This is a genomic window from Microbacterium resistens (genome assembly GCF_021172025.1).
Taxonomy (GTDB): Bacteria; Actinomycetota; Actinomycetes; order Actinomycetales; family Microbacteriaceae; genus Microbacterium; species Microbacterium resistens.
The window spans coordinates 1,748,984-1,864,019 of record NZ_CP082781.1; the positions used below are offsets into that span (position 1 = coordinate 1,748,984).

At 72.0% G+C, this 115,036-nt stretch carries 97 protein-coding genes and 1 riboswitch (2 of these 98 cut by a window edge); of the genes, 54 read left to right on the forward strand and 43 right to left on the reverse strand.

Features of this window, described 5'->3' with window-relative positions; all coding sequences use genetic code 11:
* Window positions 1-508 carry the 3' portion of a primary-amine oxidase gene (locus tag K8F61_RS08400; protein WP_231821526.1) on the forward strand. The gene continues 1,469 nt to the left of window position 1, outside the view, so only the last 508 of its 1,977 coding nucleotides appear in the window; its start codon lies beyond the left edge, outside the window; it ends in the stop codon at window positions 506-508.
* A 126-nt stretch (window positions 509-634) separates the two neighbouring features.
* Here K8F61_RS08400 and murQ read toward each other — a convergent pair whose 3' ends face one another.
* On the reverse strand, window positions 635-1,585 hold the full coding sequence (murQ, locus tag K8F61_RS08405; RefSeq protein WP_336246455.1) for an N-acetylmuramic acid 6-phosphate etherase: 951 nt from the start codon (window positions 1,583-1,585) through the stop codon (window positions 635-637).
* Window positions 1,575-2,510, reverse strand: a complete 936-nt coding sequence (locus tag K8F61_RS08410) for an N-acetylglucosamine kinase (RefSeq protein ID WP_231821329.1) — start codon at window positions 2,508-2,510, stop codon at window positions 1,575-1,577. The genes murQ and K8F61_RS08410 overlap by 11 nt, the downstream gene beginning before the upstream one ends.
* Before the next feature lie 61 nt (window positions 2,511-2,571).
* Here K8F61_RS08410 and K8F61_RS08415 point away from each other — a divergent pair, with 61 nt between their 5' ends.
* On the forward strand, window positions 2,572-3,474 hold the full coding sequence (locus K8F61_RS08415; protein ID WP_231821330.1) for a MurR/RpiR family transcriptional regulator: 903 nt from the start codon (window positions 2,572-2,574) through the stop codon (window positions 3,472-3,474).
* A 7-nt stretch (window positions 3,475-3,481) separates the two neighbouring features.
* On the opposite strand, the gene K8F61_RS08420 is transcribed toward K8F61_RS08415, so the two are convergent.
* Window positions 3,482-4,423 carry a LysR family transcriptional regulator gene (locus K8F61_RS08420; RefSeq protein ID WP_219085046.1) on the reverse strand — a complete coding sequence of 314 codons (942 nt, stop codon included), beginning with the start codon at window positions 4,421-4,423 and terminating at the stop codon, window positions 3,482-3,484.
* A gap of 77 nt (window positions 4,424-4,500) precedes the next feature.
* Between K8F61_RS08420 and K8F61_RS08425 the strand changes: the two genes are divergently transcribed.
* Complete coding sequence (locus tag K8F61_RS08425) at window positions 4,501-6,240, forward strand: FAD-binding protein (RefSeq protein WP_231821331.1); 1,740 nt, start codon at window positions 4,501-4,503, stop codon at window positions 6,238-6,240.
* Here the strand turns inward: K8F61_RS08425 and K8F61_RS08430 are convergent.
* Window positions 6,200-7,390 (reverse strand): DUF998 domain-containing protein, encoded by a 1,191-nt coding sequence (locus tag K8F61_RS08430; protein ID WP_157518075.1) that lies wholly within the window; start codon window positions 7,388-7,390, stop codon window positions 6,200-6,202. The two genes, K8F61_RS08425 and K8F61_RS08430, sit on opposite strands and share 41 nt — an antisense overlap.
* A 158-nt stretch (window positions 7,391-7,548) precedes the next feature.
* Here K8F61_RS08430 and K8F61_RS08435 point away from each other — a divergent pair, with 158 nt between their 5' ends.
* Window positions 7,549-8,505 (forward strand): AraC-like ligand-binding domain-containing protein, encoded by a 957-nt coding sequence (locus K8F61_RS08435; protein ID WP_231821332.1) that lies wholly within the window; start codon window positions 7,549-7,551, stop codon window positions 8,503-8,505.
* Window positions 8,506-8,681: 176 nt separating this feature from the next.
* Here the strand turns inward: K8F61_RS08435 and K8F61_RS08440 are convergent, their stop codons facing one another.
* Window positions 8,682-9,617 (reverse strand): DUF559 domain-containing protein, encoded by a 936-nt coding sequence (locus K8F61_RS08440; RefSeq protein WP_067246499.1) that lies wholly within the window; start codon window positions 9,615-9,617, stop codon window positions 8,682-8,684.
* Between the two features lie 274 nt (window positions 9,618-9,891).
* Between K8F61_RS08440 and K8F61_RS08445 the strand changes: the two genes are divergently transcribed.
* The 8 genes from K8F61_RS08445 (at window position 9,892) to K8F61_RS08480 (ending at window position 17,933) form a co-directional block, all read left to right on the forward strand.
* Window positions 9,892-11,010 (forward strand): zinc-dependent alcohol dehydrogenase, encoded by a 1,119-nt coding sequence (locus K8F61_RS08445; protein ID WP_231821333.1) that lies wholly within the window; start codon window positions 9,892-9,894, stop codon window positions 11,008-11,010.
* Between the two features lie 41 nt (window positions 11,011-11,051).
* Window positions 11,052-11,879 carry a MoaF C-terminal domain-containing protein gene (locus tag K8F61_RS08450; protein ID WP_067246501.1) on the forward strand — a complete coding sequence of 276 codons (828 nt, stop codon included), beginning with the start codon at window positions 11,052-11,054 and terminating at the stop codon, window positions 11,877-11,879.
* A gap of 26 nt (window positions 11,880-11,905) precedes the next feature.
* Window positions 11,906-12,295, forward strand: coding sequence for a nuclear transport factor 2 family protein (locus tag K8F61_RS08455; protein WP_067246504.1), 390 nt, complete (start codon window positions 11,906-11,908; stop codon window positions 12,293-12,295).
* A gap of 72 nt (window positions 12,296-12,367) precedes the next feature.
* Window positions 12,368-13,531: an ABC transporter substrate-binding protein gene (locus tag K8F61_RS08460; protein ID WP_067246507.1), complete on the forward strand. Its 1,164-nt coding sequence runs from the start codon at window positions 12,368-12,370 to the stop codon at window positions 13,529-13,531.
* 305 nt (window positions 13,532-13,836) lie between these two features.
* The gene (locus K8F61_RS08465) at window positions 13,837-14,697 is read left to right on the forward strand and encodes a branched-chain amino acid ABC transporter permease (RefSeq protein WP_219086426.1); all 861 of its coding nucleotides are present in this window, start codon (window positions 13,837-13,839) and stop codon (window positions 14,695-14,697) included.
* A complete protein-coding gene (locus K8F61_RS08470; RefSeq protein ID WP_231821334.1) occupies window positions 14,684-16,474 on the forward strand; it encodes a branched-chain amino acid ABC transporter ATP-binding protein/permease in 1,791 nt (596 codons plus the stop codon). Before K8F61_RS08465 ends, K8F61_RS08470 begins: the two co-directional genes overlap by 14 nt.
* Window positions 16,471-17,163: an ABC transporter ATP-binding protein gene (locus K8F61_RS08475; protein ID WP_067246515.1), complete on the forward strand. Its 693-nt coding sequence runs from the start codon at window positions 16,471-16,473 to the stop codon at window positions 17,161-17,163. The genes K8F61_RS08470 and K8F61_RS08475 overlap by 4 nt, the downstream gene beginning before the upstream one ends.
* Window positions 17,164-17,282: 119 nt before the next feature.
* The gene (locus K8F61_RS08480; RefSeq protein WP_067246518.1) at window positions 17,283-17,933 is read left to right on the forward strand and encodes an HAD-IA family hydrolase; all 651 of its coding nucleotides are present in this window, start codon (window positions 17,283-17,285) and stop codon (window positions 17,931-17,933) included.
* Window positions 17,934-18,094: 161 nt separating this feature from the next.
* Here the strand turns inward: K8F61_RS08480 and K8F61_RS08485 are convergent, their stop codons facing one another.
* Window positions 18,095-18,916 carry an SDR family NAD(P)-dependent oxidoreductase gene (locus K8F61_RS08485; protein WP_067246521.1) on the reverse strand — a complete coding sequence of 274 codons (822 nt, stop codon included), beginning with the start codon at window positions 18,914-18,916 and terminating at the stop codon, window positions 18,095-18,097.
* A gap of 44 nt (window positions 18,917-18,960) precedes the next feature.
* Window positions 18,961-19,692, reverse strand: a complete 732-nt coding sequence (locus K8F61_RS08490; RefSeq protein WP_231821335.1) for an SDR family NAD(P)-dependent oxidoreductase — start codon at window positions 19,690-19,692, stop codon at window positions 18,961-18,963.
* 247 nt (window positions 19,693-19,939) lie between these two features.
* On the opposite strand from K8F61_RS08490, the gene K8F61_RS08495 reads away from it, so the two are divergent.
* The 7 genes from K8F61_RS08495 to K8F61_RS08525 all read left to right on the forward strand — a co-directional run bounded on the left by K8F61_RS08495 (window position 19,940) and on the right by K8F61_RS08525 (window position 26,523).
* Window positions 19,940-21,406, forward strand: coding sequence for an APC family permease (locus K8F61_RS08495; RefSeq protein ID WP_231821336.1), 1,467 nt, complete (start codon window positions 19,940-19,942; stop codon window positions 21,404-21,406).
* Window positions 21,407-21,465: 59 nt separating this feature from the next.
* The gene (locus K8F61_RS08500; protein ID WP_231821337.1) at window positions 21,466-22,314 is read left to right on the forward strand and encodes a molybdenum cofactor biosynthesis F family protein; all 849 of its coding nucleotides are present in this window, start codon (window positions 21,466-21,468) and stop codon (window positions 22,312-22,314) included.
* 1 nt (window position 22,315) lies between these two features.
* On the forward strand, window positions 22,316-24,016 hold the full coding sequence (locus K8F61_RS08505) for an amidohydrolase (protein ID WP_231821338.1): 1,701 nt from the start codon (window positions 22,316-22,318) through the stop codon (window positions 24,014-24,016).
* A gap of 191 nt (window positions 24,017-24,207) precedes the next feature.
* Window positions 24,208-24,558 carry a PadR family transcriptional regulator gene (locus K8F61_RS08510; protein ID WP_231821339.1) on the forward strand — a complete coding sequence of 117 codons (351 nt, stop codon included), beginning with the start codon at window positions 24,208-24,210 and terminating at the stop codon, window positions 24,556-24,558.
* A gap of 2 nt (window positions 24,559-24,560) precedes the next feature.
* Window positions 24,561-24,938 (forward strand): DUF1048 domain-containing protein, encoded by a 378-nt coding sequence (locus K8F61_RS08515; RefSeq protein WP_217996224.1) that lies wholly within the window; start codon window positions 24,561-24,563, stop codon window positions 24,936-24,938.
* Window positions 24,938-25,762 carry an ABC transporter ATP-binding protein gene (locus tag K8F61_RS08520; RefSeq protein ID WP_231821528.1) on the forward strand — a complete coding sequence of 275 codons (825 nt, stop codon included), beginning with the start codon at window positions 24,938-24,940 and terminating at the stop codon, window positions 25,760-25,762. The genes K8F61_RS08515 and K8F61_RS08520 overlap by 1 nt, the downstream gene beginning before the upstream one ends.
* On the forward strand, window positions 25,759-26,523 hold the full coding sequence (locus K8F61_RS08525) for an ABC transporter permease (protein ID WP_067246542.1): 765 nt from the start codon (window positions 25,759-25,761) through the stop codon (window positions 26,521-26,523). The genes K8F61_RS08520 and K8F61_RS08525 overlap by 4 nt, the downstream gene beginning before the upstream one ends.
* A gap of 204 nt (window positions 26,524-26,727) precedes the next feature.
* Here K8F61_RS08525 and K8F61_RS08530 read toward each other — a convergent pair whose 3' ends face one another.
* Both K8F61_RS08530 and K8F61_RS08535 read right to left on the reverse strand, forming a co-directional pair.
* A complete protein-coding gene (locus K8F61_RS08530; protein ID WP_231821340.1) occupies window positions 26,728-27,438 on the reverse strand; it encodes a YczE/YyaS/YitT family protein in 711 nt (236 codons plus the stop codon).
* Window positions 27,439-27,539: 101 nt separating this feature from the next.
* A complete protein-coding gene (locus K8F61_RS08535) occupies window positions 27,540-29,237 on the reverse strand; it encodes an amidohydrolase family protein (RefSeq protein WP_231821341.1) in 1,698 nt (565 codons plus the stop codon).
* Here K8F61_RS08535 and K8F61_RS08540 point away from each other — a divergent pair.
* Window positions 29,181-30,347 carry a LysR family transcriptional regulator gene (locus K8F61_RS08540; protein WP_231821342.1) on the forward strand — a complete coding sequence of 389 codons (1,167 nt, stop codon included), beginning with the start codon at window positions 29,181-29,183 and terminating at the stop codon, window positions 30,345-30,347. The two genes, K8F61_RS08535 and K8F61_RS08540, sit on opposite strands and share 57 nt — an antisense overlap.
* A 200-nt stretch (window positions 30,348-30,547) precedes the next feature.
* Here the strand turns inward: K8F61_RS08540 and K8F61_RS08545 are convergent, their stop codons facing one another.
* Both K8F61_RS08545 and K8F61_RS08550 read right to left on the reverse strand, forming a co-directional pair.
* Window positions 30,548-31,237: an HAAS signaling domain-containing protein gene (locus K8F61_RS08545; protein ID WP_231821343.1), complete on the reverse strand. Its 690-nt coding sequence runs from the start codon at window positions 31,235-31,237 to the stop codon at window positions 30,548-30,550.
* The gene (locus K8F61_RS08550) at window positions 31,234-31,566 is read right to left on the reverse strand and encodes a PadR family transcriptional regulator (RefSeq protein ID WP_231821344.1); all 333 of its coding nucleotides are present in this window, start codon (window positions 31,564-31,566) and stop codon (window positions 31,234-31,236) included. The genes K8F61_RS08545 and K8F61_RS08550 overlap by 4 nt, the downstream gene beginning before the upstream one ends.
* Window positions 31,567-31,909: 343 nt before the next feature.
* On the opposite strand from K8F61_RS08550, the gene K8F61_RS08555 reads away from it, so the two are divergent.
* Genes K8F61_RS08555 through K8F61_RS08565 form a run of 3 tightly spaced genes read left to right on the forward strand, consistent with a single transcriptional unit; the run spans window position 31,910 to window position 35,975 of the window.
* On the forward strand, window positions 31,910-33,511 hold the full coding sequence (locus K8F61_RS08555) for a class I adenylate-forming enzyme family protein (protein ID WP_231821345.1): 1,602 nt from the start codon (window positions 31,910-31,912) through the stop codon (window positions 33,509-33,511).
* A complete protein-coding gene (locus K8F61_RS08560) occupies window positions 33,511-34,770 on the forward strand; it encodes a beta-ketoacyl-[acyl-carrier-protein] synthase family protein (RefSeq protein ID WP_231821529.1) in 1,260 nt (419 codons plus the stop codon). The genes K8F61_RS08555 and K8F61_RS08560 overlap by 1 nt, the downstream gene beginning before the upstream one ends.
* Window positions 34,771-34,802: 32 nt before the next feature.
* Window positions 34,803-35,975 (forward strand): acyl-CoA dehydrogenase family protein, encoded by a 1,173-nt coding sequence (locus K8F61_RS08565; protein ID WP_231821346.1) that lies wholly within the window; start codon window positions 34,803-34,805, stop codon window positions 35,973-35,975.
* Between the two features lie 12 nt (window positions 35,976-35,987).
* Here the strand turns inward: K8F61_RS08565 and K8F61_RS08570 are convergent, their stop codons facing one another.
* From K8F61_RS08570 to dhaK, 6 genes are all read right to left on the reverse strand, one after another.
* The gene (locus K8F61_RS08570) at window positions 35,988-37,466 is read right to left on the reverse strand and encodes a GMC family oxidoreductase (protein ID WP_231821347.1); all 1,479 of its coding nucleotides are present in this window, start codon (window positions 37,464-37,466) and stop codon (window positions 35,988-35,990) included.
* A 2-nt stretch (window positions 37,467-37,468) separates the two neighbouring features.
* Window positions 37,469-38,905 carry an aldehyde dehydrogenase family protein gene (locus tag K8F61_RS08575; protein ID WP_231821348.1) on the reverse strand — a complete coding sequence of 479 codons (1,437 nt, stop codon included), beginning with the start codon at window positions 38,903-38,905 and terminating at the stop codon, window positions 37,469-37,471.
* Window positions 38,906-39,111: 206 nt separating this feature from the next.
* Window positions 39,112-41,259: a RecQ family ATP-dependent DNA helicase gene (locus K8F61_RS08580; protein ID WP_231821530.1), complete on the reverse strand. Its 2,148-nt coding sequence runs from the start codon at window positions 41,257-41,259 to the stop codon at window positions 39,112-39,114.
* Window positions 41,260-41,500: 241 nt separating this feature from the next.
* Entirely contained in the window at window positions 41,501-44,041 is a 2,541-nt protein-coding gene (gene ptsP, locus K8F61_RS08585) for a phosphoenolpyruvate--protein phosphotransferase (RefSeq protein WP_231821349.1), read from the reverse strand.
* Window positions 44,038-44,682 carry a dihydroxyacetone kinase subunit DhaL gene (gene dhaL, locus K8F61_RS08590; RefSeq protein ID WP_231821531.1) on the reverse strand — a complete coding sequence of 215 codons (645 nt, stop codon included), beginning with the start codon at window positions 44,680-44,682 and terminating at the stop codon, window positions 44,038-44,040. The genes ptsP and dhaL overlap by 4 nt, the downstream gene beginning before the upstream one ends.
* On the reverse strand, window positions 44,682-45,677 hold the full coding sequence (dhaK, locus tag K8F61_RS08595; protein ID WP_231821350.1) for a dihydroxyacetone kinase subunit DhaK: 996 nt from the start codon (window positions 45,675-45,677) through the stop codon (window positions 44,682-44,684). Before dhaK ends, dhaL begins: the two co-directional genes overlap by 1 nt.
* A 183-nt stretch (window positions 45,678-45,860) precedes the next feature.
* Between dhaK and K8F61_RS08600 the strand changes: the two genes are divergently transcribed.
* Both K8F61_RS08600 and K8F61_RS08605 read left to right on the forward strand, forming a co-directional pair.
* The gene (locus tag K8F61_RS08600; protein ID WP_067250743.1) at window positions 45,861-46,628 is read left to right on the forward strand and encodes an IclR family transcriptional regulator; all 768 of its coding nucleotides are present in this window, start codon (window positions 45,861-45,863) and stop codon (window positions 46,626-46,628) included.
* A gap of 96 nt (window positions 46,629-46,724) precedes the next feature.
* Window positions 46,725-48,248 (forward strand): ATP-dependent DNA ligase, encoded by a 1,524-nt coding sequence (locus tag K8F61_RS08605; RefSeq protein ID WP_231821351.1) that lies wholly within the window; start codon window positions 46,725-46,727, stop codon window positions 48,246-48,248.
* Between the two features lie 24 nt (window positions 48,249-48,272).
* On the opposite strand, the gene K8F61_RS08610 is transcribed toward K8F61_RS08605, so the two are convergent.
* Entirely contained in the window at window positions 48,273-48,782 is a 510-nt protein-coding gene (locus K8F61_RS08610) for a phosphoribosyltransferase (protein ID WP_067250272.1), read from the reverse strand.
* 234 nt (window positions 48,783-49,016) lie between these two features.
* On the opposite strand from K8F61_RS08610, the gene K8F61_RS08615 reads away from it, so the two are divergent.
* Together K8F61_RS08615 and K8F61_RS08620 are read left to right on the forward strand one after the other, a co-directional pair.
* Window positions 49,017-50,813, forward strand: coding sequence for a thiamine pyrophosphate-binding protein (locus tag K8F61_RS08615; RefSeq protein WP_231821352.1), 1,797 nt, complete (start codon window positions 49,017-49,019; stop codon window positions 50,811-50,813).
* A gap of 237 nt (window positions 50,814-51,050) precedes the next feature.
* Window positions 51,051-51,911, forward strand: coding sequence for a PhzF family phenazine biosynthesis protein (locus K8F61_RS08620; protein ID WP_231821353.1), 861 nt, complete (start codon window positions 51,051-51,053; stop codon window positions 51,909-51,911).
* A 189-nt stretch (window positions 51,912-52,100) separates the two neighbouring features.
* Here the strand turns inward: K8F61_RS08620 and K8F61_RS08625 are convergent, their stop codons facing one another.
* Window positions 52,101-53,969, reverse strand: a complete 1,869-nt coding sequence (locus K8F61_RS08625; RefSeq protein ID WP_231821354.1) for an FAD-dependent monooxygenase — start codon at window positions 53,967-53,969, stop codon at window positions 52,101-52,103.
* Window positions 53,970-54,141: 172 nt separating this feature from the next.
* On the opposite strand from K8F61_RS08625, the gene K8F61_RS08630 reads away from it, so the two are divergent.
* A complete protein-coding gene (locus K8F61_RS08630) occupies window positions 54,142-54,834 on the forward strand; it encodes an IclR family transcriptional regulator (protein WP_219087127.1) in 693 nt (230 codons plus the stop codon).
* Window positions 54,835-54,967: 133 nt separating this feature from the next.
* Here K8F61_RS08630 and K8F61_RS08635 read toward each other — a convergent pair whose 3' ends face one another.
* Window positions 54,968-56,347, reverse strand: a complete 1,380-nt coding sequence (locus K8F61_RS08635; RefSeq protein WP_067246375.1) for an MFS transporter — start codon at window positions 56,345-56,347, stop codon at window positions 54,968-54,970.
* 164 nt (window positions 56,348-56,511) lie between these two features.
* On the opposite strand from K8F61_RS08635, the gene K8F61_RS08640 reads away from it, so the two are divergent.
* The 6 genes from K8F61_RS08640 to K8F61_RS08665 all read left to right on the forward strand — a co-directional run bounded on the left by K8F61_RS08640 (window position 56,512) and on the right by K8F61_RS08665 (window position 63,257).
* The gene (locus K8F61_RS08640; protein ID WP_231821355.1) at window positions 56,512-58,026 is read left to right on the forward strand and encodes a fumarylacetoacetate hydrolase family protein; all 1,515 of its coding nucleotides are present in this window, start codon (window positions 56,512-56,514) and stop codon (window positions 58,024-58,026) included.
* Window positions 58,023-58,709 carry a GntR family transcriptional regulator gene (locus tag K8F61_RS08645; RefSeq protein WP_067246397.1) on the forward strand — a complete coding sequence of 229 codons (687 nt, stop codon included), beginning with the start codon at window positions 58,023-58,025 and terminating at the stop codon, window positions 58,707-58,709. Before K8F61_RS08640 ends, K8F61_RS08645 begins: the two co-directional genes overlap by 4 nt.
* Entirely contained in the window at window positions 58,709-60,247 is a 1,539-nt protein-coding gene (gene hpaE / locus K8F61_RS08650) for a 5-carboxymethyl-2-hydroxymuconate semialdehyde dehydrogenase (protein ID WP_231821532.1), read from the forward strand. Before K8F61_RS08645 ends, hpaE begins: the two co-directional genes overlap by 1 nt.
* Before the next feature lie 120 nt (window positions 60,248-60,367).
* Window positions 60,368-61,534: a 3,4-dihydroxyphenylacetate 2,3-dioxygenase gene (gene hpaD, locus K8F61_RS08655; protein WP_231821356.1), complete on the forward strand. Its 1,167-nt coding sequence runs from the start codon at window positions 60,368-60,370 to the stop codon at window positions 61,532-61,534.
* A 116-nt stretch (window positions 61,535-61,650) separates the two neighbouring features.
* Window positions 61,651-62,436 (forward strand): fumarylacetoacetate hydrolase family protein, encoded by a 786-nt coding sequence (locus K8F61_RS08660; protein WP_231821357.1) that lies wholly within the window; start codon window positions 61,651-61,653, stop codon window positions 62,434-62,436.
* A gap of 17 nt (window positions 62,437-62,453) precedes the next feature.
* On the forward strand, window positions 62,454-63,257 hold the full coding sequence (locus K8F61_RS08665; protein WP_231821358.1) for an HpcH/HpaI aldolase family protein: 804 nt from the start codon (window positions 62,454-62,456) through the stop codon (window positions 63,255-63,257).
* 33 nt (window positions 63,258-63,290) lie between these two features.
* Here K8F61_RS08665 and K8F61_RS08670 read toward each other — a convergent pair whose 3' ends face one another.
* From K8F61_RS08670 to K8F61_RS08705, 8 genes are all read right to left on the reverse strand, one after another.
* Window positions 63,291-63,959 (reverse strand): AroM family protein, encoded by a 669-nt coding sequence (locus K8F61_RS08670; protein WP_231821359.1) that lies wholly within the window; start codon window positions 63,957-63,959, stop codon window positions 63,291-63,293.
* Window positions 63,956-64,810: an ABC transporter ATP-binding protein gene (locus K8F61_RS08675; RefSeq protein ID WP_231821360.1), complete on the reverse strand. Its 855-nt coding sequence runs from the start codon at window positions 64,808-64,810 to the stop codon at window positions 63,956-63,958. The genes K8F61_RS08670 and K8F61_RS08675 overlap by 4 nt, the downstream gene beginning before the upstream one ends.
* A complete protein-coding gene (locus tag K8F61_RS08680; RefSeq protein ID WP_231821361.1) occupies window positions 64,807-65,646 on the reverse strand; it encodes an ABC transporter ATP-binding protein in 840 nt (279 codons plus the stop codon). Before K8F61_RS08680 ends, K8F61_RS08675 begins: the two co-directional genes overlap by 4 nt.
* A 5-nt stretch (window positions 65,647-65,651) precedes the next feature.
* The gene (locus K8F61_RS08685) at window positions 65,652-66,599 is read right to left on the reverse strand and encodes a DUF1177 domain-containing protein (RefSeq protein ID WP_231821362.1); all 948 of its coding nucleotides are present in this window, start codon (window positions 66,597-66,599) and stop codon (window positions 65,652-65,654) included.
* Window positions 66,600-66,640: 41 nt separating this feature from the next.
* Window positions 66,641-67,921, reverse strand: a complete 1,281-nt coding sequence (locus K8F61_RS08690) for a M20 family metallopeptidase (protein ID WP_067246409.1) — start codon at window positions 67,919-67,921, stop codon at window positions 66,641-66,643.
* A 60-nt stretch (window positions 67,922-67,981) separates the two neighbouring features.
* Entirely contained in the window at window positions 67,982-69,565 is a 1,584-nt protein-coding gene (locus K8F61_RS08695) for an ABC transporter substrate-binding protein (RefSeq protein WP_067246412.1), read from the reverse strand.
* Window positions 69,566-69,628: 63 nt separating this feature from the next.
* Entirely contained in the window at window positions 69,629-70,531 is a 903-nt protein-coding gene (locus tag K8F61_RS08700) for an ABC transporter permease (RefSeq protein WP_067246414.1), read from the reverse strand.
* Entirely contained in the window at window positions 70,524-71,531 is a 1,008-nt protein-coding gene (locus tag K8F61_RS08705; RefSeq protein WP_217996223.1) for an ABC transporter permease, read from the reverse strand. Before K8F61_RS08705 ends, K8F61_RS08700 begins: the two co-directional genes overlap by 8 nt.
* Before the next feature lie 138 nt (window positions 71,532-71,669).
* Between K8F61_RS08705 and K8F61_RS08710 the strand changes: the two genes are divergently transcribed.
* From K8F61_RS08710 to K8F61_RS08730, 5 genes are all read left to right on the forward strand, one after another.
* Window positions 71,670-72,476 (forward strand): IclR family transcriptional regulator, encoded by an 807-nt coding sequence (locus K8F61_RS08710; protein WP_231821363.1) that lies wholly within the window; start codon window positions 71,670-71,672, stop codon window positions 72,474-72,476.
* Window positions 72,473-73,180 carry a dipeptidase PepE gene (gene pepE / locus K8F61_RS08715; protein WP_231821364.1) on the forward strand — a complete coding sequence of 236 codons (708 nt, stop codon included), beginning with the start codon at window positions 72,473-72,475 and terminating at the stop codon, window positions 73,178-73,180. Before K8F61_RS08710 ends, pepE begins: the two co-directional genes overlap by 4 nt.
* 76 nt (window positions 73,181-73,256) lie before the next feature.
* Window positions 73,257-74,489 (forward strand): MFS transporter, encoded by a 1,233-nt coding sequence (locus K8F61_RS08720; protein WP_231821365.1) that lies wholly within the window; start codon window positions 73,257-73,259, stop codon window positions 74,487-74,489.
* Window positions 74,490-74,630: 141 nt separating this feature from the next.
* The gene (locus tag K8F61_RS08725) at window positions 74,631-75,371 is read left to right on the forward strand and encodes a DUF6882 domain-containing protein (protein ID WP_231821366.1); all 741 of its coding nucleotides are present in this window, start codon (window positions 74,631-74,633) and stop codon (window positions 75,369-75,371) included.
* 93 nt (window positions 75,372-75,464) lie between these two features.
* Window positions 75,465-76,556 carry an N-formylglutamate amidohydrolase gene (locus tag K8F61_RS08730; RefSeq protein ID WP_231821367.1) on the forward strand — a complete coding sequence of 364 codons (1,092 nt, stop codon included), beginning with the start codon at window positions 75,465-75,467 and terminating at the stop codon, window positions 76,554-76,556.
* Window positions 76,557-76,618: 62 nt separating this feature from the next.
* Here the strand turns inward: K8F61_RS08730 and K8F61_RS08735 are convergent, their stop codons facing one another.
* Window positions 76,619-77,962, reverse strand: coding sequence for an anaerobic C4-dicarboxylate transporter (locus K8F61_RS08735; RefSeq protein WP_231821368.1), 1,344 nt, complete (start codon window positions 77,960-77,962; stop codon window positions 76,619-76,621).
* A gap of 91 nt (window positions 77,963-78,053) precedes the next feature.
* The gene (locus tag K8F61_RS08740; RefSeq protein ID WP_231821369.1) at window positions 78,054-78,527 is read right to left on the reverse strand and encodes a DUF4188 domain-containing protein; all 474 of its coding nucleotides are present in this window, start codon (window positions 78,525-78,527) and stop codon (window positions 78,054-78,056) included.
* Between the two features lie 55 nt (window positions 78,528-78,582).
* On the opposite strand from K8F61_RS08740, the gene K8F61_RS08745 reads away from it, so the two are divergent.
* Window positions 78,583-79,149 carry a TetR/AcrR family transcriptional regulator gene (locus tag K8F61_RS08745; protein ID WP_231821370.1) on the forward strand — a complete coding sequence of 189 codons (567 nt, stop codon included), beginning with the start codon at window positions 78,583-78,585 and terminating at the stop codon, window positions 79,147-79,149.
* Window positions 79,150-79,234: 85 nt separating this feature from the next.
* Window positions 79,235-79,798 (forward strand): hypothetical protein, encoded by a 564-nt coding sequence (locus tag K8F61_RS08750; protein WP_231821371.1) that lies wholly within the window; start codon window positions 79,235-79,237, stop codon window positions 79,796-79,798.
* A 120-nt stretch (window positions 79,799-79,918) separates the two neighbouring features.
* Here K8F61_RS08750 and K8F61_RS08755 read toward each other — a convergent pair whose 3' ends face one another.
* The 3 genes from K8F61_RS08755 to K8F61_RS08765 all read right to left on the reverse strand — a co-directional run bounded on the left by K8F61_RS08755 (window position 79,919) and on the right by K8F61_RS08765 (window position 83,047).
* Window positions 79,919-80,803: a bifunctional methylenetetrahydrofolate dehydrogenase/methenyltetrahydrofolate cyclohydrolase gene (locus tag K8F61_RS08755; protein ID WP_231821372.1), complete on the reverse strand. Its 885-nt coding sequence runs from the start codon at window positions 80,801-80,803 to the stop codon at window positions 79,919-79,921.
* Entirely contained in the window at window positions 80,800-82,074 is a 1,275-nt protein-coding gene (gene glyA / locus K8F61_RS08760) for a serine hydroxymethyltransferase (RefSeq protein WP_231821373.1), read from the reverse strand. Before glyA ends, K8F61_RS08755 begins: the two co-directional genes overlap by 4 nt.
* Window positions 82,075-82,141: 67 nt before the next feature.
* A riboswitch (ZMP/ZTP riboswitch) is annotated at window positions 82,142-82,224 on the reverse strand.
* Between the two features lie 220 nt (window positions 82,225-82,444).
* Window positions 82,445-83,047 carry a TetR/AcrR family transcriptional regulator gene (locus tag K8F61_RS08765; RefSeq protein ID WP_231821374.1) on the reverse strand — a complete coding sequence of 201 codons (603 nt, stop codon included), beginning with the start codon at window positions 83,045-83,047 and terminating at the stop codon, window positions 82,445-82,447.
* A 144-nt stretch (window positions 83,048-83,191) separates the two neighbouring features.
* Between K8F61_RS08765 and K8F61_RS08770 the strand changes: the two genes are divergently transcribed.
* From K8F61_RS08770 to K8F61_RS08815, 9 genes are all read left to right on the forward strand, one after another.
* On the forward strand, window positions 83,192-85,639 hold the full coding sequence (locus K8F61_RS08770) for a DUF7927 domain-containing protein (protein ID WP_231821375.1): 2,448 nt from the start codon (window positions 83,192-83,194) through the stop codon (window positions 85,637-85,639).
* Window positions 85,640-85,719: 80 nt separating this feature from the next.
* Complete coding sequence (locus K8F61_RS08775) at window positions 85,720-87,180, forward strand: SpaH/EbpB family LPXTG-anchored major pilin (RefSeq protein WP_231821376.1); 1,461 nt, start codon at window positions 85,720-85,722, stop codon at window positions 87,178-87,180.
* A 96-nt stretch (window positions 87,181-87,276) separates the two neighbouring features.
* Window positions 87,277-88,185, forward strand: coding sequence for a class C sortase (locus tag K8F61_RS08780; protein WP_231821377.1), 909 nt, complete (start codon window positions 87,277-87,279; stop codon window positions 88,183-88,185).
* Window positions 88,186-88,264: 79 nt separating this feature from the next.
* Complete coding sequence (locus K8F61_RS08785) at window positions 88,265-89,773, forward strand: beta-N-acetylhexosaminidase (RefSeq protein WP_231821378.1); 1,509 nt, start codon at window positions 88,265-88,267, stop codon at window positions 89,771-89,773.
* On the forward strand, window positions 89,758-90,939 hold the full coding sequence (gene nagA, locus K8F61_RS08790) for an N-acetylglucosamine-6-phosphate deacetylase (RefSeq protein ID WP_231821379.1): 1,182 nt from the start codon (window positions 89,758-89,760) through the stop codon (window positions 90,937-90,939). Before K8F61_RS08785 ends, nagA begins: the two co-directional genes overlap by 16 nt.
* A gap of 411 nt (window positions 90,940-91,350) precedes the next feature.
* Window positions 91,351-93,801, forward strand: a complete 2,451-nt coding sequence (locus K8F61_RS19035; protein ID WP_269456635.1) for a sigma-70 family RNA polymerase sigma factor — start codon at window positions 91,351-91,353, stop codon at window positions 93,799-93,801.
* A gap of 69 nt (window positions 93,802-93,870) precedes the next feature.
* Window positions 93,871-94,245, forward strand: a complete 375-nt coding sequence (locus K8F61_RS08805; protein WP_231821380.1) for a YrdB family protein — start codon at window positions 93,871-93,873, stop codon at window positions 94,243-94,245.
* Window positions 94,246-94,249: 4 nt separating this feature from the next.
* On the forward strand, window positions 94,250-95,653 hold the full coding sequence (locus K8F61_RS08810) for an FAD-binding oxidoreductase (protein ID WP_231821381.1): 1,404 nt from the start codon (window positions 94,250-94,252) through the stop codon (window positions 95,651-95,653).
* Entirely contained in the window at window positions 95,646-96,041 is a 396-nt protein-coding gene (locus K8F61_RS08815; RefSeq protein WP_067248960.1) for an NUDIX hydrolase, read from the forward strand. The genes K8F61_RS08810 and K8F61_RS08815 overlap by 8 nt, the downstream gene beginning before the upstream one ends.
* A gap of 633 nt (window positions 96,042-96,674) precedes the next feature.
* On the opposite strand, the gene nagB is transcribed toward K8F61_RS08815, so the two are convergent.
* The 4 genes from nagB to K8F61_RS08835 all read right to left on the reverse strand — a co-directional run bounded on the left by nagB (window position 96,675) and on the right by K8F61_RS08835 (window position 103,118).
* Window positions 96,675-97,454, reverse strand: a complete 780-nt coding sequence (nagB, locus tag K8F61_RS08820) for a glucosamine-6-phosphate deaminase (RefSeq protein ID WP_067248957.1) — start codon at window positions 97,452-97,454, stop codon at window positions 96,675-96,677.
* Window positions 97,447-98,409 carry an ROK family protein gene (locus K8F61_RS08825; protein WP_231821382.1) on the reverse strand — a complete coding sequence of 321 codons (963 nt, stop codon included), beginning with the start codon at window positions 98,407-98,409 and terminating at the stop codon, window positions 97,447-97,449. The genes nagB and K8F61_RS08825 overlap by 8 nt, the downstream gene beginning before the upstream one ends.
* 90 nt (window positions 98,410-98,499) lie before the next feature.
* Window positions 98,500-99,741, reverse strand: coding sequence for an ROK family transcriptional regulator (locus K8F61_RS08830; protein ID WP_231821383.1), 1,242 nt, complete (start codon window positions 99,739-99,741; stop codon window positions 98,500-98,502).
* A 74-nt stretch (window positions 99,742-99,815) separates the two neighbouring features.
* A complete protein-coding gene (locus K8F61_RS08835) occupies window positions 99,816-103,118 on the reverse strand; it encodes a family 20 glycosylhydrolase (RefSeq protein ID WP_231821533.1) in 3,303 nt (1,100 codons plus the stop codon).
* A gap of 153 nt (window positions 103,119-103,271) precedes the next feature.
* Here K8F61_RS08835 and K8F61_RS08840 point away from each other — a divergent pair, with 153 nt between their 5' ends.
* The 3 genes from K8F61_RS08840 to K8F61_RS08850 all read left to right on the forward strand — a co-directional run bounded on the left by K8F61_RS08840 (window position 103,272) and on the right by K8F61_RS08850 (window position 105,855).
* A complete protein-coding gene (locus K8F61_RS08840) occupies window positions 103,272-103,682 on the forward strand; it encodes a RidA family protein (protein ID WP_067248955.1) in 411 nt (136 codons plus the stop codon).
* Between the two features lie 65 nt (window positions 103,683-103,747).
* Window positions 103,748-104,188, forward strand: coding sequence for a hypothetical protein (locus K8F61_RS08845; RefSeq protein WP_231821384.1), 441 nt, complete (start codon window positions 103,748-103,750; stop codon window positions 104,186-104,188).
* A gap of 164 nt (window positions 104,189-104,352) precedes the next feature.
* Window positions 104,353-105,855: a L,D-transpeptidase family protein gene (locus tag K8F61_RS08850; RefSeq protein ID WP_067248948.1), complete on the forward strand. Its 1,503-nt coding sequence runs from the start codon at window positions 104,353-104,355 to the stop codon at window positions 105,853-105,855.
* Between the two features lie 84 nt (window positions 105,856-105,939).
* On the opposite strand, the gene K8F61_RS08855 is transcribed toward K8F61_RS08850, so the two are convergent.
* Window positions 105,940-108,159 carry an NADP-dependent isocitrate dehydrogenase gene (locus K8F61_RS08855; protein WP_231821385.1) on the reverse strand — a complete coding sequence of 740 codons (2,220 nt, stop codon included), beginning with the start codon at window positions 108,157-108,159 and terminating at the stop codon, window positions 105,940-105,942.
* 128 nt (window positions 108,160-108,287) lie between these two features.
* On the opposite strand from K8F61_RS08855, the gene K8F61_RS08860 reads away from it, so the two are divergent.
* Window positions 108,288-108,749, forward strand: a complete 462-nt coding sequence (locus K8F61_RS08860; RefSeq protein WP_067248931.1) for a GNAT family N-acetyltransferase — start codon at window positions 108,288-108,290, stop codon at window positions 108,747-108,749.
* 125 nt (window positions 108,750-108,874) lie between these two features.
* On the opposite strand, the gene K8F61_RS08865 is transcribed toward K8F61_RS08860, so the two are convergent.
* The 5 genes from K8F61_RS08865 to K8F61_RS08885 all read right to left on the reverse strand — a co-directional run.
* Complete coding sequence (locus K8F61_RS08865; protein ID WP_231821386.1) at window positions 108,875-109,747, reverse strand: hypothetical protein; 873 nt, start codon at window positions 109,745-109,747, stop codon at window positions 108,875-108,877.
* Between the two features lie 64 nt (window positions 109,748-109,811).
* Entirely contained in the window at window positions 109,812-111,626 is a 1,815-nt protein-coding gene (locus tag K8F61_RS08870) for an ABC transporter ATP-binding protein (RefSeq protein ID WP_231821387.1), read from the reverse strand.
* Window positions 111,623-113,524 carry an ABC transporter ATP-binding protein gene (locus K8F61_RS08875; protein WP_231821388.1) on the reverse strand — a complete coding sequence of 634 codons (1,902 nt, stop codon included), beginning with the start codon at window positions 113,522-113,524 and terminating at the stop codon, window positions 111,623-111,625. Before K8F61_RS08875 ends, K8F61_RS08870 begins: the two co-directional genes overlap by 4 nt.
* Before the next feature lie 550 nt (window positions 113,525-114,074).
* Window positions 114,075-114,575, reverse strand: a complete 501-nt coding sequence (locus tag K8F61_RS08880) for a methylated-DNA--[protein]-cysteine S-methyltransferase (RefSeq protein ID WP_067243800.1) — start codon at window positions 114,573-114,575, stop codon at window positions 114,075-114,077.
* Between the two features lie 14 nt (window positions 114,576-114,589).
* On the reverse strand, window positions 114,590-115,036 hold the 3' portion of the coding sequence (locus K8F61_RS08885; protein ID WP_231821534.1) for an AlkA N-terminal domain-containing protein. 1,080 nt of this gene lie beyond the right edge of the window; the window shows 447 of its 1,527 coding nt (coding positions 1,081-1,527); the start codon falls outside the window, past its right edge; its stop codon occupies window positions 114,590-114,592.

Sequence of the window (115,036 nt, forward strand, 5' to 3'; positions counted from 1 at the left end):
GGCGCAGCGCGACGCGGACGCGTCCGTCGCGCGGGTCTGGGAGGTGCAGAGCGCGTCGCGCACGAACGCGGTCGGGCGGCCCACGGCGTATCAGCTCATCCCGCAGCCGACGGCCCTGCTGTTGGCCGATCCCGCCTCCTGCGTGTCCGCGCGCGCCACGTTCGCGACGCACCACGTCTGGGGGACGGCGTACGCGGACGGCGAGATCTGGCCGGCCGGACGCTTCCCGAACGCCCACCAGGGCGGGGCGGGGCTCCCGGCGTACACCGCGGGCGACCGGTCGCTGGACGGGGAGGACATCGTGCTGTGGCACACGTTCGGCCTGACGCATTTCCCACGCCCGGAGGACTGGCCGATCATGCCGGTGGACAGGGCCGGGTTCCAGTTCCGCCCGTACGGGTTCCTGGACGAGAACCCCGCGATGGACGTCCCCGAGTCCTCCCAGGCGCACGCCGAGGGGGGTTCCCCCTCGAGCTGCGGCGGCGCCGAGTGCCACTGCGCCCCGTGACGCCGGGCGAGCGCCGCGCGCGCCACGCCGAGTGGTTCCGCTCGGCGTGACGCCGAGTGGTCAGTTTCTGTGGGTTGAGCGCCGCCGAACCCACAGAAACTGACCACTCGAAAGGCGTGGTCGGGGTCAGCGGAGGGCGGCGATCGCCTCGCGGAGGATCCCATCCGCCGACTCCAGTGCGCGCACCGCCGCGGCGGGCTCCGCACCCGTGGCGAGCAGCAGCAGCGCGAGCTTGACGGAACCGTCGGCCGAGCGGAGCGCCTCGACGGCCTCGTCCGCGGACGCCCCGGACAGCTGCATGATCGTCCGCACGGAACGGGCGTGAAGCTTCTCGTTCGTCGCCTGCAGATCCACCATCACGCCGCGATAGGTCTTGCCGAGCTTGATCATCGACAGCGTCGAGAGCATGTTCACGACGAGCTTCTGCGCGGTGCCCGCCTTCAGGCGGGTCGATCCGGTGACGAACTCCGGGCCGGTGGCGACGTCGATCGCGATGTCCGCCTCGGCGCCGATCGCGGAGGGCGCGTTCCCCGCGAGCGCCACGGTCAGGGCGCCGACCCCGCGCGCGTAGGCCAGACCGCCGAGCACGTAGGGCGTGCGCCCCGACGCGGAGATCCCGACCACCGTGTCGTCGGCCGTGAGCCCCATCTCCGCCAGCTGCGCTCGCGCGGCCTGCGCGTCGTCCTCGGCGTTCTCCACCGCCGAGCGGATCGCCTCCTCGCCCCCGGCGATGAGGCCGACGACCTGCGACGGGTCCGTTCCGAAGGTGGGCGGGCACTCGGACGCGTCGAGCACGCCGATCCGCCCGGCCGTCCCGGCGCCGAGGTAGACGAGCCGCCCGCCGCGGCGGAACCGCTCCGCGATCCCGTCGACCGCGGCGGCGATGGGCGCGGCCTGCGCCGCGACCGCCTCGGGGACCGTGCGGTCCTCCGCGTTCATGAGCCGCACGAGCTCCTCGGTCGGAAGGAGGTCCAGATCGCCCCGGTCGAGGGAGGCGGACTCGGTGGCGAGGCCGGCGAGTTCGTCGATGAGGCCCTGGAGGCGGCGGGCGTCGCCCAGCGCGGAGTCATCCAGCACGGTGCACGTACCTTTCATGGAGGTCAGCGGCGCGCGCGGCGATGAGCGCGGCACCGTCGAGGGCATCGCCCGCGGAATCGCGGACGACGTGGTCTCGCGCGGCGAGCGCCGCGACGAGGGAGGATCGGTATCCGGCGTGATCGGTCAGGCCGCCGTGCAGCGCGACGGCGCGCGCGCCGTCCGCCGCGGCCACCGCCGTCTCCACGAGGAGCCGCACGCCCTCGTCGCGGATCGCGAGGGCCGCCGGGTCGCCCGCGTCGGCGAGGTCCAGGACCAGAGGGGCCGCCGTGGCGAGCCGGCGGGCGACGGGAATCGGGCCGGCGAGCCAGGCGATCGGCGTCAGCTCCCGCCCGTCGGAGGTCTCGGCGATGTGCGCGTGCAGGGCCGGCGTCAGCGCGGTGCGGGGACCGAGTCCGTCCCGCTCCCTCAGCACGGCGCGCACCGCCTCGCGGCCGAGCCAGGACCCGCTGCCCAGGTCCCCGAGCTCCGGCCCCCAGCCGTCGATTAGCCGCGCGTCCCTCGCGTTCAGGCCGAGGGCGACCGCCCCGGTCCCCGCGATGAGCAGCACGCCGGGGCTCCCGGCGAGAGCACCGGCGTGGGCCGTCACGACGTCGGACGCCGTCGCGACCTCCGCACCGGTCCGGGCGTGCACTGCCTCGGAGAGCGCCTGCGCCCCCTCCGGAGACGCCCAGGCCCCGGCCGCCCCGATGCCGATGCGCAGCACGCCGTCGTCGGCCGCGCCGCGCGCCGCGGACACTCCCAGCTCCGAGAGCAGCGGGAGGATGGCGGCGAGGGCGGCGTCGACGCCTCCGGCCGCGGCGAGACCGGGCGAGCCCGGTCCGTCCGCGGTCTCCTCGCTGCCGATGCGTCGCGCACGGCACCGGCTCTTGCCGAGGTCGATCGCGATGGTCGCCGACGAAGTCATGAAAACAGCTTACAAAATGGGGCTATCAGATGGAAGAATGTTCCATGTGAGCATTCGCACCATGATCGCATCCTCGGCGGGCTCCCTGCCGCCCTCCCTCGCGCGCATCGCCGAGACCCTGCATGCGAAACCGGCCATGGCCGTGGATCTGACGATCAGCGAACTGGCCACCGCGTGCGGCACCTCGGTCGCGTCGATCGTGCGGTTCTGCCGCTCCCTCGGGCTTAGCGGCTACGCGGAACTGCGGCGCGCCCTGGCGGCGGAGCTGGGCCGCGAGTCGGCGCGTGTCGACTCCGACGCGGGCTTCGGCTCGGACATCCTCCCCTCCGACTCGCTGCGCGACGCCGTCGTCAAGCTCGCGATCCTGGAGCGCCTGGCGATCGAGGAGACGATCGAGCGCCTCGACGACGATGCCCTCGCCCGCGTCATCGACGCCCTGGACGCCGCGGAGCGCATCCTCCTCTACGGCATCGGCGCCAGCTGGTACGTCGCCGCCGACCTCGGCCACAAGCTCCTGCGCATCGGGCGCACGGCGATCGTCCTGTCGGATCCGCACGAGGCCCTCTCCGCGGCCGCCGTGCCTGCGCCGAACACTGTCGCGGTCGCGTTCTCGAACTCCGGCTCCACCGGGGAGACGCTCCGCTTCGTCCAGGCGGCGGCGAGGGCGGGCGCCACCACGATCGGCGTGACGTCCTCGGCGACGGCGAGACTCGCGGCGGAGACGGATCACACGCTCCTCACCCACGCCCGCGAGTCCGCCTACCGCGCCGGCGCCATGGTCAGCCGCATCGCGCAGCTGGCGATCGTCGACGCCGTGTTCATCGGCACCGCGCAGCGCCGGCCGGACGAGACCGTCGACGCCCTGCAGAGGTCCCACGACGCCACCCGGGCGGCGGGCAGGGACGACGCCTCCGGCCGCCGCGCGCCGCGTCCCGCACGCCCTCGCCCCGCCCCCGCCGACTGACGCCCGGTCAGGCCCGGGTCACGAAGGCCCCGGATGCGGCGAGCTCGTCGGCCGTCGACACGATCGCGGCGCGCAGCGCCGCCGCCGCACGGCTCGGCCGCACGTCCGCACGGTGGGCGAGAAGGACCGTCCGTGTCATCCCCGGCGGGGTCAGCGGCATCGCCCGCAGCCCCGGGCGTCCCAACCGAACCATGTCCGGCACCACGGCCACACCCATCCCCCGCTCCACGAAGCGCAGCACGGTGTCCATCTCCGGCCCCTCGACGATGATCGACGGCTCGCACCCCGCCGCGGCGAAGGCGGCGTCCGTGGTGGCGCGCAGATCATAGCTGCGCGGGAACGCGATCAGCGGGAGCCGGGCGACCTGGGCGAGCGCGATCGACGATCCGCCGGTGAGCACCGGCTCCGCCGCGGAGGACACGACCACGAGCTCCTCGGTGAGCAGCACCTCGGTGTGCAGGGACAGGCGTTCGAGACTCGCCTGCGCGGCCGCACCGGGACCCGACGAGGTGACGAGCGCGAGATCCAGCGCCCCCTCCGCGAGCGCCGCGGTCAGCCCGCGGGAGCCGCGCTCGGTGATCTCCAGCTCGATGCCGGGATAGCTCGTGTGGAACGCGCTCACGACCTCCGTGACGAGGCTGGCGCACAGCGAGGGCGGCGCCCCCAGCCGCACCCTCCCCCGCCGGAGCCCGGCGATCTCCGCCATCTCCCGGCGGACCGCGTCGGCATCGGCGAGGATGCGCCGCGCGTACGGCAGCAGGGTCTCCCCGGCAGCCGTCAGCGTGATGTGCCCGCGGGCGCGGTGGAACAGGTCCGAGCCCAGCTCGCGCTCCAGCGTGGAGATCTGTCGGCTCAGCGACGGCTGGGCGAGGTGCAGGCGATCGGCCGCGCGCGTGAACGTGCCGACCTCGGCGATCTCGACGAAACCGCGAAGCTGTTCGAGGTTCATATCCATACCTTAGCCGCATGGTCAGGAACAGGATTATGCATTGGAGTTATCCGGAGGGTGCTCCTAGCGTGGACCGCATGAACGCATCGCACAGCCACGAGCGCCTGGTCTCCACGACCGTGCTCGTGATCGGAACAGGCGGCTCGGGTCTCCGCGCCGCCATCGAGGTCGCCGAGCAGGGGGTCGACGTGGTGGCCGTGGGCAAACGCCCGCGGCACGACGCGCACACCTCCCTCGCCGCGGGCGGCATCAACGCCGCGCTGGGCACGATGGACGCCGAGGACAGCTGGCAGCAGCACGCGGCCGACACACTGAAGGAGAGCTACTTCCTCGCTGACCCGCGCACCGTCGAGATCGTCACCCGCGGCGCGGAGGAGGGGATCCGCGACCTCGAACGGTACGGGATGAACTTCGCCCGGGAGCAGGACGGGCGCATCTCCCAGCGCTTCTTCGGAGCGCACACCTTCCGGCGCACCGCCTTCGCCGGCGACTACACGGGCCTCGAGATCCAGCGCGCGCTGGTGAACCGCGCCGAGCAACTCGACGTCCCGATCCTCGACACGGTCTACATCACGCGCCTGCTCGTGGACGACGGCACCGTCTTCGGCGCCTACGGCTTCGACCTGGTCGACGGCACCCGCTACCTCATCCACGCGGACGCCGTGATCCTCGCCGCCGGCGGGCACAACCGGATCTGGCGCCGGACGTCCTCGCGTCGGGACGAGAACACGGGCGACTCCTTCCGCCTCGCCGTCGAGGCCGGCGGGCGGCTGCGCGACCCGGAGCTCGTGCAGTTCCATCCGTCCGGGATCCTCGAGCCGGAGAACGCCGCAGGCACGCTCGTCTCGGAGGCGGCGCGCGGCGAGGGCGGGATCCTCCGCAACGGACTCGGCGAGCGCTTCATGGCGAACTACGACCCGGAGCGGATGGAGCTGTCCACGCGGGACCGGGTGGCGCTGGCCGCCTACACGGAGATCAAGGAGGGACGGGGCACGCCGAACGGCGGCGTCTGGCTCGACGTCTCGCATCTGCCGCGGGAGACGATCATGACGCGCCTGCCGCGCGTCTACCAGACCATGCTGGAGCTGCAGATGCTCGACATCACCCGCGACCCGATCGAGATCGCACCCACGGCGCACTACTCGATGGGCGGCGTCTGGGTTCACCCCGAGGACCACCGCACCGACGTCGACGGGCTCTATGCGATCGGCGAGGCCTCCAGCGGACTGCACGGGGCGAACCGCCTGGGCGGGAACTCGCTCATCGAGCTGCTCGTCTTCGGGCGGATCGTGGGCCGCGCGGCCGTCGCGCACGCGTACGGGCTCGCCGCGCAGCGCCGCTCCTCCGCCGCGGTGGCGCAGGCGCGCGCCGAGATCGACGACCTGCTCGCCTCGGACGGGACCGAGAACGTGCGCTCCCTGCAGCGCGCGATCCGCGACACGATGACCGAGCACGCCGGCGTGGTCCGGGACGAGGAAGGCCTGCGCACCGGCCTCGCCGAGCTCGACGGGATCGAGGAGCGGATGGCCCGCGTGGGCATCCACCCCGACATCGCCGGGTTCCAGGACCTCGCCCACGCCTTCGATCTGCGCTCCTCGGCCCTGGCGGCCAGGGCGACGATGGAGGCGGCGCTCGAACGGCGCGAGACCCGCGGCTGCCACAACCGCAGCGACTACCCGGACATGGACCCCGCGCTCCAGGTCAACCTCGTCTGGTCGCCCGGAACGGGCGTGACGCGCGAGGAGATCCCCCCGATCCCCGAGGAGATCGGCCGGCTCATCCGCGAGGTGGACCAGGCGGGGAAGCTCGTCGAGTAGCCGACGCACGACTCCCGCCCCTGCCGGCCTGCTCCCTCCCGCCGGCGGGGGCGGGCACCTGTCCGCGCACGGTGCTCGCCGTGCGCAGGAACACGATGATCCAGCTGAAGATCAGCACCGCGGCGATCAGCTCGACGGCGGTCAGGTTGTAGTAGCCGGTCGCGAAGAACACGCCGAGCAGCGCGATCACGAGGACGTAGATCCAGCCGAGCCCGACGAACACCCGCGGCATCCCGCGCAGGAACCACGGCAGCCCCACCACGACGACGGCGAAGACCACCGCCATCCCCGTGGCCACCGTGTTGTGCAGCAGGAAGAACCGGTCGACCGGGAAGACGCCGACGAGCGCCAGCAGGATCCCCATCAGGATGAGGCCGCCGCGGACGAGGAACCGGCCGCGACGGTCCACCGGTTCCTGCGCGGGGAGCCCGGCCGTCGCGTATCGCGCGATCGTGGTGACGAGCACGCCCGCGATGATCAGGGTCAGGTTGAACGCCGGCGCGGACTCGTTGCTCGCCATGCCGAGCGCGGAGAGGTTGTCGCGCCACCAGTGCGGATCGGTCGCGTCGAGCATCGCCGTGAAGGCGCCCACGACGAGGAAGATCGCCAGCACGAGCGAGAGCGTCATGGGGTCCATCGCCGCGGCCCCGAGGAAGCCGACGTAGGCCGTCAGCGCGAACGCGACCGCCACCAGGATCGCCCCCGGGAAGGCGAACACGGGCGCATCCGTGAAGCTCATCGACAGCAGCTCGGCGATCCCGAGCCAGCCGAGCAGGGCGATGGCCGCGAACGCGCCCGCGATCGCAGTGAGGTCGTACCAGCGCAGATGGTCCCCGGAGACGACGAAGCCGTCGCGCGGCTCGTCGGCCGATCTCTCGACCGGTCGCACGGAGATCCGGCCGAGGACGAAGGCCGCCGCGACGACGAACGCCCCTCCGGCCGCGGCGTACCACCCGATCGACCAGGGCCCGGTGATCGCCAGCTCGTGCCCCCAGAACAACAGGTACGACACGACGAAGCCGACGACGAACGCGGCGCCGCCCGTGAGCAGCGCCAGCGTCTCCCTCGCGACGGACGAGCGTGCCGGTCCGCGCAGTTGCGCGAGCGCGCCGCGTGCGCGCTCGATCAGACCCGTGATGCCCTCGTCCATGACTCCCCGGCCCGCCGGCGGCCGCCTCCGAGGAACCACTCTAGGGGCGCGCGGGCGGGCGTCCCGAGGCGACGGGGCGGTGAACGACCCTCGGTGGTAGCATGCCGGAACGGATCGTATACAACGTCGTCGTTCCCACCCTCCCGAGGTGATCAATCGTGACCGGTGCCCCTGCAGTCCCTGTCGACTCGGTGTCGACGCTCGTCGCGCGCAGCGTGGGCGAGTTCCGCTCGGCGGTGTCCGACTCGTTCGTCCCGCTCCAGGTGAGCGCCACCCGTCCTGACACGTTCCGCAGCGTCCTGCGCGGCGCGGCGGTCGACGAGGTCCACGTGACGGACCTGCGCGCGACCTCGCACGTCGTGGAGCGCACGCCCGAGCTCATCGCACGCGGAGACCGCTCCTACTTCAAGCTCAGCCTCATGCTCGCCGGCACCGGGCTGCTGATCCAGGACGACCGGGAGGCTGTGCTCTCCCCCGGAGACCTCGCGGTCTACGACACCGACCGTCCGTACTCGCTCGTGTTCGACGAGGACTTCCGGACGATGGTGGTGATGTTCCCGAAGCACCTCCTGAGCCTTCCCCCGGACATGGTCGGGGAGCTCACCGCCGTCCGGATCTCCGGCCAGGAGGGTCTCGGCGGGATGGTGGTGCCGTACCTGCGCCAGCTCGCGACGAATCTCGACCAGCTCGCGGGGGCCACGGGCGCGCGCCTCGCCTACAGCGCGCTGGACCTCGTCTCCACCGTGTTCACGCGCGAGCTGGGGCTGGACGACGCGGCCGCCGATCCGCACCGGGCGCTCATGCAGCGGATCCGCGGGCACATCGACCGCAACCTCGCGTCGACGGACCTCGGCCCCTCTTCCATCGCCGCCGCGCACTTCATCTCGACGCGGCACCTGCACGGCCTCTTCCAGGAGCAGGGCACGACCGTGTCGACCTGGATCCGCACCCGGCGCCTGGAGCAGTGCCGCCGCGATCTGCTGGATCCGATGCTGTCGGACCGGCCCGTCTCCGCGATCGCCGCCCGCTGGGGCTTCGTGGATGCGGCGCACTTCAGCCGCGCGTTCAAGACCGCGTACGGCATCTCCCCGAGCGAGTACCGTTCCGCCCGCTGACCCGGCATTCCCCCTCGCCCCGCTCCCTCGCTCCCCTCGCTCCGCCCTCCGTGGTCGAGTGGTCAGAAATTGTGGGTTGGAGGCCGCTCAACCCACAATTTCTGACCACTCGACTCTGTGCCGGGCGGGGCATGACGCGAGAGGGATGACGCGAGGGGGATCGGGCGGGGAACGGGCTACGGGCGGGACGCGAGGGCGGCGCGAACGTCGCGCAGCACGTCGTCGGGACACCGGAGATCCTCCGCGGTGACGCGGACGACGATCCACCCCGCCGCCTCCAGCGCACGGACGCGAGCGACGTCCGTCCGCCACTGACGCTGATCCGTCCGGTGGTGATCACCCTCGTACTCGATCGCGATCCGCCGCTCCGGGTACGCCAGGTCCGGATGCACGATGTGGCCCGCCACCCGCACGGCGCTGCCGTCGCGCGCTCGTGCGGCGACCCCGACGACCGGTTCGGGCAACCCCGCCGCGATCAGCAGCAGGCGCAGCTCGGTCTCCCTCGGGGAGTCCGTCCCGCTCCGCACGCGCACCACGGCGTCCCGCAGCTTCGCCGTCCCCTTCGCCGGGCTCCGCCGCGCGACCGCCGCACGCAGGTCGTCGATCGTGCACAGCGCGGGATGGCGCCGACCGCCTCGGCGTCGCGGGGACACCAGCGCATCGCCGAGCGCGACGAGCTCGCCGTCGTCCAGGACGAGTGCGAGCTGGCACCAGACGTCCGCCGGGGCCGCGAGCGGCAGGTCCCCCCACTCCACGCGTCGGAGGTTCCGTTCACGATGGCCGACGACGCCCGGGACGCGCGGCCGGGTCGGCTCCGCGCAGGTGACGTGCAGAGGCGCCCCCTCCTCCTCGAGCCTCCGCGGCAGCGGCAGTCCGTAGACGCGCGCGGCCGTCGCATGGCTGAAGACCGCGTTCGGATGCAGCACCGGGCGGTAGGCGCGGCATCGATCCGCCACCGTGTCGAGACGGAGGTCGCGCCCGCGCACTCCGCGGAACGGACGATCGAGATCGGAGCGGCGGAGCTGACCGGCGCTGAGGCCGAGCGCCTCCGCGTCGGAGACCGCGAAGGCGACCCCTTCCGCGACGCCCGGAGGCAGGGAGGGACGGTGCATGCGCCCCATCGTGTCGCCGTCGCACGGCACCCCGCTCGCGTTCTCCACAACCCCTCTTGTCGAGTGGTCAGTTTTTGTGGGTTCCGGCGCCCGCAACCCACAGAAACTGACCACTCGACGCTTCGGCGGGGCGGGGCGGACTTGTCGGTGGGGGCACGCCGATTGACTCTCGGCGCGGGATCGACCCGTCGATCTTGAGGGGGCAGGAGAGCCGCGCACAGCATGGGGCATCGCCCTGCACCGACGCGGGGCCCGGGTCGAAGGAGTCCCCCTCGTGAACGCCCCCGCAGCGCCGACCACACGTCAGGTCGTGTTCCCCGCGAAGGATCGGATCGTCGTCGACGACGCCCCGCTTCCCGCGCCCGGCGCCGACGACGTGCTCGTCCGGATCCGCCGCGTCGGCATCTGCGCGACCGACCTGCACCTGCTGGCCGGCCACATCGGGGATCCCTTCCCGCTCGTCCCCGGGCACGAGTTCGTCGGGGAGGTCGCCGCGCTCGGCGACGAGGCGGCCCGTGCCCGGGGGCTTCGTCCCGGAGACCGCATCGCCGTCGAGATGCTCCTTCCCTGCCGATCCTGCGCACGCTGCCGGGAGGGGCGCTACAACCTGTGCGAGCAGGACGATCCGGGCGCGGGGCTCGCGCGCGGCCGTCAGCTCGGGGTGAACATCCCGCGCAGCCACGGCCACGGCCTGTGGGGAGGATACGCCGAGCACGTCCTGGTGCCCGCGGAGGCGATCGTCCACCGGCTTCCGGACGACCTCCCCTGGGAGCGCGCGGTCCTCGTCGAGCCGCTCGCCGTCGCGCACCGGGCCCTGGCCCGCGGACGGGTGGCGTCCGGCGACCGCGTCGTCGTCATCGGCCCCGGCCCGGTCGGCCTGCTCGCCGCCGCGGCGGCGCGCTCCGCGGGAGCCGCGCGCGTCGTGGTCGTCGGAACACGCGCCTCCCGCCTGGATCCCGCACGGCGGTTCGGCGCCGACGCCGTCGTGAACACCCGCGCGTCGTCGGATCTCGTCGCCGACGTGCGGACGGCGCTGGGCGGCGATCTCGCCGACGTCGTCATCGAGATCGCCGGGGTGACCGGGGCTCAGCGCGACGCGCTGCGGCTGGTCCGCCGCGGCGGACGGGTGGTGCTGGCCGGAGCCTGCGGCGCCGGCGCCGAGCTGACGCTGCTCGCCGACGAAGAGCTGCTCACCCGGGAGGTCGACGTCCTGCCCAGCTTCCTGTCCGCCGGCGGATTCGAACCCGCCATCGCCCAGCTCGCCCGCGGGGAGTTCCCCTATGAGCAGCTCGTGACCCACACGGTGGGCCTCGCCGAGGTCGAGGGCGCATTCGCCCTCATCGCCTCCCGCGACGACACCGTGATCAAGATCGCCATCGATCCCGCCCGCTGACGCCGGCCTCTGCGCCGCCCGCGTCCCGACCGAAGGACATCATGACCGACACCCGCATCTCCCCGGACACCACGACCGCGCCCGACCCGGACGAGTGGCGCACCTACGACGAGTTCGCCGCCGGCATCGACACCTACCGCCTTCCGAACACGGATCTCGACGGAACCGCGCTCGTGCTCACCCTGGACGACGGCCAGACGCTGTCGCTGCGATTCGGCCCTGCCACGGCCGAGGGCGGCGAGGGGACCGTCGCGTGGGAGGGCTTCGGCAGCGCAGGCACCGACCCCTACGACGCCGTCGCCGTCCGCGAGGACGTCGTCTTCGTGAACCTGCCGCTCACCAGCCGCGCACGGGAGGCGATCACGGTCGTCTACTCCACGAGCACGCACCGGGCGACCGTCGTCCGCTCGCGCATCGCGGCGGAGGCCGTGGAAGGCACCCCGCAGGTCGGCCAGGAGTTCTGGTCCGCCGTCACCGACGCCGGCGAGCCGACCGGCGAGATCCCCGGCCCGAGCCGCGACCTCATCGGCAAGCGCAACATCTACCGCTACAGCCCGCATCACCTGTACGAGCACGTGTACGTGTCCAGCCAGCGCTACGCCTGGCAGTGCCTCGAAGGGGTGCAGCGAGGACACGGGGACATGGATCTGTCCACCGTCTGGAAGGCCGGCGAGGGGCTCTACCTCTTCTGCTTCCGCGAGTTCCGGATCGCGGTCGCGAGCGTCTGGCTGCACGACCTCGGCTACCAGCTCATGACGACCGGGATCTTCCTCGGCCTCACCGGCGACGGCGACGCGGAGCACTCCCGTGCCGGCGGCCACATCTACCCGCTCGGCTCGGTCTCGTACCCCGACGCCCAGCCCGTCTGACTCCGCTTCGCGACCCAGGAGGATCCATGAGCAACGCCGATGTCATCCGCTCCCACTACGCCGCCAGCGACCGCGGCGACCTGCCGGGCATGATCGCCCCGTTCGCCGCGGACATCCGCTGGACCGAGGCCGCCGGCTTCCCGTACGCCGGCACCTATGTCGGTCCCGACGCCGTCGCCGCGAACGTGTTCGGACGCATCGCCGAGGAGTGGGACGACTACACCGTCGCGATCGACGAGGTGATCGACGGCGGCGACACGGTCGTCGGCGTCGGCACCTACTCCGGCACCTACCGGGCCACCGGCCGCTTCATGGCGGCGCGCGTGGCGCACGTCTGGCGGCTGCGCGAGGGCGAGGTCGTCGCCTTCGAGCAGTTCACCGACACCGAGCTCGTGAACCGCGCGATCCGGGACTGACCGGAGCGCGAGTCCGTGCACCCCCGCACGACCCCGCGAGGACCCCTCGCACACCCGAGAGGCAGGAATCACATGAACAAGCGGATCATCGCCGCGGCCGCCGCCCTGGCGGCGGGCGCGCTGGCGCTGTCGGGCTGCTCCGGCGACGCCGGCGGGGGCGAGGGCGCCCCCATCGTCGTCGGCTCCGTCAACACCATCAGCGGACCGGCCACCTTCCCGGAGGCGTCCCAGGCGGCGGCCGCCGTCTTCGACGCGTTCAACGAGGCCGGGGGCCTCGACGGACGCACGATCGACTACAAGATGCTCGACGACAAGGGCGACCCGGCGACCGCCACGGCATCGGCGCGCGAGCTCGTCGGCAGCGACGGCGCCGTCGCGCTCGTGGGCTCGGCGAGCCTCATCGAGTGCGAGATCAACGCGAAGTACTACGAGCAGGAGGGGATCCTGTCGATCCCGGGGATCGGCGTCGACACCGGCTGCTTCGACAGCGAGAACATCTCGCCGGCGAATGTCGGCCCGTTCAACGACATGACCCTGACGCTGATGTACGGCTCGGAGGTGCTCGGGCTGCAGGACATCTGCGTCCTGCTGGAGATCGCCGGCTCCACGCGTCCGACCTACCAGGCGGCCATCGACAAATGGACCGAGATCACGGGCAAGAAGCCGACCTACGTGGACGACACGGTCCCGTACGGGGCGAGCGACTACACGCCGTACATCGTCAAGGCGCGGGAGGCCGGCTGCAAGGCCCTCGCGATCAACCCCGTGGAGCCGGACGCGATCGGCCAGGTCAAGGCCGCGAACGCACAGGGCTGGGACGACGTCACCTGGCTCTACCTGACGAGCGTCTACAGCGAGAACTTCGCCCAGGCGATCGACAACGCCGGCGCCGGGATCTACGTGCCCGCCGAGTTCTACCCGTTCACCGAGGAGAACGACATCAACAAGGACTGGCGGGACCTGATGACGGAGAACGACATCCCGCTCACCGCTTTCAGCCAGGGAGGCTACCTCGCCGCGACGCACTTCATCGAGGTGCTCAAGACGATCGACGGGGACATCACCCGGGAGAGCGTCGCCGAGGCGCTGCGCTCGATGGACCCCATCGAGAACCCGATGATCGGCACCCCCTACAGCTTCGGCGTCGACAACACCGCCGGGTGGCCGATCGAGCTGAAGAGTGGCACGCACGCCTGGGAGAAGGTCGCCGACGACTGGTTCCGGATCGGCGAGTAGCCGCGGCGTCACCCCCTCCCGGTCGTTGAGCGAGCAGGTCTCACCTCCCGGTCGTTGAGCGAGCGGAGCTTCACCTCCCGGTCGTTGAGCGAGCGGAGCTTCACCTCCCGGTCGTTGAGCGAGCGGAGCGAGACGAAACGCGTCGTCCGACGTTCGACGCGAGGGCGCGTTTCGTCTCGGTCGCTCCGCTCCCTCGCTCAACGACCGGGCGGGGGCCGCTCCGCTCCCTCGCTCAACGACCGGGAGGGCGCGACCGCACGACGACCGAGACCCCCCTCCCCCTCAGATCACAGAAAGGACGCATCATGCTCCAGGGCGCGATCGCCGGCCTCGCCGCCGGCGGCCTTTACGCCGTGCTGGGGGTGAGCCTCACACTGATGTCCCGGCTGGTCCGGGTCGTGAACTTCGCCCAGGCGGCGACCGGCATGTTCGGCGCGTTCACCGCCGTCTGGCTGGTCCGCGAGGTCGGCATGCCGATCTGGATCGGATCCGTGCTCGGCGTGCTCGTCGCCGGCCTGCTCGCCGCCGTGATCGGCTGGATCGCGGCGACCTGGCTCTCCGAGGCCTCCACGACGACGCGCTCGGCGATGACCGTCGGGCCGCTGCTGCTTCTCATCTCGCTGTCGTTCATCCTGTTCGGGAACAAGCCGCAGCCGTTCGCGCCGATCATCGCGGGTCCGGCCTTCTCGCTCGGCGGGGTCGTGATCAGCCAGGTCACCGTCGCAACCGTGCTCATGGCGGTGCTCAGCGCCGTCGGGGTGAAGCTGGTCCTCAGCCGCACCCGGGTGGGGACGCAGCTGCGCGCGTTGTCCGAGCGCCCGACGACGGCGGAACTGCTCGGGATCCGGTCGCGTCCGCTGTCGATCGCGGTGTGGTTCGTCACCGGGGTGATCAGCGCCGTCGCGATCATCATCGTGGCGCCCTCGCAGTCCAACGACGCGACGAGCCTGGCCATGCTCATCATCCCGGCCGCCGCGGCGGCGCTCCTCGGCGGGTTCGCGCGGCTGGATCTCGCGGTCGTCGGGGGACTCGCCCTCGGCGTGCTCGGCGGCCTCGTCGCGCAGATCGACGAGGTCGCGCTCGTGCGCAACTTCCTCCCGTTCCTGTTCATCGTCGTCCTGCTCCTGTGGACGCAGCGCAAGGAGGTGTGGGATGCCGCACGCTGACCGCCCGACGTTCGCCGGCACCCGTGTCTTCCGCGTCGGCTGGCCCTTCGGCGTGGCCGTGATCGCCGTTCTCGTGGGCCTCCTGCTGAGCAACGTCCTTCCCGGCTACTTCGTCTTCCTCGCCATCAGCGCGGTCACCGCGGCGATCGCGATCCTGGGCCTGGGGATCGTCACCGGCTCCGCCGGGATGATCGCGCTGTGCCAGCTCACCTTCGCCGCGATCGGCGCGTGGATCGTGTCCCTGCTCAACGTCGTGCAGGCTCCCGGCGGATTCCTCCTCTGGCTCGTCGCCGGCGGCGTCGCGGCAGGACTGGCCGGGGTCCTCGTGGGACTGCCCGCGCTGCGGCTGCGGGGCGTCAACCTCGCGGTCGTGACCCTCGGCTTCGCCGCCGCGGCCGACGTCACGCTCGTGCAGATCCAGTTCCCCGGATCCGCGGACGGGACCGCCGTGGAACGGCCGGCGATGTTCGCGAGCGACAAGCAGTTCTTCTTCCTCTCGGTGATCGTGCTCGTGGTGTGCTGCCTGGGCGTGTTCTTCCTGCAGCGGGGACGGTGGGGGGCGAGCTGGAAGGCCGTGGCGTTCTCCGAACGCGGCGCGGCCGCCGCCGGGCAGAGCGTGCAGAGCGCCAAGCTCACCGCCTTCGCCGTGTCGGCGGCGCTGGGCGGGATCTCGGGCGGCCTGCTGGCCGGACAGGTGCAGCTGCCGTTCGCCTCCAGCTTCACCCCGCTGCAGTCGCTGGCCCTGTACGTGCTCGCGATCATGTCCGGGGCGCACCTCATCGACATGGCGGTGCTCGGCGGGATCCTCTGGGTGCTCGTCCCCGAGCTCCTCAAGCGCTGGGGGGTGCCGCAGGACTGGGCGTTCGTCGTGTTCGGCGTCCTCGGCGTCCAGGCGCTCACGAGCGGGACCAATCTCGGCCAGGGGATCCGCAACCTCGTCTGGCGACGCCAGGACCGGCGCTCGTCGTGCGGCACGCTGAGCGCTCTGCCGCCCGGCGCCGACGAGGACGCGACCGCCATCACCACCCGGACGACCGCGACCGTCGACACGGAAGCCCTCGACGGTGCCCCCGTGCTGACCGTCGAGGGGCTGACGGTGCAGTTCGGCGCGCTGAAGGCGCTCGACGACGTGTCCTTCCAGGTGCCCGCGGCCTCGATCATGGGGCTCATCGGCCCCAACGGCGCCGGCAAGTCCACGTTCGTCGACGCGATCAGCGGCTTCCTCCCGAAGCACGGCGGGCGGGTGCTGCTGGGCGACGAGGACCTGGCGGGGCTCTCGCCCACCCGCCGCGCCCGACGCGGGCTTCGGCGCACGTTCCAGCAGGACCGGGTTCCGCCGCTGCTCACGGTCGGCGCCTACGTGCGCTTCGTAGCCCGGCGGCGGCTCTCGACGGCGGACATCGACGAGGCGCTGGCGTTCTTCGGCTGCCCTCCGGCCCGCGCGCGGCTCTCGAGCGTCGATGTGGGGACACGGCGCCTCGTCGAGGTCGCCGCCGCCGTCCTCGCCCGGCCCCGGCTGCTCGTGCTGGACGAGCCGGCCGCCGGGCTGTCCCACGAGGAGCACCTCGCTCTGGCCGCGCGACTGCGGGAGCTGCCCGAACGGTACGGCGTGGCGCTGGTGATCATCGAGCACGATCTCGACCTCGTCCGGTCGGTGTGCCCCACGCTGACGGTGTTGGACTTCGGCCGCGTGCTCGCGAGCGGACCGCAGGCGGAGGTCCTGGCGGACCCGGACGTGATCAAGGCCTACATGGGGGAGACGGAGCTGCTGTCATGAGCGAACTGGTGCTGGACGGGGTCACCGTCAGCCGTGGGGCGGGCCCGGTGATCTCCGACGTCTCCCTGACGGTCCGCGGCGGTGAGGTCCTGGCTCTCGTGGGGCCGAACGGGGCGGGCAAGACGAGCCTCATCGAGGCGCTGTCCGGAGTGACGCCGCACTCGGCCGGGAGCGTCCGGCTCGACGGGGAGCCGATCGACCGTCTGTCGCGGGTCGCCCGCGCCCGCCGGGGCATCGTGCACATCGAGCAGGGCCGCGCGGTCTTCCCCTCCCTCACCGTGCGGGAGAACCTCTCCCTCACCGCCCGCACCCCGGCGGGCGTCGAGGCGGCGCTCGCATCCTTCCCGGAGCTGGAGAAGCGGATCGACTCCCCCACCGCCCTGTTGTCGGGCGGGGAGCAGCAGATGGTCGTGCTGGCCCGTGCGTTCGCGGCGAAGCCGCGGATCCTCCTCATCGACGAGATGTCGCTGGGGTTGGCTCCGGTGGTGTTCCTCCGGCTGATGCCGATCGTGCAGCGGATCGCGGAATCCGGCGTGGGAGTGCTTCTCGTGGAGCAGTTCACGCAGCTGGCGCTGGGGCTGGCCCGGGAGGCGGTGGTGGTGGCCGGAGGCCGGGTGTCGTTCCAGGGCACCGCCGAGGAGCTCGCCGCCGATCCGGCGCTGCTGCATCGCGCCTACCTCGGCGGCTGACCCGCGGCGCCCCTCCGCTTGTCGAGTGGTCAGTTTCTGTGGGTTGAACGGCCCTCAACCCACATTTTCTGACCACTCGTCGGGAGGGGCGGGCTCGCGGGGCGGGATACGCTGGGCGGATGAGTCAGACCCTCCGCGCCCGTGCCGCTCTCCTCGACATGGACGGGACGCTCGTCGACTCGACCGCGGTCGTGGAACGGCTCTGGCTGGAATGGGCGCAGCCGCACGGTCTCGACACGCAGACGGTGCTCGAGGTCGTCCACGGGCGCCAGGGGCACCAGAGCATGGCGATCCTGCTGCCAGACCGCGACCACGCGATCAACCTCGTCGAGAACGAGGAGCTGCTCGCGCGCGAGAGCGCCGACGTGGACGGCGTCGTCGAGATCGCGGGCGCCGGGACCTTCCTCACCGCGCTGCGGGACCTGCCGCACTCGATCGTCACCTCGGCGAACGTCTCGCTGATGACCGCCCGGATGCAGGCCGCCGGCCTGACGATCCCCGTCACGCGCGTCACCGCGGAGGACGTCACCGCGTCGAAGCCCGATCCGGAGGGGTTCCTCCTCGGTGCGCAGCGACTGGGGATCGCACCGGAGGAATGCGTGGCCTTCGAGGATTCCGAGGCCGGGATCGCCGCAGCCAAGGCGGCCGGCATGCGCGTCGTCGGCGTCGGCGCCGGAGCGACCCGCTTCTCGCCCGACGTCGTCGTGCCGGATCTGACGCACGTCCGCATCGAGCCGGACGGCGACGCGATCCTCTTCACGATCGACTGACGAGCGCGTCTCCGGTCATCGAGCGAGAGAGGCACGCACCACCGCGTTTCGTCTCGTCGCTGCGCTCCTCGCTCAACGACCGAACCCGAACCCCGCCGCCGGCCGTTGAGCGAGCGCAGCGAGACGAAACGCCCCGACCCCTCGACCGAGGACACGACGTGTCACATGCCGGCGTGGTCGAACGCGAGGGTGGGCACATCCACGATGTGCGCTCCGCCGTCCACGACCAGGACCGCGCCCGTGATGTACGACGACTCCCCCGATCCGAGAAAGCGCACGGCGGACGCGATCTCGGCGGGCCGGGCCGGGCGTCCCAGCGGTACGTCGGCGGTCACCGCGGAATAGGCGTCCTCGCGGGAGGCGAGCTCGGCGTGCGCGGCGAACTCGTCCATCTCCTCGTCCGCCATGGGCGTCTGCACCCACCCCGGGCACACGGCGTTCACCCGCACGCCGTGACGGCCGTAGTCGCGTGCGAGCGTGCGCGTCAGCCCGATCAGCGCATGCTTGCCGACCGTGTACCCCGCCACCGACGGACCCGCGAACAGGCCCGCGAGCGAGGACACCACGACGATCCGCCCCTTCGCCTCGATGAGCGCCGGAAGAGACTCCCGCGCCATCGTGAAGGCCGTCGTGAGATTCGCCCGGAGCGCCGCCTCCCAGCCCGCGTCGTCGGTCTCGGTCACCGGAGCGAAGCCGTGCCCCCCGGCGTTGGCGACGAGCGCGTCGATCCGCCCGAACCGTGCGAGCGTCTCGGTGACCACCCGGCGCGCGTCCGCACCGTCCGCCGCGTCGGCGACGATCGGATGCGCCCCGACCGCGCGCTGCACGGCACGCAGGGGCTCCTCCCGTCTGCCGACCACCACGACGTGCGCCCCTTCGGCGGCGTAGCGCTCGGCAACGGCGGCGCCGATCCCGGTGCCTCCGCCCGTGATGACGACGACGTGTCCGGCGACGCTCGAACCGACGGTGTGTCCGGTGCCCATGGGGTCCTCCGATTCAGTGGGGAAGGGATGATGGTCGTGGGTGCTCAGGCGGGGAAGCCGGACCGGGCGCTGACGCCGAAGTCGGCGAGGAGCCCGGTGCCGTTGATGGCCCGCGCCCGCGGCGACAGCAGGTAGGCGACGTGGTCGGCGACCTCGTCGGCGCTCTGCACGGGATACGGCGCATCCCCGAACCCGTCCACGCCGAGATCGCTGCGGCTCATCGGTGTGTCGACGACGGACGGCGAGACGCTGGTGACGCGGATGCCGTCGCCGGCGAGGTCCACGGACAGGGCCCGGCCGAACTGCACCAGCGCCGCCTTGGACGCGCAGTAGGGTGCCATCCCCGGAGAGGCCACGACAGCGGAGTCGCTGGCGACGAGCACCACGGCGGCGGAGTCGGCGCGGCGCAGCGCGGGGAGAGCGTGCTTGAGCACGAGGAAGGCACCCCTCACGTTCACCGCGAACACGGCGTCCCACGCGGCGAGCGGCGTCTGCTCGATCCCGGTGCCGACCGGCCCGGAGATGCCCGCGCAGCAGACGACCGCGTGCAGCGCGTCGTCGCCGATGGCGGCGGCGACCTGGTCCTCCGCGGTGACGTCCGCCACGCGGATGACCGCGTCCGCGATCGGTTCCGCCGTCTCGCGGAGCCCCGGTTCGTCCCGGTCCAGGAGCACGAGCCGCATGCCCTCGTCGGCGAGCGTCCGGGCAACGGCCCGGCCGATGCCGCCGGCAGCCCCCGTCACCAGGGCGGTCCTCCCCCGCAGCCGCAGCTCCATCGCCGCCCCCTCCGTCGTTCTCCCGGGGCGGAGCGCCCGTCCGTGCGGCCGCCCCTCCGACCGTCATCCTGCTCCTCGCCCCGTCTCCGGCGAACGACGCCGGGCCCGGTGTGCGCCCTCGCACCAATGCCCTTCGCTCACGGTCAATCCGCATCGATGCGGAAAGAGCAGACTCGCAAACACATCCGGCGACGCGACCCTGCCGCGACGCCGTCGCCGACACCGTCACCCGAGCGAAGGAGCCGACGTGGCCGATCCGAATCCCGCACCCGCGACCGCCCTGCACGACGGGCCAGGGACCACGCTGCGCCCCGGCGCGCTCGGCGTGGCCGGCATCGTCTTCCTGGTCCTGGCCGCCGTCGCTCCGCTCACGGGCATCGTGGTGGTCGCTTCGCTGGCCATCGCCCTGGGCAACGGCGGCGGCACCCCGGTGTCGTTCTTCCTCGTCGCCGCGATCCTCCTGCTGTTCGCCGTCGGCTACGCGCAGATGTCCAAGCAGCTCGTCAACGCCGGCGGCTTCTACGCGTTCGTCGTCAAGGGGCTCGGGCGCACGGGCGGCCTCGTGGCCGGCCTCATCGCCACGCTGGGCTACAACTTCTTCGTCGTCGGGACGATCGGCACGAGCGGCTTCTTCATGCAGACCATCGTCCGAGACCTCACCGGGTTCGACCTGCACTGGATCGTCTGGGGTCTGCTGTCGATCGCGGTCTGCTTCGTGCTCGCGCGGATCGGCGTGGACTTCAGCTCGAAGGTCCTCGGCGTGTGCCTGGTGCTGGAAGTCCTCATGCTCGTCGTCTTCGACGTCTCGGTGCTCGTCCAGACCGGGTACGACGTCTCCGCGTTCAGCCCCGAGGCCGTGTTCGGCGGGTCCCTTCCGATCGGACTGCTGCTGGCGGCGACCGGGTTCCTGGGGTTCGAGGCCACGGCCCTGTTCAGCGAGGAGGCGAAGCAGCCGCTGCGCACGATCCCGCGCGCCACGTACACCGCCATCACCGCGATCGGCGTGATCCTCGGGGTGACCACGTGGGCGGTCGTCAGCGCCACCGGGGTCGCCCAGGCCCAGGGCGTCGCGCTGGAGCACCTGCCGACGGGGGACCTCATCTTCTCGCTCTCGCAGACATACCTCGGCGGACCGCTGACCACGGTCATGATGATCCTGCTGCTGGTGAGCCTGTTCGCGGCGATGCTCGCGTTCCACAACTCGGCCACCCGGTACCTCTACGCCCTCGGCCGGGCGCGGATCCTCCCGCACGCGTTCGCCCGTACCCGCACGACGGGAGCGCCGCAGATCGCCGGCATCGTGCAGGCCGGGTTCGCCGCGGCCGTGGCGGTGGTCTTCTTCCTCGCGGGGGCGGATCCGATCGTGACGCTCGTCCCGGCCATGCTCGGCTTCGGAACGCTCAGCGTGCTGATCCTGCAGGGGCTCGCCGCTCTGTCGATCGTCGTGTACTTCCGTCGGGCGAGCGACACGCGGCTGTGGAGCACTCTGATCGCACCGGGGATCGGTTTCCTGGGGATCGCCGCGATCTCCGTGCTGGCGGTGGTGAACTTCGACATCGTCGCCGGTTCCCAGGAGCTCGCCATCCGTCTCATGCCGCTGCTTCTCGTCCTCGCGCTGATCGGCGGCATCGTCTACGCGGCCTATCTGCGCCGCAACCGTCCCGCCGTGTACGACGGCCTCGCCACCGACCTCGAACGCGTCAGCAGCCGCTGACCGCTCCGCCGATCCATCACCGCCCCGAGGACCGCCCCGGGGCCCACCGAAGGAGAACCATGACCACGCTGAACCCCGCCGACACCTCGACGTGGCTCCCCCTGGACGGGCTCGCCCCCGGGTTCGACGCCAACAAGGCCGCGCACACGACCGCGCTCGACGGCCGCGAGGTGAACGTCACCGCGCCCAACGGCACCCGGATCAGCCACCGCTTCACCGCGGATCGGGTGAGCTGGGACTACACGCCGGGAGCCGGCGACGCCACGGCGGCCTCCTCCGGAACCGACGCGTACGAGGCGTTCGAGGTGGACGACGAGCTCTTCTTCGTCCAGTTCCATCACGAGACCCTCCCGACCGAGGCGGTCTCGCTCGTGGTGGACCTCCGCCACGGCCGCGTCCTGTCCGTGGTGAGCCGGATCCTCCCCCCGGAGCGGGGACGCACGCGCGTCCAGCACTTCTTCGGCCCCGCCGAGATCGACGGGGCCGCCGTCTCCGGCGACGCGCCCGCGCCGACGCGCACGCTCATCGGCCGCCGGGTCGAGTGGGTGTACAGCACCGAGCACGCCTACGAGCACGTCTACCTGTCGGAGCGCTGGTACTCGTGGCAGTGCCTCGCCGGGCCCGAGCGCGGTCTCGCCGACACGGACGAGAACAGCGTCTGGCAGATCCGGCCCGGGATCTACGTCTTCGCGTGGCGTGAGAAGGTGATCCCCTGCGCGTCCGTGACGATCGCCGATCACCGGGACGCCTCGCGGATCCGCTCGCACGGCGTCCTGTTCGGGCTGGACGAGTCCGGCGAGGTGCCGACGCACTTCACGTTCGGCGCCTGGGGACGACTGCTGTCGGTGACGCACCACGCCCCGGACCTCGAGCCCACCTCGTTCCCCGCCGCCGACGGGGACGCCTGAGATGACGGACGCGCCTGCCGAGCACTCCGCGGACTCGCCCGCCGAGCGCTCCCCCGACGCACCGGCCGACCTCGTCGTACGGGCGGGGACGATCCGAACCCTCGTCCGCGACGCCCCGTCCGCGGAGGCCTTCGCCGTGCGCGGCGGAAGGATCGCGGTGATCGGCGATCGCGAGACGGTCGACGCGTGGCGGGGCCCGGACACGCGCGTCGTGGACCTCGGTCCGGACGCCGCCGTGTATCCCGGGTTCGTCGACGTGCACAACCACCACGCGATCGCCGGGCGCACGGATCTGTTCGAGCTGGTCCTCACGCCCTCGCTGACGCTCGACGAGATCCTCGACCGCATCCGGGAGCGGGCGGCGAGCCTGCCGGAGGACGCATGGATCGTGGGCGGCGTCGTCGCGACGACGCTCCTGCCGACACTGGCGAGCACGGCCGTGCGGCGGAGGCTGGACGAGGCCGCCGGCGGGCGCCCCGTCGTCATCGCCGAGGACTCCCGGCACAACCGGTGGGCGAGCACGCGGGCGCTGGAGCTCGCCGGGATCACCGCCGGATCCGTCCCCGCAGGCGGCGTGACGCTGCTCGACCCCGAGGACGGCACGCCCACCGGGGTCCTGCTGGAGGCGGCGGGGATCCCGGTGCAGGAGGCGCTCGAGCGTGCCGGAGGGCTGACGGCGGCCCAGCATCGGGAGGCGTCCCGGCGGGGCGTCGAGCTCGTGAGCTCCTACGGCATCACGGCGTTCCAGGATGCCGGGGTCTCTGTCGAGATCCTGGGCGCGCTGGCCGACCTGGACCGGGCGGGCGAGCTCGACGCGTGGGTCGTGTCGTCGCTCCTCGTCAACGACGAGATCTTCGGGGTGGATCCGGTGGGGATGCCGCTCATCACGCAGGGCGAGCGGTTCCGGACCGTCCACCATCGTCCGGACTTCGTCAAGATCTTCCTCGACGGCGTGCCGCCGGCCCGCACGGCGTCGTTCCTCGACCCCTATGTCGCGGACGACGCGCACGGCGCCCACTTCCACGGCACGACCACCATGACCGCGGAGGAGCTGCTCGACTGGCTGCGCGTCGTGGACGCGCGGGGGCTCGGAGCGAAGATCCACTGCACCGGAGACGGATCCGCCCGCCTCGTCCTGGACGCCGCGCAGCAGCTGCGCTCGGAGGGCATCGGCATGCCGCTGCAGATCGCGCACGGCCAGTTCCTCGCCGACGCGGACCTTCCGAGGCTCGCCGCACTGAAGGTGACCGCGGACATCTCCCCCTTCATCTGGTTCCCCGGGGTCATCCCGGACGCGCTGGCCGAGGTGCTCGGCGAGCGCGCCGAGCACTCGCAGCCCAATCGCACGCTGATCGATTCCGGCGCGCTCGTCGCCGGGGGCTCGGACTGGCCGGTCAGCGAGTCGCCGAACCCGCTGGAGGGGATCCAGGGGCTCGTCACCCGCGCCGACCCGCTCGGTCGTGCGCCCGGCGTGCTGTGGCCGGAACAGGCGATCACCGCCGAGGAGGCGCTGGAGGTGTTCACGATCAACGCGGCGACCGCGATGGGCCTGGGCGACGAGACGGGCTCCCTGGCCGTGGGCAAGTCCGCGGATTTCGTCGTGCTGGACCGCGATGCGATCGCAGGCCCGCCGGAGGACATCGTGCGCACCCGGGTGCTCTCCACCTGGTTCGCCGGGCGCGAGGTCTTCTCCGCCTCCTAGCCGTCTCCCCCTCATCGAGTGGTCAGTTTCTGTGGGTTGACACCGTCTCAACCCACAGAAACTGACCACTCGCTGCGTTGCGGCCGTCTTTTGGTATTCGGTGTTGCCAAGTACCGGTACTCAGTGTTACCGTCTAGCGGTACCTAGCAACACTGAATATCAACGACACCGAATAGCGAAAGGAGGACGACATGGGCAAGCAGCTGACGGAGATGCTGAAGGGCACCCTCGAAGGCATCGTTCTCGCCACCCTCGCGACCCGGCCGGCCTACGGCTACGAGATCACCGCGCGCCTTCGCGAGCAGGGCTTCACCGAGATCGTGGAGGGCACCGTCTACGCCCTCCTCGTCCGGATCGAGCAGCGCGGGCTCGTGGACGTGGAGAAGGTCCCGTCCGAGAAGGGACCGCCCCGCAAGGTCTTCACCCTCAACGCGCAGGGCCGCGCCGCCCTCGACGAGTTCTGGGAGACCTGGACCTTCCTCGAGGAGCGCATCGACCGGCTCCGCACCCCGCACGACACCCCCACCACCCAAGGAGAATGACCATGGCCGCACCCAAGTGGATCGAAGCCCTCACCGGCTCCCTCGACCAGAAGAAGCAGTACAAGAAGGACATGGCCCGCATCGAGGCCCTGCCCGAGCCGTACCACGCCGCCGCCAAGGCCTGCCACCGGTACCTGATGTACAACGGCCCCGTCGAGGACGGGGCCACGCTCATCACGATGTTCACGGACTTCGCCGACCTGTGGGAGTCGGCGGTGGCCGACGGCACGCCGCTGCGCGACATCGTCGGCGACGACCCGGTGGACTTCATCGAGACGTTCGCCGCCGCCTACTCGGGCAAGAACTGGATCGACAAGGAGCGCGCCCGCCTGACCAAGGCCGTCGACGAGGCCGAGCGCGCCGCGAAGGAGAAGGAATGATGACCGCCCTCACCGCCACCCGCCCGGCCATCCGGGTCCAGGGGATCACCAAGTCCTACAAGGACCTCCAGGTCCTGCGCGGCGTCGACTTCGACGTGGCGGAGGGCAGCATCTTCGCCCTCCTCGGCTCCAACGGCGCCGGCAAGACCACGCTCGTGCGCATCCTGTCGACGCTGCTGAAGGCCGACGGCGGCACCGCCACGGTGAACGGCTTCGACGTCGGCGCCGAGTCCGACGACGTGCGCGAGTCGATCAGCCTCACCGGGCAGTTCGCCGCCGTGGACGAGGTGCTGACCGGGCGCGAGAACCTCGTGCTCGTCGCTCAGCTGCGGCACCTGAAGGACCCGGGCGCCGCCGCCGACGCGATGCTCGCGCGGTTCTCGCTCACCGATGCGGGATCGCGCAAGGCCGGGACGTACTCCGGCGGCATGCGTCGCCGGCTCGACATCGCGATGAGCCTCATCGGGGACCCGGCGATCATCTTCCTCGACGAGCCCACGACGGGCCTGGACCCCCAGGCCCGCATCGAGGTCTGGGACACCGTCCGCGACCTCGCCCGCGGCGGCACGACCGTGCTGCTGACGACCCAGTACCTGGACGAGGCCGAGCAGCTCGCCGACCGCATCGCGATCCTCCACCGGGGCACCATCATCCAGAACGGCACGCTCGCCGAGCTCAAGCAGCTGCTCCCCTCGGCCACGGTCGAGTACGTGGAGAAGCAGCCCAGCCTCGAGGACGTCTTCCTCGCCCTCGTCGGCGACGCCTCGCCGTCCGAGACCGACGCGCCGGCCGAGGCCGGCGCATCCCGAAAGGAACTCCGATGACCACTCACGTCCTGCGCGACACCGGCGTGCTCACGAGCCGGTCCCTGCGCCACATCCTCCGCAGCCCCGACACGATCATCACCACGGCGGTCACGCCGATCGCGATGATGCTGCTGTTCGTCTTCGTCCTCGGCGGCGCGATCCGCACCGGGACGGAGGGGTCGTACATCGACTACATGCTCCCGGGGATCCTCCTCATCACCATCGCCTCCGGCATCGCCTACACGGCGTACCGGCTGTTCCTGGACATGCAGGGCGGCATCTTCGAGCGCTTCCAGTCCATGCCGATCGCGCGTTCGAGCGTGCTGTGGGCGCACGTGCTGACCTCGCTGGTCGCGAACGTGGTGTCGCTGGCGATCGTCGTGGGCGTCTCGTTCCTCATGGGCTTCCGCACCGGGGCGTCCGTGGGGGCCTGGTTCGCCGTGGCGGGGATCCTCGTGCTGTTCACCATGTCGCTGACCTGGATCGCCGTGATCGCGGGCCTGGCCGCCAAGACCGTGGACGGGGCGAGCGCGTTCAGCTACCCGCTGATCTTCCTCCCGTTCATCAGCTCCGCGTTCGTGCCGACGTCGTCGATGCCCGGACCGGTCGCCTGGTTCGCCGAGCACCAGCCGGTGACATCCATCGTGAACACCATCCGTGCGCTGTTCGCGGGCCAGCCCGTCGGAGGGGAGATCTGGGTCGCCCTGGCCTGGATGCTCGGGATCCTCGTCGTCGCCTACGGCGTCGCCGTGGCCCTGTACAAGAAGCGGCTGCGCTGACCCGGGGCGCCCCGTGCGACATCCGCCCCGCCCCGCATCGCCACGAAACGCGGTGACCTGACCATCCGTCGGGTCACCGCGTTTCGTCTCTCCCCCGGTCGTTGAGCGAGGAGCGCAACACCCGGACGGTTCGCCGCCGCCCACAGCGCGTCTGACAAATGGCATCCCCGGCCAGCGGTGTCCATGTGACGCGGACCGTGTACGTCAGGCTTCGAGGAGGTTGTCGCGTGCGGCCGCGGCCTTCCTGCGTCCGGTGATCTTCGTGAAGATCCATGTGTAGAGCTTGACGTATTGGCCGACGAAGATCGCGTTGATGATGGTTCCCTCGCGGATGAACTGCGGCGAGCCCAAGAAGAGCAGTCCGATGGCGGCCGAGGTGATCAGCAGGCAGCAGTCGAAGATGGTCTTCAGGTTGCCCCATTTGCGCCCGGTCTTCACGTGGAGGGTGTTCACGAACAGGTCGATCGGCATCAGCACGAGGTTGGCGCGGATCATCAGGAACAGCCCGAACGCCAGCAGGGCGTCGGCGAAGAGCAGCAGAGCGACTCTGGCGATGTACGGCTCGGGCGTCACCCATTCAGTGAGAAAGAGGTTCACGTCGAGCAGGAACGCGAGGATGAAGGCGGGGATCAGCGAAAGAAGGTTGCGCCACCTGAAGCCTTTCGGCATGACGAGAAACGCGAGGACGAGCATCAGGATCTCCAGCGCGAAGTTGAAGGTGCCCTGACTGACCCCCGGGAAGATCAGTGTCATCGTGCGGGTCAGGCTGCTCTGCGGCGAGATGCCGATGCCGGCTCGGATGGCGAGGCTCACCCCGAGGGTGAGGAGGTAGATGCCGACGACGTACGTTATCCAGCGGCGGACGAGATTGCCATTGTCGATGATCCCGGCATCCCGAGCGTTGACATGCCCCATGACAGTGCCTCCTTTGGCTCTGCGAACGATTACTTGGCACCCGCACCCTCGCGGACGCCGGGGGCGGGCTCGGCCGGGGTGCCGAGCCCGCACCGACGGGCTCAGACCATGAAGCCGAACCGGTCCAGCGAGATGAACAGGGTGAGCAGCTTGTTGACGACAGGCTCGCCCTCATTGACGTTCCCGAGCTCCTCCAGAGCGGCGTCGACCCGCCGCGTGGCATGGACCAGGCCGTCGAGATCCATGTCGGCCATCACACCGTAGATGTCCAGCGCGAGAGATGCCGTCGCCGCCTCGCCGTCGGTGACCAGGCATCCGCCGACCTGCTGGTCCAGGCGGAGCAGGTTGTCGTGCATCGCGGCGACGTCGGCTCCGACGGAGACGAAGTAGGGATACGGTGCCGGCCAGAACACCGAGACGGCACCGCGATCGATCTTCACACCCTTGAACAGCCCATTCACGATGTGCCGTTCTCCGTCGGTGTAGCGCTGCACAACCGAGATGCGGTTCAACGCGACCCCGTCGACCTCGGGGACGACCGCCCCGTCGCGGTAGGGCACCCAGGCTTCCTCGGCGAACTTCAGGTGGCCGCGCCCGTACACGTCGAAGACGAGCACCTTGGCCTGCGTGCCGTCGTCGGACACCTCGAGAGGCGTGATTTCGAGCTGCGTCGCCTGCACGTCGCCGAGCCCCGGTTTCGCCTCCTTCACCATGCCCGAGTAGTCCAGCTCCTCCAGCGATGCCAGCAGCTTCCGGTCCTTCGCGACGAGTTCGCCGCCCTTGAAGACGTAGCGGGGGTTGATCCGGGCAAGGCTGTCGGTGAGCACGATGTCGGCGAGCCGACCTGGGGCGAGCGACCCGAGGTCGGCGTCCTTGTGAAAGGACTGCGCCGCGTAAAGGGTGCCCATCTTGATCGCCTTGATCGGGTCGAGGCCCATCTCGATCGCGAGCGAGATCACCCAGTCGATGTGGCCGTGCTTGAGCACCCGGTCCACGGAGATGTTGTCCGCGCACAGCTGGAAGTTCTCGGCCGGCCACCGCCGCTTGACGATCGCCCGCAGCATGTTGCGGATGACCTCGGGGCTGCCCACGCCGAACTTGATCTGGGTGTACTGCCCGTAGCGGAGACTCTTGGCGATGTCCTCCTCGTTCCAGACATCGTGGTTGTTATGCGCGCCGATCGCGGGCATGTAGTTCAGGAGCATGTCCGGTAGGGCGGTCACGCCCCAGTGGTTATTGACGTATCCGCCGCTCGCTCGCCCCAGAGCGGAGCGTCGGAAGTCGTCGTCGTCACCGGTCATGTACGACAGGTGGGCGAGCTCGCCGAGGCCGATGACCGGGTCCATCTGCAGCATCGCCTCGGTGACCTCGACCGACGCCTTCTTGCCCGGCGCGAATGCGTAGATGCGGTAGGGCAGCTTGTCGTAGTTGCGGAACAGCCCTTCGGCCGCCTCGACCCCCTCGTCCCCCGCAGCGCTGGCGAAGTCCAGCGTCTCGGCGAAGATCGTCGTCGTCCCACTCGGCACGATCGCCTCGCCGAACGCCGCGGGATGTGCGAGTTGCGATTCGAAGTGCAGGTGCGCGTCGATCAGCCCCGGGATCGCGTACAGCCCCTGGCCGTCGAAACGTTCGCGGACCTTGAGCACGTCTTCGTCGGGATTGAGGGCGATGATCCGTCCGTGGTGCACGAGCAGCGACCCCGGGAACACCTCTTCGCTGTGCACGTCGAGGATGTTCAGGTCGTGCAGCAGAAGGTCCGCCTCACGCTCACCCTGAAGGATGCTGAAGATCTCGCGCACATAGCTCTCCTCGGCCTGCACGTCTTCAGCATTCACTACGAGTCCGGCATGTCCGGTCCTGGTCGGCTGCGTGAACATCATGGTCCTCACTCACTTTCGAATGCCGGGTCTTCTTGCTCCATAGAAGCTCAGGGGACTGTTGCCAACAAGCATCCGTTTTCGCATGGACTGTGCGAGAATTCAGCACAATATTCGGGAGGGGATCGGATGTTGCATTCCCGTGTGATGGAGTACTTCGACCAGGTGGCGCGCCTGGGGTCGATCCGCGCGGCCGGTGCACAACTGCACGTTGCGCCGTCTGCGATCAACCGCCAGATCATCCTGCTCGAGCAGGAACTCGGCGAACCGCTGTTCGAGCGACTGCCCCGAGGGATGCGGCCGACTCCGGCCGGAACCGTGCTGCTCAGACACATCCACCGCACCCAGCAGAATTACCGCGAGACCCTCGCAGAGATGCACGCCCTGCAGGAACGACCCAGCGGTGATGTGACGATCGCGACCGTGACCGGCCTGGCCAGCAGCGTCGTAGCCCTCGTCGCCGCACGGTTCCACGCCCGGCATCCCGAGGTTCAGGTCACGATTCGCACGATGAACTCGATCCAGACCGTGAACGCCGTCGCCGCCAGCGCAGTGGATCTCGGACTGGGATTCAACATCCCGACATCTGGTCAGGTGGCGGTGTGCTGGGAGCGGGTCTCACTGCTCGGAGCGGTCCTCTCCCCGCAGCATCCCCTCGCCGCTCTCCCTTCTGTCCCGCTAGAACTGTGTGCGCAGTATCCGCTGATCTTCGCCGACTCCGACATGGTGATGCACAGCATCATGGCCGACGCTTTTGAACGAGCCGGAGTCGACGCCGAGGCCTCCTTCCGCACCACGTCGATCGAAACCATGCGTCGCCTCGCGGGCTTAGGCAGCGCGATCGCCTTCCTCAGCCGACATGACATCGCCGACGACGTAGGCGAGGGCCGCCTGACCTTCCGTCCGCTCACCGGCGCAACACTGGACGGCAATGTGCTCACACTGGTGCGCCCGGAACGGCCCGGCCACACCTCAGCGGAGCGGCTGTTCGCCGACGAACTGATCCTCGAACTCGAGCGCGCGGGAACCTGACCACGCTGTGCGCTGGGCGTTTCTGCCGAACATGATCGGCAGAAGCTGTTCCCCGGCCGCCCAGTTGTGGCAGCGCAGTTCCATCGGCGATGCCAGGGCCACACCGTCTGCCGCGGCCCGAACATCTCCGGCAGATCTCGCCGCGCAATCCCGCGCCTTCCCAGCGCCCCCACCGGTGTCGTGGTCAGGCGCGCCCCGGGTCACCGCGTTTCGACTCGCTTCGCTCGCTCAACGACCGGGGAGGAGCGGTCACGGAGCCGCCAGAGGAGCCAGCCGCCGCAGAGCGGAACGAGAAGGAAGACCAGGATGATCCCGAAGTGCCAGCCGTTGAGGCCGACAACATAGCCGCCCGGGATCTCCGGGGTCGGCGCCTCGTACTCGCCCGCCCCGGCGGTCCCCGCCGATGTGCCGACCGCGTGGCCGATGATCGCGACGAGGAAGCCCACCGCGAGCGCCGCGAACGGGAGGAGGATCGCCACCGCCTTCTCCCACCCACGCCACATCCGGCTGGCCAGCACGAGCACGACGCCGACGACCCATCCCGCGAGCGGGACGAGGAAGCCGCCGAACGCGAGGACCAGAGCCGCGACGATCGCGAAGCGGCGTGATGCGCCGAGCGGTGTCGGGGCCGGGGCGGGAGCGACCGCTTTCGGTGGTGCGGGCGCGCTCTCCGGCTCCGTCGCGTCCCCCGCGGCCCGCGCGATCTCGAGCGGGTCCCCGAACTGGGCGATCCGCGCGTCCAGCCCGGCTCCGTCCCATCCCTCCAGCTCCTCCGCGATCCCGCTGCGCAGGTCGGCGGCGACACGATCGGGCAGGTCGCTCAGCGCCGCGTCGAGGTCGGCGAGGTAGCGCGCCCGCCGCCGATCGGCGTCCGACGTCGGTTCTGTCATGACTCCTCCTCGGAGATCAGCGCGGCGACGCTGCGCGCGAACGGGTCCCACTGGCGGCGGAACCGGGCGAGCTGCTCTTCGCCGTCTCCGGTCAGCTCGTAGTACCGGCGCACCGGCCCCGCATCGGAGCGCTGGTCGAAGGTGCGCACCCATCCGCTCTGCCGCAGTCGGGCGAGAAGCGGGTAGAGGGTCCCGATGCTCGCGATCATGCCCGCGGCGGTGAGCTGCTCGGCAAGCTCCCAGCCATAGCGCGGACCGCGCGCGAGCAGCCCGAGCACGCAGTACTCGACCACCCCTTTACGCATCTGCGATCCGACGTCGACTGTCATGCGAAACAAGCTAGCTGGTGACGCAAGACAGGTCAATCGAGACCCGGGCGTACCCGGGGCACCGCGTTTCGTCTCGCTTCGCTCGCTCAACGACCGAGACACCCACCCGAGGCACCGCGTTTCGTCTCGCGGAGACCCGACGCCCACCACCCGGGGCGCCGCGTTTCGTCTCGCTTCGCTCGCTCAACGACCGAAACGCCCACCCGGGGCACCGTGTTTCGACTCGCTTCTGTCGCTCAACGACCGAGAAGCGTCGCTCAGCGAGCGGGGCGGCCGGGACCGGGTCCGAGCGGTGGAACGGAAACTAGACTGGAGCGGGCCGTTCAGCCGGGGAGGTCATCAGGTGCCGATCACGCGGGCCGTGCGGGAGACGGCGGAGCAGCACCCCGATCGGCTCGCGATCGTGGGGGACGACGAATCACTCACGTACCGGCAGCTCGTCGCGGACTCACGCCGGGTGTTCGCCGTCGTCGACGCCGCGCACCGCGCCCAGACCGCCCCTCCGACACCCGCTCCGGAGACGGGCGGGATCCCGATCACGGCGGTCAGCCTGTCCGACGCGTTCCACACCGCCCGCATCGTCGCCGCGCTGGCCGGATACCGCGCCGTCTCCGCGACCCTCGATCCGCAGTGGCCCCTCGACCACCGCGTCCGGGTGATCGTCTCCACGGGGATCGGCGTGGTGGTCAGCGATTCCCCGGACCTGCGCCGTGCTCTCGCCGACGGCGGCTGGACCGGGACCGTCCTCACCCTCGACGAGTTCCGCTCCCGCGAGGTCGCCGTCGAGGCCGACGGCGCCACCGCCCCGGAACCGACGGTGCGGGCGGACGACGAGGCGTTCCTGCTCCTCTTCTCCTCCGGCACGACCAGCGACCCGAAGGCCTTCCTCAAGACCCGACGACAGTACCGCGCCAACGTCGCCGTCTCCGCCGCGCACCTCGAACCGCTCCCGGGTGTCGCGACTCTCGCTCCCGGTCCGCTCTCCTACAGCCTCACCCTCTATGCGCTGATCGAATGCCTCGCCACGGGAGGATCGGCGCACCTCGCCGACGCCTTCGACCCGGTGCGGATGGCGGCGCGGATCCCCGCCGAGAGCATCACCCGGATCGTCGCCGTCCCCGCCGTCGTGCGCGCGCTCACCGATGCCGCGCGACGGGATCCGCTCCGGTTCGCCGGGCTGGACCTCGTCGTCACCGGCGGAGCGAACCTGCCCGCGGCGATCCGCGACGGGCTCGGTGAGGTGCTCCCCCACGTGCGGCTGATCAGCTACTACGGCGCGGCCGAGATCGGCTTCATCGGGGACAGCCGGGACGGCGACGGCACACTGATCACGCTCTACGACGGCATCGTCGCCCGGATCCGCGACGACGACGGACGCGACGTGCCCGACGGGGAGCTCGGCACGCTGTGGATCCATGCCGAGGCCGCCTCGGACGGCTATCTCGCGGCCACCACGGGCGCGGTCCTGCGCGACGACGACGGATGGGCGACCGTGCACGATCAGGCGCGGATCGTCGACGGGCGGCTGCACCTCGCCGGTCGGGCGGGTGACATCGTCGTGACCGGCGGACACAAGGTCTCCCTTCCCGACGTCGAGCGCGCGTTCGCCGACGCGCCCGGTGTCGGCGCCGTGTGCGCGGTGTCGCTTCCCGACGAGGACCTCGGGCGGATCGTGGCGCTCGTCGTCGAACCGGCCGCCGCCGCGCCGGGCGGGGTCACCACGCCCTCGCGCATCCGGAGCACGGCGGCCACCCCCGCCCCGGACCAGCCGGCGACGCTCCCGGACAAGACGAGCCTGCGCGCGTGGGCGCGCGGTCGGCTCGCCCCGCAGTTCGTGCCGCGGCGGTGGTACGTGCTGCCGCGTCTGCCGCGCACCGCGGGCGGGAAGATCCGCCGGATCGAGACGGCCGAGCGGATCCTGGCCGGCGAGGGGGTACGGCTGTGATGCGGCGGGCGGTCGTCACCGGGATGGGCGCGATCACGCCCAGCGGACTCTCCGCCGACGCGCTGTGGGAGTCCGTCGTCCAGGGGCGCAGCGCCGTCTCCGTCCTCGACGAGCCCGAGTTCGCCTCCCTCCCCGTCCGGACCGGCGGCCGGGTGCGCGGATTCGATGCCGCTGGGCTCGTGGAGCCCGGCCTGCAGCGCCGGCTGAGCCCCGTCCAGCTCTGGGCGATCGCGGCGGCGGACGAGGCGCTCGCCTCGGCCGCGGCGGCCGGGGCGGAGCACGCCGCCGGAGCATGGGCGCCGGAGCGCTTCGGCGTCCTCGCGGCCACCGGGTCCGGGCCGGTCGACGCCATGCAGTCCGCGACCCGCGCCCTGGCGGCGCGCGGCCCTCGCGGCGTCCCCCTCGCCCTGGTCGTGCACGGCGCGCCCGACGCCGCGGCCGCGCTGCTCAGCCAGCGGTACGGCGCGCGCGGCCCCGCGCACGGCGTGACCGCGACGTGCGCATCCGGCGCCGTCGCCCTCGGCGATGCGCTGCGTCGGATCCGTCACGGCTATTCCGACGCCGTGCTCGTCGTCGGGATGGAGGACTGCCTGAACCCGGTGAACCTCGCCGCCAACGCGAACCTGCGCGCACTCGCGAGCGGATACGAGGACGACCCGGGGTCGGCCAGCCGCCCCTTCGACCGCGGACGACGCGGGTTCGTGATGGCCCAGGGCGCCGCGGCGCTCCTCCTCGAGGCCGAGGAGGTCGCCGACGCCCGGGGCGCGGCACCCCTGGCCGTGCTGAGCGGGTTCGGGGAGTCCAGCGACGCGTTCCACGCCACCGCGCCGCAGCCCGAAGGAAGAGGCGCCGCGCAGGCGATCCGCTCCGCGCTGGACGACGCGGGGATCTCCGCGGAACAGGTCGACCACGTGAACCTCCACGGCACCGGGACCCCGGCGGGGGACGCCGCGGAGGTCGCCGCCCTCCGCGACGTGTTCGGGCCCCGCCTGCCGGGCATCCCGCTCACCGCGCCGAAATCCGGCACCGGTCACCTGCTCGGCGCGTCCGGCGTCGTGGAGGCGATCCTGGCCGTCCAGTCCCTGCGCACCGGGCTCGTGCCGCCCACCCTGAACCTCGACGACCCGGAGTTCCCGGACGCGGATCTCGTGACCGGCGAGGCCCGGGCCGTGTCGCCGCGCACCGTCCTGTCGACGTCGTTCGGGTTCGGCGGCCACAACGGCGCCGTCGTCCTCGCCCCCGCTCCGGCCCGCGCCTGATGCGCCGACCGACCCCTCCCGAAGGAGAAGCCATGACCGATCGCCTGACCCGCCACGCGGAGCTCGCCGAGCGCTATCTGCCCGACGCGCTGATGGAGCGCTTCCGGGAGCGCGCCGCCGTGTACGACCGCGAGAACCGCTTCTTCGACGAGGATCTGGCCGACCTCGTCGACCGCGGTTACCTGCGTCTGTTCGTGCCCGAGGAGGCCGGCGGCCCCGGACTGTCGCTCGACGAGGTGTCCCACCTCCAGCAGCGTCTGGCCTCCGCGGCGCCGGCGACGGCGCTCGCGGTCAACATGCACCTGATGTGCACGGGCGTCGTCCAGGCGTTGGCGGCGCGCGGCGACCACTCTCTCGACGGGGTGTTCGCCGAGACGATGGCGGGCGAGATCTTCGCGTTCGGGATCAGCGAGCCCTCCAACGACTGGGTGCTGCAGGGGTCGAAGACGATCGCGACGCCGCAGGAGGATGGCGGCTACCTCCTCGACGGGGTGAAGATCTTCACCTCGCTCTCCCCCGTCTGGACGCGGTTGATCGCCCACGGACGGGACGACACGGATCCCGAGAACCCGATGCTCGTCTACGGGTTCCTGGAGCGCGACACCCCCGGGATCACCGTGTCCGACCAGTGGGACGTGCTGGGGATGCGGGCCTCCCAGAGCCGCGCCACGATCCTGAAGAGCGTCCGCATGGCCCCCGAACGCGTCTCGCGCCGCATCCCCGCCGGCCGCGTACCGGACCCGCTGACCTTCGCGATCACGAGCACCTTCCAGCTCCTCGTCGGCTCCGTGTACGCGGGGGTCGCCTGGCGTGCCCTCGAACTCGGAGCGGCCGGACTCAAGGCCCGCCGCTCGGCCAAGAGCGGGACCACGTATGCGGAGGTGCCGGAGTTCCGCGCACGCCTGGCCGACGCGTACGCCGAGTACCTGGCGGTCCCCGCCCAGCTGGAGGCGTACTGCCGCGACTTCGACGAGCTCGTCGACCACGGCGCCGGCTGGGCCCCGCGGCTCGTCAGCGCCCGTCTCCACGCGTCGGCCGTCGCCCGCCGCGCCACGGAGACCGCCCTGATGTGCACGAGCGGATCGGGGTTCGACAACGGCCACGAGCTCAGCCGCCTGCACCGCGACGCGATGGCGAGCCTGTTCCACCCGCCCGGCGCCGACGCCGCGCGGCCGATGTTCGCCGCCGCGCTCCTCGACGACTGACCGGCCGCGGGCTCAGCCCGCGGCCGTGTCCTCGAGGAGGAACCGCGCCCCGCGCTCGGCGATCATGGCGGCCGGCGCATTGGTGTTCCCGGTGGGGACCGTGGGCATCACCGACGCGTCCACGACGCGCAGCCCCTCGACGCCGCGCACACGCAGCCGCGGATCCACGACCGCCGCGTCGTCGCTGCCCATGCGGCACGTCCCGACCTGGTGGTGGTACGTGATCGCCGTGCGACGCACCCAGTCCTCGACGTCGGCGTCGGTCACCTCCGGCCCCGGATAGACCTCCGTCGCTCCCCACTCGCCCGCGAGCGCGGGCTGCGCGCCGATCCGGCGGCACTGGCGGACGGACGCCGCCAACGACGCCAGGTCGCGCTCGTCCGCGAGCGCCGCGAGATCGATCAGCGGCGGGTCGGCCAGTCCCGGTCCGGACAGGGTGAGCGCTCCGCGGCTGTGCGGCGTGACGAGCCCGGCCATGAGCGTGAACCCGTCCTCCCCGCGCGGCTCCAGCTCTCCCCACATCGGCACCGAGAAATGGATCGGCTGCGTGTCCGGCTCCGCGAGATCGGGCCGGCTCCGCCAGAAGAGGTGGCTCTGCGTCACCGAGACGCCGGGCCGGGGCGGTCCGACCGGCTTCGCCGCCGTGGTGAAGATCACCGGGGAGAGCAGGTGGTCGTGCAGGTTCCTGCCGACCTGCGGGGCGTCCACAACGACGTCGATCCCGTGCCCCTCCAGCTCCTCGCGCGGACCGATCCCCGAGCGCAGCAGGATCACCGGGCTCCCGATGGCCCCGGCGGCGAGGACGACCTCGTCCGCACGCAGCTCCTCCGCCTCGGCGCCCTCGCCCAGCCGGACCCCGCGTGCGCGGCCGTCCTCGACGATCACGGAGTGGACCTCGCGACCGGTGACGATCGTCAGCCGCTGCGCGATCGGCTGCGCGTAGGCCATCCAGGTGTTCACGCGCCGACCGTCGCGCATCGTCACCTGCTCCTGCGAGACGCCGTCGAGGACGCCGCCGTTGTAGTTCTCGTTGCGCGACAGCCCCTCCTGCACCGCGGCGGCCACGATCGACTCCTGGATCGGCGAGAGCGGGTAGTCGTCGGTGACGGGGAGGAGGTCGTTCTCGATCGCGTCGTACACCGGCTCGACCTCGTCCCAGCCCCAGCCGGTGGCGCCCGAGCGCTCCCAGGCGTCGTAGTCGGAGGCGGCGCCGCGCACCCAGATCATGGCGTTGAGCGCGTGCGACCCGCCCGTGACCTTGCCGCGCGGCAGGTGCAGCCGGCGACCGGCCGCATGCTCCTGCGGCACCGTGAAGAAGTCCCAGTCCTCCGCGGAGTGCCAGAGCTCTCCGGCGCGAGACGGGTCGTGGATCGCGGGGTTCTCGTCGTACCCTCCGGCCTCGACGAGCGTCACGGAGACGCCTGCGTCGGCGAGCCGCCGTGCGACGATCGCGCCCGAGGTGCCGGCCCCGACGACGATCGCGGTCCGCACGCTCAGCCCCTCCGTCCGGGGCCGGAGACGACCTGCGTCACCGACACGGACTTCAGGCCCGCCACCCCGAACTCCAGACCGTACCCGGAGCTCTTCACGCCGCCGAACGGCACCATCGGGTGCAGCCCGCCGTGCGAGTTGATCCACACCGTCCCCGACTGCATCCGGGTCGCCGCCTCCCGCGCGGCCTCGGGGTCGCTGGACCACACCGAGGCCCCGAGCCCCGCGTCCAGCCCGTTCGCGCGGGCGAACGCGTCGTCGACGTCCGTGTAGCGGATGACCGGGAGCACCGGGCCGAACTGCTCCTCGTCGACGAGCGGGGCACCGTCCTCGATGTCGGCGACGATCGTCGGACGATAGAACAGCTCGCCGAGCTCCGGCGCGGGCTCGCCTCCGGTGACGATGCGCGCGCCGCGCCGCCGGGCGTCCTCGACCAGGCGCGAGACGATGTCGAACTGCGCCTTGTTCTGCAGGGGGCCGAGGACGTTCTCCTCGTCCAGCCCGTTGCCCATCGGCGTCGAGGCGGCGATCTCGGCCACGGCGTCGACGACCTGGTCGTAGATCGAGTCGTGCACGTACAGACGCTTCATCGCCGCGCAGGTCTGCCCGGTGTTGATGAACGCGCCCCAGAACAGGTCCTGGGCGATCGCCGCGGGGTCGGTCCCCGGCAGGACGATGCCCGCGTCGTTGCCGCCCAGCTCCAGCGTGAGCCGGGCGAGGTTGCCTGCCGAGCTCTCGATGATCCGGCGGCCGGTGGCCGTGGATCCCGTGAACATGATCTTGTCGATGTCCGGGTGCGAGGCCAGCCGGGCGCCCACCTCGCGGTCGCCCGACACGCCGATGAGGACGTCGGCGGGGAGCACGTCGTTCATCACCGCCAGCATCGCCAGGACGCTCAGCGGCGTGTACTCGCTCGGCTTGGCCACGACGGTGTTGCCCATCCGCAGCGACGGCCCGATCTGCCAGATCGTGATCATCAGAGGCCAGTTCCACGGACCGATCGCCCCGACGACGCCGGCCGCCTTGTAGACGAGCTCGGCGTGCAGGTCGGCGTCGTCGACGAGCACCTCCGGCTCGAGCACGGTCGTCGCGTTGGTCCGCAGCCACGCCGAGCAGGCGCCGAGCTCGAAGCGCGCGTTGGGGCCGTTGAGGGGCTTGCCCTGCTCGCGGGAGAGAATCCAGGCGAGCGGCTCCGCGTGCGCGTCGATCGCGTCGGCGGCGGCCAGCAGCAGCGCGCTGCGCTCCTCGTGCCCGAGGGCCTCCCACGCCGGCTGGGCCGCCTTCGCGCGCGCGATCGCGTCGTCCAGGTCCGTCACCGTCTGGACGGGCGCGCGCCCGATCGTCTCCCGGGTCGCGGCGTCGGGGATCTCACGCCCCTGCCCCTCGGGGGCCTGGATGCGGTCGAGCAGCGCGGCGGCCGCTGCGGCGGTATCGGACATCGGACTCTCCTTCGAGCGTTCGGGGCGGGCGCAGGACGACGCCGTCCTCCATTCTGGGTGCGCGCTCGCGGCCGCGTCTTGTCGCCCTGCGCGCCGCCGTTGACCGAGTGCGAACGACCCGGGATCCGGGAGCACCGCGGGCGCGGCCCGACCGCTCCGGGGGCGCGACGCGACCGCTCCGGGGGCGCGCCGCGCCCGCGTCCGGATCAGCCGCGCAGCGCCAGGGCGAACGGCAGGACCGCGCTCGCCCCGGCCGCGCGGAGGACGCCGGCGGCGACCGTGAGGGTCCAGCGGCTGTCGACCTGGTCGTCGACGAGCAGCAGCGGACCCGCCGGGACGTCGAGGTGGTCGGCGCCGAACCGCTCCCAGACGCCGGCGAGGCGGAACGCGCTGTTGCCTCCGGGACCACCGGTCGGGCCGCCGTGCACCGGCGCCAACGCGCCGAGGTACGGGAGCCGGCCGATCTCGGCGAGGCCGCGGGCGAGCGAGTCCACGAGCTGCGGACGCGACCGGGAGGGGACGGCGACCACGGCCACGGGGCGCTGCGTCCAGCCCCAGTCGGCGAGCACCCGGACACAGGCCGCGAGCACCTGCGGCGGGACGGGTCCGTCCGGGGCGCCCGCCGCGAACAGCGTGCGCAGGGTGCCTCCCCATCCGAGGTCCGTCAGGCGGGCCAGCGCTCGTCCCTCCTCGGCCTGGGCGCTGGGATCGATCCGCCCCTTGACCGGCACGCCGAGCCGATCCGCGCCCGTGGGCCACTGACGACGGGGCTCGATGGGGACGCCGACCCGGTCGAGGGACGCGGCGGCCCGCGACGCCTCCGTCTCGGCGATGTCCGCGGAGAACCAGGCACCGGCGCAGTTGTCGCACCGGCCGCAGGGGGCGGCGGTGTCGTCGTCGAGGGCGCGCTGGAGGAACTCCATCCGGCAGCCCGTCGCCTGCTCGTAGTCGAGCATGTGCTGCTGCTCCGCGCGCCGCTCGGCGGCGATGCGGGCGTAGCGCTCGGCGTCGTACACCCAGGGGGTTCCCGTGGCGATCCAGCCCCCTTGGACCCGCCGCACCGCCCCGTCGACGTCCAGCACCTTGAGCAGCAGCTCCAGGGGCGTCCGACGGATGTCGACCATGGCCTCCAGGGCCGGGGTCGAGACCGGCTGGTCCGAGAGCGCGGCCAGCACGCGGCCCGCGCGCTCCTCGTCGGGCATCGAGGCGGTCGCGAAGTAGTGCCAGATGTCGCGGTCCTCGGGCCCGAGCAGCAGCAGCACGTCCGCGCTGTCGCTCGCGCGTCCGGCGCGTCCGACCTGCTGGTAGTACGCGACCGGCGACGAGGGCGCGCCGAGGTGCAGGACGAAACCCAGGTCCGGCTTGTCGAACCCCATTCCCAAGGCGCTCGTCGCGACGAGCGCCTTCACCTCGTTCCGCTTCAGCATCGCCTCCGACTCGGCGCGCTCGTCGGCGTCGGTCTGACCCGTGTACGCCCGCACCGCGTGCCCGCGCTCCTGGAGCAGCCGCGCCGTGTCGACCGCCGCCGACACGGTGAGCGTGTAGATGATGCCCGAGCCCGGAAGCTCGTCGAGATGGCTGAGCAGCCAGGCCAGCCGCCGTGACGCGTCCGGCAGGCGCAGCACGCCGAGCCGCAGGGACGCGCGGGCGAGCGGGCCCCGGATCGTGAGCACGCCATTGCCCGGGGCGCCGGCATCCGTGCCCGTCCCGAGCTGCTCGGCCACGTCCGCGACGACCCGGCTGTTCGCCGTCGCCGTCGTCGCGAGGACCGGCACTCCGGCGGGCATCTGTGCGATGAGGTCGCGCAGGCGTCGGTAGTCGGGCCGGAAGTCGTGCCCCCAGTCGCTGATGCAGTGGGCCTCGTCGACGACCAGCAGGCCGATCCGCTCCACCACAGCCGGGAGGCGCTCCTCTCGGAAGGACGGATTGTTGAGGCGCTCCGGGGACACGAGCAGGACGTCGACCTCGTCCCGGTCGAGCCGGTCGAGGACGTCGCTCCACTCATGCGCGTTGGTCGAGTTGATGGCCACCGCGCGCACGCCCGCGCGCTCCGCCGCGGCGATCTGGTCGCGCATGAGGGCGAGCAGCGGGGACACGAGAACGGTCGGTCCCGCGCCCTGTCGTCGCCGGAGCGCCGTGGCGACGAAGTACACCGCGGACTTCCCCCACCCGGTCCGCTGCACGACGAGCGCTCGGCGCCGTCCCGCGACGAGCGCCTCGATCGCCTCGTACTGGCCGTCGTGGAACTCCGCGTCCGCGCGCCCGACGAGTTCGCGCAGGGTGGCGAGGGCCGCTCCGCGCAGATCCGCGCCCGCGTCCGTCCCCGCCCCGCTCGCCGCGCCCGTCCTGTCCATGCCTGCCGCGTCCGTCCCGTCCCCGCTCGCCGCGCCCGTCCCGTCCCCGCTCGCCGCGCCCGTCCTGTCCATGCCTGCCGCGTCCGTCCCGACCATGCCCCCCAGTCTGCGGCACGCGCCCGACATCCCGATCCACGTCCACCGAAACCCCCTCGCACCGCCGAGACCCCCTCGCTAAGCCGTATCTACGAGGGGGTTTCGACGATCAGAGGGGGTTTCGCGGGACAACGGGAGGAGAGGGTCACGGGGCGAGGATCGCCGCAGCGGCCTCCCGGGCGTCGTCCGCGGAGGCGGCGCCCGCGGCCGCGTCGGCGGCTCGTCGGCACGTCTGCGCGTCCGTCCGGCGCAACGAGGCGGAGACCCCGGCCAGTGCGCGCGCCGACATCGACAGGCTCGTCGCCCCGAGCCCCACCAGGACCGGCGCGAGCAGCGGATCCGCCGCCGCCTCCCCGCACACTCCGACCGGCTGCCCCGTCGCCCGTCCCGCCTCGCCCACGATCCGGATGAGCCGGAGCACCGCCGGCTGCCAGGGGTCGTTCAGAGCCGCGAGCTCGGTCTCCTGCCGATCGGCGGCCATCGTGTACTGGGCCAGATCGTTCGTCCCGAGGCTCACGAAGTCCACGACGCGGAGCAGCTCGGGCGCCAGCAGCGCCGCCGACGGCGTCTCGATCATCACGCCCGCGCTCGCCAGGCCCGCCTCCCGGCAGGCGGCGACGAACTCCTCCGCCTCGGCGATCGTCGCCACCATCGGCGCCATCACGTCCACCGCGGTGCGCTCGGCCTCCGCCGCGTCGGCGATCGCGCGGAGCTGGTCGCGCAGGAGCCCCGGCGCTCGTCGGGCGACACGGAGCCCGCGCACCCCCAATGCCGGGTTCTCCTCGGACAGCGCCGTCGCGAACGGCAGCGGCTTGTCGGATCCGGCGTCCAGAGTGCGCACGACGACCGTCCGGCCGGCGAACGGACGCAGGACCGCCCGGTACGCGGCGGTCTGCTCGGCGACGCTCGGCGCATCATGGCGGTCGAGGAAGAGGAACTCCGTCCGGAACAGGCCGATCCCGTCCGCCCCGGACGCCGCGGCCGCCTCCGCGTCCGCCGCGCCGCCGACGTTGGCCCGCAGCCCGATGCGGGTCCCGTCGGCGAGGCGCCCGTCCCCGTCGAACGGCGCGGTCTCCGTCTCCCCCCGGGCCTCCTCGATCTCGGCGGCGGACGGGTCGAGCCGCACCGTCCCCCGCTCGCCGTCGACGAGCACCGGCCGACCGGCCGGGATCGCCGTCGCCCCCGCGGCGCCGACGACCGCGGGCAGCCCCAGCGACCGCGCGATGATCGCCGTGTGCGAGGTGGGACCGCCCTGCTCCGTGACGAGGGCGACGCAGGCTCCCCCGGCGAGCGCCGCCGTGTCCGCGGGCGCGAGGTCGGGCGCGACGAGCACGAACGGGTCCGACCGATCGGGCACCCCGGGCCGCTCCCGTCCCTCCAGCGTCGCGATGATCCGGTCCCGGACGTCACGGAGGTCCGCCGCCCGCTCGGCCATGCGCCCGCCGAGCGCGGCCACGGCCGCCTCCTGCGCGGAGGCCTCCTCCCAGACCGCCCGCTCCGCCGAGATCCCCTGCGCCCGCACCCGCTCCCCCGCGGCCCGGATCGTCTCGGGGTCGGCGGCCAACAGCCGGGTCGCGTCGAGGATCGCCGCCGCGTCGCCGGTGGCGCGCGATGCTCGATCGGCGAGCTCGGCCACGACGGCGTCCGCCGCGGCCCCGATGCGCGCCGCCTCCGCCTCCCGCTCCGTCAGCGGCACGCGCTCCCCCGCGGGCGGCTCCGCCACCGGCGGTGCGAGAAGGACCACCGGCCCTCCGGCACGACCGGCGCTCACCCCGCGTCCCCGCAGCGTGGCCCCCGGTGCCGGCGGCGCCACGGCGGGCGCAGTCGCGACCGCGGCCGGCGGCTCCGCCTCGACCGCGCCGCCCGCCGGCGTCCCCGGCGCCTCCGGCGTCTCGGCGAGCGCCGCGCCGACCGCGCCGCCCGGCATCGCATCGTCGACCTCCCCGAAACCGTCCTGGAAGAGAGCCGCGATCCGCTCCACCGCGTCCTCGGCTCCGGCGGGCCCCGTCAGCTCGACCTCGTCCCCGGCGCGGGCCCCCAGAGTGAGCAGACGCGAGAGGCTCGCCGCCGCGGCGTCGGGGCCGGACGGCAGGCGCCGCACCCGGACCTCGGCGCCGCCCGCCGCCTCGGCGATCAGGGCCGCGGGCCGCGCGTGGATCCCCAGCGGGTTGCGGACCGTCACCCGACGCGTGACGGCTGCCGGCTCGCCCCCGTCGGCGACGGCGCCCCCCGTGCCGTCGCCGTCGGGGGCGGAGTCGTCCTCACCCGGATCCGCGAGCTGGGCGGTCTTCGCCAGCAGCGCCCCGGACGCCTCCCCGGCCGCGGCGTCCAGGCTCGCACCGGCCGCGGCCGCCACGCTCGCCGCGAGCAGCCCCTCGACGAACGGCGCGGGCACGAGCCGCACCGGCACGTCGCTCATCCGGAACTCCAGCGCCATCTCGGCGCTCATGACCGCCGACCCCAGATCCATGAGCACGAGCACGCCGTCGACCTCGGCGGCGAGCTCGTCGATCGCCGCCGCCACCCGGGTGGCGTCCGTGCCGAGGATCGGCGTGCCGTCCGGCTCCGTTCCCGCGCCGGCGGCGAGCCGCACCGGCGCGCTCCCGTTCGGGACCATCTGCCGGGCGAGCTCGCCCGCCGCCTCGGCCAGACGCTGACTGTGCGAGACGGCGACGATCCCGATCATCGGGTGCGGCCCGCGACCGCGTCGGCGAGCGTCTCGAACAACAGGACCGTGGACGCCGCCCCCGGATCGAGGTGTCCCGCGCTGCGTTCGCCCAGATAGCTCGCACGTCCCTTGCGCGCCACCAGCGGCAGCGTCGCGTCACGCCCTTCCGCGGCGGCCTCGGCGGCCGCACGCGCGGCGTCGGCGAGGTCAGCGCCCTCGCCGATCCGCGCGTCCAGCGCATCCACCGCGGGCGCCATCGCGTCGAAGAGCGTCTTGTCGCCGGCCTCGGCCTTGCCCCGCGCCACGATGCCCTCCAGACCCGCACGGAGGGCCGCCGCGAGCCCGGGCGCGTCGAGCTCCGTCACGGCTCCCGCCGTCATCCCCATCCGGAGGAAGAACGTGCCGTACAGCGGACCGCTCGCTCCGCCCACCGAGCCGACGAGCGTCATCCCCGCGGTCTTCAGCAGCTCGTCGACCGTCGCCGGCGCCGGATCCAGCTTCGCGACGACGGCCTCCATCCCGCGCGTCATGTTCGCGCCGTGGTCCGCGTCGCCGATCGCGGAGTCGAGCTCGGTGAGCCAGTCCCGCTTCGCCGTCACGGCGTCGCGGAAACGGACCAGCCAGTCGGCCAGCGCATCGATCCCGATCGTCCCCGCCATCATGCGCCCCACCGCAGGCCCGGGGTCACGACCGGCGCGTCCCACAGGCGAAGCAGCTCGTCGTCGGCCTTCAGGACCGTGAGCGAGCACCCGGCCATGTCCAGCGACGTGATGTAGTTGCCGACGAGGTTCCGGGCGATCGTCACGCCCGCCTTCTCCAGCAGCGCGGCGACCTCGCCGTACATGAGGTAGAGCTCGATCAGCGGCGACGCGCCCATGCCGTTGAGCATGACGATCGCCGGTCCGCCCGCCGCGTCCAGGTCGGCGAGGATCGGGTCCACCAGCTGGGCCGCGATCTCGCGGGCGGGCGCCAGCGGCTCCCGGTGCCGGCCGGGCTCGCCGTGGATGCCGATCCCGATCTCCATCTGGTCGTCCGGCAGATCGAACGTGGGCTTTCCCGCCGCGGGCACGGTGCAGCTCGTCAGGGCCATGCCCATCGACCGGCCCTGACCGTTCACCCGGGCCGCGAGATCGGCCACGGCCGCGAGGTCCTGCCCCTCCTCCGCGGCTGCGCCCACGATCTTCTCCAGCAGCACCGTGAGCCCGACGCCGCGCCGCCCGGCGGTGTAGAGCGAGTCCTGGACGGCGACGTCGTCGTCCACGGTGACCGAGCGCACCTCGATGCCCTCCATGGACGCCAGTTCCGCGGCCATCTCGAAGTTCAGGACGTCGCCGGTGTAGTTCTTCACGATGTGCAGCACGCCCGCGCCGCGGTCCACCGCCTTCGTCGCCGCCTGCACGCGATCGGGCGTGGGCGACGTGAAGACCTCGCCCGCCACCGCGGCGTCGAGCATTCCGCGCCCGACGTAGCCGCCGTGCAGCGGCTCGTGGCCGGAGCCTCCGCCGGAGACGACCCCGACCTTGCCCGCGTCCTTGGGCGTCGCGCGGGTGATGACATGCGTCTCGAGGTCCACCGACAGCTCGGGATGCGCGAGCGCCACCCCTCGCAGCGACTCGATGAGCACGTCCTCCGGCGCGTTGATGAGCTTCTTCATCCTGCTTCCTCCTGGCTCGGTCAGACCCGGGGGCCGGCGCCGGTGCGAAGCGGTGCGCTGCCCTCCGTCGGGCATCGGTCGAAAGCTCCACTTTCGGAAAGCTTTTCGTTAATGTCGAATATGCGGGGAGAATGACGGAATGTCAAGGGAGACCGACGGCACCGCGGAGAGGGGCGACGACGCATGATCCAGTCGATCGACCGCGCGGCAAGGATCCTCGATCTGCTGCAGGGCGCGCGCCATCTCGGCATCAGCGATCTCGCCGCCGCGCTGGACCTGCCGCCGTCCACCGTGCACGGCATCGTGAAGTCCCTCCGCGCCCACGGGCTGGTCGCGAAGGAGCGGGGCGGGCAGCGCTACATGCTCGGCCCGACCCTGCTGAAGCTCAGCAACGTCTACCTCGACAGCCTGGACGTCCGCGCCCGCGCCATGCGCTGGACCCACGACCTCGCACGGCGCACCGGGATGGCCGTGCGCCTGGGCGCGCCGCACTTCACCGAGGTCCTCGTGATCCACCACACCCTCCGTCCGGACGACAGCCAGCAGATGCTGGAGACGGGACTGGCGATCCCGGCGCACGCCTCGGCCATGGGCAAGGTCCTGCTGGCACACGACCTGGGCTTCCAGCGGGCGGTGTTCGCGGCGCCACTGCGCAGCCTCACCGGCGAGACGATCACCTCGCCCGACCGACTGCGGCGCGAGCTCCCCGGCATCGCGGAACGCGGCGCCGCCGGGGAGAACGACGAGGCGGTGCTCGGGGAGTCCTCGCTCGCCGCCCCCGTCGCCGACGCCCGCGGCGACATCGTGGCGGCCCTCGCGGTCGTCTTCCCCTCGCCGGACGCACCGGCGCCGGACGCCGTGCTCCACGCGCTGCGCGAGACGGCGAGGAACATCTCCCGCGAGCTGGGGTCGCCGACCTGGCCGCCGGGCGTCTCCCCCGCCGACGACTGAGGCGGTGCGGACGGTCCCCGGCCCGATCCCATGCCGGGCGCCGGATCCGGTGTCGCCGCCGATCGCGATGTCGGCGGCCGGTGCGACAATGCCGGTGTGATGCTCTCCGAGCTGGTCGACACCGCCGCCGAGGTCGCGGCCACGTCGTCGCGCCGGGCGAAGATCGACGCGCTCGCCCGGCTGCTCGCGGCGTCCTCTCCCGACGAGCTCGTCCCGCTCGTCGGACTCCTCCTGGCCCAGCCGCGCCAGGGACGCGTCGGCGTCGGGTGGCGCGGCATCGCGGCCGTCGACGTGACGCACGCGCCGGATCCGGTGCTGACCATCGCCGACGTGGACGCCGCGCTCGAGGAGGTCGCCGGGGCCGCGGGCGCCGGGTCGTCCCTGCGCCGCGGGGAGGCGCTGGCCGCGCTCGCCGCGAGATCGACGGCGGCGGAATGGGATTTCCTGGCCCGGGCGATCCTCGGCGAGCTGCGCACGGGCGCGCTCGCCGGCGTTCTCCTGGACGCGATCGCCGCCGCGGCGGACCGGCCGGTCGGTGCGGTGCGCCGGGCCGCGATGCTGTCGGGCGACCTGGCGGAGACGGCGCGCGTGGCGCTCACCGGCACGGCCGCGGACCTGGACGAGGTCGGGCTCGTGGTCGGGCGCCCGGTCCTGCCGATGCTCGCCGGCACGGCCGCGACCGCGTCCGACGCGCTCGCGACCACCGGTCCGGCATCCGTCGAGTACAAGCTGGACGGCGCGCGGATCCAGGTCCACCGCCGGGGAGACACGGTTCAGGTGTTCACCCGTAGCCGCGCCGACATCACGCACCGCGTCCCCGAGATCGTCGAGATCGTCCGAGCGCTGCCCGCCCACGACCTCATCCTCGACGGGGAGACCCTCTCCCTCGACGAGGACGGCGGCCCGCGGCCGTTCCAGGAGACCCTGTCCCGGTTCAGCGCCGACGTCGGGCGGGACCAGCTGTTGCGCCCGTGGTTCTTCGATCTCCTCCACGTCGACGGGAAGGACCTCGTCGACGAGCCGCTCTCGGTGCGCCTGTCGGAGCTCGACCGGGTGGCGGCGCCGTGGCGGATGCCGGGCGTCGTGACCGACGATCCCGAGACCGCCGAGCGCCTGTCGCGCGAGGCGCTCGCCGCCGGCCACGAGGGGGTGCTGGTGAAGGGCGTGGACTCTCCCTACACGGCCGGCCGCCGCGGCACCTCATGGGTCAAGGTCAAGCCCGTGCACACCTACGACCTCGTCGTCCTCGCCGCGGAATGGGGCTCCGGGCGGCGGCGGGGTCTCCTCTCCAACCTGCATCTGGCCGCCCGCGACCCGGGCGGCGAGTGGGGCGAGCCGGGCGGGCTCGTCATGGTCGGGAAGACCTTCAAAGGCCTGACCGACGACCTGCTGCGCTGGCAGACCGAGACGTTCCCCGCTCTGGAGACGCGACGAACCGCGCACGCCGTGTTCCTCCGTCCGGAGCTCGTCGTCGAGATCGCGATCGACGGCGTGCAGCGCTCGTCCCGCTACCCCGGCGGGATCGCCCTGCGGTTCGCGCGGGTCCGCGGCTACCGGCCGGACAAGTCCGTGGCGGATGCGGACACCGTCGGCACCCTGCGGGCGTTGCTGCGCGGCTGAGGGCGACGGCCGGGCCTCCCGCGCTCAGGCGGTGGGCGGAAGACCCTGGTCCTCCTCGCGCACTGTGCCGCGGTAGGACCAGGGGAAGTCGATCCAGAGATCGGTGTCCTTCCAGGCGTAGTCCGGCTGGATGATCGTCGTGGGCTTGGTGTAGATCGTGACCGAGCGGACGTCGGCGCCCTTGGCCCGCAGCAGGTCGACCGCCAGCGCGAGCGTGCGCCCGGAGTCGGCGACGTCGTCGACGAGCAGCACCCGCCGACCGTCCAGGTACTCCATGTCGAGCTCGGGCGGGAGCACCTCGGGCGCGTCGAGCACCGTGCCGATGCCGGTGTAGAACTCGACGTTGATCGCACCGCAGTTCTTCGCGCCGAGGCCGTACGCGATCGCGCCCGCGGGCAGCAGTCCGCCGCGGGCGATGGCGACGACGACCTCCGGCTCGAAGCCGCTGTCGAGGATCCGCCGGGCGAGGTCGCGCGTGGCGACGCCGAAACCATCCCAGGTGAGCGTCTCGCGCTCCTGCACAGCATCCGTCATGCATCCATTCTGCCGTCCCGGGGACCTCCCCGCGTCCTGCCTTCGCGGGGCGGCGGGCGTGGGGACGGCTCCGCACGCCGGACGCGGAACACCGGATAGAATGGGCGTCGTCCGGCCGGCGCCCCCGCCGCCGGTGCCCGAAAAAGGGGCACGAAGCCCACGCTGCGACGACGCACGCGCGGCGAGACACATACGGATCCGCATCATCTCCGTTCCGTCTCGAAAGGCTCTGCCATGCCCTCGGTGTCCGCCCACGTCGCCCTCACCCTCGCCCAGCACATCGACGCCGTGTTCGGGGTCATGGGAAACGGGAACGCGTACTTCCTCGACGCCCTCGAGACCCAGACCGACGCCGTCTTCACCGCCGTCCGCCACGAACAGGGCGCGGTCGTCGCCGCGGACGCGCACTATCGCGCATCCGGTCGGATCGCCGCCGCGACCTCCACCTACGGCGCCGGCTTCACGAACACGATCACCGCGCTCGCGGAGGCGGTCCAGGCCCGGATCCCGCTCGTCCTCGTGGTGGGCGACGAGCCCACCTCCGGTCCACGGCCCTGGGACGTCGACCAGATCGCCCTGGCCTCAGCGGTCGGCGCCCGCACCTATACGACCGGGCGCGCCGACGCGGCGGCCACCACCGTCATCGCGATCGAGCACGCGCTGACCTATCGGGTGCCCGTCGTGCTGGCCATCCCCTACGACGTGGCGGCGCTGGACGCGGGTCCCGTCCCCCCGGCGCCGTCCCCGCGCGTCCCGGCACCGCTCACCCCGAAGGGCGAGTTCGCCGCGGGGATGCTGGACGAGATCGCCTCGGCGCTCCGCGACGCCGAGCGCCCGTTCCTGCTCGCCGGACGCGGCGCGTGGCTTGCCGACGCCGGGGCCGCGCTCGGCGCGCTCGCGGATGCGACCGGAGCCCTCACCGCGTCCTCCGCCCTCGGTCGCGGCGTGTTCCCGGACGCGCGCTACGACCTCGGCGTCACCGGGGGCTTCGGTGCGGACGGCGCGATGGAGCTGATCCGCGAGGCAGACGTCGCGGTCGTGTTCGGCGCATCCCTCAACCAGTTCACGATGCGCTTCGGCGAGCTCTTCGCTCCCGGCACCCGGGTGTTCCAGGTGGACGTCGCCCCGGCCGCCACCCACGCCCACGTCAGCGGGTTCGTCCGAGGGGACGCCCGTGTCGTGGCAGAGGAGCTCGTCGCCCGCCTCGCTGCCGGGGTCAGGTCCGCGTCCGGGACCATGTCCGCGTCCGGGGCCGCGTCGGCGCCGGCGTCCGAGGCCGACGCGCGCCCGGAACGGCGGAGCACCGCCGCATCCGCGGACGGATCCGGGGATTCCGTCCGCCCCGAGCCCACCTCTCCGCGCCCGGCGGGCACGCCCTGGCGCGAACGCGTGGACGTGGCCGCCGCGCGGGCCTATGCTCCGGGCGACGAGCTCGCCGCCGACGGGCGACTGGACCCGCGATCGGCGGCGCGCCGCATCGCCGCGCTCCTGCCCGAGGACCGCGTGGTCGTCTCCGACGGCGGGCACTTCATCGGCTGGGCGAACATGTACTGGCCCGTCGCCGCGCCGGATCGGATGATGATGGTCGGGACCGCCTTCCAGTCCATCGGCCAGGGGTGGCCGAGCGTCGTCGGTGCCGCACGAGCCCGCCCCGACTCGACGGTGGTCCTGACCACGGGCGACGGCGGCGGCCTCATGGCGATCGCGGATCTGGAGTCCGCGGTGCGTGCCGCCGGCGGGAAGGGGATGGCCGTCGTCTGGAACGACGCCGCCTACGGCGCCGAAGTGAACCTGTACGGACTGAAGGGGCTGGCGGAGGGACCGATGCGGATCCCCGAGGTCGACTTCGCAGCCCTCGGGGCCGCCGTCGGCGCCGAAGGGGTCGTGGTCCGCACGCTCGCAGACCTCGATCGGCTCGAGACATGGGCCGCCGAGGACCCGGCGGAGCGCCGCTTCCTCGTGCTCGACCTGAGGATCTCCGGTGACGTGATCGCGCCGTACCAGCAGGAGATCATCCGCGTGAACTCCTGAGCGCGGCTGGCCACCACCCCCGAAACCCCCTCCCCTCGTCCATACCCCCCTCCATCCGCGCTGGTGAGAGGGGGTCTCGACGGTGCGAGGGGGTCTCGGCCCAATCGACGGTGGGGAGGGGGCCGGGCATCCGGACCGTACGGGGGGTCTCGGCAGACTCGACGGTGGGAATTCCCCTCGACGCTGCTCTCCGCGGATCGAGGCCGACGGCCCGCCCGGGGCCGATACGCTCGTGCCATGCCCGACGCGAGCTCCTCCCCCGAGATCCTCCGCTACGCCGCGTTCGCGGCATCGCCCGACGGCGGCAACCCGGCCGGCGTCGTGCTCGACGCGAGCGGCCTCGACGACACCGAGATGCTCCGGATCGCCGCGGACCTGGGCTACCCGGAGACCGCGTTCGTGCACGGCGGTGATGCCGCAGCGCGCCGGTTCTCCCTTCGCTACTGGTCGCCGGGCGCCGAGGTGCCGTTCTGCGGGCACGCCACCGTCGCGACCGCGGTCGCCCTCGCCGAGCGGATCGGACCGGGCGAGATGGTGTTCGAGACGCGCGCCGGAGAGATCGCGCTGACCGCCACCGGCTCCGGCGACGCGCTGACCGTCTCGTTCACGAGCGTCCCCCCGGAGGTGCGGGAGATCGATCCCGCGCTGCGGGCGCGCCTCCTGGATGTGCTGGGGCTCGTGCCGGACGACCTCGATCCGAGGTTCCCCGTGCGCGAGGCGTTCGCGGGCAACTGGCACCCGGTGCTCGTCCTCACCGACCGGGAGCTGTTCCACCAGTTCCGCTTCTCACCGGCGGAGCTCGCCGCGCTCATGGCGGAGACGGACTGGACCGGCACCGTCACCGTGCTCCACGCGCAGGGTGAGCGCGACTACCTGGCGCGGAACCTGTTCCCGGTCGGACGGATCACCGAAGACCCCGCGACCGGGTCTGCCGCGGCGTCCACCGGCGCGTACCTGCGCGAGGTGGGGCGGGCGCAGGCGGGAGATGTGCTCCGGATCCACCAGGGCGCGCACGTCGGCCGCCCGAGCCTGCTCACCGTGACCGTTCCCGCGGCGGGCGGGATCGTGGTGTCGGGCGGGGCCACGCGCCTCCCCTGACACCGAACCTGCCGCGTTTCGTCTCGCTCCGCTCGCTCAACGACCGACGAACACCCACCGCGTTTCGTCTCGCTCCGCTCGCTCAACGACCGACGGACACCCACCGCGTTTCGTCTCGCTCCGCTCGCTCAACGACCGACGGACCCCCACCGGTCGTTGAGCGAGGAGCGCAGCGACGAGACGAAACGGTCAGGCCTCGAGGAATGCGCCCGCGAGGAACGCCGCGAGCTCGTCCGTCGCGTCCAGCGGAAGGACGGCCGCGACGTATTGGTCGGGCCGGACGATCACCACGACGCCGTCACGAGAGAGCTCCCGCGCAGCGAAGATGTCCGTCTCGGTCCACTTGCTCGGCCCGGACGCGTACACCTTCTCCCAGTCGGTGAGCCCCAGCGGCCCCGTCTTCGGCTGGAACAGCTCCGGAGCGGTCGTGACGTCCAGCTCCTCGAACGGCTGCTGGTAGACGACCTTCGCGTCGAACACCGCGTCCGCATCGGCGCCCGCCGGAGTGTACCGGGCGAACAGCGGCGCGGCGGCCTCGGCCCAGGCCCGCACGCCGTCCCCGCTGCGGTCGCCGAAGGCGTAGACCCGCCAGCGGCCGTCGGCCCTGGCGTGGTGGCCGAGGTGGACGACGTTGCCGTCGCCCACTCGCACGACCTCCGCGGACTTGAAGCGCTTGCCGACCGGGAAGCCGCCGGCGAGCGCCTGATGGGCGTCGGACCCGGTGATCATCGAAGCGCCGTACTGCGTCATGAACCCGGAGGGGAACTCCGCCGTGGCGAGGTAGTAGTTCGCCAGCTCCTGCGGGTCCGAGATCTCCTCGGGCTTGCGCGCCATCAGGCTCGACCACTCCCGGTCGAAGTCGATGAGCTGCTGCGCCACGGGCTTCCGCTCCGCGCCGTACGTCGACAGCAGGGACTCCGGGGCGCGTCCGGTGAGCACCGACCCCAGCTTCCAGCCGAGGTTGAAGCCGTCCTGCATGGACACGTTCATCCCCTGCCCGGCCTTGGCGCTGTGGGTGTGGCAGGCGTCCCCCGTCAGGAAGACGTGCGGATGCCGCTCGACGCCCTCGTCCACGTCGTCGAAGCCGTCCGTGATCCGGTGGCCGACCTCGTAGACGCTGTGCCAGGCCACCTCCTTCACGTCGATCGCATAGGGGTGCAGGATCTCGTTCGCCTTGGCGATGATCGTCTCGATCGGCGTCTTGCGCACCGCGTGGTCGTCGTCCTCCGCGACGGCGCCGAGGTCGATGTACATCCGGCTGAGGTACCCGCCCTCCCGCGGGATGTGCAGGATGTTCCCCGCCTCGGAGTTGATGGCGCACTTCGTGCGCCAGTCCGGGAAGTCGGTGTTGACGAGCACGTCCATGACACCCCACGCGTGCGCGGAGATCCCCCCGACGTGCCTGCGCCCGATCGCCTCCCGGACCCGGCTGCGCGCCCCGTCGCAGCCGACGACGTAGGTTGCGCGGATGGTGCGCTCCTCGCCCGCGCGCGGGCCCGCCGTGTGCCGCACCCGCACCTCGACGGGACGGTCGCCGTCCTCGTGGACCGTGAGCCCGAGGAACTCCACGCCGTAGTCGGGGACGATGCGGCCCGGCCCGTGGGCGGCGGCCTCCGCGAAGTAGTCGAGCACGCGCGCCTGGTTGACGATGAGGTGCGGGAACTCGCAGATGTCGTAGGCGTAGTCGGCCGTGCGCGCCGTGCGCACGATGTTCCGCGGGTTCTGGGGATCCGGTCCCCAGAAGTTCATCCAGCCGATGTTGTACGCCTCGGCGATGATCCGCTCCGCGAACCCGAAGGCCTGGAAGGTCTCGACGCTGCGGGGCTGGATGCCGTCCGCCTGGCCGAGCACGAGGCGCCCCTCGCGCTTCTCGATGATGCGGGTGGAGATGCCGGGGTACTGGGACATCTGCGCCGCCAGCAGCATCCCGGCGGGTCCCGAGCCGACGATGAGGACGTCCATCTCGTCGGGGAGGTCGTCCGCGCGGTCGGTGCCGATCCCGTCGGCGTTCTGCACGCGCGGGTCTCCGGACACGTAGCCGTGGTGGTGGAACTGCATCGTCGTCGATTCCTTCCGGACTGCCTCGTTCGGGTCGGACGGTCGGGTCCGCGATCCGGGTCCCTTGCGGGACGGATCACGATGTTCTATATTCGAACACACCGTTCTACTATTGAACACAGCGTATCCGATCCCGGAGGACCGGACAAGGACGCGCGAGCGAGGAGCATCCATGAGCACGGCCCCCGCCTCCCAGACCCTGAGCCGCGGCGTGCGCATCCTCGAGGTGCTGGCCGATGCCCGGAGCCCGCTGTCGATCGACGAGGTCGCAGCCCGCCTGGAGGTCCACCGTTCGATCGCCTACCGGCTCGTCCGCACCCTGGAGGACCACCGGCTGATCGCCCGCGACTCGTCGGGCCTGCTCGCGCTCGGCCCGCGCATGGCGGCCCTCGCCGCGGGCGTCGCGAGCGATCTGCAGTCCGAGGCCCTGCCGGAGCTCACCGCGGTGGCGAACGAGCTCGGGATGACGTGCTTCCTGGCGGTGCTCGACGGGGAGGAGTGCATCACCCTCGTGAGCGTCGAACCGCGCCACACCGTCGCGAGCGTCGCCCAGCGCCCCGGCGCACGCCACCCGGCGACGGTGGGAGCGCCGGGCAAGGCGATCCTGGCCCAGCTCTCCGACACCGACGCGCTCGTCCCCGACCCTCTGCGCGACGAGGTGGCCCGGATCCGCGAGCGCGGTTTCGCCACGAGCCACGACGAGGTGATCCCCACGGTCCAGTCCGTCGCCGTGCCGCTGCCCCTGCGCGGTCGCCGGCCCGCCGCGATCGCCGTCGTGCACGTCGCGACCGCGCACGCCGACGCCGACATCGCCGCGCGGCTCATCCGCTCCGCGGAGTCGATCCGCGCCTCCCTCGACGGCTGACCCGCCCGCGCCCCCGCGCCCCGCGCCCCACGCGCCCGCGCCCACACGCGCCCGCACGCGCCGAGTGGTCAGTTTCTGTGGGTTGAGGACGCCTCAACCCACAGAAACTGACCACTCGACGGGCGGGGCGGGGCTACGCGCGAGACAGGCCGTAGATCGGGCTCACCGCCTGCTCGGCCTCGGCGTCCGGCCCGAGCGGGATGCCGCTGCGGTCGCGCAGCAGCAGCGTCGCGACGAGGCCGAGCAGGGTCATCCCCGCGAGGTACCAGGTGATGCCCTGGGTGGAGCCGGTGGCCTGCACGATCGCCGTCGCGATGGTCGGGGCGAACGCACCGCCGACGATCGCGCCGATCGCGTAGGAGATCGAGACGCCCGAGAAGCGGATCGAGGCCGGGAAGAGCTCGGTGTACAGCGCCGCCTGCGGACCGTACGTGAATCCGAGTCCGATGGTGAGGATCGCGAGACCCGCGAACAGCGGCCCGATCTCTCCGAGATTGACCAGCGGGAACAGCGCGAACACCCCGCCGAGCTGGAGCACCCAGCCGATGATGTACGTGGTGCGGCGCCCGATCCGGTCGGACACCCACCCCGCGATGAGGGTCGAGATCAGCCAGGTCACGGCGGAGCCGGCGACGGCCCACAGCACGGGACCCCGCTCCAGCCCGATCGGCCCCTCGGGGTTCGTGGCGTAGCCCTGGATGTAGCCGCCGGTCGTCATGTACCCCACGGCGTTGTTCCCGGCGAAGACGAGCGCGGCGATGATCACGAGCAGCAGGTGCTTGCGGAACAGCTGCACGATCGGCATCCGCGCCTCCTCCTTGCGCTCGGCCAGCTCCGTGAACACGGGGCTCTCCTCGACCTTGCGACGGACGTAGTAGCCGACGAGGATCAGCACCACGCTGAGCAGGAACGGGATCCGCCAGCCCCAGGCGAGGAACTGGTCACCGGGCGCGAGGAAGGCCATGATCGCCATCACGCCCGAGGCGAGGAGCAGCCCGAGCGGCACGCCGATCTGCGGCGAGGCGCCGAAGATCCCACGGCGCTTCTTCGGGGCGTGCTCGACGGCCATGAGCACGGCGCCGCCCCACTCGCCGCCGGCCGAGATCCCCTGCAGGATCCGCAGCAGCACGAGCAGCACCGGCGCCGCGACGCCGATGGTCTCGTACGTCGGCAGCACGCCGATCAGCGCCGTGGCCGCACCCATGAGGATCAGCGTCCACATCAGCACGGCCTTGCGTCCGACCTTGTCGCCGAAGTGGCCGGCGAGGAAGGCGCCGAGCGGTCGGAACAGGAAGCTCACGCCCACGGTCGCGAAGCCGACGAGGGCGCTGTTCGCCCCGAGCGGCGCGAAGAAGAGCTGCCCGAACACCAGGCCGACGGCCGTGGCGTAGATGAAGAAGTCGTACCACTCCACGGTCGTTCCCACGACCGTGGCGAAGACGACGCGGCGACGATCGGCTGCCGTCGCGATGGTGCCGGTCGGGGTGAACCCGTCCTGTGACTGCCCGCTCATGGGGTGTCTCCTTTGAATATGTGACCTCGTCGTCACGGCGCGCATCCGGGATGCTTGCCGAGTCTCGCCCTGATAATATACGATTTCGAATACGACGCCAACAGGCCGAAGCCTCCGGCGTATCCGTCCCTCTCCCCCGTGGAGATCAGCGCGAGGAGGCGCCTGTGACCGTCCCGATCCCCCGCCCCGGAAAGATCGTCGCGATCCACCTCAACTACGTCTCCCGCGCGGACCAGCGCGGGCGCCGCCCTGCGGCCCCGTCGTACTTCTTCAAGCCGGCCAGCTCGGTCGCCGGGACGGACGGAACCGTCGAGCGCCCCGCCGGCACCGAGCTGCTGGCGTTCGAGGGCGAGATCGCGCTCGTCATCGGCACCGCTGCCCGTCGCGTCCCCGTCGAGCGGGCATGGGAGCACGTGTCGCACGTCACGGCTTCGAACGACCTCGGCCTCTACGACCTGCGCGCCAACGACAAGGGCTCCAACGTGCGCTCCAAGGGCGGCGACGGCTACACGCCGCTCGGCCCCGACCTCATCGACGCCGCGCTCGTCGATCCCGCGGCCCTGCGCGTGCGCGCCTGGGTCAACGGCGAGCTCGCCCAGGACGACACCACGGCCGGCCTGCTGTTCCCGCTGCCCCAGCTCGTGGCGGATCTGTCCCAGCACTTCACGCTCGAGCCCGGCGACGTGATCCTCACCGGCACCCCGGCGGGATCCAGCGTCATCGTCCCCGGCGACGTGGTCGAGATCGAGGTCGATGCGCCCGAGGCTCCCGGAGCCCCGAGCTCCGGGCGCCTGCGCACCACCGTCGTCCAGGGCGAGGTGCCCTTCGACGCGGCCCTGGGCTCGCTCCCGGCCGTCGACGACCTCCAGCGGGCCGAGGCCTGGGGATCCCGGGAGGCGGCGGGCCTTCCCGGCGAGACCCAGGAGACCCCGGAGCCCCGGGAGCCCGCGGCCCCGGCGCTCACGGCAGAGCTGCGCGCGAAGCTCGAGACGGCGCCCACCGCCGGCCTCTCGGCACAGCTGCGCAAGCGCGGGCACCACTTCTGCTTCATCGACGGCGTCTCCGCGAACCTCCCCGGCACCAAGATCGTCGGCACCGCCAAGACGCTGCGGTTCATCCCGGCCCGGGAGGACCTCTTCGCCTCCCACGGAGGCGGATACAACGCCCAGAAGCGCGCGTTCGACGCGGTGGCCGAGGGCGAGGTCATCGTGATCGAGGCGCGCGGCGAGTCCGGCACCGGCACCCTCGGGGACATCCTGGCCCTCCGCGCCAAGGCCCGCGGCGCCGCGGGGGTCGTCACCGACGGCGGCGTCCGCGACTTCGACGCGGTCGCCGAGATCGGCCTGCCGGTCTTCTCGCGGGGCCCGCACCCGTCCGTGCTCGGCCGCCGCCACGTCCCGTGGGACGTCGACGTCACGATCGCCTGCGGCGGCGCGGCCGTCCAGCCCGGCGACATCATCGTCGGCGACGGGGACGGCGTCATCGTGATCCCCCCGGCGATCGCCGAGGAGGTGGCCGACGCCGCCCTCGCCCAGGAGATCGAGGACGAGTGGATCGCGGAGCAGGTGGCGGCGGGGAACCCCGTCGACGGGCTGTTCCCGATGAACGCCGAGTGGCGCGCGCGGTACGAGGCGAGCCGGTCGGCGGGGACCGGGGCCGGAGAGAGCGCGGGCGCATGACGATCGTCGCCGAGGGGAGCAAGTCGGAGCAGGCGTACGCCTGGATCCGTTCGCGGATCGCCTCGCACGCGTACGGCCCCGGGTACCGTCTGGTCCTCGGCCCGATCGCGGACGAGCTCGGGATGAGCGTCGTGCCCGTCCGCGAGGCGATCCGCCGCCTGGAAGCGGAGGGGCTGGTCACGTTCGAGCGCAACGTCGGCGCGCGGGTGTCGCTCATCGACGAGAGCGAGTACGCGCACACGATGCAGACCCTGGGTCTCGTCGAAGGGGCGGCCACCGCGCTGTCGGCCCCGCACCTCGACGCCGACGCGCTGGAGCGCGCCGCGGAGGTCAACGCCCGGATGGTGCGCCTCCTCGACCACTTCGACGCGCACGCGTTCACCGACCTCAACCGCCAGTTCCACTCCGTGCTGTTCGAGCCCTGCCCCAACCCGCACCTGCTCGATCTCGTGCACCGCGGGTGGGCGCGCCTGTCGGGGATCCGCGACTCCACGTTCGCGTTCGTCCCCGGTCGCGCGCGCCACTCCGTGGAGGAGCACGCGCAGATCCTCGACCTCATCCGCGCGGAGGCCGATCCGCTCGAGATCGAGCTCGCCGCCCGCAACCACCGCTGGCGGACGATGGACGCCTTCCTGACCTCCCGCCACGAACCGACCACCCGCACCACCACAGAAGGACGATGATGACCGACGTCTACATCCCGGCCGATCTGCCGGAGAAGATCCAGCACTACATCGACGGCGAGTTCGTCGACTCGATCGACGGCGACACCTTCGAGGTGCTCAACCCCGTCACGAACGAGACCTACGTGCACGCCGCCGCGGGCAAGAAGGCCGACATCGAGCGGGCCGTCGCGGCCGCCAAGCGCGCCTTCGACGAGGGACCCTGGCCCCGCATGCTCCCCCGCGAGCGCTCGCGCGTGCTGCACCGGATCGCGGACATCGTCGAGTCGCGCGACGCCCGGCTCGCCGAGCTGGAGTCCTTCGACTCCGGCCTGCCGATCACCCAGGCCCTCGGCCAGGCCCGTCGCGCCGCCGAGAACTTCCGCTTCTTCGCCGACCTGATCGTCGCCCAGGCGGACGACGCGTTCAAGGTCCCCGGGCGGCAGATGAACTACGTCAACCGCAAGCCGATCGGCGTCGCCGGGCTCATCACCCCGTGGAACACGCCGTTCATGCTCGAGTCCTGGAAGCTGGGACCTGCCCTCGCCACGGGCAACACCGTGGTCCTGAAGCCCGCCGAGTTCACACCGCTGTCGGCGTCGCTCTGGGCCGGCATCTTCGAGGAGGCGGGCCTGCCGAAGGGCGTCTTCAACCTCGTGAACGGCCTCGGCGAGGACGCCGGCGACGCGCTCGTGAAGCACCCGGACGTGCCGCTCATCTCCTTCACCGGCGAGAGCCGGACCGGGCAGATCATCTTCGGCAACGCCGCGCCGTTCCTGAAGGGCCTGTCGATGGAGCTGGGCGGGAAGAGCCCGGCCGTCGTCTTCGCGGACGCGGACCTGGACGTCGCGATCGACGCCTGCATCTTCGGTGTCTTCTCGCTGAACGGCGAGCGCTGCACCGCCGGCTCCCGCATCCTCGTGCAGCGCGAGGTGTACGACGAGTTCGTGGAGCGCTACGCCGCGCAGGCGAAGCGCGTCAAGGTCGGCCACCCGCACGACCCGGCGACCGAGGTCGGCGCGCTCGTGCACCCGGAGCACTACGACAAGGTGATGAGCTACGTCGAGATCGGCAAGACGGAGGGCCGTCTCGTCGCGGGCGGCGGGCGTCCGGAGGGGTTCGAGACCGGCAACTACGTCGCCCCCACCGTCTTCGCCGACGTGGCGCCGGACGCACGGATCTTCCAGGAGGAGATCTTCGGCCCTGTCGTCGCGATCACGCCCTTCGACACCGAGGAGGAGGCGCTCGCCCTGGCGAACAACACCAAGTACGGCCTCGCCGCCTACATCTGGACGAACGACCTCAAGCGGGCGCACAACTTCGCGCAGTCGGTCGAAGCGGGCATGGTGTGGCTGAACTCGAACAACGTGCGAGACCTCCGCACGCCGTTCGGCGGAGTCAAGGCCTCGGGCCTCGGCCACGAGGGCGGCTACCGCTCGATCGACTTCTACACGGACCAGCAGAGCGTGCACATCACGCTCGGCGCCCCGCACAACCCCACGTTCGGCAAGCAGGACCTGCACACCGAGACCGATCTCGACGACCCGGACCCCCGCTGAACCCACCCACCGGTCGTTGAGCGAGCGAAGCGAGACGAAACGCCTCCCGGCATCCGTGACGCGTTTCGTCTCGTCGCTTCGCTCCTCGCTCGACGACCGGGCGATAGCAAGGACGCTGACATGACCAACCGCGAAGACATGACCCTCACCTCCTCCGGGTTCTACGTGAGCCAGGAGGCGCCGATCACCACGGACAACCCCGTCGCCACCCCCGCCGCCGCGCCGCCGGACATCCTGCGCTGCGCCTACATGGAGCTGATCGTCACGGATCTGGCGGCCTCCCGCCAGTTCTACGTCGACATCCTCGGCCTGTACGTCACCGAGGAGGACGACGAGACGATCTACCTCCGCTCGACGGAGGAGTTCATCCACCACAACCTCGTGCTGCGCAAGGGCCCGATCGCCGCCGTCGCCGCGTTCTCCTACCGCGTGCGCACGCCCGAGGACCTCGACCGTGCGGTCGAGTTCTACACGGAGCTCGGCTGCGACGTCCGCCGCAATCCGGACGGCTTCACGAAGGGCATCGGCGACTCGGTGCGCGTGGTGGACCCGCTCGGGTTCCCGTACGAGTTCTTCCACGCGACCGAGCACGTCGAGCGGATGTCGTGGCGCTACGACCTGCACATCCCCGGCGAGCTCGTGCGCCTGGACCACTTCAACCAGGTCACCCCCGACGTGCCGCGCGCCGTGAAGTTCATGCAGGATCTCGGCTTCCGCGTGACGGAGGACATCCAGGACGAGGAGGGCACGGTCTACGCCGCATGGATGCGCCGCAAGCCCACCGTGCACGACACCGCGATGACCGGCGGAGACGGACCCCGCATGCACCACGTGTGCTTCGCGACCCACGAGAAGCACAACATCCTCGCCATCTGCGACAAGCTCGGGGCGCTGCGCCGTTCCGACGCCATCGAGCGCGGGCCGGGCCGTCACGGGGTGAGCAACGCGTTCTACCTGTACCTGCGCGACCCGGACGGCCACCGCGTCGAGGTCTACACGCAGGACTACTACACGGGCGACCCGGACAACCCGGTCGTCACCTGGGACGTGCACGACAACCAGCGCCGCGACTGGTGGGGCAACCCCGTCGTCCCGTCGTGGTACACGGACGCCTCGCTCGTCCTGGACCTCGACGGCAACCCGCAGCCGGTCGTCGCCCGCACCGACTCGTCCGAGATGGCCGTGACCATCGGCGCGGACGGGTTCTCCTACACGCGCGCCGACGAGGCCGAGTCGTCGATGCCGGAGTGGAAGCAGGGCGAGTACAAGCTCGGCCACCAGCTCTGACCCCCCCTCCTTCCCCTTCCCTGTCGTCGAGTGGTCAGTTTCTGTGGGTTCGGGCGCCCGCACCCCACAGAAACTGACCACTCGACACCGGGGCACCGAGAACAGGACCGAACACCATGTTGAGCCAGGACACCATCGCGCAGCTCGCCGCCGAGCTCGCCGAGGCCGACCGAGCCAAGAGCGTCATCCCGCGCATCACCGCCCGCCACCCGGAGGCCACGGTCGAGGACGCCTATGCCGTCCAGGGCGTGTGGCGGGACTCGCAGATCGCGGCGGGACGCCGGCTCGTCGGCCGCAAGATCGGACTCACCTCCAAGGCGATGCAGCAGGCGACAGGCATCACGGAGCCGGACTACGGCGTGATGTTCGATGACACCGTGTACCGGTCCGGGGCGGAGATCCCCGCGGCGGACTTCTCGAACGTCCGGATCGAGGTCGAGCTCGCGTTCGTCCTGAAGGATCCGCTCGAGGGACCGGACTGCTCCCTGGAGGACGCCCTCGCCGCGATCGACTACGCCGTGCCCGCGCTCGAGGTGCTCAACTCGCACATCGAGCTGGAGGGACGCACGATCGTCGACACCATCAGCGACAACGCCGCCTACGGCGCGATGGTCCTGGGCGAGGTGCACAAGCGCCCCGACGAGATCGACCTGCGCTGGGTCCCCGGCCTGCTGTTCAAGAACGGGGAGATCGAGGAGACCGGCGTCGCCGCCGGCGTGCTGAACCACCCCGCCACCGGCGTCGCATGGCTCGCGAACAAGTTCCACCAGCACGGCGCGCGTCTGGAGGCCGGCGAGATCATCCTGGCCGGTTCGTTCACCCGGCCGATGTGGGTGCAGGCCGGCGACAGCGTACTGTGCGACTACGGCCCCATGGGCACCATCACCTGCCGTTTCGTCTGACCGGATCCAGGAGCACCATGTCTCTTCGCCTCGCCCCGTCCTTCCGCGAGCGGCTCGCCGCCGCCGACCGAGCGCTCATCGGCATGTGGGCGTGCTCGGGCAGCCCCGTCCTCGCCGAGGTCGACGCGGGGTCGGGGCTGGACTGGCTCCTGATCGACATGGAGCACTCGGCGAACACGCTGGAGTCCGTGCAGATCCAGCTCCAGGTAGTGGCCGCCTACCCGATCACCCCGGTCGTGCGGGCCCCGTTCAACGACGTCGTCGCGATCAAGCAGGTGCTGGATCTGGGAGCGCAGAACCTCCTGGTGCCGATGGTGTCCTCCGCGGACGAGGCGCGGGCCGCGGTCCGCGCGGTCCGCTATCCGCCGGAGGGCGTGCGCGGCGTCGGCAGCGCCCTGGCGCGCAGCGCGCGGTGGAACCGCGTCGACAGCTACCTGCAGGAGTCGGCGCAGCACACGTCCCTCACCGTCCAGATCGAGACGGCCGCGGGCGTCGAGGCTGCGGCCGAGATCGCGGGGGTCGACGGGGTGGACGCGGTGTTCGTGGGGCCCTCCGACCTCGCCGCGTCCCTGGGGCGCCTGGGCCAGCAGACCCACCCGGACGTGCTCGACGCGGTGGGCAGGACCTTCCACGCGGTGAAGGAGGCCGGGAAGCCGGTCGGCGTGAACGCCTTCGATCCCGCGGCCGCGGACGCCTACATCGCCCAGGGGGCGGACTTCGTCGCGGTCGGCGCGGATGTCGCGCTGCTCGCGCGGGCGACGGAGGCTCTGGCCGCCCGTTTCCTCCCCGCCGCCGACGACACCGCCCGCGCCAGCTACTGACACCCCGGTCCCCAAGGACCGAGCCCGGCGACGTCAGACGGCGGCGGCGAGCATCCGGGCGGCCAGGGAGCGGGCGGTGACCGCTCGGAGACCGGTGGCGCGCGTGACGACGGCGGCCATCTCCTCGGAGTAGCCGATGCAGTCCAGGAAGATCCACTCCGTGCCCGAGGCGGCGAGCGCACGGCCGGCCTCGGCGAAGGCCTCGGCATCGAAGGCGTAGGGATCGGCGGCCGCCACCGACGCGTCCCGGCCGAGATCGGCCCGCCAGCGCGCCGCGATGTCCTCGACCTGCCGCGGCGTCGGCACGAGGACACCGAGCGCCCGCTCGCCCACCAGCACCGCCGCGGCTCCGCGCGCCAGCTCCTCGGCGGTGTAGACCGGGACCGAGGCGGCGAGCCCCGGGAGGTGTCCGGTGCACAGGATCAGCACGGCCTCGGCGCCGTCCGCCACCACCCGGTCCACCGCGCTCTGGACGAGGGGGCGCAACCGCTCCTCGTCCAGGACTGCGGAGGAGCCGTCCCGCAGGCGCGAGACCACCGCCGCGCGTCCCGGCTCGGGGGCGAGGGCGCCGATCGCCGCCGCGCCCAGGTCGTCCAGCGCCCCGCGCTCGATCACCTCGTGCCCCGCCAGGAGCGGCAGGATGTCGGGGGTCACGTCGACGCGCGGCGCCTGTCCGATCGTCACGAGCCCCAGCACGGTCACGACGCCGCCTCCGCCCGGAGCCCCGCCTCGATGAGCGCGCGGCGCTCGGCGCGATCCCGATACGCGTCCGGGTCGGGCACCGGGACGGCCGCGAGCAGGGCGCGGGTGTACGGGTCCTGCGGGTCCGCGAGCACCTCGGCGCAGCGCCCCGCCTCGACCACCCGGCCCTGGCTCATCACGATCACGTCGTCGGCCATGAACTCGACGACGGCGATGTCGTGGGAGATGAACAGGTAGCTCAGCCCGAGCTGGTCCTGCAGGTCCTTCATCAGGTTGAGGACCTGGGCCTGCACCGACACGTCCAGCGCCGACACCGGCTCGTCGCACACGACCAGGCGCGGCTTGAGCATGAGGGCGCGCGCGATGCCGATCCTCTGGCGCTGTCCGCCGGAGAACTCGTGGGGGTAACGATCGGCGTACGAGGCGTCGAGGCCGACGACCTCCAGCATCTCCCCGACGCGAGACGCCTCCTCACGGCGGCTCAGCCGCTCGTGCAGACGCAGCGGCTCGGCGAGGAGACGCCCCACGGTCCAACGCGGGTCGAGGGACGCGTAGGTGTCCTGGAACACGATCTGCATCTCGGAGCGCCGGCGCCGCAGCTGGTCGCGGTCGAGCGAGAGCAGGTCGGTGCCGTCGAAGCGGACGCTGCCCTCCGTCGGCTCGATGAGCCGCAGCACGCATCGGCCGGTCGTGGACTTGCCCGATCCGGACTCCCCCACGATCGCGAGCGTCGTCCCCTGCTCAAGATCGAGGTCGACCCCGTCCACGGCGCGGAACGGGGGTGCACCGCGCCGCGCCCCACGCTGCGGGTACTCCTTGACCAGGCCTCGGACGCTCAGCAGTGCGCTCATGCGCTCCACACTCCTTCGGAGACGTAGGGCAGCCGATCCTTGCCGACGTTGCGCGACGGCATCGAGTCCAGCAGCGCCCGGGTGTACGGATGCTCGGGGGCGCGGAAGACCTGCTCGGCCTCCGCCTGCTCCACGACCTCGCCCCGCCGCATGACGACGACGCGACGGCACGCCTGCGCGACCACGCCGAGGTCGTGGGTGACGAGCAGGATCGCCGTGCCGTGGCTCTCCTGGAGGTCGAGCATGAGGTCGAGGATCTGCGACTGCGTCGTCACGTCCAGCGCGGTCGTCGGCTCGTCGGCGATGAGCAGGTCCGGCTCGCAGGACATGGCCATGGCGATCATGGCGCGCTGCCGCATTCCCCCGGAGAGGTGGTGCGGGTACGAGTCGGCGATCTGCGCGGCCCGGTGGATCCCCACCATCTCCAGGAGCTCGACGACCCGCCGGCGCGCGTCCTTCCGGTTCATGCGGAGGTGACGACGCAGCGGCTCGGCGATCTGGAAGCCGATCGTGAAGGCGGGGTTGAGGGCCGTCATCGGCTCCTGGAAGATCGTGCCGATCCGGCGCCCGCGGACCTGGCGCATCCGTCCGGCGCCGAACGCCGCCATGTCCTCGCCGTCGAACAGGATGCGTCCGCCCGTCATCTGCACGGCGCGCGTCGGCAGGAGCTGGATGATCGACATCGCCGTGAGGCTCTTGCCGGATCCGGACTCGCCGACGATGCCGAGCGTCTCGCCGCGCGCGATGTCGAAGCTGATCCCGGAGACCGGGTAGCTCGTGCCGCGGTGCGCCTGGACGCGGACGGTGAGGTCCTCGACGCGGAGAAGGGCGGACATGGCGATCAGACCGCCACGTTCCCGAGGGTCTGCAGGTGCGCCGCGTCGCCGTAGAGCCCCACCAGGTGCGTGTACTCGGACTCGTCGTGGAAGCTGATCTGTCCGGCGCCGAAGTACTTCGCCGTCTCGACCGCGAAGCGCGCGGCGAGCTCGATGTCGACCTCGTGGCTCGCGCCGGTCGCGCACCCGGCCACCGGCACCGCGGTCGTGATCGCGACGCCGACGACGGGCGCCGACGTCGCGACGGCCGGCTGCAGGATGGAGTTCAGGTGGTGCAGCCCGTTGCCGTAGGGCGTGATGTCCTGCGTCGCCAGGGGGAACACGACCGCCGTCGCCCCGGTCACCGTCTCGACGACCCCGACGAGGTCGTCGCTGGGGCGCAGGATGTAGCCGCCGCGCACGGTCGGCGAGATCGCGATGCCGCGGTGGTTGATGGTGCGGTTGCCCTTGGTCGTGTCGATCGAGACGATCGCGTCCATCGCGGGGTCGACCTCGTGATCGTTCATCGTGCGCATGTCCACGGGAGATCCCATGAACGGCACCGGGTCGTGCGGCTCGGTCGGGGCCCAGCCGGTGACGTGCGTGGTGACGATGACGTCGCCGGGGAGTTCGTCTCCCCGGGCAGACATCTGCAGAAGCTTCGCGGCGGCGGCGAGCGCCGCGGCCGCGCCGTCGCCGTCCGAGACGAAGCCGATCCGCTCGGGCCGCGCCCCGGCGCCGCCGAGTCGACCGATGATGCCGAGGGTGGGAGCGGACCCGCCCGAGATCCGGCCCGCCGCCCCCGGGATGACCACGCGGACGAAGTCAGTGGATCCGCCCTCGTCGCCGGTGATGGTCTCGACGGTGATCTCGGCGTTCTCGGCGCCCTGCGCACGCAGGTAGGCGGCGAGCGCCTCGCCGGAGGTCGACGGGGAGTCCAGCAGGTCGACGACGTCGAGCACCTGGTTCAGCATGTTTCTCTTCCTTGTCCGTTCGGTGGGTTCGTGGCGCGCGGTCAGTCGCGGACGCCGAGGTAGCGGAGGGCGGAGAGGGCGTACACCTTCGCCGCGAGGACGACGTCCGACGCGAGCGCCCGCTCGTCGAAGCCGTGGATGGTCTGGAGGTCCGCAGGCCCGTACTGGAGGACGGGGATCCCGTGGCTCCGGAACGTCCGGGCGTCGGAGGACGCCCACTGCAGCACGCCCTGGGCGTCCGGGGCGGACAGCTCGCGAAGCGCCCCCACGAGGGTCTCCACGACCGGGTCGGTCGGAACGGTCCAGTTCGGCTCGCTCATGAAGCCGAGCGGCTCGATCTCCGCCTCGATGCCCTCCTCGGCGAGGATCTCCTCCACGCGGGCACGCACCTGTGCGCGGGTGAGCCCGATCGGCACCCGGGTGTCGAACTCGATGACGCAGGTGTCCGCGACCACGTTGGTGGAGGTGCCGCCGCGGACCGTGCCGACGTTGATCGTGACGTGCTCGAACACGTCGGCGACCTCGGGCGCATACCCCTCGCGCTGGACCGCGAAGCGCTTCGAGTCCGCGATGAGCTCGCGCACCTCCTCCGGGGCGTCCGGGGTCATGTCCCAGAGACGCTGCAGCGCGAGGATCGCCCGGGCGCCCAGGAGGTTGGCGCTCGTGCCGTGCACGGGCTGGAGGCTGCCGTGGCCAGGACGGCCGTGGATCGTCAGCCGGAACCAGTTGCTGCCCTTCTGACCGATCGTCGGGTGGTCCCGCTCGGCGGGCTCGGCGATGATCCCGCCGGTGGCGCCGTCGAGCACGCCCTGGTCGAGCAGCCAGTCCGCGCCGAGGCGCCCGCCGGTCTCCTCGTCCGGGACGGACGCCAGGGAGAGCCGCCCGCGCAGCGGGACGCCCAGGCGCTCGAAGAGCACGAACACGTGGATGAGCCCGGCGAGCCCTGCCTTCATGTCGCTGGCCCCGCGTCCGCGCAGCCATCCGTCGACCACGTCGCCGGCGAGCGGCGGGAACGACCAGCGGCTCTCGTCCCCCACCGGGACCACGTCGTGATGTCCCGCGAAGACGAGGTGCCGTTCGCCGTCCGCGCTCTCCCCGCGGTGCGCGAGGACGCTCACCCGCCCCTGACCCGCGTCGTGCAGTTCGGCGCCGATCCCGGCGCCGCGGAGGTGTCCGGCGATGACGTCGGCGATCTCCGTGCAGTCGCCCGGAGGGTTCTCGCTGGGGGTGCGGATGAGCAGTCCCGCGAGGGCGAGCAGCTCGTCCTGCGAGCGCTCCACTGCTTCGAGGACGCGCGCTTCCCAGTCGGTTGCCGTCGTCATGTCGTTCGTTCTCCTTGTGCGTCTTGTGCGTCGTGTGCGGGTCAGGGGCGTGCGCCGGGCTCAGCCGGCCGACTTGCTGAGCTGGAAGAACCGGATCAAGCCGTCCGGATAGGACGTGTAGCCCTGCAGGTCCTCGCCATGCGCGACGGCGATGTTGTACTCGTAGAGGTACGCCCACGGCGTCTCCTCATTGATGAGCTTCTGCATCTCGCCGTACTCCTGCTCGCGCACCGCGGCGTCCTGCTCCGAGGCCGCCTTCGCCCACAGCTCGTCGACGCGCGGGTTGGAGTAGTTCATGTAGTTGCTCGTGCCCTGGGAGGTCATCAGCAGGCCGAGGTGGTACCCCGGGTCGTTCACGAACGAGGTCCAGCGGCTGATGTACGACTGGACGTTCTTGCCGGCCAGCGCCTCCAGGAACTGGGCACGCGCCATGTTCGTGATGTTCATGGTCACGCCGATCTTGGCGAGCTCCGCCTGGATCAGCACGGCGTCGTCGTTCCAGTCGGAGAAGCCGGAGCCCAGGGTGAACTCGAACTCGAAGCCGTCCGGGTACCCCGCCTCCGCGAGCAGCGCCTTCGCCTTGTCGAGGTCGTAGGTCGCGGCATAGCCCTCGTCGGTGAACCCGGGCGTCGAGCTGGCGACGGACGAGCGCATGGGGCTCGCCTGCCCCTTCATGACGTCGTCGATGAGCTTGTCGTAGGGGATCGCGTAGCTGATCGCCTGGCGCACCTTCGGGTTGTCGAACGGCGCGATGGCGTTGTTCATCGCGAAGAAGAGGATCTTGTTGCTCGGGCGCGAGTCCACCACGACCCCGTCCTGCCCGTTCAGGCCTTCCAGGTCCTTCGGCGCGATCTCGAGCGCCGCGTCGACGGATCCCTTCTTCAGCAGCTGAAGGCGGTTGGAGGCGTCGCCGATGAACTTGAGGTTCACCGTGCCGAGCGCGGGAGCCTCGCCCCAGTAGTCCTCGTTGCGGGTGAGCTTGGCCGAGGTCGCCGGGTCCCAGCTGTCGATCACGTACGGACCGGTGCCCGCCGTGTGCGTGGCGAGCCACTCGGCGCCGCCGTTCTCCTCGACGAGGTCCATGTCCAGGATCGAGAACGAGTACATCGGCAGGATCTGCAGGAACAGGTGGTTCGGGCCGGTCAGCGTGATCTCGACGGTGTGGTCGTCCTTCGCCTCGACGCCGGCGATCCCCGCCATCCCGTAGAGGAAGCTCGCCGAGGCCGAGGCCTCGATGTGCGCGAAGCTGCGGACGACATCGTCCGCGACGAGCTTCTTGCCGGACTGGAAGGTGACGTCGTCACGGAGCGTGAACGTGTACACGGTGCCGCTGTCGTCCGCCGACCATTCGGAGGCCAGCATCGGCGCGATCGTGGCCGTGTCGGAGACCTGCTTCCCGTCGACCTCCTTGGTGCCGTAGGTGACGAGCTGGTCGTAGGCGGCCACGACCAGGGTGTCGCTCGTGCCGTCGTTGGCCTCCGCGGGATCGAGGGTGTTGCCGCCCTCGGAGTAGGCGATGGTCAGGGTCTGATCGGCCCCGGCGCCGCCGGAGTCCGCGTTGGAGTTGGCGTTGGCCACGCAGCCGGCCGTCGTGAGGAGGACGGCGAGCGCGAGCGCGGCCGAGGACAGGACTCTCTTTCGCATGTGCTGTGCCTTTCGTGAAGTGTCGGGTGGACGGCGCGGGACGGGTCTCGTGGACCCGGCCCGTCACCGGGCGGAGGTCCGCAGGCGCGGATCGAGGACGTCGCGCAGACCGTCGCCGAGAAGGTTGAAGCCGAGGATGGACGAGGCGATCGCGATGCCGGGGAACACCGTCATCCACCACTCGCCCGAGATGATGTAGCCGCGCGCGTCGGAGATCATCACGCCCCACTCGGCCAGCGGAGGCTGTGCGCCGAGGCCGATGAAGCTGAGCGCCGCCGCGGTGAGGATCGCGTAGCCCATGCCGAGGGCGCACCGCACCATGATCGGGACGAGCCCGTTGGGGAGGATGTGGCGGAACAGGATGATCGCGTCCTTGAGGCCGATCGCCCGCGAGGCCTCGACGAACTCGCGCTCGCGCAGGGAGACCGTCTGGCCGTACATGATCCGGGCGAACTCCGGGATCCCCACGATGCCGACCGCGATCATCGCCGAGGCCAGGCCCGGGCCGAGAGCCACGGCCAGCGCCATCGCCAGCAGCAGCGACGGGAAGGCGAGCAGCATGTCCATGATCCGCATGAGCGTCATGCCGACCGCGCCGCGGAAGTAGCCGGCGATCGCTCCGATCGGCACGCCGACCGAGAGGGAGACCGCGATCGCGATGACGCCGGTCCACAGCGAGACCCGGGCGCCGGCCAGCACCCGCGAGAAGAGATCGCGTCCGTAGTTGTCGGTGCCGAAGAGGTGCTCCGCCGACGGCGGCGCCAGCAGCGGCCCGGCATCGGTGAGGTTGGGCGGGTACGGAGACCACACCGCGGTGATCAGGCCGCCGAGCGTCCAGAACAGGATGATCCCCGCGCCCACCATGGCGGACGGGTTGCGCAGCAGGAGCGTCAGGGCGGTGGTCGGCCGGGTGCGCTTCGGCGCGGCCTCGAGCTGGGCGATGGCGAGGGTCGTCGTCTCAGGCATTGCGCACCTTCGGGTCAAAGATCCCCTGCGAGAGGTCTACGAGGAGGTTCACGACGAGGTAGATGATCGCCGCGACGAGGGTCATGGCCTGCACGGGCGCGTAATCGGTGGCGTTGATCGACTCGACCACGTAACCGCCGATGCCCGGCCAGCTGAAGATGGTCTCGGTGATGACCGCCCCGCCGAGGAGCTGGCCGAGCTCCAGGCCGACGATCGTGACGACCGAGGGCGCCGCGTTCTTGAGGGCGTGGCCGCCGATGATCCGTGCCGGCCCCATGCCTTTGGCGGCGGCGGTGCGGATGTAGTCCTGGCCGAGGACCTCGAGCATGGCCGAGCGGGTCATCCGCGAGATGATCGCGACCGCGCCGACCGAGAGCACCATGGCCGGCCAGATCAGGTGCGACAGCGCGCTCGAGAGTGCCACCGTGTCGCCGGTGAGGATGCTGTCGATCACGTAGAGCCCGGTGACGTGGGTCGGCGGATTGATCGAGTCGTCGATGCGGCCGACCGGCGCCGGTGCCCACCCGAGCGTCCCGTAGAAGAACGAGATGACCAGCAGTCCGAGCCAGAACAGCGGCATGGAGGCGCCGAGGAGCGAGATCACCCGGGTGGCGTGATCGGCGAAGCGTCCGCGCTGCGTGGCGCCGAGGATCCCCAGCGGGATCCCCACGACGATGCCGATCAGGAGGGCGGCGAGTCCCAGTTCGACGGTCGCCGGGAAACGGGTGGCGAAGTCCTCCGCGACCGGGCGCCCGGTGTGCCACGCGTAGCCGAGATCCCCGTGGAGCAGACCGGTGAGGTAGTCCCAGAACTGCGTCCAGATCGGCTGGTCCAGTCCCATCTGCGCCCGCATCTTCTCGACGACGCTGTCGGCGGCGTTCTCCCCCGCGAGCGTGCGCGCCGGGTCTCCCGGGAGCACACGCGTGATGACGAAGATGCAGACCACGACGCCCAGCAGGGTGGGGATCATGGCCAGTACTCGCCGAAGTGTCGTACGCACGGCTCTCCTCGTCGTCGATCGGGTGTGGGGACCACTATCGAAGTCGCGGAGACGCACATGCAACTCTTTCTCACTATATGAGAAGGCGGTGCGCGCGGAGCGCTGCGCCCTCTAGGCTCAGCGGGAACGGAGGGACACATGGACGAACCCGGAGACCGCGGGGCGAAGGCCCCGCCGCTGCAGACCGTCGACCGGGCGCTGGCGGTGCTGCTGTCGTTCTCGGGACGACGCACGGACTGGGGCGTGACGGACCTCGCGCACGAGTTCGACCTCGACAAGTCCGCGGCCCAACGGCTGCTCAGCACCCTCGCCGCTCGTGGCTTCCTGCACGCCGACCCCGTGACCCGCCGCTACCGGCTCGGCGCCGCGCTCTGGCGGATCGCGTCCACCTGGGAGCGCCGGGGTGGGATGGCGGCCCTCGTCGAGGCCCCGCTGGCGGACCTCGCCGACGAGTCCTCGCGCACCGCCGTGTTCGGCCTCGCCGACGGCGCGTACGTCCGCTGCATCGCGGCGGTCGACGGCGGCACCTCGCCGATGCGGGACCACCCGCTCGTCGGGGAGCTGTATCCCGCCCACGCCGGAGCCACCTCGCGCGCCTACTTCGCCTTCCTGTCCGCCGGGCAGCGCCAGCAGCTCATGTACCACCGCCCGCTGGCGAAGTTCAGCGATCTCACCGCCCTGGACGCCGCGGCGATCGAGGCCGAGATGCTGGAGGTCGCGGAGCAGGGCTGGGCGTATTCCGAGGGCGAGTACGACCTCAACACGCGCGCACTCGCCGCCCCCGTCTTCGTCACCGGCCGGCCGATCGGCTCCGTCAGCATCGGCGAGCACAAGCGGGAGGATCTCGGGGACATCCGCGTGCACCTGGACGCGGTGCTCCGCACGGCCCAGCGCATCAGCCAGCTTCTGTCCCCGCACCTCCCCTCGAAGGGCTCCCCCGCATGAACCTGCTCCTGCTGTCCAACTCCACCAACGCCGGGCGCGCGTACCTCGATCACGCCTGGGACGCCGTGGAGCCCGTGCTGTCGGGGATCGACGAGCTCGTCTTCGTCGGCTACGCCCTGGCCGATCTCGACGCCTACACCGCCAAGGTCCGCGACGCCTTCGCCCCGCACGGCGTGCGCGTCGTCGGGGTCCACGAGGGCACCGACCCCGCCGCGTCGGTCCGCGACGCCGGCGCCGTGCTCGTCGGCGGAGGCAACACCTTCCGCCTGCTCTCGCACGTCAAGCGCACCGGACTCGACCGCGCGCTGCGCGCCCATGCCGCCGCCGGACGGCCGTACCTCAGCGCGAGCGCCGGGACCAACATCGCCGCGCCCTCGATCCGCACCACCAACGACATGCCGATCGTGTTCCCCGAGGGCTTCGACGCGCTGGGCCTCGTCCCGTTCCAGATCAACTGCCACTACCTGGACGCGGACCCGGACTCGACGCACGCCGGCGAGACCCGTGCCCAGCGACTGGCAGAGTACCTGGAGGAGAACGAGCGCCCGGTGGTGGCCCTGCGCGAGGGCACCTGGATCCGCGTCGCCGACGGCCGGGCCGAGATCGGCGGCGCCGCCGTGGCGCCCGATCGCGGGCCCGCGCTGCTGTTCCGCCGTGGCGCGGACCCGGAGGAGGTCTCGGGGGACATCACCCCGCTCCTCTAGCGTCCCGCCCGCAGGCGCGACGCGGACTCGGCTCGCGTTCGCTCAGCCGGAACGCGCGGCGTGCAAGGATGATCGGATGCCGATGATCCGCGGGTTCGCGGCCCTCCAGGACCGCAACTTCCGATGGTTCTTCCTCGCCAGGGCGATCACGCTGATCACCGGGTCGATGTCGTCGATCGCCCTGGCGTTCGCCGTGCTGCAGATCGACAACGACGCCGGGTCGCTCTCGATCGTGCTCGCGGCGTTCACGGTCAGCAACATCGTGTTCGTGCTCTTCGGCGGGGTCGTCGCCGACCGGCTGCCGCGGGCCCTCATCATCCAGGGCTGCTACGTCGTCGACATCCTCACCGTCGGCGCGATGGCCGCGCTCCTGTTCTCCGGCACGGCGACGGTGCCGCTGCTGGCCGTGCTCGCCGCGGTCAACGGCGCGTCCACGGCGTTCGTGCTCCCCGCGATGCAGGGACTCATCCCTCAGCTCACGACGCCGGCGCACCTGCAGCAGGCGAACGCGATGCTGTCGTTCGTCCGGTCCGCGGTGACCATCGGCGGTCCGGTGATCGCGGGGATCCTCGTCGCGACCGCCGGGCCGGCGTGGGCGATGGTGGTGCAGGCCGCCGGCTGGCTCGTCGCCATCCCCGTGCTGGCCCTCGTCCGGCTCCCGCCGCCCGCCCACGCCGGCGGGTCGACCCTCTTCCACGACCTCCGCACGGGATGGAGCGAGTTCCGCCGGCACACCTGGCTGTGGATGGTGGTGCTGGCGTTCATGGTGATCAACGCGATCCACGCCGGCGCCTGGGGCGTGGTGGGGCCCTACATCGCCAAGAACGAGCCGATGCTCGGGATCGCCGGCTGGGGCTGGGTCGTCAGCGCCGAGGGAGTGGGCGTCCTGCTGATGACGCTGATCCTGCTGTGGGCGCCGCTGCGCCGACCGCTGCGCTGGGGGATGATCGGGATCTCCGCGTTCGCCCTCCCCCTCGCCCTGCTCGGGCTGCACCCCGCGGTGGGCCTACTGGTGGTGGCGACGTTCCTCGCGGGAATCGGGAACGAGGTGTTCAGCACCGGCTGGAACCTGGCGATGATGGAGAACATCCCCGCCGACCGGCTCTCACGCGTCTCCAGCTACGACATGCTCGGCAGCTTCGTCGTCATGCCGGTGGGCACGCTGGTCTACGGGTGGCTGATCACCCGTGCCGATCCGGTGACCGTGCTCGTGTGGTCGGCCGTTCTCTACGCGGCGATCGCCCTGGGGACCCTGCTCGTCCCGAGCGTATGGCGAATGGGCCGCCCCGCCGAGGCCCTCGTGAGGTGATCCCCCTCGTCGCGCCGAGACCCCCTTCCCTCGCCGGTACCCCCTCTGCCGTGCGCTAGACAGAGGGGGTCTCGGCGAGCAGAGGGGGTTTCGGGACAAGGCCCCTGGCGTATTCATAGCTCCGAGGACAACACTGGAGCCATGAGCTTCGACGCCCTCGCCCCTCTCGCCGACCGCGCCGCCCTGTTCGTCGCCCTCCGCCAGGACGCCCTCGTCGCCGCGACCGACGCGCTGGGCGAGAACCGCTGGGACGCCGACCTCGCCGCCGGGACCCTGACGTTCACCGCGAACGCGGACCCGTCCCGCCAGCTCGTGACCCGGGCGCACCTGATCGCCACGATCGCGCCCGGTCCGCGCTCGCTGATGTGGGCGTGGGCGCACCCGCAGGGGGACGCCGCAGGTCCGTCCTCGGCCCTGCGCGACTACGGTACGACGCACGGCCTCTCCGCTCTGAGCGGCCCCGAGCTCGCGTTCCCCGCCGACACCGGCGCGGACATCGACGCCTGGATCGACGCGGCCGCCCACGAGGTCGGCGCGGTGGCCGTGGAGATCAGCGGCCGCTCGCCGTACTACTCGGCACCGGTGGGCGGCGGCACGCGCGCGGTGTTCCTCCTCGATGCCCCGATCGCTCCGCTGACGGTGGCGGACGCCGTGATCGCCCTCCCCCGCGTCCTCTCCACGGTCTCCCCCTCGGATCCCCGCACGTCCGTCTGGGATCTGGCGCGACTGGCGGGCTGGAACCTGCAGTGGACGGACGAGGCCTACTCGGGCGCGGTCGTCAGCGACGCGACGGGATCGGCCACGTTCCGCTTCGACGAGCAGGCTCGGATCGCCGGCATCGAGAGCACGCTCGGCGGCGCCGCCGCGCAGAGCCCCGCCTGAGAGGCGGCCCCGGGTCGGATCGCGCCGCAGCCGACCCACATCGCGGACTCCCGGCGCTGGGCGCGACGGCGTGCGCTGGCTAGCATGAGCGCCATGGGCACCCTGGACCTCATCCCCGCGGGACGCACGTTCACCGAGTCGGACATCGTGGTCTACGCCGACCCGGCGCACCGGACCCTGGACCAGGCGATCGCGGACGCCGACCTCCTGGTGAGCTGCCCGCACGCGGGGGCGGCGATCCCCGAGGAGCTCGCCGAGTTCCTCTCCCCCGCGCTGACCCGCCGGCTCCAGTACGACTTCACCGACGTCGCGACCGCCGCGATCGTCCGGCGGTGGGCGTCCGAGGACCCGCGGACCATCGCCGTGATCAACCCCCACCCGCGGCTGGTGCGGGACCCGAACCGCCCGCGGCCGGCCGATCCCGGCGCCGACCTCACGGCGGCGATCGCCCGGACGACGGAGGCGGGGCCCTGGCAGCCCGTCGACCTGACGGGCGTCGACGCGATCCGCCCCGTCACGTTCTCGTTCTTCCCGATCCTGGAGGTCCCCGAGGCCGAGGAGGAGCGTCGGCGTCTGATCGACGCGTTCGTCGAGGTCGCGGAGCGCGGCCTGGGCGTGTACGAGCGGATCCGCGACGAGCTGACCGAGCGGATCGTGTCGCGGCGCCTCACGACCGGCGGCCGGTTCACGCGGCTCTCCTTCCACGACACCATGAACACCACCACCACGCCCGACGGGGCCGTGAACGTGCCCCGCGAGGAGAAGGACCGCCTCCCGCGCGTGGTCGCGCTGTCCAACCGGGGCGACGAGCGCGGCGAGGCGCGCGCGGACCCGTCGGATCCGCCCACGATGGCTCCCGAGCACCTGCGCGCGCTCGCGCAGGCGCATCGGCGCGCATTCCCGGTCGGCAGCCCCGAGGACGTGTCGCTCAACCGGCCGTACCTGGGCAGCCAGGAGATCCGTGCGGCCGGGGCGCGGTTCCGCGAGCTGGCGGCGCCGGCTGCCGCGGCCGGCCTCGCGCTGGACGCCGTGCAGGCGGAGTTCCTCCGCGAGTACCTGCTGGGAGCCGCGGCCACGGAGCTGCTGCATCGTCCGGGCGACGACTGGGTCGAGGAGGACCCCGCGCACGTCGACGCCGTGGCGGACGCGTGCCGTCGCGCCTGGGACCTCTACCGGGAGGGCTGACTCCCACCGGGTCGGCGTCCGGGCGGGTCGACCCCGATCGGCCGGAGAGAACGGGGCTGGCCTCACCCGCCCCAGAGGACCCCGAACAGGGCGCCGAAGCCGATCGTCGTCACCGCCAGCACGAGGGTGGGGACGAAGAACGAGTGGTCCACGAGCTTGGTCCCGAGCTTGGTCGTCCCGGACGTGTCGAAGTTCGCGGCGGCGATCTGGGATCCGTTGGTCGGCAGCAGGTAGATGCCGGCGAACGCGCCGGCCCACATGCCCGACAGCAGCCCGAGCGGGATCCCCGCGGCGAGCCCGATCGGCACGATCGTCCTCGTCGCGGTGGACTGGCTCGTCGTGAGCACGCAGACGAGGAACACACCGAGAGCGAAGATCCACGGCGCGGCGCTGACGAGGCCGCCCACGCCGTTCGCGATGAGCGCCGTGTGGGCGCCGAGGAAGGTGTCGGTCAGCCACGCGAGGCCGAACAGCGCGATCGCCGACACCATGCCCGCCTTGAAGACGGTGACCGTGGGGATCTCGGCGACCTTGGGCCGGGAGACGAGGAGGATCACGGTCCCGACCACGAACATCACGATCTCGATGATCGGGGTCATGCTCACCGGTCCGCCGTCGGCGTCCAGCGGTCGGAACTGCTTGAACAGGCCGAAGAAGACGATCACGGCGACGCCGAGCAGGAAGATGATCGCCGCGTTTCTCCCGGCGGCCGTGACCGTGACGTCCGCCTTCACCTCGTCCGCGCCCTGTCGCGGCGGCGCGAGCTCGCCGCGGGCGATCCGCGCCTGCACGTCGGGGTCGTCCGCCAGTTCCTTGCCGAGCCGGTTGACCACGAGCCCCGACACCACGATGCCGACCACCGCGGCGGGGATCGTGACCTTGAGGATGTCGACGAGCTCGAAGTTCCACGGGGCGGTGTCCGTGAGGGTCACCATCGCCGCCATCGCAGCGGACACCGGACTGCAGGCCAGCGCGACGCCGGTCGCCACCACGGACAGCGACAGGGGGCGGGACGGGCGGATCCCGTTGCGGTACGAGAGGTCCTGGATCACCGGGAGCAGCGGGTAGAGGATGTTCGAGGTCCCGGCGCCGACCGAGAAGAGGAACGACACCAGCGGCGCGACGAGCGTGATCTGACGGGGGCTGCGCGCGATGAGCTTCGCCGCCACCGACACCATCCAGTCGATGCCTCCCGCGGACTGCATCATGGAGGCGGCCAGCACGACGGAGAGCACGATCAGCAGCGCGTCCACCGGCGGAGAGCCCGGCGGCACCCGGAAGACGAAGACGAGGATCGCGACTCCCGCCCCTCCCCAGAGACCGAGGCCCACGCCGCTGGAGCGCGTCCCCATCACGATGCAGCCGAGGACCACCAGCAGCTCGGCGACGAACAGGGCGATCTCCATGAGGGCTCCTCAGCGTCCGCGGATGGGGCCAGCATATTGGTCACGGCGACAGCGCCACCAGGAGCGCGCGCGACGGTTGCGTGCGACGGGATCAGCGTCCGAGGCGCTGGCGGGCGGTGTTGCGCCCGGCGGTGACCTTCGTGTGCCGGGTCGCGGCCGCCAGCCCGAACGCGGGCATGTCCACGTACACCGTCTCCAGATCGGCGACCGGCACCTGGTACGTCTCGTGCCACACGCCCACGCTCCCCGAGCCCGCCGCCGTGCGCATGAACTCCCGCCAGGCGGCGAGGTGCGGCGCATCCCGATCCGCCGCGAAGCGCTGGAGGTGCTCCGGGCTCTCCCAGTACGACACGAGGATCGTCGTCCGCCCCAGCCACTGATGCCCGCCGAGCATCCCCGCTTCGGGGCGAACGGCCAGGTGACGCAGCATGGGCCCCATCCGGCTCGCCGTGCGCAGCACCCTCGGAAGATCCCACCATCGGTTCGCCCGCATCCCGATGAGGAAGACCGTGATGTCCTCACGGTCCGGCGCGGCGGTGAACCGGCCGGTGTGCACCTGCGTCATTCCCGACTCCTTCCGTAACGTTGTTATAAAACGACGTTACGATACGATGGACCTCATGGCAAGACCATCCACACACGACGCCGCGCTGCGGGGCCGTCTCCTGGAGGAGGCCGCGGAGCTCGTCGACAAGGAGGGACCGGAACGCGTGTCGCTCCGGGAGATCGCCCGCGCCGCCGGAACGTCGACCTCCGCGGTGTACGCACTGTTCGGGGGGAAGACCGAGCTGCTCGCCGCCGTGGTCGAGGACGCGTTCGCCTCGTTCGGCCGCGCCCAGGAGGAGGCGGAGCCGGAGGGCCTGCGCGCGCTCGGGCTCGCCTATCGCGCGTGGGCCCTGCGGCACCCGGCGCGCTACCGCCTCATGTTCGGCGGCGCCCTCGCCGCCGCGCACGAGGGCGTCGACCCCGCGGTCTCCCTCGGCGCGCTCCTCCCCCTCGCGCGTACGCTCCTCGGCACCGCGACCCCGTCCCCGGAGGCCGACCTCCGCGCGACGATCGCCGTGTGGGCGCAGGTCCACGGAGCCGTGAGCCTGGAGCTCGCCGGGATCACCCCGCACCACGTCTCCCCCGACCCGGTCTACGAGGCGGTCCTCGACGGGATCGCCGCCGCCCACCCCGGTCGCTGACGCATCGCACGAGGCCGTTCGCAGAACGGGACGGGTTCCCTGATCACGCCGCGTGTGCCACGCTGGGCGGATGAGGAAATGGGTCGTGCGCATCGCCTCCCTGTACGTCTTCACCGTCGTCGTCCTGCTGGTGATCGGGTGGCTCATGCCCACCGTCTCGGTCGGATGGCACGCGTTGTGGGCCGGAGTCGTGCTCACCGCCGCCGCCCTCGCGGTCAAGCCGCTGCTGACCCGTGTGTTCCGCAACGCCGCGGCGCGATCCTCCCGCACGCGCTCCCGCGCCGGGGAGAAGGCCGTGCAGTACGCCCTCGTCTTCGCGGTGGAGCTGGTCGTCTGGATCCTCACCGTCTGGTTCAGCGGTGTGCACGTGCGCGGGTGGTTCTGGGGCTATGTCCTCCCGCCGCTGATCCTGCTCATCGCCTGGGTCGTGTACGACGCCATCGACGACCGCGTCGAGGCGAAGGCGGGCGAGCTGTACGACGCCGCGGGCGCACGCCTGGGCCGCGGAGGGATGTCAGGCCCCCAGGCGAACGCACCGGCGCAGGCCCCGCCGTCGGCCGCCGACCACGCCGCACGGACGCAGGGTCGCGCGGAGCTCGACGACGGACTCACCCCCGAGCAGCGACGGATGCTCGACGAGCTCGGCTGATCTGCGCGCGGGCAGCGCTCCGAAAGCCCTTCGACGGGCTCAGAGACCATCGAAGCCGGTCACTGAGCCCGTCGAAGCGATGTCCGCGCCGCCACGTGATCCGCGCGCGACGGCGCCGGCTCACGCGTCGAGCGTGCGCTCCGCCGCCTCCACCACGTTCGTCATCAGCAGCGCCACGGTCATCGGACCGACGCCGCCCGGGTTCGGCGAGATCCAGCCCGCCACCTCCGCGACGTCGGGGGCGACATCCCCGAACACCCGGTCCTTCCCCGTCTCCGGGTCCCGTTCGCGGGTGACGCCCACGTCGAGCACGGCCGCTCCGGGCTTGACGTCCTCGGCCCGGATCAGATGCTTGACGCCCGCGGCGGCCACGATGACGTCGGCCTCGCGCAGGTAGCGCGGCATGTCGACCGTGCCGGTGTGCGTGAGCGTGACCGTCGCGTTGAGCTCGCGCCGGGTGAGCAGCAGCCCGATCGAACGCCCGATCGTGACCCCGCGCCCGACGACGACGACGTGCTTGCCCTTCAGGTCATAGTCGTTGCGCAACAGCAGCTCGATCACGCCCCGCGGCGTGCACGGGAGCGGCGTGTGGATCGGGCCGTTGACGTTCAGCACGAGCCGTCCGAGGTTGGTCGGGTGCAGTCCGTCGGCGTCCTTCTCCGGATCGATCCGCTCCAGGATCGCGTCGGTGTCCAGGTGCCTCGGCAGCGGCAGCTGCACGATGTACCCGTGGCACGCCGGGTCCGCGTTGAGCTCGTCGATCAGCGCCTCGACCTCGGCCTGGGTCGCGTCCGCGGGAAGCTCCCGCTGGATCGAGTTCATCCCGACCGCCTCGGACTGGCGGTGCTTCATGCCGACGTAGAGCTGGGACGCGGGGTCGGCGCCGACGAGGACCGTCGCGATCCCCGGGGTGACGCCCTTCGCCTTCAGCGCGGCGACGCGCTCGGTCAGCTCGGCCTTGATGGCGGCGGACGCCGCCTTGCCGTCGAGGACCCTCGCGGTCACTGCTGCAGGTCCGGGTAGAGCGGGAAGGCCGATGCCAGCGCGTCGACACGGGCTCGCAGCACATCCAGGTCGGCACCGGGCTGCAGAGCCCGGGCGATGACATCGGCGACCTCGGTGAACTCGGCGTCGCCGAAACCGCGGGTGGCGAGCGCCGGGGTGCCGATGCGCAGGCCCGACGTGACCATCGGCGGACGCGGGTCGTTCGGCACGGCGTTGCGGTTGACGGTGATGTGGATCTCGTGGAGCAGGTCCTCGGCCTGCTTGCCGTCGATCTCGGCATCGCGCAGGTCGACGAGCACGAGGTGCACGTCCGTGCCGCCCGAGCGCACGGAGATGCCGGCGTCCTTCACGTCCTGCTGCGAGAGGCGGTCGGCGATGATCGCCGCACCGCGCAGCACGCGCTCCTGGCGCTCCTTGAACTCCGGGGTGCCGGCGATCTTGAACGCGGTCGCCTTGGCGGCGATCACGTGCATGAGCGGGCCGCCCTGCTGGCCGGGGAAGACGGCCGAGTTGATCTTCTTCGCGATGTCGGCGTCGTTGGTGAGGATGAATCCCGAGCGGGGACCGCCGATCGTCTTGTGCACGGTCGACGAGACGACGTGGGCGTGCGGCACCGGGTTCGGGTGCAGGCCGGCGGCGACGAGACCGGCGAAGTGCGCCATGTCGACCCAGAGGAGGGCCCCGACCTCGTCGGCGATCGCGCGGAACGCGGCGAAGTCGAGGGTGCGGGGGTAGGCCGACCAACCGGCGATGATGACCTTCGGCTTGTGCTCGATGGCGAGGCGCCGCACCTCGTCCATGTCGATGGTCGAGGTCTCGGGGTTCACGCCGTAGGCGATGATGTCGTACAGCCGGCCCGAGAAGTTGATCTTCATGCCGTGGGTCAGGTGGCCGCCCTGGTCGAGCGAGAGGCCGAGCAGGGTGTCGCCGGGGCGGGCGATGGCGTGCAGCACGGCTGCGTTCGCGGTGGCGCCCGAGTGCGGCTGGACGTTGGCGAACTCGGCGCCGAACAGTGCCTTGGCACGGGCGATCGCGAGCTCCTCGGCGACGTCGACCTCCTCGCAGCCGCCGTAGTAGCGACGGCCCGGATAGCCCTCGGCGTACTTGTTGGTCAGCACCGAGCCCTGCGACTGCAGCACCGAGACGGGCACGAAGTTCTCGGACGCGATCATCTCGAGGAAGGTCTGCTGACGCTTCAGCTCGCGGTCCAGGACCTCGGCGATCTCGGGATCGACCTCGGAAAGGCGGGCGTTGAAGGACGAGTCGGTCATGGCGTTCTCCTTTGATGACGGATCGGTCGGTTGGTGAGCGCCCGCGGGAGCGGACGTGTCGGAACACCTCATCGGCCCAGGCGCGCGGTCGAATCCGTAACGGTCGCTCCCCGGTGGTGCCCCACCCAGACGCCAGTCGCGACGCTCACGAGCATAGCGGAACGCCCCGAGTCCGCCGCCCGTCTGCCCACACCGTGCGGACGGAGGCGCCCCCTCCCCCGATCTGCACATGTTGCTCCGATCTGCACACCAACCGGCGCGCAACCATGTGCAAATCGGGACTCGATGTGCAGATCGGGCGTCGGCCACTCGCCGGTCGCCGCCCTGTCCGATCGAGAGCGCCACCTGCTTCGCGGCTCCCCGGGAAGGGTCATCGCTCGGACGCGCCCGGTACCTTCCTCAATGCCTCGATGAGGCGTGCGAGCGTGTCGACCGCGAGGGACATCGCGTCGTCCGTCTCCGTCGTCGCGGCGAAGGTGATGGCTCCCAGCGTCAAGGAGGGCAGAAGGTCGGAGACCGCCGTGCTCCCCAACCCCGCCCGCTCGAGGATCGTCTGCAGGAGCGGCGCGATCCGCGCCATGCCGCGGAGCATGGCCGGGCGCGTGAGCGGATCCATCGACGCAAGCAGCATCGGCTCGATCCGCCGTTCCACGAGGAACTCCGGCGCGGGCGGGGAGTACCACGCCGTGATCAATAGCCGCGCGGTCTCGCGGGGATCGTCGATGCGGTCCGGGAGCCCCGCCACGACCTCCGCCGCCGTCCGGTAGCGCTCCTCCTCCGCGAACTCGACCGCTGCGAGGTACAGCTCCGACTGCGTCCGGTAGATGTGGTTGGCCGATCCGACCGGGATCCCTGCCGCGGTCGCCACCCGGCGATGCGTGACGGCACCGGGCCCCTCCGTGCGCAACAGGGTGCCGGCCGCCTCCGCCATGGCCTGCCGGCGTTCGTCGAAGGTTCGGGTGTCGCGGGGCATCGGATTCTCCTCGGATCGGGGGAAGAAGGGGAGAGAGTCGGCACCGGAAGGCTACCATCTTTCAGTATATACTCAGGTATATACGTCAGTATCGGTGTTGTTCGCGAAACCCGCGGCCGTCCCACCCGATCTGAGGACTCTCCGATGCCCCTTGCTCCGAAGGCCCTGATCACCGCCGTCTCCGCGGCGGCGATCTCCGCCCTCGGTCTGGGCATCGCCGCGCCGTCCCCCACGGCGGAGGACACTCCTCGGCTCAGCGGCCAGAACGGGGCGGAGTCCCCCAGCCCCGCCCCGTTCATCGGACAGTGCACGATCGGCGAGCTCCCCAGCCCGGACAACCGCAATCGCCCCGTCGTGGACAACAACGTCGCCGTGTACGCGGGTTCCGACCTGATCCTGACGGGCAACCGGGCCGAGGTCGAGGGACTCGTCGTCGTCGGTCGGGACCTGCACGTGGCGCCCGACCGCGCCCGCCGGATCGATCTCGGCGTCGTCGGGGTCGGATCCCACGTCACCCCCGGCGGCGGGCACCCCGCCCTCGCCGTCGGGGGTGACCTCAGCGTCACCACGCGCAGCACCCTCGGCGTCGCCGGCGGCCCCGTTCGGGTCGGGGGCGCCCTGAGCCCCGCGTTCCCGAGCTCCGCCTACGACTTCCGCTCCGGCGTCCAGGACGAGATGGGATCCGCCGCGACCGCCGCCTGGGCCTCCTACGGCGATCTGCTGCGCCGCACCTCCGCGGATTACGCGCAGCTGCCGACGACGGGAAAGGTCATGCACGGCGTGAACTTCGAGGGCACCGGCGCCGCCCGCGAGGTGTTCGCCCTGAACGCGGATCAGTTGCCGGACGAGATCGAGTTCACCGGGATCGCCGACGACGCGACGGTCATCGTGAACGTCCACGGCGCCACGGCGAACTGGGCTCCCTACCAGTTCAGTGAGGACGGCGCCCGGGTGGACGTCGTCGGCCAGGGCGTCAGCGGCTTCGGCCGCGTCGCGCAGCGCACGATCTGGAACTTCGTCGACGCCACCCAGGTGACCCTCGGCGGCAGCTCGGAGATCCTCGGGAGCATCCTGGTCCCCGGCGTCGGCGCGGACCACTCCCGCCCCACCGTCGATGTCACGGCCAGCACCAACGGGCGCCTGCTCACCAACGGCACTCTGCGCCTCGCCGGAGAGGGCGCCGAGCACCACAACTATCCGTTCGTCGAGGAGCCGTTCGAGTGCAACCCCGATCCGGAGCCGCCCGTCGATCCGGAGCCGCCGACAGCCCCGGATCCGGCGACCTCCACCGTACTGACGCTGCGCAAGGACGTGATCACGCGAGCCGACGCCGCCGACCAGTTCCGTCTCACGATCGCCCCCGCGCACGACGCGGAGCGTCCCGTCGCCGAAGCGACGACCACCGGCGACCGTCCGGGGAGGCAGCAGGCGGAGGCGGGCGCCGTCCCGGTCGCTCCCGGCGAGGAGTACACCCTGTCCGAGGCGGGCACCGGCTCCCGCGGCCTCGACGCCTATGACGCGACCTGGCTCTGCCGGGACGAGGACACCGGCGAGACGCTGGCGGAGGGCGACGGATCGGCCTTCACGCTGACGATCCCGACGCAGCAGCCGGGCGCCGACCGCGCCCTCGAGTGCGTGTTCACGAACTCGCCGCGTCCCGACGTGGCCGTCACAAAGAGGGCGACTCCCGACAGCGGCACGGCCGTGGTGCCCGGACAGCGCGTGGAGTACACGCTGCACTTCCAGAACCCCGCCGGTGTGCCCGTCGACGTGGACCACACCGACCTGCTCTCGGACGTCCTCGACGACGCGATCCTGGGGCCCGACCCGATCCGCGCGGACGCCCCGCTCGTCGCGGAGCTCGATCGGGACCGCCTCCGCGTCTCCGGCAGGCTCCCCGCCGCGGCGAGCGCCGACGTGCACTACAGCGTGACGGTGAAGGACGCCGACGCTCTCGGCGACCGAGTGCTGCGCAATCTCGTCATTCGGACCGGGACGGAGACGCCGGACTGCGAGGACGCCGTCGCCTGCACCGAGAACCCGGTGGAGGTCCCGGCGTGGACCGTGTCCAAGACGGCCGATCCGGTCGCCGGCGGCGAGGTCTTCCCCGGCGACGCCGTCGACTACACGGTGACGGCCACGGGTGTGCACGGAATCGTCCCCGACGCGCGTCTCACCGACGACCTGTCGGACGTGCTGGCGTCGGCCGATTTCGTCGCCGGATCCGCGACCCTCACGATCGGCGACGCCGCGCCGCTCCGGGTCGCGGACCCCGCGGACGGCGTGCTCGCCACCGCCGCGTTCCCCGTGTCGGCCGGTCAGGAGGCCGTGCTCCGCTACCGCGTGATCGTGCACGAGGACGCCTGGGCCCGGACGCTGCGCAACGTCGCCTGGGGGCACAGCACCACCCCGCCCGACACCTGCACCCGCGAGGCGCCCTGCGAGACCATCCACCACACGCCGGCCCGTGCGCCGGAGCTTCCGCAGACCGGCGGCACCGGAACCGCAGCGTTCACGGTGACGGGCCTGGTGCTCCTGGCGGTGCTGGCCGGGATCATCCTGGCCCGCCGCGCGGACCGACACCGCGGCTGAACGCCGCCCCTCAAGCCCGCCCGGGCGCAGATGCGCCCGGGCGTACCACCACCGCACACGCCCGACGAAAGCGAGATCCCATGACCACCCCGTTCCGCCGACGAGCCGCCGCCGTCGCGGCGGCCGTGCTCGGCCTCACGCTCGGCAGCGCCGCGCTGGCGCCCGCCGCCCACGCCGCGCACGTCGTCGACATCGACCGCGACGCGACCGCCACGCTGAACATCCACAAGTTCGTCCAGCCCGAGCAGTCCGGCGCCCGTGCGGACGGCCGCCCGCACGACACCTCCGGCCTCACTCCGCTCGCCGGCGTCGACTTCACCGTGCAGAGGGTCTCCGGCATCGACCTCACCACGAACGAGGGCTGGCAGGACGCCGCCGCGCTCACCCCGGATGAGGCCGCCGCACGCGCGGAGCAGCCGGGCATCGTGAAGACCACCGACGCCGCCGGTGACGCGATCTTCTCCGGGCTTGCGCTCGGGCTGTACCTCGTCTCCGAGACCAGTGCCCCGGCCGGCGTGACGATGGGCAAGCCGTTCCTGGTGACGCTGCCGCTGACGGATCCGGAGAACCGCGATTCGTGGATGTACGACGTGCATGTCTACCCGAAGAACGCCGTCACCGGCGGTGAGAAGACCGTGCGCGACTCCGAGGCGGTCGTGGCCGGCGACGACGTCGTCTTCACGATCCTCGGCGACATCCCGAACGTCGACGTCATCGACGGCTACCGGATCGCCGACACGCTCGACCCGCGTCTGGACCACGTCCGCACCGAGGTCACGCTGACCAACGACGCGCCGCTGCGCGAGCGCATCCACTACACCGTCTCCTTCACGGAGGACACGAACACCGTGGTGATCGAGTTCACCGAGACCGGGCGCATGGTCATCGCGGCCTCCGCCGGCTCCGCCCAGGTCCAGGCCGTCATCACGACCCGCGCGAACAGCACCGGCGTGATCGCCAACGAGGCCGTCATCTACCCGAACGAGGCCTCGTTCGACATCGAGCCCGGCGAGCCCGGCGGCCCGGTCGTCACCCCGCCGGTCGAGACCAAATGGGGCGCGCTCGTCATCGAGAAGGTGGACGCGGACAACACCGCCACGATGCTGGAGGGCGCCGTCTTCCAGGTGTTCCTTTCCGAGGCGGACGCCCGCTCGGGGAACAACCCGCTGGAGATCGACGGGCAGACCGAGTTCACCACCGGCGCCGACGGACGCGCGGTCATCCGCGGCCTGCGCTACTCCGACTTCGCCGACGGTCGTCAGCTCCAGCCCGGCGACGCAGACTGGCGCTCCTACTGGATCGCCGAGACTCAGGCCCCGAAGGGATACGAGCTGCTGGCCGAGCCGGTGAAGGTCGATGTCACCAGCGACGACCCGGAGCGCATCACCGTGACCGTGGAGAACGTCCCACACAATGGCGGGTTCCTGCTCCCGCAGACCGGTCTCGCCGGCACCGCAGGCGTGCTCGGCGCCGGAGCCGTGCTCCTCGGCGCCGTGATCGTGCTCGCCGTGATCCGCCGTCGCGCGACCCGCGAGGCCTGATGCCCGGCCGACGGTTCCGCGACGTCCTCCCTCCGCCGCGGAACCGTCGACCGCGTTCTGTTCTCCTCTCCGCGACACCGACCCGAAGGATCCCGTATGCCCACCGCCCGTGCGCGCCGCTTCTCGGCGATCAACCTGCTGATCCTGCTCGGCGGGCTCGCAGCGACGGGCCTGCTGCTGTATCCGACGGCCGCCGACTGGTTCTCCGGTCTCCAGCACGCCCACGCCAACGCGCAGTACACCGAGCACCTCGCGGCCGCGCCCGATGAGAGCCGTGCCTCCCTGCTCGCCGACGCGGACGCCTACAACGCCGCGCTCCCCACCGGGCGCGTGCGTGATCCCTACAGCACCGCGAGCACCGCGCCGGGGCTGGATCCCGCCGAGTACTTCCGGCAGCTCGATGTCGGGGCCGCGGGCGTGGTCGCGCGGGTCCGCTACGAACGCCTGGGCGTCGATCTTCCCGTCTCCCTCGGCACGGATCAGGACGTGCTGCGCAAGGGCGTCGGACATCTCTTCGGCAGCAGTCTCCCGGTCGGCGGAGCGGGGACGCACAGCGTGCTGACCGCGCACTCCGGGGCGCCGTACGCGGCCCTGTTCGACCCGATCCACGCTGCCCGGGTCGGGGACATCATCACCGTCGACGTCGCGGGGCGCCACCTTCAGTACCGCGTCACGGGGACCCAGACGGTCCGGCCCGACGACACCCGCTCGCTCCGCGTGGAGGACGGGCAGGACCTCCTGACGCTGCTCACCTGCACGCCGATCGGCGTGGGTTCGCATCGCCTCCTCGTGCACGCGGAACGCATCGTCGCGGCCGAGCCCACCCGGACGTCCTCCGGGACGGTGCCCGCCGGATCGGAGCCCCGCCCGTGGGAGACGCTGATCGGCGCGTGGTGGATCCCCGCCTTCCTCGCTGCGGGAGCGATCCTCTGGGCGCTCGTCCCGCCGCTGCTCCGGCGGCGGCCCCGTACGGGCGACGGTCCGGCCTCAGCGGCCGGACGGTGACGCGACCGGGGCCGGACGACGCTTCGGTGCAGGACATCGATGCTCGCTTCCGCGGGCCTGCCCGGGGTAGGTTTTGTTCATGGTCTTGCCTGATCCGCTGCCCCTGGTCCCCTACCCGTCCGTCGTCCAGCGAGGAGAAGGCGTCGTGGCCTTCGATCCCGCCCGCATCACCGGTGATGCCGCGGCGGCGGAAATGCTGCGCGCTGAACTGCGTGCGTACACCGACCTCGCCCCTGGCCGCGGCGAGATCGCCGGCGATGTCGTCCTCGCGATCGACCCCGCGGTGTCGTCGCCGGAGGGTTACGTCCTGTCGGTGACCGACGGCGTCCGAGTCATCGGACACGACGCCGCGGGCCTGTTCTACGGGACGCGCACCCTGCTCCAGCTGCTGCAGGAGACAGGTGAGGGCTGGGTCGTCCCGGTCGTCGAGATCGAGGACGCCCCGCGCTTCGGCTACCGCGGCGTGATGCTGGACGTCGCCCGCCACTTCTTCGGCGTCGAGGACGTCGAGCGCTACATCGACAGGGCCGTCGCCCTGAAGTACAACGCGCTGCATCTGCACCTCACCGACGATCAGGGCTGGCGCATTCACATCGACTCCTGGCCGCTGCTGACCGAGCGGGCGGCCTCGACGTCGGCGGGCGGGGACCCGGGCGGCTTCTACACGAAGGACGACTACCGCCGGATCGTCGAGTACGCCGCGGCACGGCACATGATCGTCGTGCCGGAGATCGACCTGCCCGGACACACGCACGCGATCGGCGTCGCCTATCCTGAGCTCGTCGAGGCCCCCGTGATGAACGACGGCCTGCTCGCCGACTCGGAGCGGCTCGGCCAGCCCCTGCCCGTCGCGGGCGAGCCGTACCTCGGCTGGGGAGTCGGGCACTCCTCGGTCCGCATCCGCGAGGAGCGGACCTACGGCTTCGTGCGCGACGTCCTCACGGAGCTCGCCGAGATCACTCCCGGCCCGTATCTGCACATCGGCGGAGACGAGTCCCTCGGCACCTCCGCGGAGGACTTCGCGTACTTCGTCGAGCGGGCCACCACCCTCGTCGTGGAGACCGGGAAGACCCCGGTCGCCTGGCACGAGGTCGGTGCCGCCGACGGCATCGCCGAGGGCACGGTCGGTCAGTACTGGGGGAACACCACTCCGCGCGGGACGCATGCGGAGGAGGCGGCGCACTTCGTCGAGCGCGGCGGCGCGCTGATCATGTCGCCGTCCAACGTGACCTATCTCGACATGAAGTACACCCCCGACTTCCCCCTCGGACTCGACTGGGCCGGACTCATCGACCTGCGGACGGCCTACTCGTGGGAGCCCACCGCGATCGTCCCGGGCATCCCCGACACCGGTGTCCTCGGGGTGGAGGCGCCGCTGTGGACCGAGACGGTGCGGACCATCGAGGACGCGGACCGACTGGTCTTCCCGCGCGTCTCCGCGATCGCGGAGATCGCCTGGTCGGCCTCGGACGGGACCGAGCGGACGTGGGAGTCGTTCCGCGACCGTGTGGCCGGGCTGGCCGCCGGCTGGGCCGCGAGCGGGATCGGATACCACGCGACGGAGGAGATCGAATGGCCGGCGGCGTGACCGAGAGCTCGATCGCCGGCTCGCTCGTCGTCCACGGGGCCCGACTGGTCTCGGGCGGGTCGATCACCGAGGACGCCTGGGTCCGGTTCGACGACGGACGGGTCACGGCGCTCGGCGCCGGCACGGACTGGACACCCGCGGACCGGGTCGTCGACGCCGCCGAGACGGCGGGACCGGGCGCCCTCCTCGTCCCGGGCTTCGTCGACATCCACGGCCACGGCGGCGGCGGCGCGGCGTTCGACGACGGCGCCGACGCCATCCGCACCGCACGCGCCGTCCATCGCGCTCACGGGACCACCCGCGCGGTCGTCTCCCTCGTCACCGCCACGCTCGACGAGCTCGCCGAACGCGCCGCGGCGATCGCGGACCTGATGGAGGAGGAGCCGGATCTGCTCGGATCCCACCTCGAGGGGCCGTTCCTGGACCCGGGGCACAAGGGTGCGCACTCCCCGGACCTGCTGCGCGAGCCCGAGGCCGCCGACGTCGAACGTCTGCTGGCAGCCGGGCGCGGCACGATCCGTCAGGTCACGATCGCCCCCGAGCTTCCGGGAGGACTCGAGGCGATCCGCCGCATCGTCGCCGGCGGCGCCGCCGCTGCCGTCGGCCACACCGATGCCGACGACGACACCATGCGGGCGGCGTTCGACGCGGGTGCCACGATCCTGACCCACGCCTTCAACGCCATGCGCCCGGTCCACCACCGCGAGCCCGGTCCCGTGCTGACGGCGGCAGCCGATCCGCGCGTGGTCCTCGAGGCGATCGCGGACAACATCCACCTGCACCCGCATGTCATCAAGCTCGTGTTCGACGAGGCGCCCGGACGGGTCGCCCTCGTGACCGACGCCATGGCTGCGGCCGGTTCCGCGGACGGGGACTACATGCTCGGTGCCCTGCATGTGACCGTGCGGGACGGCGTGGCTCGCGTCGACAGCGGCTCGATCGCCGGCTCCACCCTCACTCAGGACGTCGCGCTGCGACGCGCGGTCGAGGCGGGCGTGCCGCTGACGGAGGCCATCCGCGCCCTGACCGAGACGCCGGCCCGTGCGATTGGCGTCGGTCACGCGCTCGGTGCGCTCGCGCCGGGCCTCACCGCCGACGCCGTCCTCCTGACGTCCGATCTCGACGTCGCGCGGGTGTGGACCGGCGGTCCGATCGCGCGCGGATGATCCGGCTCCGCGGAGGAGGGAGCGGGGAGGTCGCCGCCCCCAGTGCGGCGACCTCCTTCTCCCCCTGTGCAGAGAAGGGGGCTCGGGAACTCCTCCCCCGAGGCTCCCGAGCCCGCCTGACCGGCGGATTTCCCCGCCGCCGGCTGCCGTGCGTCTCCGCCCCCCGGTGGGGACGCAGGCTGTCTCTGACCAATGAGATGCGCGTTCCTCGGATTCATTACGCGGGTTCTGAGATTTTTCTCCACGAGTTTTTCGAGCACCCGGGGCACCCTCGACGGGACCGCAGGAAATCCGCACCGTGCACTGGCCCTTCTCAGGCTGAGGGTGAAGAATGGGGAGTCCGCGTGATGGAACGAGGGTTCGCGTGTCTCTTCCTGTGAGAGCGCACCCATCCGACGTGAGAAACACTCCATGACCGACCAGAACCACACTCCTCCGGCCCGCCCCGAGGGCGCCGACGCGCCCAGCGACGCGGACCTCATCCTCCGTACCCGCTCGGGCGACGCCGACGCCTACGCGGAGCTGTGGCGACGCCACCACCGATCCGGGATCGCGGTCGCCCATTCGATCACGTCGGCCTTCGACGCCGACGACCTGGTCCAGGAGTCCTTCGCCCGCATCTTCCAGACCATCCGCAAGGGCGGAGGCCCCACGGGGTCCTTCCGCGCCTACCTGTTCACCAGCATCCGCAACACCGCGGCGAACTGGGGGCGTGCCAAGCGGGAGTCGGCGATCGACGAGCTCGACCGGGTCCCCGATCCGAGCACCACGGACCAGGCCGCCAGTGATGCGCTCGACCGCAGCCTCACCGCTCAGGCGTTCCGCAGCCTTCCCACCCGCTGGCAGGAAGTGCTCTGGTACTCCGAGATCGAGCAGATGAAGCCCGCGGAGATCGCTCCGCTGCTGGGCATGTCCGCCGGCGCGACCTCGCAGCTCGCGTTCCGCGCCCGCGAGGGCCTGCGCGAGGCCTGGATCCAGGCGCACCTGCGCTCGGCGGAGCCGGGCTCGGCCTGCGAGTGGACGATCGAGCGCCTCGGTGCGTACTCGCGCGGCAACCTGGGCACACGGGATCGCCGCAAGCTGGAGCTCCACCTCGACGAATGCGCGCGCTGCATGATCGTCGCCGCCGAAGCGAAGGACGTCTCGCACCGGCTCGCGCTCGTCCTCCTGCCGCTCGTGCTCGGCGTATCCGGTGCCGGGGCGTACCTCGCGACGCTGCAGAACGGCTCCGCCCCGCTGACCGCTCTTGCGGCCATGCCGTCCGGCGTCGTCGAAGGCGCAGTCGTGGCCGGCTCGACCGCAGTCGGCGCCGCTGCCAGCGGAAGCGGCGCGGGTGCCGGAGGAGCTGGGGGCGCCGGTGGAACGGGCGGTGGCGCCGGAGGAGCCGGAGGAGCCGGCGGCGGTGCTGGTGGAGCCGGAGGAGCCGGCGGAACGGGCGGTGGCGCCGGAGGAGCCGGCGGCGGTGCTGGTGGAGCCGGTTCCGGCGGCGGCGTGGTCTCCGGGCTCGGCGCGCTGGTCGGCGTGGGCTCGGCGGCACTCGTAGTGGCCGGAGCCATCGTGGCCTCGGCGGTCGTTCCGGCGCTGGTGGCCGATCCCAGCTCCACGTCCCAGCCCTCTGCCGGTCAGCAGGGGTCGGCCGGAATCGTGGCCGAGGTCGGTCCCGACGACCCCTCCGCCACGAACACGAAGTCGATCGTGGTGGAGCCGACGCCGTCTCCGGACCGGCCGCACGATCGGATCCGCCCGACGGACCCACCCTTCCTGCGCCCGACGCTACCGCTCCCCGTCCCGACCGGACCGACCCCCGCGCCCAATCCGGCGCCTCCGGTGCCACAGCCCTCCGAACCACCGGTGGACCCGTCGCCCGAACCCACCGAGCCCGAGCCGACGCCTGAGCCGACGCCGACGCCGACGCCTGAGCCCACGCCGACCCCGACGCCGACGCCCACACCCACGCCGACCCCTGAGCCGACGCCCACACCCACGCCGACGCCCACGCCTGAGCCGACGCCGACGCCGACGCCTGAGCCCACGCCGACCCCTGAGCCGACTCCGACGCCGGAGCCCACGCCCACGCCGACCCCGACGCCTGAGCCGACTCCGACACCAACGCCCACACCCACGGTGGACCCGCAGCCGACGCCCGAGCCGACGCCCACCCCGACACCGACGCCCGATCCGGGCCTTCCCGACGGCTCACCGACCATCGTGTCCGCGTCGGTCGCCCTGGACCTCGACATCGTGACGCACATCACCGTGACGGTGTCCGGCGCCCCGGGCGCGACAGTGCAGCCGTACATCGACGGCCGCACCGCGGGGACCTCTTCGACCGTGCTCGGCGAGGACGGCACCGGATCCGTCGCGCTGCGTCCCAGCCTCCTCCAGCTTCTGGTCAACGCTCAGGTGGATCTCCGGTACACCCACGGTGAGGAGCAGGGACCGCCGACCGTGACGACCCTGTCGCGGCTGCTCGCCCTCGCCGGATGGGGAGGAGCCGAGCCGACCACGCCGCCGACGGAGGAGACCGGCCCGGGCTCCGAGGGACAGACGACGGACGAGCCCCCGCTTCCCGCGCCGGATCCGGCATCGTCGGACCCGGTGGAGGACACCGTCCCGCCGGCCGCACCGGCCGAGGACACCGTGCCGGTGGATCCGCCCGCTCTCATCGCCCCGGACCCCGAGCCCGCGGCTCCCGTCGAGGAGCCCGAGGTCGCGGAGCCGGCCCCGGCGGTGCCCGCGGACGACCCGCCGGAGGACGCCGAGACGCCGGCGCTCACCGGCGAGCCGGCGCCCGCAGGATCCGTGGAGACACCCGCGACGCTCTCGGCGCTGCCCGCGGCCGTGCGCACCACGGACCCGTGACGCAGAGCTCATCCCCGTTACCCCGCGGCCGCGTCTGCGGCCGATCCGTCCGGCGGTAGGATGGAGACCATGTCCGCCACACCGTCGACCGCGCCCGCTGCGGGCATGACGGCCCGCGTCACCCCTCTCGACATCGTCCGCGTGGTGATCCTCCTCGTCGCCGTGGGGTCGCTGGTCCTCTGGGGTCTCGTGGCGTGGTCCCTGCCCTGGAACATCGTGGCGGCGATCGGTGCCCCCGCGGTCGTCGTCCTGGTGTGGGCGCTGTTCCTGTCGCCGCGCCCGGTGCTGGCGGTGCACCCGTTCCTCCGTGCCGCTGTCGAGCTCGCGGTCTACGCGGGCGTCACGATCGCCTGGTGGTCTCTGGGGCAGACGTGGATCGGTCTCGGCTTCGGCGTGGTCGCCGTCGCCGCGGGCCTCGTCGCCGGTCGACGCGCGCTGGACTGAGCGCATGGGCGTCGAGGGGTCCTCGGGCGCGGACGCCGTGGTGGCGCGGCTGCGCGCACGACTGGGCGAGCGCGTGGATCTGAGCCCCGCGAGCCTCGAGGCCGCCCGCGCCGATCGCTCGGGACACTCCTCCCCCGGCGCGCCCCTGGCCGTCGTGCACGCGGAGTCCGTGGCGGACGTCCAGGAGACGCTGCGGATCGCCCACGAGACCGGCACCCCCGTGGTGACGCGCGGCGCCGGGACGGGGCTCGCGGGCGCCGCCGGGGCGGGACCCGGCGAGATCTCGCTGTCGACCCTCCGGATGAACCGGATCCTGGAGATCCGCCCGGACGATCTGCTGGCCGTCGTCGAGCCGGGGGTCCTCGGCGGCGACCTCGGACGTGCCCTGGCTCCCCACGGCCTGTGGTGGGCGCCGGACCCCGCGAGCCGTGAGATCTCGACCGTCGGCGGGAACATCGCCACGGGGGCCGGCGGCCTCCTGTGCGCCAAGTACGGCGTCGTCCGGGACGCCGTCCTCGCGATCGACCTGGTCCTCGCCGACGGCCGGCTGCTGCACCTCGGCCACCGCAGCGTGAAGGGCGTCACCGGCCTCGACCTCACCTCTCTCGTGATCGGCTCCGAGGGTGTGCTCGGCGTCGTCGTCGGCGCGACCCTCAAGCTGCGGCGGACGGTGCCCGGCTCGCCCTGCACCGTCGCGGCGACCTTCGCCGACGTCCGCGCCGGGGCCGTCGCCTCCGCCGCCGTCACGGCCTCGGGCGTCCAGCCCGCCATCATGGAGCTGATGGACGCCGCCAGTCTCGTCGCCGTCCACCGCCTGCTGGGTCTGGACGACCCCGCCCCCGGCACGGCGCAGCTCACCATCCAGACCGACGGCCCGGCCGCCGCGGACGAGGCGGGCCGGATCGCCGATGTCCTTCGCGACGCGGGCGGGACCGTCTCGGTCTCGCACGATCCCGAGGAGGGCGAACGCCTCCTCGCGATCCGCCGCTCCATGCACCCGGCCATGGCGGCCCTCGGCACGACCCTCATCGAGGACGTCTCGGTGCCGCGCAGCGCCCTCGCGGCCATGTTCGACGAGATCGCCCGCATCGAACGCGCCTACGACCTCACGATCCCCACGGTCGTTCACGCCGGCGACGGCAACCTGCACCCGAACTTCATCTTCGACGGCCCCGAGGTTCCGCCGCGGATCTGGCAGGCGGCGGACGAGCTGTTCCGCGCCGCGATCCGCCTGGGCGGGACCCTGACGGGCGAGCACGGGATCGGCACGCTCAAGAGCAGATGGCTCGCCGACGAGCTCGGCGAGGACCAGTGGGAGATCCAGCGCCGGATCGCCCGCGTGTTCGATCCGGCCGGGATCCTCAATCCGGGCAAGGTCTTCGCCGCACGAGGAGGAACGAATGCCTGACATCCACGTGAGCGCGGCGGTGGTGACCGACGGAGCCGGCCGCGCGCTGGTGGTGCGCAAGAACGGCACCGAGCGGTTCATGCAGCCCGGCGGCAAGCCGGAGCCGGGCGAGACCGCGGCGCAGACCCTGGCGCGCGAGCTGGACGAGGAGCTGGGTCTCCGGGTCTCCCTCGACGAGCTGCGCCCGCTCGGGGTCTTCGTCTCCGCCGCGGCGAACGAGCCGGGTCACCGCGTGGTCGCGACGGCGTTCGCCCTGCGCGCGGAGGAGACGCAGGTCACCGTCCAGGCGGAGCTCGCGGAGCTGCGCTGGATCACTCCCGACGAGGCGTCTGCCCTCCCCCTCGCCCCGCTCAGCGAGGAGCACCTGCTCCCCCTCGCCTGGTCCTGACGCCTTCCGGCGTTTCGTCTCGTCGCTGCGCTCCCCACCGGTCGTTGAGCGAGCGCAGCGAGACGAAACGCCCCAGCCCCGGGTCACGACGTTTCGTCTCGTCGCTGCCCCTCGCTCAACGACCGGAAAGGGTGTTGTCGGTCGTTGAGCGAGCGAAGCGAGACGAAACGAAGCAGGGTCGGGTCGCCACGTTTCGTCTCGTCGCTGCGCTCCTCGCTCAACGACCAGCAGGGGGCGACCGGGAGCCGAGCGGAGCGATGGCCTCGTCCGACGCGCCGGCATCGGGCCTGGCGGGAGCCGACCGAAGGACGGCGGGGGACCGCGCGACGGACGAGGCCATCGCGCAGCGGACCGACCCCACACCGCGGACCCGGGTCACCACGTTTCGTCTCGTCGCTGCGCTCCTCGCTCAACGACCGGAGGGAGACCGGAAGGAGTGTCGACCGGGAGCCGAGCGGAGCGATGGCCTCGTCCGACGCGCTGGCATCGGGCCTGGCGGGAGCCGACCGAAGGACGGCGGGGGACTGCGCGACGGACGAGGCCATCGCGCAGCGGCCGCACCCCGGGTGAGCGCGTTTCGACTCGTCGCTGCGCTCCTCGCTCAACGACCGAGAATCGGCCGTACCCCGCGGGTCAGATCCCCTGCCAGGCGGGCTTGTGGGCGAAGGTCCACCGGTAGTAGTCGGCGAGCTTGAGCTTCGATGCCGCCGCCTCGTCCACGACGACGGTGGCGTGCGGGTGCAGCTGGATCGCGGACCCGGGCAGGAACGCCGAGAGCGGTCCCTCGACCGCGTCGGCCACGGCCTGCGCCTTGCCCTCGCCGAAGGCGAGGAGGACGAGGTGGCGCGCCTCCAGGATCGTTCCGAGCCCCTGCGTGATGCAGTGCATCGGCACGTCGTCCAGCGAGTCGAAGAAGCGCGCGTTGTCCTCCCGCGTCTGCTCCGTGAGCGTCTTGACCCGGGTGCGGGACGCGAACGAGGAACCCGGCTCGTTGAAGCCGATGTGCCCGTCGGTCCCGATGCCGAGCAGCTGCAGATCGATGCCGCCCGCCTCGGCGATCCGCGCCTCGTAGTCGGGACCCGCGTGCGCGATGCCGTCCTCGGCGCCGTTCGGCACGTGCACGAGCGCCGGGTCGAGCCCGAGCGGCTCCACGACCTCGCGGGTGATGACGGAGCGGTAGCTCTCGGGGTGGGCCGGGTCCAGGCCGACGTACTCGTCGAGCGCGAAGCCGCGGACGCGGGACACGTCGACGCCTGCGAGCCGGGCGCGCAGCGCCTCGTACACGGGAAGCGGCGTCGACCCGGTCGCCAGGCCCAGCACGGCATCGGGGCGGGAGGCGATCAGTTCCGCGATCTCGTCGGCCACCAGCGCGCCGGCGCGCTCCTTGCTCTCGACGATGACGACCTCAGCCATGGACCTGTGCTCCCTCTTCGTGATGACTCTGCGCGGCACCGACGGTTCCGCTCGTGACGTGCGCCGCACCGATCAGCGCGGCTCCCCAGGCCGCCGCCGGGGATCCGGAGGGCAACAGCTCCATCCTTTCATCCAGCCGCAGCGACCGGAGGAACGGTGACACGGCGGCCTCCTGACGCAGGCGCGCGACGACGTCGTCGCGGAGCCGGTCCCCGAGGGCTGTGATGCCGCCGCCGATGACGACCGTGTCGACGTCGACGCCGAGCACGAGAGCGCGGATCGCGGAAGCCGTCCCGTAGGCGATGCCCTCCCTCAGCTCCTGCGCGAGGGGGTCGCCCTGCTCGGCGGCGTCGAACACGTCCCGGATGGGGAGCGCACCCGGTCGCCCCCAGGCCTTGGCGACCGCACCGCCGCCGCAGAGCGTCTCGATGCAGCCGCGCTGCCCGCAGCCGCACACGCGACCCTGCGGGTCGACGGAGAGATGGCCGACCTCGCCGGCGGTCCCGCGCGCGCCGCGCCACAGTCGACCGTCCACGACGATCCCCGCCGCGACGCCCGTGCCGAGGTTCAGATAGGCCATCGACCGCGCGTCGCCGCGGAGCGCGCCGGCTCCGAGCGCCGCCGCCTTGACGTCGTTCTCCACCGCGACGGCGACGCCCAGGGCGGCGCCGACCGCAACGGCCAGATCCAGCTCCTCGACGCCGAGGTTCACGGCGTGCAGCACCCGCCCGCCCGCCGCGTCGACCAGGCCCGGGATCCCGATTCCCACGGAGGAGACGTCGGACGCGGCGAAGCCGCCCTCCTCGGCGAGGCGGTCGACCGCCTCGAGCACGGTGGAGACCACCGCGTCCTTGCCCCACCCGGTGGGGATCCGCACGCGCGCCGCGACGGCGTCGTCAGGGGTGAGCGCGACGGCGTCCGTCTTGGTACCGCCGACGTCAAGACCGAGTCTCATCGACCGGGCATCCTCCTTGGAGCCGGTCTGCGCAGACGCGGCCATCAGTGCGCGACCACGCGGTCGCGGTGCGAACGGGCATCCGACACGTCAGGACACTCCCAGCTGCCCCGAGAGCACCATGACCGCGGCGCCGCGCAGCACGATGTCCTCCTGGGCCGTGAGACGGATGACGATGTCGTCGAACACCCCGGCGAGCGTCCTCGCGTGCAGCGTCGCGCGCGTGGCGTCCAGGAGGATGCCGTCAAGCAGTTCCGCGGGACCGGACAGCACGATCTCGGAGAGGTCCAGCGCCGCCACGATCGGGGCGATCCCGACCGCCAGGCGCGTGCCGGCGTCCCGAAGGACCCCGTCCCGCGCGTCGTCGTCGGGGGCCTCGGCGAGCCGGGCGCGGAGATTCGTCGCGCTCAGCCAGGCCTCCAGGCACCCGTCCTTGCCGCAGACGCACCGCGGTCCGCCGTCGGTGCCCACCACGACGTGGCCGATCTCACCGGCGGCATAGCGGCTGCCCACGAGAGGCTGGCTGCCGGAGATGAGCCCGGCGCCCACACCGCGCCCGATCTTCACCAGCAGCATGTCCGACCGCGCCGCCCCGAACGTGTACTCCGCGAGCACGGCGGCGTTCGCGTCGTTGCGGACGAGGACGGGCAGGTCCAGCGCGGCGCCGAGCAGTCGCTCCAGCGGGAAGTCCGTCCAGCCCAGGTTCGGCGAGCTGAGCACGACGCCGTCGGGACGGACGATCCCGGGCGCCCCGACGCCGACACCGAGGATCGGCACCTCCGAGAGACCCACGAGATCCTCCGCGAGGGCGCGGATGGCCTCGTACGCGGCCTCCCCTCCCTCCGGCCGCGGGACCTCCCGCCGCACGACGACCTCGCCGTCCAGGCTCAGCAGGGCGCCCTCGAAGACGCCAGGGCCGGACAGGTCCAGCCCGACGATGCGGTGTCCTCCTCGGTCGATGTCGACGAGGATCGGGGGCTTTCCGGGGCCGGTGGTCTCACGGATGCCCTTCTCGACCACGATGCCGTCGGCGATGAACTCCGCGACGAGGTCCGAGATCGTGACGCGCGTGAGTCCGGTCACGCGCGACAGGTCCGCCCGGCTCATCGCGCCCGCGTGGTACAGGGTCTGCAGCACGAGCGAGCGGTTGTGCCCGCGCGCGTGCTCCGGCAGCACCTTGCCTCGCGGGCGCAGCTGACGGGCGGATCCGAACGCGTGCGGATCCGGGGCGAAGACCGGATCCGGAACGCCTCCTGCGACGGATGGGCGCGCGACCGAGCCCTGTCCGGGAACCGAGTTCCCGGAAGGGTGCTGATCATCCGACACGGGCATGTTTGTTAGTAGACCTTACGAACAAAAGTGGCGCAACCTTGACCTCCCGCGATTCGCGCAGGGTTATCGAAACGTTACTGGATGGGTCCGTCCCCGGGCCAGCGCGCGGGCTCCTCCTCCGCGGCCGCCCGCTCCAGGATCCCGGCGACGAGACCGGCGACGATCTCCGCCCGGCGCTCGACGCTGATGGGCTTGCCGGGGACGCCGGGCCTCCGCTGATCCGGGGCCGGGCCGTCCAGCGGTCGATACCGGACGCCGGCGGCGGCGAGGCGCCGCAGCGCCGCGGGAACACGGCGGGCGAACCCGGCGTACTCCCCCGGTCCCCCGCCGCGCCACAGCCGCTCGGCGATGGCCAGCAAGCGGGGGAACACGGCGAAGTCCACCCGGTCGCGCGTGGGCAGGTGCTCGGTCCAGACGTTCGCCTGGCCGCCCTGCACCCCCTCCGGGAGGGTCAGAGTGTAGGCGTGCTCCAGGGTGAGCGGCGGACCGACCGGCACCGGCTCGTCCGGGGACTCCGACTGGCGGTAGTCGAGGTACACCTCGAGGTCCGGGCACGCCACCACCTCGATGTCCCGCCGCAGGGCGTCGGCGAGCGCGACCGGACCGCGCCACGCGAGCACCCGGGTACCGTCCGGCACCTCTCCCTCCAGGACCTCGTCCCAGGCGAGCGCGCTCCGCCCTCGAGCCCGGACGTGATCCGCGAAGGCCCGGGTGAACCAGGGCTGCACCGCGGCCGGCCCGGTCAGTCCGAGCTCCGCCATCCGCGCCTGCGCCGCCGGGCTCTGCGCCCACTCCGTGGTCGGCACCTCGTCACCGCCGATCCCGATCCACGGCGAGTCGAAGACGTCGCACAGCGCGTCGATCGCCGCGCGCCCGAACGCGAGCGCCTCCTCGGTCGGGGCCAGGACGCGGGGGTTCACCCCGAACCGCTCCCACGGGCCGTCCGGCGCCGGGGCCACATCGAGGTTGCCCAGCTCCGGGTAGGCCGCGAGCGCAGCCTGCACGTGACCGGGCAGCTCCACCTCGGGGACGATCGTGATGAACCGCTCCGCGGCGTAGGCGACGAGCTCGCGCAGCTCCGCGGTGGTGAAGAATCCCTCGTGCACGCCCGGCTCGACCGTCGCCTCCGGTCCGTGCCCCCGCTGCGTCGCCTCGCGCCGGGCGCCCACCTCGGTGAGCCGCGGATACCCGGGGACCTCGAACCGCCATCCCTGGTCGTCGCTCAGGTGCAGGTGCAGCACGTTCAGGTGCAGGGCGGCGAGCTGGTCGAGCAGGCGACGGATGTCGGCGGCGGGGCGGAAGTGACGCGCGACGTCGAGCATCAGTCCGCGCCACGCGTACGCCGGCGCCCCCTCCCACGTCCCGGCGGGGATCCGTCCCTCGGCGGTGTCGGGATCCCGCAGCTGGCGCAGGGTCGTCGCGCCGCGGAACACCCCAGCGGGGGTCGCCCCGCGGACCTCGACGCCGGACGCCGCCACGGTGATCCGGAACGCCTCCTCCCCGACGCGCCCGTTCCGCTCGGCATCGGCGCCGACCTGCGGGTCGACGACGAGCACGATGGGCGCCGCCTCCGGGCGCGGCTGCGTCCCCTCGAGCATGCGGGCGATCCCGCCGAGGGCGTCGCCCGCGCGCACCGGCGTCGCCGGAGTCCACCGGAAGGGCTCGGTCTGCGGGTCGATGCCGACCGCGTCGATCAGCGGGACGGTCGCGCGGTGGGCGGGCGGCGCCATCCGCAGCGCACGCCCCGGGGTCGCCCCCGTGGGCACCCCGTCGCGCACCACGGGCACCCCGCCGACCAGCACCTCGACGATGCCGACCGGCGCTGCACGCGGATCGTCGAAGGACGCGCCGGCGGCGATGGTGTCGGGGTCGAAGAGCACCAGGTCCGCGGTGGCGCCGGCGCGGATCACCCCACGCGGGGCGTCGCCGCGGTGCAGCCCGAGCCGCTCGGCCGGGGTGCCCGACAGGTGCCGGACCGCCTCCTCGAGCGTGAGCACGCCGAGTTCCCGGACGTAGTGGCCGAGGTAGCGAGGGAACGTGCCGTGCCCGCGGGGGTGGGGCTTGGCGCCCACGAGGATCCCGTCGCTGCCGCCGGTGTGCCGCGGGTGGCGCATGATCGCGCGCACGTTGTCCTCGTCGCCGATGTGCATGAGCACCCCGGTCGCGCCGCCGTCGGCGACGACGGTGTCCAGGACGACGTCGACCGCCCGGCGCCCCTCGCTCTGGGCGATCTCGGCGATGGTCCGCCCCACGAGCCCGGCGAGGTCCGCAGACGCGGTGCCGGAGACCTCGATCGCCGCCCAGTCCGCCCGCTCGCCGTGGAACCCGTCGGAGCCCTGTTCCTCCAGCTCCACGCGCACCGCCTCGCGCCCGGCGTCGTCGAGGGCGGCGACCGCCGCCACGACGTCCCCGCCGGCCGCCAGCCTGCTCGGCAGCAGAGCGGAGAGGGTCGTCGCGCCCGGGAGGTAGGGATACGTGTCGAGGGTGACGTCGACGCCGTCCGCGAGCGCGGAGTCCACGAGCGCCAGCAGCTCGTCGGCGCGGCCGCGGTTCGGGGCGAAGTTCATCGTCGCGTGCGTGAGATGGATCGGGCATCCCGTCCGACGGCCGATGTCCAGCGCCTCGGCGAAGGCGTCCAAGGCGGCCGCGCCGTAGCTGCGCGTGTGCGGCGCCCAGTATCCGCCGCGCTCCGCGACGATCCGGCACAGGTGCTCGAGCTCGGCGGTGTCGGCGTACATGCCCGGCGTGTAGGTGAGGCCGCTCGACATGCCGAACGCCCCGGCGTCGAGCGACTCCTCGAGGATCTCGCCCATCCGGCGGAGCTCCTGCGCCGTCGCCGGGCGGTTCTCGTGTCCGACGACCATCATCCGCAGATTGCCCTGCGGCACGAGCACGGCGACGTCGCCCGCCGTCCGCGCGTCGATCTCGGTGAGGAACGCGTCCATGGAGCACGCCGCGACCGTCTCCGGCCGACCGTTCCAGCCCGCGATCTGCGCCGCCACGATCGGGGCGGACGCCTCGTCGAGCGGGGCGTAGCCGAGCCCGTCCTGCCCGATGACCTCGCACGTCACGCCCTGGAGCAGCTTGGCGGTGTGCGCGGCGCCCGCGGTGACGGCGAGGTCGCTGTGCGCGTGCATGTCGATGAAGCCCGGTGCGAGCACGAGCCCGGCGGCCTCGACCTCGACGGTGCCGACCGGCAGCCCCTCGGATGAGGTCGACGCGCCCGGATCGGCCGCCGGCGGACGGACCGCCACCACCCGCTCGCCCTCCACGAACACGTCCGCCACCACGCGCGGCGCCCCGGTGCCGTCAACGACGGTCGCGCCGCGGTACACCCGCGTGCGCCCCTCCGCGGCGAGCACCGCGCTCAGATTCAGCGGCTCCGTGTCGTGCGGATCCAGCGGAAGGCTCTGCGGGCGCGCGGATGCGCTCGCGGCCCGGGGACGGGGGGTGTCGAGGCTCACAGCACCACGCTATCCGGCCGCGGCCGCGGTCCGTGTCCCGTGCGTCGACGACCTAGGCTGGAGGCCATGACTGCCAAGACCCGTGTCTCCACCGACGCCGCCCCCGCTCCCGCCCACACGTTCTCCCAGGGCGTCCGCAAGGGGCCGATCGTCCAGGTGTCCGGCCAGGGCCCGGTCGACCCCGCGACGAACGAGTACCTGTACCCCGGGGACGTCGCCGCCCAGACCACCCGCACCCTGGAGAACGTCAAGGCCATCGTCGAGGCTTCCGGGGCAAGCTTCGACGACGTCGTGATGCTGCGCGTCTACCTCACCAAGCGCGAGGACTTCGCGATCATGAACGACGCGTACGGGGCGTTCGTGACGGCCCACACCACCAGTGGCGTCCTCCCCTCGCGGACCACCGTCTTCACCGGCCTCCCCCGCGAGGAGATGCTCGTGGAGATCGACGCGCTCGCCGTCGTCGACCCCGCCTGAGCCCCGGCTGTGCTTGACTGTGCGTCGGCGTCACCCGACGCACCGCTGACCCAGGGGGAACTCTCATGAACCGTCGTCTCACCGTCCTCGCCCTCGCCGGCGCGACCGTGTTCGGGCTGACCGCCTGCGCCGGCGGCTCGGGCACCGGCGCAGGCACAGCACCCGCCGGCCAGAGCGTCGCGGACGCGTGCAAGACCGTCACCTCGGCGCTCGCGGAGGACACGGGCGACATCGCCTCGCTGCTCGGCACCGCGGCGACCGACCCCCAGGCCTCGGTCGACTCCGTCACCAAGATCGCGGACAAGCTCAGCGCCGCCGTCGCCGAGGTCGGCAACGCCGACGTCAAGGCGGCCGTCGAGCCCCTCGCCGCCGACTATGCCAAGCTCGGCGAGCTCCTGACGAAGGCGTTCGTCGACCAGGACCCCACCGCCGCCGGCGAGCTGGGCACGGTCTCCACCTCGATGACCGAGCACCTGAAGGCGTTCACCGACGTCTGCACCGGCTGAGCGGGCCTGACCGCGTCGCCCCCGGGATCCCCGCGATCCCGGGGGCGACGCCGCTTTCGGAGCCCGTCGCGGCATCGAGACGACTCAGGCTTCCGTTGCCTTTCCGTTACCACGGTCGCGTACCATGAGCAAGAAGTGGTCAGGGGACCACGGGGGGTGTGAACATGACGGATCTCGCGACCGAGCAGCAGCCGGCGACTGACGCGACGCGGGTCGGTGATTCCGTGTCGGCATCCTCCGCCGCCGACGGCGCGTCGACCGACAGCACCGCCGGATCGGGCGGCGACCGTCCCGTCGAGTGGGCGCCCGCCGAACCGCCGCGGAAGAAGCGGCGCCTGGGCCTGTGGATCGGGCTCGGCGTGGGCGTGCTCGCGCTCGGCGCGGGTGCCGCCTCCACGATCCTCATCGCCCCCGGCGTCACCGTGGCGGGAGTCCCGATCGGCGGCATGACCGTGGGCGCCGCGGCCGAGGCCCTCAGCGCCCGGGTCTCCGACATCGACGTGACCCTGACCGGGGCGGACAAGGACATCACCGTCAGCGGCTCCGACCTCGGTGCGCGCATCGACGCGCAGGGTCTCGCAGAGGCGGCCTTCGCCGCGCACCCGATGTGGAACGTCACGTCGTGGCTGCCCGACCCTGTCGCCGGCGACGTCGAGCTGGACCCGGCCACGACCGACCGGGTGCTGCGCGCGGAGGTCCCCTCCTCGTACACGGCCGCCGTCGACGCCTCCGTCGTCTTCGATCCCGCGTCCAAGACCTACACGACCACCCCCGGCGAGAACGGCACCGGCATCGACGTGCCCGCGCTGTCGGCCGCATTCGCCGAGGCCGTCGCCGCGGGCGACAAGGGCGTGACCTTCGACGCCGGCCCCACCACCGTGGAGCCCCCGGTCACTCAGAAGGACGCCCAGGCGTTCGCCGACTCGCTCAACGCCATGCTCGGCACCGTCGGCTTCTACGTCGGCACCGAGCGCACCGTGCCCGTGGCTCCGGAGGTCGCCGCCCGCTGGCTGTCCGTGTCGGCGGTCGACGGCGAGCTCCAGGTGGACGTGGACCGCGCCGCGATCCAGCAGACCGTGGACTCCCTGCCCGGCGTCGTCAACCGTGCACCGGTCAACGCCGAGGCGATCGTGAACTCCGCCGGCGAGGTCCTCGACACCGTCACCGAGGGGGTCAACGGCCGCGAGCTGGGAGACACGTCCCACGTCGCGGCGGACTTCGCGAACCAGCTCGCCAAGGATGCGAACGGCGTCTTCACCCTCCCGGTCAAGGAGGTGCCGTTCACCGCCGACAACCGGCACCGTGTGATCGACGTCAACCTCGCGACCCAGACGGTCACCGCGGTCGAGAACGGCAACGCGGTGAACTCCTGGTCGGTGTCCTCCGGGCGAGACGAGTTCGCCACCCAGACCGGCAACTACGCCGTGAACTGGAAGCTCTCCAGCCAGGACATGGGCAACAAGGACACCACCAAGGCGCCCTACTACTTCCAGCCCGACGTGAAGTGGGTCATGTACTTCAACGGCGACGAGGCTCTGCACGGCGTCTACTGGCACAGCAACTGGGGCACGCCCATGAGCCACGGCTGCGTGGGCATGCCCGAGGACGCGGCCCAGTGGCTGTACAACTGGTCGCCCGAGGGCGTCGAGGTGAACGTCCACTACTGATCACCCTCCGCACCGCCGCGCGTGGTGCGGAGACACGAGGAAGGGCGGGGGCCGAAGCCCCCGCCCTTCCTCGTGTCCGGCGACTCAGGCCAGCGCGTCGATGATCCCGTTCAGCGTCGCCGAGGGGCGCATCACCGCATCGACCTTGTCCGCGTCAGGGCGGTAGTAGCCGCCGATGTCAGCGGGCTTGCCCTGCACGGCGACCAGCTCGGAGACGATCTCGTCCTCGTGCCGGCTCAGGGACTCCGCGACCGGGGCGAAGGCCGCGGCGAGTTCGGCGTCCTGGGTCTGCGCCGCCAGCTCCTTCGCCCAGTAGAGGGCCAGGTAGAAGTGGCTGCCGCGGTTGTCGATCGTGCCGAGCTTGCGCCCGGGCGAGCGGTCCTCCTCGAGGAACGTGCCGGTGGCGGCATCGAGGGTGGTCGCGAGGATCCGCGCCTTCTCGTTGCCCGTGCGATCCGCGTAGTGCTCCAGCGAGGCGGCCAGCGCGAAGAACTCGCCCAGCGAGTCCCAGCGCAGGTAGTTCTCCTCCACGAGCTGCTGCACGTGCTTGGGAGCCGAGCCGCCCGCGCCGGTCTCGAACAGCCCGCCGCCGGCGAGCAGCGGCACGATCGAGAGCATCTTGGCGCTCGTGCCCACCTCGAGGATCGGGAACAGGTCGGTGAGGTAGTCGCGCAGCACGTTTCCGGTCACCGAGATGGTGTCCAGGCCGTGACGCATGCGGGCGAGCGTGTACCGCGTCGCTTCCTCCGGAGCGAGGATCGTGATCGTCAGGCCCTTGGTGTCGAGCGTCGCGAGACCCTGGTGCACCTTCGCGATGATCTGCGCGTCGTGCGAGCGGTTGGCGTCGAGCCAGAACACCGCGGGAGCGCCCGTGGCGCGAGCGCGGGTGACCGCGAGCTTGACCCAGTCCATGACCGGGATGTGCTTGGTCTGCGTCGCGCGCCAGATGTCGCCCTTGCCGACTTCGTGCTCGATGAGGACCGTGCCCTCGCTGTCGAGCACCTGGACGATGCCGTCCGCGGCGATCTCGAACGTCTTGTCGTGGCTGCCGTACTCCTCGGCCGCCTGCGCCATGAGACCCACGTTCGGGACGGTGCCGATGGTGGCGGGGTCGAGCGGGCCGTTCGCGATCACGTCGTCGATCACGGCCTGGTAGACGCTCGCGTAGGACGAGTCGGGGATGACCGCGATCGTGTCGGCCTCCTCGCCGTCCTTGCCCCAGAGCTTCCCGCCGTTGCGGACCAGGGCCGGCATGGATGCGTCGACGATCACGTCGCTCGGCACGTGGAGGTTGGTGATCCCCTTGTCGGAGTTCACGTAGGACAGGCGCGGACCCTGGGCGATGGCGCTGTCGAACGCCGCGGCGATCTCCTCGCCGCCCGCGACGTTCGCGAGACCCGCCAGGATCGATCCGAGACCGTCGTTCGCGCTGAGTCCGGCCTCGGCGAGCTGCGTGCCGTACTGGTCGAAGACGTCCGCGAAGAACGCCTTCACCACGTGGCCGAAGATGATCGGGTCGCTGACCTTCATCATGGTGGCCTTGAGGTGCACCGAGTAGAGCACGTCGTCGGCCTTGGCCGCCTCGAGCGTCTCGGCGAGGAACGCGTCCAGCTCCTTCGCGGAGAGGAACGTGGCGTCGATGATCTCGCGCGGGAGGACCTTGAGCCCCTCCTTGAGGATCGTGACGGTGCCGTCCTTCGCGATGTGGCGGAACGACAGGACGTCGTCGTGCGCGGCGACCCAGGAACGCTCGTTGTGCTTGAAGTCGTCGTGGCCCATCGTCGCGACGCGGGTCTTCGAGCCCTCGGCGAACGGCTTGTTGCGGTGCGGGTGCTTCTTGGCGTAGTTCTTGACAGCCAGCGGAGCACGGCGGTCGCTGTTGCCCTCGCGCAGCACCGGGTTCACCGCGGAGCCCTTGATCCGGTCGTAGCGCGCGCGCACGTCCTTCTCCTCGACGGTGGCGGGCTCGTCCGGGTAGTCCGGCACGTCGTAGCCCTTCTCCTGCAGCTCCGCGATCGCGGCCTTCAGCTGCGGGATCGACGCGGAGATGTTCGGCAGCTTGATGATGTTCGCCTCGGGCAGGGTGGCGAGCCCGCCGAGCTCGGCCAGCGCGTCGCCGACCTGCTGCTCCGGCGAGAGCTGCTGCGGGAAGGCGGCCAGGATGCGCCCGGCGAGCGAGATGTCGCGGGTCTCCAGGTCGGCGCCGGCCTGGTGCGCGAAGGCACGGACGATCGGCAGGAGCGAGGCCGTGGCCAGAGCCGGTGCCTCGTCCGTATAGGTGTAGATGATGGCGTCGTCGGTCACCGGGTTCTTCTCCGTCTCACGAGGTCATTTGTCTCGATACCAAGATACCTGAGCGGCCCCCGGCATGAACTTCCTCCGAGTTCGGACAACCCTGTCTCCGGCGGACCGGGAGGGGTTAGCCTGGGTCCATGACGGAACTGCGCCTGGTCGAACTGTCCGCCTCGACGATCGTCGCCGTGAACAACCTGTCCCTGAAGCCGGGCCAGGAGCAGTTCCTCGCCCCCGTGTCCTACGGGATCGCCGCCACCGTGATGAACCCGCAGACCTCCTGGCAGCGCGTCGTCCTGGACGGCGACGAGGTCGTCGGGTTCGTCAGCGCCAACTTCGACCCCGAGGCCCCGGAGGAGCACTTCCGTTCGGTGCTGTGGCGGATCAACGTCGACGCGGACGACCAGGGTCGCGGCGTCGGCCGGTTCGCCGTCGAGAACCTGATCGCGGAGGCGCGGGCGCGCGGTTTCGACCACGTCGACGTCATCTACGAGGCCGGGGAGAACGGCCCCGAGGCGTTCTTCCACCGGGTCGGCTTCACCCCGGTGGGCGAGACCGAGTACGGCGAGGTCATCGCCGAGGCGCGTGTCCCGCAGAACTGATCGCCGAGCGCGAACAACCGCACCGCGCGGCGTGATCCCCGATCACCCGGCGGTGTGATCCACTAGACCGGCGGCGGGGCTTCGGATCCCCCTCCCCCACCGAGGCCCCGTCGCCTTCCTCCGTCTCAGCGCGGGCGCCGCCCGCGCCCCCGGTCCTCGTCCTCGTCGTCGCGGCCGCGGCGGCTCCGCTCGTTCCAGGCCGCGAATGCCGACGCTGCCGCACCGGCCGCGCGATCCAGGGCGTCGGCGGACATCGCGATCATCTGCTGCGCGGCGTCCTGCCACCCCGCCGCACGTTCGTCGCGGAACACGTCCTCGGGGTCGCGCCCGCCCGCGCGGGCCTGCGCCGTGCGCTCCGCGATCGCGAACGCGCGCTCCGCGGCCGCCACCGCATCACGATAGGCGGCGTACTCCGCCGGCGTCACCCGGCCCGCGGCATCCGGACGCGTGCGACGTGCCTCGTCGAGCGCCGCCAGGAAGGCCGCGGTCGCAGGTTCCCGGGCATCGGTCATGGAGGGGAAGGCGATGGCGCGCGCCGGATCCGTCTCGTACTGCATCCACCGCGCCACGACCGCGTCGTGCTGGGCCATGGTCCGAGGCAGCGGGAGCTGATCGGGCGGGACCGAGCCGGCCAGGCCCGCCCGGGCGGCGTCGAGCTGCGCGCGGCGTGCCCGCACGGTCGCCGCGGACGCCTTCGCCGCGCGCTCCGCCTCACGCACGAGCCGCCGCGTCTCGGCGACCTCGGCGGCGCCGAGCCGACCGGCCGTGCGTTCGGCGAGTGCCCGGGCGAGCTCGGCGCGCGCCACCCGCACGTCGTGCCGGGCGGCGGTGGCCTCCTTCTGCGCCGCCTGCAGGTCCAGCCGGGCCGCGTCGTACGCGAGCCGCCGGCCGCCGGATGTCCGGAGGCGGCGGATCCCGAAGGCGCTCACGGCACCCGCGCCGGCGACGACCGGCGCGGTCCACCAGAACTCCGCGGCGACCGCCCAGAAGGGATCCACACCGTCGAGCCTACCGATCCGCCCCGTCGGCCGAGCCGCGCGGACGCGACCCGGCCGACGACGATCACACCAGCGTCTGCTGCCACGCCGCGTGGAGCTGCGCGAACTTGCCCCTGCCCGCGATGAGCGCGGCGGGGGCGTCGTCCTCGATGATGCGTCCGTGCTCCATCACCAGGACGCGGTCCGCGATCGCGACCGTCGACAGGCGGTGGGCGATGATGATCGCGGTGCGGTCCGCCAGCAGCGTCTGCAGCGCCTCCTGGATGAGCCGTTCGGACGGGATGTCCAGCGATGCCGTCGCCTCGTCGAGGATCAGCACCGCCGGGTCGGCGAGGAACGCGCGCGCGAAGGAGATGAGCTGGCGCTGCCCGGCCGAGACGCGCCCGCCGCGCTTGTTCACGTCGGTGTCGTACCCGTCCGGGAGCGCCTCGATGAACGCTTCGGCGCCCACCGCCCTGGCGGCGGCACGGATCTCGTCCAGCGTCGCGTCGGGCTTGCCGAGGGCGATGTTGTCCGCCACCGTGCCGCTGAACAGGTAGGCCTCCTGGGTGACCATGACGATCGCGCGGCGCAGGTCCTTGGGGTGCAGCGAGCGCAGGTCCACGCCGTCCAGGGTCACCGCGCCCTCGGTCGGGTCGTAGAACCGCGACACGAGCTTGGCGAGGGTCGACTTGCCCGCGCCCGTGGTGCCCACCAGCGCCACGGTCTGGCCCGCGGGGATGTCCAGCGAGAAGTTCGGCAGGATCGTCTTGTCGCCGTTGTACCCGAAGGTCACCGCGTCGAACCGGATCGCACCGCGCGCCTCCCAGAGGTCGACCGGCTTGTCCGGATCGGGGACGCTCGGCTCCTCCTCGAGCACGCCCGAGACCTTCTCCAGCGCGGCGGTGGCCGACTGGTAGGAGTTCAGGAACATGGCGATCTCCTGCATCGGCGCGAAGAAGTTGCGCACGTACAGCACCGCCGACAACAGGACGCCGACGCCGAGGGCGCCGGTCGACACCCGGATCCCGCCCCAGAGGACGACCAGACCCAGCGTCAATGCCGCCACGCCCATCAGCCCGGGCTCGAACGTCCCGAACAGCACCATCGACCGGCGGTTGACGTCGCGGTAGTCCCCCGCGAGGCGGCGGAACGTCGTGTCGTTGCGGGGCTCCTTGCGGAACGACTTCACGGCGCGGATGCCGGTCATCGTCTCGACGAACTGCACGATCACCTTCGCGCTGACGACGCGCGACTCGCGGTACACCACCTGCGAGCGGGTGTAGAACCAGCGCATCAGCAGGACGAGCGGGATCCCCGCCACGGCCAGGATCACGCCGGACTGCCAGTCCGCGATCACGAGGGCGATGAAGGTGAACACGCCGAAGAGCACGCCCGAGACCAGGTTGTTGAGTCCGCCGTCGAGGAGCTCGCGGATCGAGTCCAGGTCGCTCGTCTGCCGCGAGATGATGCGGCCCGATGTGTAGGACTCGTGGAACTCCAGGCTCAGCCGCTGGGTGTGCAGGAAGATGCGCTTGCGCAGGTCCAGCAGCACCGCCTGGGTGATCCGGGCCGCCATCACGACGTACCAGCCGATGAGCGCGGAGCCGGTGAGTCCCGCGAACAGGTAGACGACGCTCACGAGGATCGTCGGGCCCCAGCTCGCGCTCTCCAGGAGCGCGGGCAGCGCGCGGTCCAGCCCGATGCCGATGAGGATCGGCCCGGACACCTGCAAGGCGGTGGACACCACGAGGACGATCGCGGCCATGGCGATCCGCACCCGCAGCGGGTGGATCAGTGAGCCGAGCAGCCGCAGGGAGCGACGGCGGATCGCGCGGCTCTCCTCCCGCGTGAGCTGGGAGCGGTCCTCGTCCCGTGTTCCGGTGATCGCAGTGGTCATGCCTGCACCTCCTTCTCGGTGAGGGTCTGTTCGTTCTCGTCGGCGGCGTCCTGGACCGCGGCCGTGGCGACCGGGGGCTCGCCCCCGACGATCGGGATCGCCCCGGTGCGCACGGCCTCCTCGGCCTCCAGGCTGGAGATCACGTGACGGTAGTGCGCGCTCGTGCGCAGCAGCTCGGTGTGCGTGCCCACGGCGGTGATCCGACCGCGCTCGAGCAGCGCGACCCGGTCCGCCAGCGCGACGGTGGACGGGCGGTGCGCCACGATGAGGGCGGTCGTCTCCGCGAGGACGTGGCGCAGGGCCTCCTCCACCAGGGCCTCGGTGTCGACGTCCAGCGCCGACAGCGGGTCGTCCAGCACCAGCACCTTCGGGGCTGCGGCGACGGCGCGCGCCAGCGCCAGACGCTGGCGCTGGCCGCCGGAGAGGCTCAGCCCCTCCTCTCCGATGACCGTCTCCGTGCCCTCGGGCAGGGTGTCGACGAACCCGGCCTGCGCGACCTCCAGCGCCTCGCGCAGCACGCGCTCGGCCTCCTCGCTGTGCAGCTCCAGGTCCGCACGTCCCAGCAGGACGTTCTCCCGGACCGTCGCGGAGAACAGCGTCGCGTCCTCGAAGGCCATCGCGACGTGCGTGCGCAGTTCGGTCAGGGTGAGGTCGCGGACGTCGACGCCGTCGAGGGTCACCCGCCCGCCCGTCACGTCGTAGAGACGAGCCGGCAGCGTGGTCAGCGTGGTCTTCCCGCTGCCGGTGAGCCCCACCAGCGCCATGGTCTCGCCGGGCTCCAGCACCAGGTCGATGCCGTCGAGCAGATCGCGCTCCCCGTCGCGGGCGTCCTGGTAGCGGAAGTGCGCCCCCTCGAACGCCAGCCGGCCGCGCGGATCGCGGATCGTCTGCGGCGTCTCCGGGTCGGTGATCGTGTTCGTCTCGGAGAAGATCTCGAACACTCGGTCGGTCGCCGTGCGCGCGTCCAGAAGGAACGAGAACAGGAACCCGATCGACTCGATCGGCCAGCGCAGCACCGTCGCCATCGCGAAGAACGCGAACAGCTGCGGCAGTTCGATCGCGCCCTGGAAGATCAGCCAGATGCCCGACAGCAGGCTCAGGCCGAACGCGATCTGCGGCATCAGGTCCAGCCAGAACCAGATGGTCCCGACCGCACGGGCCTTGCTCATCTCCGTCTCGCGGAGCGTCTCGGCCTGGGAGCTGAAGCGCCGCAGGGCGTGGCGGCCCCGACCGAACGCCTTCAGGACGCGGATGCCGTGCACGCTCTCCTCGACGCTCGTGGCGAGGTCTCCGGCCTGGTCCTGACTCCGGCGGGTCAGCACGCCGTAGCGCTTCTCGAAGAGGTAGCCCTGGATCCACATCGGGACGCCCGTCACGAGGAAGATCGTGCCCAGCAGCCAGTGCCACTGGAACAGCAGAACGGCGCCGATGACGATCGTGAGGATGTTCACGACCAGCAGGATCATGCCGAAGGCGATCCAGCGTCGGATGAGGTTGATGTCCTGCATCATCCGGCTCAGCAGCTGGCCCGAGCCCCAGCGGTCGTGGAAGGCCACGGGCAGCGTCTGCAGGCGCGCGTAGAGCTCCGAGCGCATCTGGTACTCGACCTCGGTGGCCGGGGTCAGCACGAACCAGCGGCGCAGCCACACCATGACGGCCTCGCCGACGCCCAGGGCGAGGATGGCGAGGGCGCCCAACGCGATCGGCCACGGCTCACCCGACTGGACGGGGCCGCGCACGATCTGTTCGAGCACGATCGGGATCATCAGGGCGATGACGGCCGCGCCGAGCGCGCTCAGCGCGCCGCCGACGAGCCGGCCGATGATCGGGGCGATGAAGGGCTTCAGCCGCCAGAGCGCGGCAGTGGTGGACAGGGACGACGAAGACGTGGAAGACATGATTCTCAGCAGCGACGATGACGAACGGAGGAGGGGAAGGGGGAACGACGGATGCGATGCATCCGCGAGAAATGACGCAGGCCGTGCGGCGGGGGCTCTATCCCAGAACGAGGATGACGGAGCCCTGAACGGGAGCGTAGGCCGGGGCGGGGACATCGCGGGTGATCGACGCAAGGGTGATCGTGGGCATGACATCCTCCTGGAGCTCGGCGTGATCGAGCCGGTCGGCGCGACAGCCCACCAGCCTATTGCTGGGAACCGGCTGAAAGCAACAGGAATTCCCGATCAGCCCCGATCCGACAGCCGGACCGCCCCCCGGTCGTTGAGCGAGGAGCGACGCGCCCAGACGAAACGCCGCCAGCCCCGGGTCACCGCGTTTCGACTCGCGGAGACCCGCGCTGAGCGAGCGAAGCGAGTCGAAGTGTCGCTCAACGACCGAGAACCGCCACCGGTCGTTGAGCGAGGAGCGCAGCACCGAGACGAAACGGCGCCAGTTCCCGAGTCACCACGTTTCGACTCGCTCCGCTCGCTCAACGACCGACGGGATCCCTCAGCGGGCGGCCTCCCGGGCGAGCAGACGCTCCTTCACGTCAAGCCCCCAGGCGAACCCGCCGAGCGATCCGTCCGTGCGCAGCACGCGATGGCACGGCACGAACAGCGCGGGCGCGTTCCGGGCGCAGATCGACGCGGCGGCACGGACCGCGCGCGGGTTCCCGAGCTCGGCGGCGAAGGCCGTGTAGGTCAGCGGCTCGCCCGGGACGATGCGCCGCAGCAGGTCCCACCCCGCGCGCTGCAGACCCGTGCCGTACTGGCTCACGGGCACGTCGTCGATCGCGGCGAGCTCGCCCGCATAGTAGGCGGCCACGGCTTCGCCGGCGGCCGAGCCGCCGTCGCGGACCCGCACGTCGGTGGGGCGGTGCGCGGGCGAGAGGCGGGCCAGGATGCGGTCGTGATCGGCGCTCCAGCCGGCGACGAGCACGCGGTCCGCGTCGTCGGAGAGGATGGTGAAGGCGCCGTCGGGGGTGTCGACGGTCTCGATGGAGGCGGACATGGACGTTCCTTTCGTCATGCGCGGACGGGGTCGGACGAGGCGGACGCACGGCGCGTCGGCCGGACCGGCGCCGCGCGCCAGAGGTGAGCGGTCAGATAGCTGCGCCAGGGCGCCGTGCGGGCGGCCCAGCGGTCGAGGCCGGCCGGATCCGCGGGGATCCCGGCGACGGCCGCACCGGAGCGGACGGCCACGTCTCCGGGAAGGATGACGTCCGGATCGCCGAGGATGCGCATCCGCACGTAGTCCGCCGTCCACGGGCCGATCCCCGGCATCGCCAGGAGGGCGGCGCGCTGCTCGGCGCCGTCGTCGCCGAGCGTCAGCGTCAGCGAGCCGTCGGCGAGCGCCGCCGCGGTCCCGGTCACCGCGCGGATGCGGGCCGCAGGTCCGCGCAGCACCTCGGCGCCGCGTTCCGCGATCGCCGCCATCGTCGGGAAGAGCACCCCGGCGTCCTCGCCCTCGCC

Coding starts and splice junctions, on each gene's coding strand:
- K8F61_RS08700 (WP_067246414.1), bottom strand. CDS start 70,531: ATGCCTGAGACGACGACCCTCGCCATCGCCCAGCTCGAGGCCGCGCCG.
- K8F61_RS08850 (WP_067248948.1), top strand. CDS start 104,353: ATGACGGATCTCGCGACCGAGCAGCAGCCGGCGACTGACGCGACGCGG.
- K8F61_RS08615 (WP_231821352.1), top strand. CDS start 49,017: ATGCCCTCGGTGTCCGCCCACGTCGCCCTCACCCTCGCCCAGCACATC.
- K8F61_RS08550 (WP_231821344.1), bottom strand. CDS start 31,566: ATGACAGTCGACGTCGGATCGCAGATGCGTAAAGGGGTGGTCGAGTAC.
- K8F61_RS08530 (WP_231821340.1), bottom strand. CDS start 27,438: ATGGGGCATGTCAACGCTCGGGATGCCGGGATCATCGACAATGGCAAT.
- K8F61_RS08870 (WP_231821387.1), bottom strand. CDS start 111,626: ATGACCACTGCGATCACCGGAACACGGGACGAGGACCGCTCCCAGCTC.
- K8F61_RS08575 (WP_231821348.1), bottom strand. CDS start 38,905: ATGTCCGATACCGCCGCAGCGGCCGCCGCGCTGCTCGACCGCATCCAG.
- K8F61_RS08765 (WP_231821374.1), bottom strand. CDS start 83,047: ATGCCCCGCGACACCCGAACCTTCGACGAACGCCGGCAGGCCATGGCG.
- K8F61_RS08630 (WP_219087127.1), top strand. CDS start 54,142: ATGAGCACGGCCCCCGCCTCCCAGACCCTGAGCCGCGGCGTGCGCATC.
- pepE (WP_231821364.1), top strand. CDS start 72,473: ATGAACCTGCTCCTGCTGTCCAACTCCACCAACGCCGGGCGCGCGTAC.
- K8F61_RS08740 (WP_231821369.1), bottom strand. CDS start 78,527: ATGACGCAGGTGCACACCGGCCGGTTCACCGCCGCGCCGGACCGTGAG.
- K8F61_RS08465 (WP_219086426.1), top strand. CDS start 13,837: ATGCTCCAGGGCGCGATCGCCGGCCTCGCCGCCGGCGGCCTTTACGCC.
- K8F61_RS08600 (WP_067250743.1), top strand. CDS start 45,861: ATGATCCAGTCGATCGACCGCGCGGCAAGGATCCTCGATCTGCTGCAG.
- K8F61_RS08545 (WP_231821343.1), bottom strand. CDS start 31,237: ATGACAGAACCGACGTCGGACGCCGATCGGCGGCGGGCGCGCTACCTC.
- K8F61_RS08860 (WP_067248931.1), top strand. CDS start 108,288: ATGACGGAACTGCGCCTGGTCGAACTGTCCGCCTCGACGATCGTCGCC.
- K8F61_RS08725 (WP_231821366.1), top strand. CDS start 74,631: ATGAGCTTCGACGCCCTCGCCCCTCTCGCCGACCGCGCCGCCCTGTTC.
- K8F61_RS08580 (WP_231821530.1), bottom strand. CDS start 41,259: ATGGACAGGACGGGCGCGGCGAGCGGGGCGGGGACGGACGCGGGCGCG.
- K8F61_RS08775 (WP_231821376.1), top strand. CDS start 85,720: ATGACCACCCCGTTCCGCCGACGAGCCGCCGCCGTCGCGGCGGCCGTG.
- ptsP (WP_231821349.1), bottom strand. CDS start 44,041: ATGATCGGGATCGTCGCCGTCTCGCACAGTCAGCGTCTGGCCGAGGCG.
- K8F61_RS08845 (WP_231821384.1), top strand. CDS start 103,748: ATGAACCGTCGTCTCACCGTCCTCGCCCTCGCCGGCGCGACCGTGTTC.
- hpaD (WP_231821356.1), top strand. CDS start 60,368: ATGACCAACCGCGAAGACATGACCCTCACCTCCTCCGGGTTCTACGTG.
- K8F61_RS08410 (WP_231821329.1), bottom strand. CDS start 2,510: ATGACTTCGTCGGCGACCATCGCGATCGACCTCGGCAAGAGCCGGTGC.
- K8F61_RS08745 (WP_231821370.1), top strand. CDS start 78,583: ATGGCAAGACCATCCACACACGACGCCGCGCTGCGGGGCCGTCTCCTG.
- nagA (WP_231821379.1), top strand. CDS start 89,758: ATGGCCGGCGGCGTGACCGAGAGCTCGATCGCCGGCTCGCTCGTCGTC.
- K8F61_RS19035 (WP_269456635.1), top strand. CDS start 91,351: ATGACCGACCAGAACCACACTCCTCCGGCCCGCCCCGAGGGCGCCGAC.
- K8F61_RS08840 (WP_067248955.1), top strand. CDS start 103,272: ATGACTGCCAAGACCCGTGTCTCCACCGACGCCGCCCCCGCTCCCGCC.
- K8F61_RS08635 (WP_067246375.1), bottom strand. CDS start 56,347: ATGAGCGGGCAGTCACAGGACGGGTTCACCCCGACCGGCACCATCGCG.
- K8F61_RS08830 (WP_231821383.1), bottom strand. CDS start 99,741: ATGCCCGTGTCGGATGATCAGCACCCTTCCGGGAACTCGGTTCCCGGA.
- K8F61_RS08735 (WP_231821368.1), bottom strand. CDS start 77,962: ATGGAGATCGCCCTGTTCGTCGCCGAGCTGCTGGTGGTCCTCGGCTGC.
- K8F61_RS08470 (WP_231821334.1), top strand. CDS start 14,684: ATGCCGCACGCTGACCGCCCGACGTTCGCCGGCACCCGTGTCTTCCGC.
- K8F61_RS08510 (WP_231821339.1), top strand. CDS start 24,208: ATGGGCAAGCAGCTGACGGAGATGCTGAAGGGCACCCTCGAAGGCATC.
- K8F61_RS08505 (WP_231821338.1), top strand. CDS start 22,316: ATGACGGACGCGCCTGCCGAGCACTCCGCGGACTCGCCCGCCGAGCGC.
- K8F61_RS08730 (WP_231821367.1), top strand. CDS start 75,465: ATGGGCACCCTGGACCTCATCCCCGCGGGACGCACGTTCACCGAGTCG.
- K8F61_RS08665 (WP_231821358.1), top strand. CDS start 62,454: ATGTCTCTTCGCCTCGCCCCGTCCTTCCGCGAGCGGCTCGCCGCCGCC.
- hpaE (WP_231821532.1), top strand. CDS start 58,709: ATGACCGACGTCTACATCCCGGCCGATCTGCCGGAGAAGATCCAGCAC.
- dhaK (WP_231821350.1), bottom strand. CDS start 45,677: ATGAAGAAGCTCATCAACGCGCCGGAGGACGTGCTCATCGAGTCGCTG.
- K8F61_RS08475 (WP_067246515.1), top strand. CDS start 16,471: ATGAGCGAACTGGTGCTGGACGGGGTCACCGTCAGCCGTGGGGCGGGC.
- K8F61_RS08520 (WP_231821528.1), top strand. CDS start 24,938: ATGACCGCCCTCACCGCCACCCGCCCGGCCATCCGGGTCCAGGGGATC.
- K8F61_RS08710 (WP_231821363.1), top strand. CDS start 71,670: ATGGACGAACCCGGAGACCGCGGGGCGAAGGCCCCGCCGCTGCAGACC.
- K8F61_RS08500 (WP_231821337.1), top strand. CDS start 21,466: ATGACCACGCTGAACCCCGCCGACACCTCGACGTGGCTCCCCCTGGAC.
- K8F61_RS08675 (WP_231821360.1), bottom strand. CDS start 64,810: ATGAGCGCACTGCTGAGCGTCCGAGGCCTGGTCAAGGAGTACCCGCAG.
- K8F61_RS08425 (WP_231821331.1), top strand. CDS start 4,501: ATGAACGCATCGCACAGCCACGAGCGCCTGGTCTCCACGACCGTGCTC.
- K8F61_RS08565 (WP_231821346.1), top strand. CDS start 34,803: ATGACCGATCGCCTGACCCGCCACGCGGAGCTCGCCGAGCGCTATCTG.
- K8F61_RS08415 (WP_231821330.1), top strand. CDS start 2,572: ATGATCGCATCCTCGGCGGGCTCCCTGCCGCCCTCCCTCGCGCGCATC.
- K8F61_RS08680 (WP_231821361.1), bottom strand. CDS start 65,646: ATGTCCGCCCTTCTCCGCGTCGAGGACCTCACCGTCCGCGTCCAGGCG.
- K8F61_RS08485 (WP_067246521.1), bottom strand. CDS start 18,916: ATGGGCACCGGACACACCGTCGGTTCGAGCGTCGCCGGACACGTCGTC.
- K8F61_RS08440 (WP_067246499.1), bottom strand. CDS start 9,617: ATGCACCGTCCCTCCCTGCCTCCGGGCGTCGCGGAAGGGGTCGCCTTC.
- K8F61_RS08695 (WP_067246412.1), bottom strand. CDS start 69,565: ATGCGAAAGAGAGTCCTGTCCTCGGCCGCGCTCGCGCTCGCCGTCCTC.
- K8F61_RS08780 (WP_231821377.1), top strand. CDS start 87,277: ATGCCCACCGCCCGTGCGCGCCGCTTCTCGGCGATCAACCTGCTGATC.
- K8F61_RS08480 (WP_067246518.1), top strand. CDS start 17,283: ATGAGTCAGACCCTCCGCGCCCGTGCCGCTCTCCTCGACATGGACGGG.
- K8F61_RS08785 (WP_231821378.1), top strand. CDS start 88,265: ATGGTCTTGCCTGATCCGCTGCCCCTGGTCCCCTACCCGTCCGTCGTC.
- K8F61_RS08825 (WP_231821382.1), bottom strand. CDS start 98,409: ATGAGACTCGGTCTTGACGTCGGCGGTACCAAGACGGACGCCGTCGCG.
- K8F61_RS08685 (WP_231821362.1), bottom strand. CDS start 66,599: ATGCTGAACCAGGTGCTCGACGTCGTCGACCTGCTGGACTCCCCGTCG.
- K8F61_RS08815 (WP_067248960.1), top strand. CDS start 95,646: ATGCCTGACATCCACGTGAGCGCGGCGGTGGTGACCGACGGAGCCGGC.
- K8F61_RS08430 (WP_157518075.1), bottom strand. CDS start 7,390: ATGGACGAGGGCATCACGGGTCTGATCGAGCGCGCACGCGGCGCGCTC.
- K8F61_RS08720 (WP_231821365.1), top strand. CDS start 73,257: ATGCCGATGATCCGCGGGTTCGCGGCCCTCCAGGACCGCAACTTCCGA.
- K8F61_RS08460 (WP_067246507.1), top strand. CDS start 12,368: ATGAACAAGCGGATCATCGCCGCGGCCGCCGCCCTGGCGGCGGGCGCG.
- dhaL (WP_231821531.1), bottom strand. CDS start 44,682: ATGGCGGGGACGATCGGGATCGATGCGCTGGCCGACTGGCTGGTCCGT.
- K8F61_RS08645 (WP_067246397.1), top strand. CDS start 58,023: ATGACGATCGTCGCCGAGGGGAGCAAGTCGGAGCAGGCGTACGCCTGG.
- K8F61_RS08620 (WP_231821353.1), top strand. CDS start 51,051: ATGCCCGACGCGAGCTCCTCCCCCGAGATCCTCCGCTACGCCGCGTTC.
- K8F61_RS08875 (WP_231821388.1), bottom strand. CDS start 113,524: ATGTCTTCCACGTCTTCGTCGTCCCTGTCCACCACTGCCGCGCTCTGG.
- K8F61_RS08560 (WP_231821529.1), top strand. CDS start 33,511: ATGCGGCGGGCGGTCGTCACCGGGATGGGCGCGATCACGCCCAGCGGA.
- K8F61_RS08420 (WP_219085046.1), bottom strand. CDS start 4,423: ATGAACCTCGAACAGCTTCGCGGTTTCGTCGAGATCGCCGAGGTCGGC.
- K8F61_RS08610 (WP_067250272.1), bottom strand. CDS start 48,782: ATGACGGATGCTGTGCAGGAGCGCGAGACGCTCACCTGGGATGGTTTC.
- K8F61_RS08450 (WP_067246501.1), top strand. CDS start 11,052: ATGACCGACACCCGCATCTCCCCGGACACCACGACCGCGCCCGACCCG.
- nagB (WP_067248957.1), bottom strand. CDS start 97,454: ATGGCTGAGGTCGTCATCGTCGAGAGCAAGGAGCGCGCCGGCGCGCTG.
- K8F61_RS08625 (WP_231821354.1), bottom strand. CDS start 53,969: ATGCAGTTCCACCACCACGGCTACGTGTCCGGAGACCCGCGCGTGCAG.
- K8F61_RS08880 (WP_067243800.1), bottom strand. CDS start 114,575: ATGTCCGCCTCCATCGAGACCGTCGACACCCCCGACGGCGCCTTCACC.
- K8F61_RS08660 (WP_231821357.1), top strand. CDS start 61,651: ATGTTGAGCCAGGACACCATCGCGCAGCTCGCCGCCGAGCTCGCCGAG.
- K8F61_RS08525 (WP_067246542.1), top strand. CDS start 25,759: ATGACCACTCACGTCCTGCGCGACACCGGCGTGCTCACGAGCCGGTCC.
- K8F61_RS08810 (WP_231821381.1), top strand. CDS start 94,250: ATGGGCGTCGAGGGGTCCTCGGGCGCGGACGCCGTGGTGGCGCGGCTG.
- K8F61_RS08690 (WP_067246409.1), bottom strand. CDS start 67,921: ATGACGACGGCAACCGACTGGGAAGCGCGCGTCCTCGAAGCAGTGGAG.
- glyA (WP_231821373.1), bottom strand. CDS start 82,074: ATGACCGACTCGTCCTTCAACGCCCGCCTTTCCGAGGTCGATCCCGAG.
- K8F61_RS08455 (WP_067246504.1), top strand. CDS start 11,906: ATGAGCAACGCCGATGTCATCCGCTCCCACTACGCCGCCAGCGACCGC.
- K8F61_RS08770 (WP_231821375.1), top strand. CDS start 83,192: ATGCCCCTTGCTCCGAAGGCCCTGATCACCGCCGTCTCCGCGGCGGCG.
- K8F61_RS08490 (WP_231821335.1), bottom strand. CDS start 19,692: ATGGAGCTGCGGCTGCGGGGGAGGACCGCCCTGGTGACGGGGGCTGCC.
- K8F61_RS08805 (WP_231821380.1), top strand. CDS start 93,871: ATGTCCGCCACACCGTCGACCGCGCCCGCTGCGGGCATGACGGCCCGC.
- K8F61_RS08515 (WP_217996224.1), top strand. CDS start 24,561: ATGGCCGCACCCAAGTGGATCGAAGCCCTCACCGGCTCCCTCGACCAG.